The sequence below is a fragment of the Oceanicaulis sp. genome (genome assembly GCF_965249665.1).
Taxonomy (GTDB): Bacteria; Pseudomonadota; Alphaproteobacteria; order Caulobacterales; family Maricaulaceae; genus Oceanicaulis.
The window spans coordinates 238,281-349,329 of the sequence record NZ_OZ252247.1 but is presented as its reverse complement, the minus strand read 5'-3'; the positions used below and the strand labels follow the sequence as shown (position 1 = coordinate 349,329).

The 111,049-nt window shown below is 61.7% G+C and carries 111 protein-coding genes (2 of these 111 only partly in view); 42 read left to right on the top strand and 69 right to left on the bottom strand.

From position 1 onward, the window contains the following. From rfbC to ACP154_RS01760, 5 genes are all read right to left on the bottom strand, one after another. A protein-coding gene (gene rfbC / locus ACP154_RS01780) for a dTDP-4-dehydrorhamnose 3,5-epimerase (protein WP_421857391.1) crosses the window boundary here: on the bottom strand, positions 1-369 show its 5' portion. It extends 180 nt beyond the left edge of the window; only the first 369 of its 549 coding nucleotides appear in the window; the start codon lies at positions 367-369; its stop codon lies off the left edge, out of view. Then, on the bottom strand, positions 366-1,415 hold the full coding sequence (rfbG, locus tag ACP154_RS01775) for a CDP-glucose 4,6-dehydratase (RefSeq protein WP_421857393.1): 1,050 nt from the start codon (positions 1,413-1,415) through the stop codon (positions 366-368). Before rfbG ends, rfbC begins: the two co-directional genes overlap by 4 nt. 5 nt (positions 1,416-1,420) lie before the next feature. Further along, positions 1,421-2,188 carry a glucose-1-phosphate cytidylyltransferase gene (gene rfbF / locus ACP154_RS01770; protein WP_421857395.1) on the bottom strand — a complete coding sequence of 256 codons (768 nt, stop codon included), beginning with the start codon at positions 2,186-2,188 and terminating at the stop codon, positions 1,421-1,423. Between the two features lie 62 nt (positions 2,189-2,250). Beyond that, complete coding sequence (locus tag ACP154_RS01765; RefSeq protein ID WP_421857397.1) at positions 2,251-3,627, bottom strand: glycosyltransferase; 1,377 nt, start codon at positions 3,625-3,627, stop codon at positions 2,251-2,253. A gap of 294 nt (positions 3,628-3,921) precedes the next feature. Then, a complete protein-coding gene (locus ACP154_RS01760) occupies positions 3,922-4,596 on the bottom strand; it encodes a helix-turn-helix domain-containing protein (protein ID WP_421857399.1) in 675 nt (224 codons plus the stop codon). A gap of 190 nt (positions 4,597-4,786) precedes the next feature. Between ACP154_RS01760 and ACP154_RS01755 the strand changes: the two genes are divergently transcribed. Together ACP154_RS01755 and ACP154_RS01750 are read left to right on the top strand one after the other, a co-directional pair. After that, positions 4,787-5,104, top strand: coding sequence for a hypothetical protein (locus tag ACP154_RS01755; RefSeq protein WP_421857401.1), 318 nt, complete (start codon positions 4,787-4,789; stop codon positions 5,102-5,104). Further along, positions 5,097-6,182, top strand: a complete 1,086-nt coding sequence (locus ACP154_RS01750) for an ImmA/IrrE family metallo-endopeptidase (protein WP_421857403.1) — start codon at positions 5,097-5,099, stop codon at positions 6,180-6,182. The genes ACP154_RS01755 and ACP154_RS01750 overlap by 8 nt, the downstream gene beginning before the upstream one ends. Here the strand turns inward: ACP154_RS01750 and ACP154_RS01745 are convergent, their stop codons facing one another. From ACP154_RS01745 to uvrB, 3 genes are read right to left on the bottom strand one after another with little or no spacing between them, the layout of a single operon-like run. Beyond that, positions 6,183-7,112, bottom strand: a complete 930-nt coding sequence (locus tag ACP154_RS01745; protein WP_421857405.1) for a hypothetical protein — start codon at positions 7,110-7,112, stop codon at positions 6,183-6,185. Next, a complete protein-coding gene (locus ACP154_RS01740; protein ID WP_421857407.1) occupies positions 7,109-8,104 on the bottom strand; it encodes a thymidylate synthase in 996 nt (331 codons plus the stop codon). The genes ACP154_RS01745 and ACP154_RS01740 overlap by 4 nt, the downstream gene beginning before the upstream one ends. Positions 8,105-8,146: 42 nt before the next feature. Next, the gene (gene uvrB / locus ACP154_RS01735; protein WP_421861413.1) at positions 8,147-10,279 is read right to left on the bottom strand and encodes an excinuclease ABC subunit UvrB; all 2,133 of its coding nucleotides are present in this window, start codon (positions 10,277-10,279) and stop codon (positions 8,147-8,149) included. A gap of 176 nt (positions 10,280-10,455) precedes the next feature. Between uvrB and ACP154_RS01730 the strand changes: the two genes are divergently transcribed. Next, a complete protein-coding gene (locus ACP154_RS01730; protein ID WP_107711390.1) occupies positions 10,456-10,965 on the top strand; it encodes a response regulator in 510 nt (169 codons plus the stop codon). Here ACP154_RS01730 and ACP154_RS01725 read toward each other — a convergent pair. The 4 genes from ACP154_RS01725 to ACP154_RS01710 form a co-directional block, all read right to left on the bottom strand. Further along, positions 10,962-11,984: a threonine aldolase family protein gene (locus ACP154_RS01725; RefSeq protein ID WP_421857409.1), complete on the bottom strand. Its 1,023-nt coding sequence runs from the start codon at positions 11,982-11,984 to the stop codon at positions 10,962-10,964. The genes ACP154_RS01730 and ACP154_RS01725 overlap by 4 nt on opposite strands. A gap of 112 nt (positions 11,985-12,096) precedes the next feature. Further along, the gene (locus ACP154_RS01720) at positions 12,097-14,436 is read right to left on the bottom strand and encodes a methyl-accepting chemotaxis protein (protein WP_421857411.1); all 2,340 of its coding nucleotides are present in this window, start codon (positions 14,434-14,436) and stop codon (positions 12,097-12,099) included. Between the two features lie 101 nt (positions 14,437-14,537). Beyond that, a complete protein-coding gene (locus tag ACP154_RS01715) occupies positions 14,538-15,515 on the bottom strand; it encodes a hypothetical protein (RefSeq protein WP_421857413.1) in 978 nt (325 codons plus the stop codon). 43 nt (positions 15,516-15,558) lie between these two features. After that, positions 15,559-15,726: a hypothetical protein gene (locus ACP154_RS01710; RefSeq protein WP_421857415.1), complete on the bottom strand. Its 168-nt coding sequence runs from the start codon at positions 15,724-15,726 to the stop codon at positions 15,559-15,561. Positions 15,727-15,918: 192 nt separating this feature from the next. Between ACP154_RS01710 and ACP154_RS01705 the strand changes: the two genes are divergently transcribed. The 3 genes from ACP154_RS01705 to ACP154_RS01695 all read left to right on the top strand — a co-directional run bounded on the left by ACP154_RS01705 (position 15,919) and on the right by ACP154_RS01695 (position 18,297). Next, positions 15,919-16,458: a prephenate dehydratase domain-containing protein gene (locus ACP154_RS01705; RefSeq protein WP_421857417.1), complete on the top strand. Its 540-nt coding sequence runs from the start codon at positions 15,919-15,921 to the stop codon at positions 16,456-16,458. Between the two features lie 37 nt (positions 16,459-16,495). Beyond that, entirely contained in the window at positions 16,496-17,734 is a 1,239-nt protein-coding gene (locus ACP154_RS01700) for a pyridoxal phosphate-dependent aminotransferase (RefSeq protein ID WP_421857419.1), read from the top strand. Between the two features lie 95 nt (positions 17,735-17,829). Beyond that, positions 17,830-18,297 carry a Dps family protein gene (locus ACP154_RS01695; RefSeq protein ID WP_107713569.1) on the top strand — a complete coding sequence of 156 codons (468 nt, stop codon included), beginning with the start codon at positions 17,830-17,832 and terminating at the stop codon, positions 18,295-18,297. A gap of 390 nt (positions 18,298-18,687) precedes the next feature. On the opposite strand, the gene ACP154_RS01690 is transcribed toward ACP154_RS01695, so the two are convergent. The 5 genes from ACP154_RS01690 to ACP154_RS01670 form a co-directional block, all read right to left on the bottom strand. Continuing rightward, positions 18,688-19,581 (bottom strand): LysR family transcriptional regulator, encoded by an 894-nt coding sequence (locus tag ACP154_RS01690; protein WP_107711384.1) that lies wholly within the window; start codon positions 19,579-19,581, stop codon positions 18,688-18,690. Positions 19,582-19,594: 13 nt separating this feature from the next. Then, a complete protein-coding gene (locus ACP154_RS01685; protein WP_421857422.1) occupies positions 19,595-20,854 on the bottom strand; it encodes an ABC transporter permease in 1,260 nt (419 codons plus the stop codon). Then, positions 20,854-21,576, bottom strand: coding sequence for an ABC transporter ATP-binding protein (locus tag ACP154_RS01680; protein ID WP_421857424.1), 723 nt, complete (start codon positions 21,574-21,576; stop codon positions 20,854-20,856). Before ACP154_RS01680 ends, ACP154_RS01685 begins: the two co-directional genes overlap by 1 nt. Before the next feature lie 51 nt (positions 21,577-21,627). Continuing rightward, positions 21,628-22,605, bottom strand: coding sequence for a thioredoxin-disulfide reductase (gene trxB / locus ACP154_RS01675; RefSeq protein ID WP_421857426.1), 978 nt, complete (start codon positions 22,603-22,605; stop codon positions 21,628-21,630). Positions 22,606-22,697: 92 nt separating this feature from the next. Beyond that, positions 22,698-23,600 (bottom strand): mitochondrial fission ELM1 family protein, encoded by a 903-nt coding sequence (locus ACP154_RS01670; RefSeq protein ID WP_421857428.1) that lies wholly within the window; start codon positions 23,598-23,600, stop codon positions 22,698-22,700. 145 nt (positions 23,601-23,745) lie between these two features. Between ACP154_RS01670 and ACP154_RS01665 the strand changes: the two genes are divergently transcribed. The 3 genes from ACP154_RS01665 to ACP154_RS01655 all read left to right on the top strand — a co-directional run bounded on the left by ACP154_RS01665 (position 23,746) and on the right by ACP154_RS01655 (position 26,437). Then, entirely contained in the window at positions 23,746-24,345 is a 600-nt protein-coding gene (locus ACP154_RS01665) for a hypothetical protein (RefSeq protein ID WP_421857430.1), read from the top strand. Between the two features lie 113 nt (positions 24,346-24,458). After that, positions 24,459-24,869, top strand: coding sequence for a BlaI/MecI/CopY family transcriptional regulator (locus ACP154_RS01660; protein WP_421857432.1), 411 nt, complete (start codon positions 24,459-24,461; stop codon positions 24,867-24,869). Continuing rightward, positions 24,866-26,437 carry a M56 family metallopeptidase gene (locus tag ACP154_RS01655; protein WP_421857434.1) on the top strand — a complete coding sequence of 524 codons (1,572 nt, stop codon included), beginning with the start codon at positions 24,866-24,868 and terminating at the stop codon, positions 26,435-26,437. Before ACP154_RS01660 ends, ACP154_RS01655 begins: the two co-directional genes overlap by 4 nt. 76 nt (positions 26,438-26,513) lie before the next feature. Here ACP154_RS01655 and greA read toward each other — a convergent pair whose 3' ends face one another. The 6 genes from greA to carA form a co-directional block, all read right to left on the bottom strand. Further along, positions 26,514-26,987: a transcription elongation factor GreA gene (gene greA, locus ACP154_RS01650; RefSeq protein WP_107711379.1), complete on the bottom strand. Its 474-nt coding sequence runs from the start codon at positions 26,985-26,987 to the stop codon at positions 26,514-26,516. Positions 26,988-27,034: 47 nt separating this feature from the next. Next, positions 27,035-30,295: a carbamoyl-phosphate synthase large subunit gene (gene carB / locus ACP154_RS01645; protein WP_421857436.1), complete on the bottom strand. Its 3,261-nt coding sequence runs from the start codon at positions 30,293-30,295 to the stop codon at positions 27,035-27,037. A 201-nt stretch (positions 30,296-30,496) separates the two neighbouring features. Beyond that, positions 30,497-31,129: an N-methyl-D-aspartate receptor NMDAR2C subunit gene (locus ACP154_RS01640; RefSeq protein WP_421857438.1), complete on the bottom strand. Its 633-nt coding sequence runs from the start codon at positions 31,127-31,129 to the stop codon at positions 30,497-30,499. Between the two features lie 3 nt (positions 31,130-31,132). Then, positions 31,133-31,324, bottom strand: a complete 192-nt coding sequence (locus ACP154_RS01635; RefSeq protein ID WP_421857440.1) for a hypothetical protein — start codon at positions 31,322-31,324, stop codon at positions 31,133-31,135. Continuing rightward, on the bottom strand, positions 31,324-32,694 hold the full coding sequence (locus ACP154_RS01630; protein WP_421857442.1) for a peptide ABC transporter substrate-binding protein: 1,371 nt from the start codon (positions 32,692-32,694) through the stop codon (positions 31,324-31,326). The genes ACP154_RS01635 and ACP154_RS01630 overlap by 1 nt, the downstream gene beginning before the upstream one ends. A gap of 63 nt (positions 32,695-32,757) precedes the next feature. Beyond that, positions 32,758-33,933: a glutamine-hydrolyzing carbamoyl-phosphate synthase small subunit gene (carA, locus tag ACP154_RS01625; protein WP_421857444.1), complete on the bottom strand. Its 1,176-nt coding sequence runs from the start codon at positions 33,931-33,933 to the stop codon at positions 32,758-32,760. 206 nt (positions 33,934-34,139) lie between these two features. Between carA and ACP154_RS01620 the strand changes: the two genes are divergently transcribed. From ACP154_RS01620 to ACP154_RS01595, 6 genes are all read left to right on the top strand, one after another. After that, positions 34,140-34,607 (top strand): GatB/YqeY domain-containing protein, encoded by a 468-nt coding sequence (locus tag ACP154_RS01620; RefSeq protein WP_107711374.1) that lies wholly within the window; start codon positions 34,140-34,142, stop codon positions 34,605-34,607. 58 nt (positions 34,608-34,665) lie between these two features. After that, a complete protein-coding gene (dnaG, locus tag ACP154_RS01615) occupies positions 34,666-36,504 on the top strand; it encodes a DNA primase (protein ID WP_421857447.1) in 1,839 nt (612 codons plus the stop codon). Positions 36,505-36,566: 62 nt separating this feature from the next. Beyond that, positions 36,567-38,612, top strand: a complete 2,046-nt coding sequence (rpoD, locus tag ACP154_RS01610) for an RNA polymerase sigma factor RpoD (RefSeq protein ID WP_133723821.1) — start codon at positions 36,567-36,569, stop codon at positions 38,610-38,612. Between the two features lie 139 nt (positions 38,613-38,751). Next, positions 38,752-40,122, top strand: a complete 1,371-nt coding sequence (locus ACP154_RS01605; RefSeq protein ID WP_421857449.1) for a mechanosensitive ion channel domain-containing protein — start codon at positions 38,752-38,754, stop codon at positions 40,120-40,122. A 39-nt stretch (positions 40,123-40,161) separates the two neighbouring features. After that, complete coding sequence (locus ACP154_RS01600) at positions 40,162-40,620, top strand: GNAT family N-acetyltransferase (RefSeq protein ID WP_107711371.1); 459 nt, start codon at positions 40,162-40,164, stop codon at positions 40,618-40,620. 73 nt (positions 40,621-40,693) lie between these two features. Next, complete coding sequence (locus tag ACP154_RS01595) at positions 40,694-41,806, top strand: serine hydrolase domain-containing protein (protein WP_421857452.1); 1,113 nt, start codon at positions 40,694-40,696, stop codon at positions 41,804-41,806. A gap of 4 nt (positions 41,807-41,810) precedes the next feature. On the opposite strand, the gene ACP154_RS01590 is transcribed toward ACP154_RS01595, so the two are convergent. Continuing rightward, the gene (locus ACP154_RS01590; RefSeq protein ID WP_421857454.1) at positions 41,811-42,659 is read right to left on the bottom strand and encodes a methyltransferase domain-containing protein; all 849 of its coding nucleotides are present in this window, start codon (positions 42,657-42,659) and stop codon (positions 41,811-41,813) included. 100 nt (positions 42,660-42,759) lie between these two features. On the opposite strand from ACP154_RS01590, the gene ACP154_RS01585 reads away from it, so the two are divergent. After that, positions 42,760-43,182 (top strand): secondary thiamine-phosphate synthase enzyme YjbQ, encoded by a 423-nt coding sequence (locus ACP154_RS01585; protein WP_421857456.1) that lies wholly within the window; start codon positions 42,760-42,762, stop codon positions 43,180-43,182. Here the strand turns inward: ACP154_RS01585 and ACP154_RS01580 are convergent. Next, positions 43,179-44,102, bottom strand: a complete 924-nt coding sequence (locus tag ACP154_RS01580; protein ID WP_421857458.1) for a DUF4349 domain-containing protein — start codon at positions 44,100-44,102, stop codon at positions 43,179-43,181. The genes ACP154_RS01585 and ACP154_RS01580 overlap by 4 nt on opposite strands. 224 nt (positions 44,103-44,326) lie before the next feature. Between ACP154_RS01580 and ACP154_RS01575 the strand changes: the two genes are divergently transcribed. After that, positions 44,327-44,623, top strand: a complete 297-nt coding sequence (locus ACP154_RS01575) for an aspartate decarboxylase (RefSeq protein WP_107711366.1) — start codon at positions 44,327-44,329, stop codon at positions 44,621-44,623. Between the two features lie 418 nt (positions 44,624-45,041). Here the strand turns inward: ACP154_RS01575 and ACP154_RS01570 are convergent, their stop codons facing one another. After that, a complete protein-coding gene (locus ACP154_RS01570; protein WP_421857460.1) occupies positions 45,042-48,641 on the bottom strand; it encodes a class I SAM-dependent DNA methyltransferase in 3,600 nt (1,199 codons plus the stop codon). 68 nt (positions 48,642-48,709) lie between these two features. After that, entirely contained in the window at positions 48,710-49,546 is an 837-nt protein-coding gene (locus ACP154_RS01565; RefSeq protein WP_421857462.1) for a carbon-nitrogen hydrolase family protein, read from the bottom strand. A gap of 157 nt (positions 49,547-49,703) precedes the next feature. Between ACP154_RS01565 and panD the strand changes: the two genes are divergently transcribed. Then, the gene (panD, locus tag ACP154_RS01560) at positions 49,704-50,090 is read left to right on the top strand and encodes an aspartate 1-decarboxylase (RefSeq protein WP_022701587.1); all 387 of its coding nucleotides are present in this window, start codon (positions 49,704-49,706) and stop codon (positions 50,088-50,090) included. Positions 50,091-50,242: 152 nt separating this feature from the next. On the opposite strand, the gene ACP154_RS01555 is transcribed toward panD, so the two are convergent. Continuing rightward, the gene (locus tag ACP154_RS01555) at positions 50,243-50,911 is read right to left on the bottom strand and encodes a protein phosphatase CheZ (RefSeq protein WP_107711362.1); all 669 of its coding nucleotides are present in this window, start codon (positions 50,909-50,911) and stop codon (positions 50,243-50,245) included. Positions 50,912-51,002: 91 nt separating this feature from the next. Then, positions 51,003-51,389, bottom strand: a complete 387-nt coding sequence (locus ACP154_RS01550) for a response regulator (RefSeq protein WP_022701589.1) — start codon at positions 51,387-51,389, stop codon at positions 51,003-51,005. Positions 51,390-51,528: 139 nt separating this feature from the next. Between ACP154_RS01550 and ACP154_RS01545 the strand changes: the two genes are divergently transcribed. Continuing rightward, positions 51,529-51,969, top strand: a complete 441-nt coding sequence (locus tag ACP154_RS01545) for a MaoC family dehydratase (RefSeq protein WP_375549767.1) — start codon at positions 51,529-51,531, stop codon at positions 51,967-51,969. 4 nt (positions 51,970-51,973) lie between these two features. Continuing rightward, complete coding sequence (locus ACP154_RS01540; RefSeq protein ID WP_421857465.1) at positions 51,974-52,906, top strand: bifunctional riboflavin kinase/FAD synthetase; 933 nt, start codon at positions 51,974-51,976, stop codon at positions 52,904-52,906. Positions 52,907-53,019: 113 nt separating this feature from the next. Here ACP154_RS01540 and rsmD read toward each other — a convergent pair whose 3' ends face one another. Together rsmD and ACP154_RS01530 are read right to left on the bottom strand one after the other, a co-directional pair. Next, positions 53,020-53,586: a 16S rRNA (guanine(966)-N(2))-methyltransferase RsmD gene (rsmD, locus tag ACP154_RS01535; protein WP_421857467.1), complete on the bottom strand. Its 567-nt coding sequence runs from the start codon at positions 53,584-53,586 to the stop codon at positions 53,020-53,022. Then, positions 53,561-54,619 carry a pseudouridine synthase gene (locus ACP154_RS01530; RefSeq protein WP_421857469.1) on the bottom strand — a complete coding sequence of 353 codons (1,059 nt, stop codon included), beginning with the start codon at positions 54,617-54,619 and terminating at the stop codon, positions 53,561-53,563. The genes rsmD and ACP154_RS01530 overlap by 26 nt, the downstream gene beginning before the upstream one ends. A gap of 86 nt (positions 54,620-54,705) precedes the next feature. Here ACP154_RS01530 and tadA point away from each other — a divergent pair, with 86 nt between their 5' ends. After that, entirely contained in the window at positions 54,706-55,158 is a 453-nt protein-coding gene (gene tadA, locus ACP154_RS01525; protein ID WP_421861416.1) for a tRNA adenosine(34) deaminase TadA, read from the top strand. Here tadA and ACP154_RS01520 read toward each other — a convergent pair. The 4 genes from ACP154_RS01520 to ACP154_RS01505 all read right to left on the bottom strand — a co-directional run bounded on the left by ACP154_RS01520 (position 55,155) and on the right by ACP154_RS01505 (position 57,197). Further along, positions 55,155-55,346, bottom strand: coding sequence for a hypothetical protein (locus ACP154_RS01520; RefSeq protein WP_107711356.1), 192 nt, complete (start codon positions 55,344-55,346; stop codon positions 55,155-55,157). The genes tadA and ACP154_RS01520 overlap by 4 nt on opposite strands. Positions 55,347-55,407: 61 nt before the next feature. Next, positions 55,408-56,091: a hypothetical protein gene (locus ACP154_RS01515; RefSeq protein WP_421857472.1), complete on the bottom strand. Its 684-nt coding sequence runs from the start codon at positions 56,089-56,091 to the stop codon at positions 55,408-55,410. Positions 56,092-56,143: 52 nt separating this feature from the next. Further along, the gene (locus ACP154_RS01510; protein WP_421857474.1) at positions 56,144-56,725 is read right to left on the bottom strand and encodes a GNAT family N-acetyltransferase; all 582 of its coding nucleotides are present in this window, start codon (positions 56,723-56,725) and stop codon (positions 56,144-56,146) included. Beyond that, a complete protein-coding gene (locus ACP154_RS01505) occupies positions 56,715-57,197 on the bottom strand; it encodes a GNAT family N-acetyltransferase (RefSeq protein ID WP_421857476.1) in 483 nt (160 codons plus the stop codon). The genes ACP154_RS01510 and ACP154_RS01505 overlap by 11 nt, the downstream gene beginning before the upstream one ends. 177 nt (positions 57,198-57,374) lie before the next feature. Here ACP154_RS01505 and ACP154_RS01500 point away from each other — a divergent pair, with 177 nt between their 5' ends. Both ACP154_RS01500 and ACP154_RS01495 read left to right on the top strand, forming a co-directional pair. Continuing rightward, the gene (locus ACP154_RS01500) at positions 57,375-58,589 is read left to right on the top strand and encodes an acyl-CoA dehydrogenase family protein (RefSeq protein ID WP_133723806.1); all 1,215 of its coding nucleotides are present in this window, start codon (positions 57,375-57,377) and stop codon (positions 58,587-58,589) included. 146 nt (positions 58,590-58,735) lie between these two features. Then, on the top strand, positions 58,736-59,158 hold the full coding sequence (locus ACP154_RS01495) for a hypothetical protein (protein ID WP_107711351.1): 423 nt from the start codon (positions 58,736-58,738) through the stop codon (positions 59,156-59,158). Between the two features lie 5 nt (positions 59,159-59,163). On the opposite strand, the gene ACP154_RS01490 is transcribed toward ACP154_RS01495, so the two are convergent. The 6 genes from ACP154_RS01490 to mutL all read right to left on the bottom strand — a co-directional run bounded on the left by ACP154_RS01490 (position 59,164) and on the right by mutL (position 65,531). Next, entirely contained in the window at positions 59,164-60,222 is a 1,059-nt protein-coding gene (locus ACP154_RS01490) for a phosphotransferase (RefSeq protein WP_421857478.1), read from the bottom strand. Beyond that, positions 60,209-60,625 carry a hypothetical protein gene (locus tag ACP154_RS01485; protein ID WP_133723803.1) on the bottom strand — a complete coding sequence of 139 codons (417 nt, stop codon included), beginning with the start codon at positions 60,623-60,625 and terminating at the stop codon, positions 60,209-60,211. Before ACP154_RS01485 ends, ACP154_RS01490 begins: the two co-directional genes overlap by 14 nt. Beyond that, complete coding sequence (locus tag ACP154_RS01480) at positions 60,625-61,920, bottom strand: amidohydrolase family protein (protein WP_421857480.1); 1,296 nt, start codon at positions 61,918-61,920, stop codon at positions 60,625-60,627. The genes ACP154_RS01485 and ACP154_RS01480 overlap by 1 nt, the downstream gene beginning before the upstream one ends. 158 nt (positions 61,921-62,078) lie before the next feature. Continuing rightward, on the bottom strand, positions 62,079-62,636 hold the full coding sequence (locus ACP154_RS01475; protein ID WP_421857482.1) for a DUF3035 domain-containing protein: 558 nt from the start codon (positions 62,634-62,636) through the stop codon (positions 62,079-62,081). A 72-nt stretch (positions 62,637-62,708) separates the two neighbouring features. Next, positions 62,709-63,218 (bottom strand): signal peptidase II, encoded by a 510-nt coding sequence (gene lspA / locus ACP154_RS01470; protein WP_421857484.1) that lies wholly within the window; start codon positions 63,216-63,218, stop codon positions 62,709-62,711. A gap of 396 nt (positions 63,219-63,614) precedes the next feature. Then, positions 63,615-65,531, bottom strand: coding sequence for a DNA mismatch repair endonuclease MutL (gene mutL / locus ACP154_RS01465; protein ID WP_421857486.1), 1,917 nt, complete (start codon positions 65,529-65,531; stop codon positions 63,615-63,617). A gap of 93 nt (positions 65,532-65,624) precedes the next feature. On the opposite strand from mutL, the gene ACP154_RS01460 reads away from it, so the two are divergent. Both ACP154_RS01460 and ACP154_RS01455 read left to right on the top strand, forming a co-directional pair. Further along, positions 65,625-65,885 carry a DUF2093 domain-containing protein gene (locus ACP154_RS01460; protein WP_107711347.1) on the top strand — a complete coding sequence of 87 codons (261 nt, stop codon included), beginning with the start codon at positions 65,625-65,627 and terminating at the stop codon, positions 65,883-65,885. 5 nt (positions 65,886-65,890) lie between these two features. After that, positions 65,891-66,760: a M23 family metallopeptidase gene (locus ACP154_RS01455; RefSeq protein WP_421857489.1), complete on the top strand. Its 870-nt coding sequence runs from the start codon at positions 65,891-65,893 to the stop codon at positions 66,758-66,760. 344 nt (positions 66,761-67,104) lie between these two features. Here ACP154_RS01455 and ACP154_RS01450 read toward each other — a convergent pair whose 3' ends face one another. The 4 genes from ACP154_RS01450 to ACP154_RS01435 are packed head-to-tail and all read right to left on the bottom strand — an operon-like array spanning position 67,105 to position 71,050. Continuing rightward, entirely contained in the window at positions 67,105-68,019 is a 915-nt protein-coding gene (locus tag ACP154_RS01450; protein WP_421857491.1) for a lysophospholipid acyltransferase family protein, read from the bottom strand. A 9-nt stretch (positions 68,020-68,028) separates the two neighbouring features. Then, the gene (gene lpxK, locus ACP154_RS01445; RefSeq protein WP_421857493.1) at positions 68,029-69,039 is read right to left on the bottom strand and encodes a tetraacyldisaccharide 4'-kinase; all 1,011 of its coding nucleotides are present in this window, start codon (positions 69,037-69,039) and stop codon (positions 68,029-68,031) included. Beyond that, positions 69,036-70,313 carry a 3-deoxy-D-manno-octulosonic acid transferase gene (locus tag ACP154_RS01440; RefSeq protein ID WP_421857495.1) on the bottom strand — a complete coding sequence of 426 codons (1,278 nt, stop codon included), beginning with the start codon at positions 70,311-70,313 and terminating at the stop codon, positions 69,036-69,038. The genes lpxK and ACP154_RS01440 overlap by 4 nt, the downstream gene beginning before the upstream one ends. Further along, positions 70,310-71,050 carry a lysophospholipid acyltransferase family protein gene (locus ACP154_RS01435; RefSeq protein WP_421857497.1) on the bottom strand — a complete coding sequence of 247 codons (741 nt, stop codon included), beginning with the start codon at positions 71,048-71,050 and terminating at the stop codon, positions 70,310-70,312. Before ACP154_RS01435 ends, ACP154_RS01440 begins: the two co-directional genes overlap by 4 nt. Positions 71,051-71,160: 110 nt before the next feature. Between ACP154_RS01435 and ACP154_RS01430 the strand changes: the two genes are divergently transcribed. Further along, positions 71,161-71,823: a fused DSP-PTPase phosphatase/NAD kinase-like protein gene (locus ACP154_RS01430; protein WP_421857499.1), complete on the top strand. Its 663-nt coding sequence runs from the start codon at positions 71,161-71,163 to the stop codon at positions 71,821-71,823. A gap of 54 nt (positions 71,824-71,877) precedes the next feature. Next, complete coding sequence (locus ACP154_RS01425; RefSeq protein WP_421857501.1) at positions 71,878-72,657, top strand: FkbM family methyltransferase; 780 nt, start codon at positions 71,878-71,880, stop codon at positions 72,655-72,657. A 226-nt stretch (positions 72,658-72,883) separates the two neighbouring features. Here ACP154_RS01425 and ACP154_RS01420 read toward each other — a convergent pair whose 3' ends face one another. From ACP154_RS01420 to ACP154_RS01380, 9 genes are all read right to left on the bottom strand, one after another. Beyond that, entirely contained in the window at positions 72,884-74,659 is a 1,776-nt protein-coding gene (locus tag ACP154_RS01420; RefSeq protein WP_421857503.1) for an ABC transporter ATP-binding protein, read from the bottom strand. A gap of 23 nt (positions 74,660-74,682) precedes the next feature. Further along, positions 74,683-74,925 (bottom strand): DUF4170 domain-containing protein, encoded by a 243-nt coding sequence (locus ACP154_RS01415; RefSeq protein WP_107711339.1) that lies wholly within the window; start codon positions 74,923-74,925, stop codon positions 74,683-74,685. A 21-nt stretch (positions 74,926-74,946) separates the two neighbouring features. Next, positions 74,947-75,720: a 3'(2'),5'-bisphosphate nucleotidase CysQ gene (locus ACP154_RS01410; RefSeq protein ID WP_421857505.1), complete on the bottom strand. Its 774-nt coding sequence runs from the start codon at positions 75,718-75,720 to the stop codon at positions 74,947-74,949. Continuing rightward, on the bottom strand, positions 75,720-77,099 hold the full coding sequence (locus tag ACP154_RS01405) for a TldD/PmbA family protein (RefSeq protein ID WP_421857507.1): 1,380 nt from the start codon (positions 77,097-77,099) through the stop codon (positions 75,720-75,722). Before ACP154_RS01405 ends, ACP154_RS01410 begins: the two co-directional genes overlap by 1 nt. 57 nt (positions 77,100-77,156) lie before the next feature. Next, the gene (locus ACP154_RS01400) at positions 77,157-77,552 is read right to left on the bottom strand and encodes an MAPEG family protein (protein ID WP_107711336.1); all 396 of its coding nucleotides are present in this window, start codon (positions 77,550-77,552) and stop codon (positions 77,157-77,159) included. 23 nt (positions 77,553-77,575) lie between these two features. Continuing rightward, on the bottom strand, positions 77,576-78,241 hold the full coding sequence (locus ACP154_RS01395) for a DsbA family oxidoreductase (protein WP_421857509.1): 666 nt from the start codon (positions 78,239-78,241) through the stop codon (positions 77,576-77,578). A gap of 37 nt (positions 78,242-78,278) precedes the next feature. After that, positions 78,279-79,247 carry a GGDEF domain-containing response regulator gene (locus tag ACP154_RS01390; protein WP_421857511.1) on the bottom strand — a complete coding sequence of 323 codons (969 nt, stop codon included), beginning with the start codon at positions 79,245-79,247 and terminating at the stop codon, positions 78,279-78,281. A 76-nt stretch (positions 79,248-79,323) separates the two neighbouring features. After that, positions 79,324-79,686, bottom strand: coding sequence for a flagellar basal body rod C-terminal domain-containing protein (locus tag ACP154_RS01385; protein WP_421857513.1), 363 nt, complete (start codon positions 79,684-79,686; stop codon positions 79,324-79,326). Between the two features lie 46 nt (positions 79,687-79,732). Beyond that, positions 79,733-81,235 (bottom strand): UbiD family decarboxylase, encoded by a 1,503-nt coding sequence (locus tag ACP154_RS01380; RefSeq protein ID WP_421857515.1) that lies wholly within the window; start codon positions 81,233-81,235, stop codon positions 79,733-79,735. 139 nt (positions 81,236-81,374) lie between these two features. Here ACP154_RS01380 and ACP154_RS01375 point away from each other — a divergent pair, with 139 nt between their 5' ends. Beyond that, a complete protein-coding gene (locus ACP154_RS01375; RefSeq protein ID WP_421857517.1) occupies positions 81,375-81,629 on the top strand; it encodes a hypothetical protein in 255 nt (84 codons plus the stop codon). On the opposite strand, the gene ACP154_RS01370 is transcribed toward ACP154_RS01375, so the two are convergent. The 5 genes from ACP154_RS01370 to ACP154_RS01350 all read right to left on the bottom strand — a co-directional run bounded on the left by ACP154_RS01370 (position 81,626) and on the right by ACP154_RS01350 (position 86,000). Beyond that, positions 81,626-82,984 carry a serine hydrolase domain-containing protein gene (locus tag ACP154_RS01370; protein WP_421857519.1) on the bottom strand — a complete coding sequence of 453 codons (1,359 nt, stop codon included), beginning with the start codon at positions 82,982-82,984 and terminating at the stop codon, positions 81,626-81,628. The genes ACP154_RS01375 and ACP154_RS01370 overlap by 4 nt on opposite strands. 194 nt (positions 82,985-83,178) lie before the next feature. Beyond that, positions 83,179-83,484, bottom strand: a complete 306-nt coding sequence (locus ACP154_RS01365) for a GNAT family N-acetyltransferase (RefSeq protein WP_421857521.1) — start codon at positions 83,482-83,484, stop codon at positions 83,179-83,181. 128 nt (positions 83,485-83,612) lie between these two features. After that, positions 83,613-84,389 (bottom strand): enoyl-CoA hydratase, encoded by a 777-nt coding sequence (locus ACP154_RS01360; RefSeq protein WP_421861419.1) that lies wholly within the window; start codon positions 84,387-84,389, stop codon positions 83,613-83,615. Positions 84,390-84,415: 26 nt separating this feature from the next. Beyond that, positions 84,416-85,474 carry a strictosidine synthase family protein gene (locus tag ACP154_RS01355; RefSeq protein WP_421857523.1) on the bottom strand — a complete coding sequence of 353 codons (1,059 nt, stop codon included), beginning with the start codon at positions 85,472-85,474 and terminating at the stop codon, positions 84,416-84,418. Between the two features lie 88 nt (positions 85,475-85,562). Next, positions 85,563-86,000 carry a MarR family winged helix-turn-helix transcriptional regulator gene (locus ACP154_RS01350; RefSeq protein WP_107711328.1) on the bottom strand — a complete coding sequence of 146 codons (438 nt, stop codon included), beginning with the start codon at positions 85,998-86,000 and terminating at the stop codon, positions 85,563-85,565. Between the two features lie 147 nt (positions 86,001-86,147). Between ACP154_RS01350 and ACP154_RS01345 the strand changes: the two genes are divergently transcribed. Further along, entirely contained in the window at positions 86,148-86,936 is a 789-nt protein-coding gene (locus ACP154_RS01345) for a glucose 1-dehydrogenase (protein ID WP_421857525.1), read from the top strand. Here ACP154_RS01345 and ACP154_RS01340 read toward each other — a convergent pair. The 5 genes from ACP154_RS01340 to ACP154_RS01320 form a co-directional block, all read right to left on the bottom strand. After that, positions 86,933-87,670: a class I SAM-dependent methyltransferase gene (locus ACP154_RS01340; protein WP_421857527.1), complete on the bottom strand. Its 738-nt coding sequence runs from the start codon at positions 87,668-87,670 to the stop codon at positions 86,933-86,935. The two genes, ACP154_RS01345 and ACP154_RS01340, sit on opposite strands and share 4 nt — an antisense overlap. Continuing rightward, positions 87,606-88,187: a beta-class carbonic anhydrase gene (locus tag ACP154_RS01335; RefSeq protein WP_421857529.1), complete on the bottom strand. Its 582-nt coding sequence runs from the start codon at positions 88,185-88,187 to the stop codon at positions 87,606-87,608. The genes ACP154_RS01340 and ACP154_RS01335 overlap by 65 nt, the downstream gene beginning before the upstream one ends. Before the next feature lie 26 nt (positions 88,188-88,213). Next, the gene (gene msrB / locus ACP154_RS01330) at positions 88,214-88,756 is read right to left on the bottom strand and encodes a peptide-methionine (R)-S-oxide reductase MsrB (RefSeq protein ID WP_421857531.1); all 543 of its coding nucleotides are present in this window, start codon (positions 88,754-88,756) and stop codon (positions 88,214-88,216) included. Between the two features lie 87 nt (positions 88,757-88,843). Then, entirely contained in the window at positions 88,844-89,770 is a 927-nt protein-coding gene (ubiA, locus tag ACP154_RS01325) for a 4-hydroxybenzoate octaprenyltransferase (RefSeq protein WP_421857533.1), read from the bottom strand. Positions 89,771-89,858: 88 nt separating this feature from the next. Further along, positions 89,859-91,223: an NAD-dependent succinate-semialdehyde dehydrogenase gene (locus tag ACP154_RS01320; RefSeq protein WP_421857535.1), complete on the bottom strand. Its 1,365-nt coding sequence runs from the start codon at positions 91,221-91,223 to the stop codon at positions 89,859-89,861. A 101-nt stretch (positions 91,224-91,324) separates the two neighbouring features. Here ACP154_RS01320 and ACP154_RS01315 point away from each other — a divergent pair, with 101 nt between their 5' ends. The 3 genes from ACP154_RS01315 to ACP154_RS01305 all read left to right on the top strand — a co-directional run bounded on the left by ACP154_RS01315 (position 91,325) and on the right by ACP154_RS01305 (position 95,982). Continuing rightward, positions 91,325-92,089 (top strand): 16S rRNA (uracil(1498)-N(3))-methyltransferase, encoded by a 765-nt coding sequence (locus ACP154_RS01315; protein WP_421857537.1) that lies wholly within the window; start codon positions 91,325-91,327, stop codon positions 92,087-92,089. Positions 92,090-92,209: 120 nt separating this feature from the next. Beyond that, positions 92,210-93,583, top strand: coding sequence for a glutamate--cysteine ligase (locus tag ACP154_RS01310; protein WP_421857539.1), 1,374 nt, complete (start codon positions 92,210-92,212; stop codon positions 93,581-93,583). Positions 93,584-94,101: 518 nt separating this feature from the next. Beyond that, entirely contained in the window at positions 94,102-95,982 is a 1,881-nt protein-coding gene (locus ACP154_RS01305) for a peptide MFS transporter (protein ID WP_107711319.1), read from the top strand. 52 nt (positions 95,983-96,034) lie between these two features. On the opposite strand, the gene ACP154_RS01300 is transcribed toward ACP154_RS01305, so the two are convergent. From ACP154_RS01300 to ACP154_RS01280, 5 genes are all read right to left on the bottom strand, one after another. After that, a complete protein-coding gene (locus ACP154_RS01300; RefSeq protein ID WP_421857541.1) occupies positions 96,035-96,955 on the bottom strand; it encodes an aspartyl protease family protein in 921 nt (306 codons plus the stop codon). A gap of 110 nt (positions 96,956-97,065) precedes the next feature. Beyond that, positions 97,066-99,132, bottom strand: coding sequence for a TonB-dependent receptor plug domain-containing protein (locus ACP154_RS01295; RefSeq protein ID WP_421857543.1), 2,067 nt, complete (start codon positions 99,130-99,132; stop codon positions 97,066-97,068). Between the two features lie 80 nt (positions 99,133-99,212). Then, the gene (locus tag ACP154_RS01290; protein ID WP_421857545.1) at positions 99,213-101,306 is read right to left on the bottom strand and encodes a TonB-dependent receptor plug domain-containing protein; all 2,094 of its coding nucleotides are present in this window, start codon (positions 101,304-101,306) and stop codon (positions 99,213-99,215) included. Between the two features lie 116 nt (positions 101,307-101,422). Continuing rightward, the gene (gene tldD / locus ACP154_RS01285; protein ID WP_421857547.1) at positions 101,423-102,835 is read right to left on the bottom strand and encodes a metalloprotease TldD; all 1,413 of its coding nucleotides are present in this window, start codon (positions 102,833-102,835) and stop codon (positions 101,423-101,425) included. A gap of 88 nt (positions 102,836-102,923) precedes the next feature. After that, positions 102,924-103,553 carry a tetratricopeptide repeat protein gene (locus ACP154_RS01280; protein ID WP_421857549.1) on the bottom strand — a complete coding sequence of 210 codons (630 nt, stop codon included), beginning with the start codon at positions 103,551-103,553 and terminating at the stop codon, positions 102,924-102,926. Between the two features lie 262 nt (positions 103,554-103,815). On the opposite strand from ACP154_RS01280, the gene coxB reads away from it, so the two are divergent. The 10 genes from coxB to ACP154_RS01230 form a co-directional block, all read left to right on the top strand. Further along, positions 103,816-104,682 carry a cytochrome c oxidase subunit II gene (coxB, locus tag ACP154_RS01275; RefSeq protein WP_107711313.1) on the top strand — a complete coding sequence of 289 codons (867 nt, stop codon included), beginning with the start codon at positions 103,816-103,818 and terminating at the stop codon, positions 104,680-104,682. An 11-nt stretch (positions 104,683-104,693) separates the two neighbouring features. Next, complete coding sequence (gene ctaD / locus ACP154_RS01270; protein WP_107711312.1) at positions 104,694-106,310, top strand: cytochrome c oxidase subunit I; 1,617 nt, start codon at positions 104,694-104,696, stop codon at positions 106,308-106,310. Between the two features lie 39 nt (positions 106,311-106,349). Beyond that, positions 106,350-107,372, top strand: a complete 1,023-nt coding sequence (cyoE, locus tag ACP154_RS01265; RefSeq protein WP_421861422.1) for a heme o synthase — start codon at positions 106,350-106,352, stop codon at positions 107,370-107,372. Continuing rightward, complete coding sequence (locus ACP154_RS01260; protein WP_133723765.1) at positions 107,372-107,584, top strand: protoheme IX farnesyltransferase; 213 nt, start codon at positions 107,372-107,374, stop codon at positions 107,582-107,584. Before cyoE ends, ACP154_RS01260 begins: the two co-directional genes overlap by 1 nt. Positions 107,585-107,590: 6 nt before the next feature. Beyond that, complete coding sequence (locus ACP154_RS01255) at positions 107,591-108,175, top strand: cytochrome c oxidase assembly protein (protein ID WP_421857552.1); 585 nt, start codon at positions 107,591-107,593, stop codon at positions 108,173-108,175. A gap of 91 nt (positions 108,176-108,266) precedes the next feature. After that, positions 108,267-109,172 (top strand): cytochrome c oxidase subunit 3, encoded by a 906-nt coding sequence (locus tag ACP154_RS01250; RefSeq protein WP_421857554.1) that lies wholly within the window; start codon positions 108,267-108,269, stop codon positions 109,170-109,172. Further along, positions 109,172-109,597: a DUF983 domain-containing protein gene (locus tag ACP154_RS01245; protein WP_421857556.1), complete on the top strand. Its 426-nt coding sequence runs from the start codon at positions 109,172-109,174 to the stop codon at positions 109,595-109,597. Before ACP154_RS01250 ends, ACP154_RS01245 begins: the two co-directional genes overlap by 1 nt. Positions 109,598-109,601: 4 nt before the next feature. Continuing rightward, the gene (locus tag ACP154_RS01240; protein ID WP_421857558.1) at positions 109,602-110,312 is read left to right on the top strand and encodes an SURF1 family protein; all 711 of its coding nucleotides are present in this window, start codon (positions 109,602-109,604) and stop codon (positions 110,310-110,312) included. Positions 110,313-110,335: 23 nt separating this feature from the next. Continuing rightward, positions 110,336-110,914: a GNAT family N-acetyltransferase gene (locus tag ACP154_RS01235; RefSeq protein WP_107711307.1), complete on the top strand. Its 579-nt coding sequence runs from the start codon at positions 110,336-110,338 to the stop codon at positions 110,912-110,914. After that, a protein-coding gene (locus ACP154_RS01230; RefSeq protein ID WP_421857560.1) for an EAL domain-containing protein crosses the window boundary here: on the top strand, positions 110,911-111,049 show its beginning. 1,022 nt of this gene lie beyond the right edge of the window; the window shows 139 of its 1,161 coding nt (coding positions 1-139); the start codon lies at positions 110,911-110,913; its stop codon lies off the right edge, out of view. Before ACP154_RS01235 ends, ACP154_RS01230 begins: the two co-directional genes overlap by 4 nt.

Below are 111,049 nucleotides of genomic sequence, written 5' to 3'. Positions count from 1 at the left end.
CGCCTGAAAGCCATGTGCAACGCCATGGGGAATGTAAACCGCATTATGCCGCGAGGCATCCAGTCTCACACTCTGCCATTGTCCGAAAGTCGACGATTTCGCCCTTAAGTCCACAAGCACGTCAAAGACAGCCCCGGCCACACACTGCACCAGCTTGATTTCTGCATGCGGCGGATACTGCAAGTGCATGCCGCGAACTGCGCCTTTTGCTTTTGTCAGCGACCTGTTGTGCTGCACCCAATGAGTGTTGAGCCCATGCTCCGCAAACGTGGACTCACAATAGAAACGAGAGAATTCCCCTCGGTGGTCGGCATGCACCCTCGCGGTGATTTCATAAGCGCCTGCAATAGACAACGGTTCGATGTTCACGCCTGAGCCTCATGATCGAGGATCTGGTTTTGCGTGAGCGCGATCGGATCTGCGCCTTCATGGGCCTGCCGATACCAGTCAATTGTCTCGGTGACGGCGCGCTCGAAATCCCACCGCGGCCGCCACCCGAGCAGGTCGCCTGCGAGGTCTGCATTCAGCCTCAAGGTCTTGGATTCCGGCATCACCGAACTCGCGCAATCAGTTTGCGTAGTCCCTGGCCACCGCTTCAAGGCCACCTGCACCAGGTCAGCAACAGAGCGCCTCTCTTCTTTAAAGGGGCCGAAATTGAGCGCGCGCTGGAACGTTCTCGTATCCGCTCCTGCTAATGCTTCACCCAATTGTAGATATCCCGCCAGTGGATCAAGCACATGTTGCCACGGGCGAATGCTCTGAGGGTTCCGTAAGTTCAGAGTTTGCTTTGAGGCCAGAGCGCGTACCAAATCGGGCACTATGCGATCTTCCGCAAAGTCACCGCCACCGATGACGTTCCCGGCACGAGCCGTCGCCAGACGCGCGCCTGTTTCTGTAAAATAGGATTGCCGATAGCTATGGACGGCCAGCTCGCTTGCCGCCTTGGAAGCCGCATATGGATCATTCCCACCCAGCGGGTCGGATTCGTCGAAAGGTGTATCGGTCTCCGCATTGGCGTAAACCTTGTCAGTGGTCACCATGACGACCGGACAGTTGGCCTGCGCCTCTCGGAGCGCCTCGAGCAAATTGACGGACCCGAGCAGGTTCGTGCGCCAGGTTTCAAGCGGTTCCCGATATGAACGCCGCACAAGGGAGCTGGCCGCCAAGTGAAGAATGATATCGGGCTGCGCAGCGTCCAGACGCGAACGCAAGGCCGCGTAATCGCGAATGTCCACGATATGATGGTCAACTCGCTGTTGGTGGCCTAGGCGCACGAATAAATCGTCCTGGCTTTCCGGCGGCAGAGCCGCACCGAAAACGCGCGCTCCCTTCATCAGAAGCTGTTCTGACAACCATGCGCCTTTGAAGCCGGTATGGCCGGTGATCAGGACGCGCTGACGAGACCAGAAGCTCATCTGGGCTAGGCCCAGCTTTGCCAGGGCGCCGCCCCGGTTTCCCACAGACCCTCAAGCTGCTGCTTATCGCGCAGGGTATCCATCGCGGCCCAGAAACCGCTATGCTTATAAACGCTTAACTGCCGTGTTTTCGCCAATTCCATCAGCGGCGCGCGCTCCCAGGACACATCATCACCGTCTATCAAGTCGAGCACGCTGGGCTCACAGACGAAAAATCCGCCATTGATCCATTGCCCGTCGCCCGGCAATTTTTCATGGAATCCCACAACATGATCGCCATCAAGCTCAAGCGAGCCAAAACGCCCCAAAGGCTGGATCCCTGTCACAGTGGTCGCGCATCCGGAAGTTTCATGATGCTTGAGCAACTTCCCGATATCGATATCGGAAACGCCATCACCATAGGTCAGGAAGAACCGGTCATCCAGAAAGGGCGCCACACGCTTCAAGCGACCGCCTGTCATGGATTGTTCTCCAGTGTCGATCAGGGTTATGCGCCAAGCTTCGCTGCGACTGCGATGAACATTGATCGTGTCACTTTGCAAATCAATGGTGACATCTGAGACATGAAGCATATAGTTGGCGAAATACTCCTTGATCATATAGCCTTTATAACCACAACAGATGACAAATTCGTCAAATCCATAATGGCTATAATGCTTCATGATGTGCCAAATGATTGGCTTGCCGCCGATCTCGATCATAGGCTTGGGTTTCAGGTGGGATTCTTCACTGATGCGCGTGCCCAAACCACCCGCTAGAATGACAACCTTCATTGTATTAACTACCGTTTGTATATCGCACAGCTTGCAGAGTAAGGTCTCTAAACGAACAGAACCTAGTGCTCGCTACTCTTAGTCTGCTCCTGAACTTTTTTCAGCAACGTCCAGGCAGATTTGTCTTCAGGGTCTACCTTCAGGAGTGACTTCAGAATTATCCCCGCCTCCTCATACTGATCTCTGGAAAGCAGGGCCTCCGCTTGTGTCTTGCGTGCTTTTGCAATTGTGCTCTGAATTGCGCCCAGTTTCTGAGGAGCCACTCGCGTCATGATGGACTGCATGCTCGGCAAAACTGAATATACAAGTTGAGAGGCGTCCTTGACATTTTTCACTCCGATCCCGTCACAATTCATGACGAAGATCAGACCGTCTGCACTCGTCTGACTTTTCGTGATGCCGTAAGCGGGGGGGTCATTCCTTATGCTTTTGATGCTCTCGGCCTTGAGATTGACAGACCAATTTTTCGCGATCTGCCTGATCTGATCTAACTCTGCTTCAAAGTTTGAGTCGTCATGCCGATCAACCGCACTGTCCAAAAGATACTGAACCGCACCTTCCGCATTAAAGTGAAGCGGCTTCCCGATAATTTTTTCCAGCTCTGGCTGCATCCTCAGCTGGGCTGAAATGATTGTTGCAGCGTTAGATGTAATGGCCACGCCTTCAATGGCGCTAACATCCTTGGGCTTGATGTTGGCGTCCTTCGCAAATGACTTGTACATTTCGGCTTGGCTTTGGGGCAGCCTGATATGACCGGATTGGCTTTTACCGCCCGCACCAGAAACAAACAAAGTGCGCTCTATTTCCAGCAATCCTTTGGCGAAGGCCAGATTCATGTATCCCGAATCAAAATCGGGGATCATGTCCAGTATGTATGCGCCGCGCGCCGATTTTATTCTTTCCAGCAAATGTCTGGATACAAAATTACGGTAGACGCTAGGGCCTGTGCCTATTCTGGTTTTATACGCGTAAGCGTTTTCAATGACAGAGGGCGTGTTTTCTACATACTTTGCATCGGTGCCGGTAGAAAACCGGATTGTATTTTGTCTGGGCGGATAGGGGTAATCCGGCCATTTATACCGGGCTGAGGGGCATCGCAGAATGTCTGCCTGGGTCAAACTCTGATAAAAATCAGCCCATAGCAGCGCATCCGGTAAAATCGCGTCATCGTCACCAATGACACAGATATATTGGCCGGACGCCTGATTGAGCGCCTCTTCCCAATTTTTCGTCATCGAAGAAATATCGGGTCTGTGAAAATATTTCACCTTGTTGCAGTGATCGATTGCTTTGATTTTATCTGACAGGCTGTCGACTGTGCTGCAATTGTGCACGATGATTTCAAAATCATTGTAATCAAGACTTAATGCGGAGCGTAGGGACTCGACGGCATAGACATCGCGATTTTTGGTGGGTATTATAATCGAATATTTAATCATCAGTTTTAATCAAGATTATCTGTATTCCGTAGCGTGGCGAATCTATAATTAGTTTCTTTTGTGCGCGATAAAATACCCGATGTCGGCTGCTTCTCAGCATTGTGTGGGCGACTCCTAGCTCATTTCGGCGAAAAGGTCGACTCTGCTTGAGCTTGCTGGACTGACGGGGCCTGACCTGGACCAGCTGAAGGCGAGGGTGGGACGTGCGTTGCTTTTCATCACTCTTTTCCAGATGGATTGAGGGCGCTCTCTGCGTGTGATCTGCGATCTCTCCCCCCTCCGCCTCCCTCCGCCTCACCCACCCCCGTCTTCCGGCGACGCGGGCGGGACGCCCATTGCGGCGCGTTGGGCGGGGGTGAAGTCTTCGTCGGGGTTCAGCCCGGCCTGCTGGCGCAGATGCGCGGCGAGGCGGTCGAGCCGGGCGTCGAGCTCGTCATAATAGCGCGCGCCGTCCTCCTCCGCGTCCACGGGCGCGGGCGCAGCGCCGCTTTGCATCCGCTCATAGCGTTCAGCCAGCCGCAGCGCCTGCTCGGCCTGGCGCAGATGTCCCGCCTCGGTCAGGCGCAGGGCGCGCTGTTTCAACCCCCGCGCCATGGCCCGCCATTGCTCAGGCGTGATGTCGGGGGCGTCGGTCTCTTCACGCTCTGTCCCACACTGAACCCCCGGACTTGATCCGGGGCCGCCCTCCGCGTGCGGCGCTGTATCCTGATGGAGGTCCCGGCTCGCGCTGCGCGCGTCCGGGACTTCAGCTGAATCAGAGACGGGAGCGCCCAGCCCCCGCCCCGACGCGGCCCAGGCCGCCGCCTCCAGATCACAAACGCGAAAGCCATAGGCCTCGGCCCAGCGATAGATGGTGCTCACCCCTACGCCACAGGCGCGCGCGATCTCGGCGGTCTCCACCCCCGCCTCCCGCATCGCCCTTGCCCGGGCGATCCTCGGATCGGTGATGTCAGATGTCTCAGCGCTCATGCCCGCAAGGATAGGGGGTGAGGACGGGGTGGGGGATAGGGTGGCGTTGAGAGGCCCCTCAAAGTGGATTGATTGTTGTTTCTGAGAGGAAAAATCATGATATCCAACTGAAAACTCGCTTTTCAGGCTTTTCACAAAGACGCAACACAAGCTAAAGAGTTTTAAAATCAGGCATGTGAGGCTGTCTTATTTGGAACTGACATTCAAAACAAAGCAGCTCAGAGACATTGTTGAGAGCGCTGCAAGAAACAGGGCTGCCTTCGGAGCGTCTAGGAGCAAAAGGTTTCTCGCTCGCATTGCACAGCTGGAAGCTGCTGAAACCTTGAATGATTTACCACCACCTCCGCCTGAGTTGCAGGAGGATGAGTTGATCATTTCTGCAGCTCAGGGAATATGGATGCATGCTATTTCTGGGCATTCAAATGAATTGAATCCGCCTCGCTTAGCGGAATGGCAAACGATGCAACGGCTTCACATCACAAAAATCAGAAGGGGTGAAGATGAGTAACCTTGATACTGATTGGGTGGTGCACCCATCAGAAACTGTTTTGGACCTTTTGGATCAGCGAGAGGAGTCTATCGACAGTTTCTTGGGGGCTAATATTGAACAAATTGAGTGGGCAAAAGCATTCCTGATGGGGATTGAATCGATTAACGAAAGTGCTGCATCGAGATTGTCAGAATATTTAGGCGGTTCAGAATCCTTCTGGATAAAGCTACAGGAGGATTATTCAAATAAACTTGAGAGTTTAATTGAAAGCGATGTGAAAAGCTATCGACAATGGCTATCTCAATTCAATTATAATGAAATTTCAAAAAAATCATGGCTTCCAAAAAGCCGAAAGAATTCTGAAAAGCTAGGTTATTTATTTAGTCTTTTTGAGATTTCAGACTTGGGCGAGTGGGATGAGGGTCCTGGAAAGTTGCCAGAACACGTCGCATTCAGAAGGAATAAAGAGGCAGGGCATGATAACCATGCTTTATCTGCTTGGATAGCTATATCTAAAAAATCTGCGATGTTCCAAAATGTGAACGTGTATGATCATAGCAGGGCACTTGAATTGGTGCCTAGTTTGAGAGAGCTCGTACTAGAAAAAGACACACATTTAGTTTTGTCTTCATTGAAGAAGTTTTTAGCATGTGCAGGAATCCGTTTTGTACTTCAGGATGCTCCTGCAGGCTGTTATGTTAGCGGTGCTGTTGTATCGTGTGATGATGCTCGTCCCCTTATAATTTTAACCACTAGATACAAAACTGACGATCAGTTTTGGTTTTCATTCTTTCATGAATTGGGGCACGTTCTGCTACATGATTGGCGAGAGGGCTTTATAGATTCAGATCTATCAAATGATGGAGCATTAGAGGCCGAGGCAAATTCATATGCTCAACATTTGTTAGTGCCCATGGATCAATTGCATAAATTAATCGAAAATTTGCGGAATAAAAGTGCCATACAAAAGGTTAGACTTATCATGAAAACGGCGCGTTCTTGCGGTGTTACACCTGGTGTGGTGGTCGGCCAGTTGCAGCATCATAAGTCTATCCCTTTCTCACATTTTAATAAACTTAAGAATAAAATGTTTTAATCATCCTCTAAACAGTACGTACTGTTCGGGAGATTTCTGCCAATTACAAAGCGCATCTTCTAGTACTTGCATGGTAAGATCGCATTTCTCGCCCAGCTCGCTTAACCACACATCCAATTTAACAGGTGGTATAGCTTTATCAGTGTTACCGTTAAAAAGTAGTTGTGCTCCAGGTCTAGGGCCGGTTGCTCCTGTCATATATGTTTTTCCGGGGCTTATAGGGGCTAGCCCCAATTTCCCAATCATAGTTAAGTAGTCAAACTTTCCCAATCTCCCAAATCGGTAAACTTTCATATCGCGGTATAGATAATCGAAAACGTCATGCGGGTTCTGCCCTACCTTGTCATGTGAGATTCTTATTAGATCTCTGTGTGAATTATTTGAATTGATCCAATCAATATACGATTTGATAGCTTTGGGTGTCGTTTTAAGGGACTCATATTTTCTATGGTTGCTAAAGCAATTTGACCCAGTGACATCTAGAATAGCTTCTGAATTATTTGAGATCCAGTCTGATATCTTTTGTGAATCTAGCGAAGAGGTCTTCCAGTCCCATAAGTGGTTGCCAAGTGCACCGTATACAACTGAAGTCAGAATCCATCCCTTGCGTATGTGCTTACCAAAGTGGGTTGCTAAGAATACAAGCCAGCACGCTTCATCATGATTCCCTTTTTGAGCGTGTAGAGCTGCTGCTTTGAGGGGATCAAATAGATCGGATCTTGGGTCTGCCCGTAAAGGACTTATATCCCGTTCGTAGAATGTCTGGACGTACTCAATTCTTCTTATGCTATCAATCAATTGATAAATAAGGCATTCGCGATAGCGCTGCTTATGTATTCCAGGAAGCTTTTTACAGGTGTTATCAAATTTCAGCAATGAAGACTGAATTTCTTGAAAACGAACTTTATCTTTTTTACTAAGTCCCTTCAAAACAACCCTCCTTCATTTTCCTCTTTGTGTGATATATTTCTCACTCTTCTGCCAAGGTATGAATCATAATAGGATGTGGAAATATATTCTTTTACTTCTAAAGCCTCTCTTAGTGTTTGCATCTTTGAAAGACCTTGTTTAAATATATCAATTATCTTAAGAATCTGAACCAAATCAGACCAATAGTCATCAAGTTCACTTTCTTTGTGGTTCTCGTAATTTCCATTTCGTATTTTATTGGCGTAATCGGTGAATGCTGAAATGGCAGTCAGTTGATTTCCTGCTGGCATACTTGGCATCTCTTTTATCGATTGCCAGCCTTCATTCAGGTAGCTTTGTGCGCTTTCGATATCATCCTCGTATAGATGAAGGCTTCCGACAAGGTGATGATACTTTCCAAGCTTTTTCCCAAGGGCGTTTGCAACTATTTCCTGAATCATTGTGAAGCAAAAGATATCGTGAGGCAGTCCTTTATAGGCATCGTTGGATCTCATATGGGTGATGAGATGTAAGGAGTGCCCGCGTATAAAAAATTGAAGGCTACAGGTGCATGGGATGTCCTTGTGGTCTTGCAGAGAGTCCACGGGATCGAATATTTGAATGATAGCTTTGCGTGTATTGGGTTTTCTCGTCAGTTTTTCTATCACAAATGATAATTGATCGTACCCGTTTCTATAAAAAATGCGAGGTCCGTACGCGCCATATACTATTAAGCCATCATCGGAAAATTTATCATAAATCGGAATGTAGTATTGTATGTCCTTTAGTCGATCGGACTTAGACATATACCAAATAAATTCACCTAAGCAGCTGGCTAAAGTATTTTTTGAGTTTGAACGGCTTAAACGATTTCGAGGGTTGTTGAGCGTTAGATTGCATGCCAAAAGCTCCCTGTTGGGGCCTTTTGTGGGGGATACGACAGAGCGGACCTTCAATAGCCTAGTTAATACTTTTCTAAGTAGATCGTCCAAGCTATTGTCAGTAAAATTCAATTTTTCCTCTTTGTATTCTGATCTTTGTATTTGAATTTTTATTCATTGATCTTTGTTTAAATTTTTTATTTGGTCTCTAAGTTCTGCAGCTTCCTCGAATTCAAGGTTTGCTGCCGCCTCTCTCATGCGTTTCTCAAGATCCGCGATCGTGGCCTTGAGATTGTTCGGTTCAAAGGAAGCTTGCTCTTCTGCAACCGTCAAGCGTTTTTTGTCCCGCTTTTTCCCGCGGCCCTTGGCGGTTTCCTCCATCACGCCTTGCAGGATATCGCTGACGCCGCGGGTGACGGTGCGCGGGGTGATGCCGTGCTCGAGATTGTGGGCGATCTGTTTCTCGCGGCGGCGCTCGGTCTCCTCCATCGCCCGCTCCATGGAGCCGGTGATGCGGTCGGCGTAAAGGATCACCCGGGCGTCGGCGTTCCGCGCCGCGCGGCCAATGGTTTGGACGAGGCTGGTTTCAGAGCGCAGGAAGCCTTCCTTGTCTGCATCAAGAATGCCCACAAGGCCGCATTCGGGGATGTCGAGGCCCTCGCGAAGCAAGTTGATGCCGACCAGGACGTCGTATTCGCCCAGACGCAGATCGCGGATCAGCTCGATCCGCTCCACCGTGTCGATATCGGAATGCATGTAGCGGACCTTCAGCCCCTGCTCATGCATGTATTCGGTGAGGTCCTCGGCCATTTTCTTGGTCAGGGTGGTGATGAGGGTGCGGAAGCCCGCTTCGGCGGTTTTGCGCGCTTCCTCGATAATGTCATCGACCTGGGATGAGGTGTCGGTCTGCACCGGGCGCACTTCCACCGGCGGGTCGATCAGGCCGGTGGGGCGGATCACCTGTTCGGTGAACACGCCGCCGGTCTGGTTCAGCTCCCACTTTCCGGGCGTGGCGGAGACGTGCAGGGTCTGCGGGCGCATGGCCTCCCATTCCTCAAATTTGAGGGGGCGGTTATCGAGGCAGGAGGGCAGGCGGAAGCCGTGCTCGGCCAGGGTGCGCTTGCGGCTGAAGTCGCCTTTGTACATGGCGCCGAGCTGGGGCACGGTGACATGGCTTTCGTCGATGAAGACCAGCGCGTTGTCGGGCATGTATTCAAACATGGTGGGGGGCGGCTCGCCGGGTTTGCGGCCGGTGAGATAGCGCGAATAGTTCTCGATCCCCATGCACGAGCCGGTGGCTTCGAGCATTTCAAGGTCAAACTCGGTGCGCTGTTGCAGGCGCTGGGCTTCGAGCAGCTTGCCGTTGGCCTCCATCCATTCCAGGCGCTCCTGCAGCTCCTTTTTGATGCTGACAATGGCCTGGTTCAGCGTCGGGCGGGGGGTGACATAGTGCGAGTTCGCGTAGACGCGGACCTTCTCAAGCGTGCTGATCGGATGGCCGGTGAGGGCGTCGAACTCGGTGATGGACTCGATCTCGTCGCCGAAAAAGCTGATGCGCCAGGCGCGGGCGTCATAGTGGGCGGGGAAGATCTCCAGCACATCGCCGCGCAGCCGGAAGGTGCCGCGCTGGAAGGCGGCGTCGTTTCTTGTGTATTGCAGCGAGACGAGATCGCGCATGACCTGGCGGGGGTCTTTCTCCGCCCCCACCTCGAGATCGAATACCATGGCGGTGTAGGTCTCAACCGAGCCGATGCCGTAAATGCAGCTCACCGAGGCGACGATGATGACGTCGTCGCGCTCCAGGATCGCGCGGGTGGCGGCGTGGCGCATCCGGTCGATGGCCTCGTTGATGGTGGACTCCTTCTCGATGAAGGTGTCCGTGCGCGGCACATAGGCTTCGGGCTGGTAGTAGTCGTAGTAGGAGACGAAATACTCCACCGCATTATGGGGAAAATACGCCTTGAACTCGCCGTATAACTGGGCGGCCAGGGTTTTGTTCGGCGCCAGGATCAAAGCGGGGCGCTGAACGTTTTCAATTACTTTCGCCATGGTGAAAGTCTTGCCGGAGCCGGTGACTCCGAGGAGAACCTGGTCCTTCTCCGACTGATTGACCCCCTCCACCAGCTCCGCGATGGCCTGGGGCTGATCGCCGGCGGGTTCATAGTCGGACACCATCTGGAATTTCTGCCCCCCCTCCGATTTGTCCGGGCGGTCAGGGCGGTGCGGGGTCCAGTTCGCAGGCAGGCTCAGCGGATCCTTGATGGATCCGGACACGGGTTTGTCCAGCACGAAATCGGCCTGGGCCATGTCCTCGACGCCTTGCGGGGCGAGGGCGCTATCATCACGGGTCAGCTTGGGCATGAGGGCAATATGGGGGCGCTGCAACGGGTTGAACAGGGGGCGCGGAGCTGCAAGTCTTGTTTAACCGTTTGTGAGGCAAGGTGCTGGTCACGGACGTCAATCAGCAGGGTCGCTAAAGCGCCATGTCTCAAGGCAGTTTTGAACGAATCCGGGTGCTTATCGTTGAGGATAACGCCCATATGTCCTCGATCCTGCGCACGATTCTGCAGGGCTTCGGGGTGCGCTCGGTGATCGAAACCCGAGATGCCGCGGATGCGTTCGAGCTGATGCGCAACGCCAATCCGGATCTGGCGCTGGTGGATTACATGCTCGGCGATGTGGACGGGCTGGAGTTCACCCGGCTGATCCGCACCGCCTCCGACAGCCCCAACAAGTATTTGCCGATCGTTATGGTGTCGGGCCATACCGACCGCTCGAAAGTCTTCGAAGCGATCAATGCCGGCGTGAACGAGTATCTCGCCAAGCCCGTCCGACCGGTGGATCTGTACAATCGCCTGGTGACCCTGATCGAAAAGCCGCGGCGCTTTGTGAAGACGCCGGGCTATTTCGGTCCCGACCGCCGCCGCCGCCAGGATCCGCGCTATGCCGGTCCCTACCGTCGGATTGGCGACAAGGAAGAGGGCAAGGGCTAGGCCTGCGCGGCGTCCAGCAAGGCGCTGATGTCTGCATCTGTCGTACACCAGCTTGTCACGAAACGGGCCGAACCGTCCGGCCAGCTGTAAAATCCGGCGCCCGCCTCGCGCAGATGAGCGGCGAGTGCGTCCTCCAGACGAATAAAGACTTCATTGCCGTCAGTCGGATGCACCAGCTCTGCACCCTCCACGGTCGCCAGCCCGTCGGACAGACGCTTCGCGGCGGCGTTGGCCTGCCTCGCCAGATCCAGCCAGAGCCCCTTCTCCAGCCAGGCGCCCATCTGGGCGGAGACATAGCGCATCTTGGGGAGCATCAAGCCGGCGCGTTTCTGATTGGCGAGCAGCTGGGGCAGGCGGTCCGTTACGGACGGGAACAGGATGATCGCTTCACTGGCCATGACGCCGTTCTTGGTGGCGCCGAGGCTCAGCGCGTCCACGCCGCGCTTCCAGGTCATCTCCGCAGGCGTACAGCTCAGCGAGACCAGCGCGTTCGAGAAACGCGCGCCATCCATGTGAACATGCAGATCGCGCCCTTTAGCCTGCTCGATCAGCCTATCGAGCTCGTCCAGCGTATAGGCGCAGCCTGACTCATTCAGCTGGGACAGGCTGAGCACGGCGGGCGGCGTGGCATGGACGAAATCACTGGGCCATTGCTTCAAAGTGTTGGCCAGCGCCTGCGGGTGAATTTTGGCGTGCTCGCCCGCCAGCGGCAGCAATTTGGCGCCGCGGGTGAAAAACTCCGGCGCACCGCGTTCATCGCGATGGATGTGCGCTTCGTCATGGCACAGCACCATGGCGTCCGGCGGACACAAGACCGACAGCGCCAGGGCGTTGGACGCCGTCCCGGACACCGTGAAGACCACCTCAAGCTCAGTGTCAAACAGGTCGCAAAGCTGCTGCTTCACGGCCTGGCTGACCGGGTCGGCGCCATAGCTGGGCGCAAAGCCTTCATTTGCTTTTGCAAGCGCATTCAGTAGCGCAGGATGGGCGGGAGCGGTGGTGTCAGACAGAAAATTCATGCAGCCAATGAGCCGCAATCTGTCAGCCCCGTCAATGATCTGATCTTGGCGATATGAACAGGGCGCACTCAGGTGCGCTCTGCATAACCGTACGGGCTGCTCAAGAGCCTTATCAGGCGACCATTTCCGCGCCCGCCTCAACCAGTTTTTGTAGGGCCTCGGAGGTGAGGGGCGTCATGAATTTCAGGCCGGCCGTGTCGTCGCGAATCCAAACCACTGTGGCGCTTCCACTGATAATCGGCGTTGTCAGTACGACAGTCTGTCCAACGCGAATGTCGCTGCAGATGACGCGAATACCATTATGGGACGCGTTCACAATGCAAATATCGCGTTCCAGGTCATCAGCCAGCAGCGTGGCGTTATACTGGGTGTCGTGACGGTCTTCCTTACGGTTGTCGGCGGCTTTGACGGCCTCCTGAACGATCTTGGGAATGCCGGTTTTGGCCTCGTCGGCTCTCGTTGACATCGTCGTCACCAGCTTGGCCATTTCCTCGGCGTCTTTGCTGGACTGATTGCTGGTCTCCACCAGCGTGGCGATATGCTCGCTCACGCGCGTCATGGCCTGGCTGTTTTGCTCCACGAACTGGGAGAGCGAGCCGGTCGAGGCGGACTGCTCTTCCATAGCGGCGGCTACAGACGCTGTCACCTCGCCAATATTTTCGATGGACTGGCTGATGGTGTTCATCGCCTCCACCGTTGATTGGGTCCGGTTCTGAATCTGGGCGACCCGCTCGGCGATCTGGCTGGTGGACTGATTGGTTTGCGCCGCCAGAGCCTTGACCTCGCTGGCGACCACCGCGAAGCCCTTGCCGGCATCGCCAGCGCGCGCGGCCTCGATCGTGGCGTTCAGCGCCAGAAGGTTGGTCTGCTCGGCGATATCGGTGATCAGACTGATGAAGTCATTGATCTGCTGGGCGGCTTCGTTCAGCTCTTCAACGCTCTGGCGCGACCGGTCTGCTTCTCCGATAGCGTCCCGGGCCAGCTGGTCGCCCCGCGTGATCTGCTGGGTGACTTCGCCGATGGCGGCGGAGAGTTCCGAAGCAAGCTCAGCGGCGCGTCCGGAGTGTTTCACATTCTGCTCGGTCGCCTGGGTCACCTGGTCGGCAGTTTGGCCGGCGCTGGCGAGCCGGGCGCGGATCGTCTCACTGCTGGTGGCGAGGGTTTGCGCGGATTGGGCCACAGATCCCACAGATTCTACGGTCGCCGCCTCCACATTGTTCGCCATTTCGTTCAGCACGCGACGTCGTTCCTGCATCGCTGTGTGTTCCTGACGCGTCTGTTCGCGCACGGCAGTCTCTCGCGCGGCTGTCGCTTCGCGAAAGGCGATGGCGGTCCGCGCCAATACCCCGATTTCGTCTCGGCGCTCAGCGCCCTGGATATCGACGTCTGGTTCTCCGGCCGCCAGCTGACGCAGGGCTTCGGTGATTTTGCCCAGAGGCACGACGACCGAACTCATCAGGGCAATGGTGCTAACGATCGTCAGCAGAAGGGCGCAGGCGGTCAAAGCCAGTTCAAACAGGGCGACATTGCGGGCCTGATCCTGGGCGCGTCGGGCATACTCGATGATGTCCTGCGCCAGCGCTTCTTCCAATCCCATCATCAGTTCAATGCGCGCTGTGGTCAGGGCGAACCAGTCCGTTCCAGCGATGTCGGCCAGCGGCGCGCCATATCCGGCGGCGATCAAATTCTCGCGCGCGTCGATGACGGCTTGCGCTTGCGGTTGAGCCAGCATCTCGTCCAGCTGTCGGCTCCAGTCATCGTCCAGCAATTCCCTGAATTCAGTCAGGTACGCATCCTGATTTGAAATCAGACGCAAAGCGCGCTGGTGCAGGGCGGGGTTGATCTGTCCGGAGGCGTACACATTCGAGCCGACGGCGCGTTCAATACCGGCGTTTTCCTTGGCGTGCATAATGTTCAGAAGGCCGACCATGCGGGTCGACAACTCACCCGAGGCTGACGAATGAGCCAATTCGGCCACCGTCTCCAGCATGCTTGTGATCGTCTGGGTGTAGGGGCGCACCGTGCCACCCAGATCGAGTGACAGGGCGTCAATCTGTTGGCGGTGCGCGTCCAGCGCGGCCAGACGGGTGTCGATGTCTTGCAGTTTTGTTCGCAAGGCGGGGGCGTTCAGAATTCCGGTTACGTCCTGGCGGGCGGCCCTGTACCGCGCCAATGCAGTGTCCGTGGCGTTGCGTTGATCGTCCAGAAGACGCTGATAGTTGGCCTCGCCACCGCTGCCGACAAAGCCGGCTGACCGGCCACGCTCGCGCTGCAGCTCATGCACCAGCTGGCTGATGTCGCGCGTAAACACAGTCGCTTCTTCAGCTTTTTTCATGCTTTCGGCCAGACGCCAGTCCTTGAGAACCAGGGTGGACGCGAAAAACAGCAAAGCCAGGATGGGCAATAACACCGAGGCGACCATGCGCCAGGTGATCGGAACATTCGACAGCATGGAAACAGCCTCCAGATAGGATGGGCAGAAGCCTTTCCTGTTCGGGTTGCTGGTCGCTTAATCATGCGCGCAGCGCGCGAATGGGCAGGGTGTTTGACGGGCTAGTCCGGATCGGGAAGCCGATTGCCCAGATTGTCTGTTCTGGCGTCCTGATCACGTTGCATGGCGCGGGTCACGCCGGGGGTGGCGATTGCGTCACGGCGCGCCTCGCTGAGCGCCAGCATGATGCGTTCAACCTGAGCGGGGTTCGCGCCCAGCTGACGCAGCTGGAACGCCATGCGATCCATGTCTTCGATGAATTCCGGCGACGCCTCGCCCAGGGCCTGAAGACCAAAGCGCGCCAGCTCGGCGGAGCGCGCATTCGGCCCGTCCGGACACTCTCCCGCTTCCAAATTGGCTTGAGAAGAGGAGAGGCAAAAGCTCTCTCGCACCGTGCCCACCACGCCGTTCAGGGACAGGGCGATTTGAAAATCGGCGGGGTTCAGGCGGGTTTCAGCCCGCGCCAGAATATCGGCGAAGCTGGGCAGCCGGGCGGGCGCGCGTGGGGGCGACGGGGTGATCTGGGTTGTCGCCACAGGACCATTTGCGGACGCAGTGGCGGGAGCGACCGGCTGACCCACGCCCGTAGTGCGCGACCCGGATCCGTTCGCGGGCGTATTGGCCGGGACGGCTGGATCGGTCGTGTCTGCCGCCGGGCCGGGCACGGGTTCGTCAGGCGACAGAGCCTCGTCCACAGGGGCGTCCGCGCTGGGGTCTTCAGAGGGAACGGGCTCAACGGCGGCGCTTTCGGTCACCGGCGCTGGCTCCGCAGCCGCCGGGTCAGTTTCAATCTCCGCCAGCGGCGGCTCGACCAGACGGGCGTCGCTATCAGCGTTCGGGGCGCTGACGGTGTAAAAGCGAACATCCAGGACTTCCGAGACGCCCGTAATCCGCAAGAGCTCCGCTGGAGGGGTGCGGACCAGCAGCGCCAATAGCGCCAAATGCACACTGATCGCCAGAGTGAGCGGCAGGCTGCGCCGGATCGCATCGCGCAACCGGTCAAGGCTGAGGGCGGGGAGCAGGGAAGCGGAGAGAGTCACAACGCAACAGATGAGGCCATTGCGCCGGGGTTTCAATCTCGTATCAGTCGCTCAGGGCGCCGAGAACTGTCGTTTGGGGCGCCTCATTGGCGATAAACAGGGACTCTGCGCCGCTGGCCGATCCGGCATACAGCGTCCAGGCGGCTGCGACCAGGCACAGAGCCGCGAGGCTGAGGCCGAGAAGACCCATGCTGGATGTGTTCTGCTTCATCGTCTCGCCCTCCCTGAACCTGCCGAGTGTCCGGTGTGTGAACCGAACCTGAATTAGCTTCGAGCCGTCACAGGGCGGCTCCGGGGCTGAAATCGGGCGAAGGCGAGGTCAAATGTGTTGATTTGTGGGCGGCGCGGTTGTGCGCGATGGCCGGGGGGCTAGGCTGGCCATGGATCACGGGAGTATGTCGCCATGTTGACCGCGTTTCTGGGGCCTGAGGGCAGTTTCACCCATCAGGCCGCCGAGCAGCTGGTCCCGCAAACCAGCCTGCTGGATCCCCATGATACGCTTGAGTCGGTCCTGGACGCCTTGCGCGGCGGCGCCGCGCGGTATGCAGTCGCTGCGATCGACAGCGCCGCCGGGCCAATCGCCGAAACGGTCGCGGTGGTGGAGGCGGGCTGGGCGCAAGTGCTGGCCGAGCACGCCATCGAGATCCGCTTTGATCTGTATCGCCGCACTGATGACGAGTCCCCGCTGATCGGCCTTGTCGGCCATGAAAAAGCGCTGGCTCAGCTGGCGCCCTATATCGACAACAAGCGCTTGCGCACACGTGCTTTTGCTTCAAATACTGCCGGCCTGGTGGCGATCTGCGCTGAGTCCGAGCCTGGATGGGGCGCCGTAGGGCCGCCGGGACTGGCGCAGGCCTATGGGTTGAGGGTGGCCGAGCGCGCCATTGAGGCGCCGGCGCGGCTGGTGACCCGCTTTGTTTTGTTGCAGCGTAGACCTGATTGATGCGCTGCAGCGAAATTTATTCTTGAGGAGTATGTCCATGACCGAAGATGCATCCGCCGCGCAGGATTTGCTGCGTGCTTCCAAGGCGCTGTCCCGCGTCAAGCCGTCGGCCACCATCGCGGTCAGCCAGAAGGCGCGCCAGCTCAAGGCGGAGGGCAAGGATGTCATCGGTCTGGGCGCAGGGGAGCCTGATTTCGATACGCCCGATCACATCAAGGAAGCGGCGATCAACGCCATTCGGTCCGGACAGACCAAATACACCAATGTGGACGGGCTGCCGGAGTTGAAAGAGGCGATTTGCGCCAAGTTCAAGCGCGATAACGCTCTTGAGTATACGACCGCTCAGGTGAATGTGTCGCCGGGCGGCAAGCCGGTCATCTATAACGCCTTCCTGGCGACGCTGAACCCCGGCGACGAGGTGGTGATCCCCGCGCCTTACTGGGTCAGTTATCCCGAAATGGCGCTGTTGTGCGGCGCGGAGCCGGTGTTCGCCTCCGCCGGCGTTGAAGACGGCTTCAAGCTGACGCCGGAAGCGCTGGAAGCGGCGATCACACCCCGCACGCGCTGGGTGATCCTGAACTCTCCCTCCAACCCCACCGGCGTCGCTTATACAGCGGACGATCTCAAAGGCCTGGCCGCCGTGCTGGAGCGCCATCCCCAGGTCCTGATCCTGACCGACGACATGTATGAGCACCTCGTCTATGACGATTTCGAATTCGCCACCATCGCCCAGGTCGCGCCCGGTCTGTATGACCGGACGCTGACCATGAACGGCGTGTCCAAGGCCTACGCCATGACGGGCTGGCGGATCGGCTACGCCGCCGGGCCGGAGCGGCTGATCAAGGCCATGGCCAAGGTGATGAGCCAGACCACCTCCAATCCGTGCTCGATCAGCCAGTGGGCGTCAGTGGCGGCGCTCAACGGCGATCACGGCTTCCTGAAACCGCGCAACGCCGCGTTCAAGGCGCGCCGGAATTCCATGCTCGAGAAGCTCAAGGACGCGCCGGGCCTCATCGCGCCGACGCCGGAAGGGGCGTTCTACATCTTCGCCGATTGCGGCGGGCTGATCGGCAAGACGTCCCAGGGCGGTCAGTTCCTGAAAACCGATCTGGATGTGTGCGAAGCCCTGCTCACCGAAGAAGGTGTGGCGGTGGTGCCGGGCACGGCGTTCGGCGCGTCCGCGGGCTTCCGCCTGTCCTACGCCACTGATGACGCCGCGCTGGAAGAAGCGGGCAAGCGTATTGTCCGGTTCTGTCAGGCGGCCGCTGAGTCATAGAGAAAACCTATAGGGTTCTTTGAAAAACTCAGTTGGCGTTCGCGCGTGATCATCTCCACATTACGGCTATGGATTTCACCGCAAAGGAGGCGGCAATGGACATCAATATGGGTCTGAGCAAAGAGCAGCGCGAAACCATGGCCAAGGCGGTCACGGCGCTCCTTGCGGACACGTATGCGCTCTATTTCAAGACGCACGCCTATCACTGGAACGTCACCGGTCCGCGCTTTCACGACCTGCACACCATGTTTGAAGAGCAATATACCGAGCTGTGGACGGCCACCGACGACATCGCCGAACGCATCCGGGCGCTGGGCGTGCTCGCCCCGATCTCGTACGAGGAAATGGGCGCGTCCGCCAAGATCAAGCATGACGCCTCGACCCCGGACGCCAACACCATGGTCGCCAATCTGGTGGCGGGTCACGAGCAGGTTGTGCGCACCGCGCGTGAGGCTCTGAAGCAGGCTGAAGAGCATGGCGATGAGGCGACGTCGGATCTGATCGCCCCGCGCATCACCTTGCATGAGAAAACGGCCTGGATGCTGCGCGCGACGCTGGGCTAGGTCCTCAAGCTCCGCCGCTCATGAAAAACCCCGCCAGCGCTGACGCTGGCGGGGTTTTCTGTACGTGCGCTCGAGGGGGAGGGTGCGCACGTCCATGACGTTGATGGCGGCTGACTAAGCCTTCTATAAAAAGAAAAGAGCCGGCCCCGCATCTGCAGTGGCCGGCTCAGTTTTGCATACCCTATCGGGGAGGAGACGGTATGCGCTCAAAGGGGAAAGCAGACAAAGCATCCGCTGTCGGGGGGGTATATGCCCCCCGCCCGCGTTTGAGACAACAGTCCGTTCGCCATAGCCGTTATGCGTTTTTGCGGGGCTGCAACAATTGTGTCAGAAGCCTGCCTCAATCGTGTCGCAATTGACTTCAAGGCGCCCCGAAACGGGACAAAATCGCTATTCGCGCCAGAGTTTGACTTCTTCCATGATGAAATCACGGAAGGCTTTGACCCGCCGGGACGCGCGTAACTCCTCGGGGAAAATCAGATAGACCTCAAACGGCGGTCCCTCGACGGTGTCAAGAATCCGCTTGAGGCGGTCGTTCTCACGCGCCACATAATCGGGAAGGCCCACAAGGCCCAGCCCGGCTTCGGCCAATCGCATCATGCCGTGAATGGTGCTGGCCTCGGCCAGCGCTTCGCGAGGTTTTTCACCGGGCTCCCGGCCCAGGTCGAGATGCCAGTTGAGTTTGGGGATCGGCGCGAGATTGCGGGGTCCGTATCCGACGAAGTCATGGCGGTCCAGATCGTCAAAACTCTCCACCGCGCCCTTGCGCTGCAGATAGGCCTCTGACGCGTAGAGATGCTGGTCCACCACCATCAGCTTGCGCTGGATCAGGTCGTTCTGGGTCGCCGCCCAGGGGCGCAGCGCCACATCCGCCTCGAGGTTTGCTATGTCGAGTTCATGATCGACCAGAAGCAGGCGCACACGTATTTGCGGATAGAGCGCATTAAAGCGCGCCAGTCTCGGCGCCAGCCAGGTGGCGCCCATGGCGGTGGGCGCGGTGACCCGCAACAAGCCGCTGGGTTCATCGCGGCAGTCGAGCACATTGGCTTCGGCGAGCGCGATCTTGCCGGCTACATCCTTGCTCGCCTCAAACAGAACGCGCCCCGGCTCGGTCAAAAGCAAACCGCGCGTATGGCGATGAAACAGCTTTACCCCCAGCTCGCCTTCAAGCGCTGATATCTGGCGACTGACGGCGGATTGAGACAGGGCCAGCGCTTCCGCCGCGCCGGTCAGCGATCCCACTTCAGCGGCGGCGTGGAAGGTTTTGAGCTTGTCCCAATCCATGAGGGGAACGCCTTTATAATTTGATTGTCATGCCGTCAGCGAGAGAGTTGCGATAGGCGCGCCAGGCCGGAAACAGCCCCAAAGTGGCCGCGGCCCCAGTAACGGCGCCGACAATGGCCAAATCGTAAAGTCCGGGCGTCAATCCCGGCAACAGAATGCCGAACCGCGCCTCCAGAAACGGGGAGAGCACGCTCAGCGCGCCATAGGTGGCCAGGGCGCCCAGAACAGCACCGGCAAGGGCGACAAGGGCCGCTTCGGCCACCAGCAGCACAAAGACATGCCCAGGACGTGCGCCCAGAGCGCGCAGGATCGCCATTTCGCGCCGTCGCTCGTTCAGGCTGGTCAGAATGGCGGTCAGGATGGACACCAGACCTGTCAGCACCACAAAGGCCGCCACAGCGGCAAGGGTGCGTTCGGCCACCCCGACAATGCTCCACAGCTGGGACAAGGCCACGCCGGGTATTACAGCCTGCAGCGGTTCCTCAGGATAGGTGTTGATCGCGCGCTGCAGCCGCAACGCCGCCACCGGGCTGTCAAGGCCCAGGAAAAATGCGGTCAGCTGGTCTGGCGTCAGGTCCATGGCGCGCAATTCATCAGCGGAGAGCGTCGTGCCGGATCCGGTGGCGCCGCCCATATGGATCGCTTCGATCGCTTCTAGCGTCACCATGACGGACTGGTCGAGCGGCGTGCCGGTCGGCGCCAGCACACCCACCACGGTGAATGGATTGTTGTCATGTTCGATAAAGCCAATCTCGCCCATGCCATGGGCGACGATGATGGATTCACCCGTCTGATAGCCCAGCTCCCGCGCGACCCCGGCGCCGATCACGGCTTCAAACAGGCTGTCGAAAGACTGACCGCTGGCGAACTCCAGATGGCGCCCGCGGCCATACTGGTAGTGTTCGAATATGCTTGGCGTTGTTCCGATGACCCGGTGCCCGCGATGGGAATCGCCAAGGCTGATCGGCACGGTCCACGCCACGCCCGGCGCGCTCGCCACCGCCTCATAGCTTTCCCAGGTGATGTTGTTGGTGGCGTCGCCGATGTGAAACACTGAATAGAGCAACAGGTTCACAGGGCTGGAGCGCGCGCCGACGATCAGGTCCACACCGGAAATGGTGTTCTCAAAGCTCTCTCGCGCGCCATGGCGCACCTTCTCCACGCCCAGAAACAGCATCACCGAAATGGCGACGGTCAAAACGGTCAGGATAGCGGTGGCGCGGCGGTTGGCGATGGAGCGCAGGGCGAGGTTCAGGACAGGCAGACGCGCCATCATGCAGGCTCCTTCGCGCCGACGGTGTTGATCTCGCTCAGATCCATCGCGCGATCAAATTGCGCGGCGAGCCCGCCATCATGACTGACAAACAACAAGGCGGCGCCCGAGGCGGTGCATTCTTCCTTGAGCAAGGCGATGAAGGCGTCCCGGCTGTCCGCATCCAGCGCCGAGGTCGGCTCGTCCGCCAGGATCAGTCCCGGCTTGCCGATCAGGGCGCGGGCGGCGGCGACGCGCTGCTGCTGGCCGACGCTGAGATTGGAGGCGCGTTGCGACCAGACTGTTTTGGCGTCAAGGCCCAGCCGTTCGAGCAGGCGGCGGGCTTCGGCCTGTTCGCCGCCGGCGGCTTCGGCCTGGCGCGCACGCTCGGTGGAGAATCGGCAGGGCAGCATGACGTTCTCGCCCACCGGCAGATAGGGCAGCAGGTTAAACATCTGGAAGATCACCCCCAGATTCGCCGCCCGAAATGCGTCCCGCTCCGCCGCGGACAGGGTGTGCATCGCCTGGCCCAGTATTTCGAGATCGCCCGAGCGAGGCTCCAGAATGCCGCAGATCAAGCCCAGCAGGGTGGACTTGCCCGAGCCGCTTGCGCCGCGCAGGAAAATTCGCTCACCGGCCTCGATCCGCAAGGCGTCGATGGCGATCACATCTGGCTGACGCCGTGCATAGGCGAAGCGCAAATCAGACAGGGCGAGGGCGGGGGGCGCAGGCGTTGAGATCATACGCAATTATGTAACGCCGCTGCTGCGCCCCGCCAAGTGAAACCGGGGTGACTAGGCTGCGTCAGACGCCTTGTCGCGAGCAGCGTCGAGCGCAGCGAGATAGCGCTCCGCTTCCAGCGCCGCCATACAGCCCATGCCCGCCGCCGTAATGGCCTGGCGATATTTGTCATCCGTCACGTCCCCTGCGGCGAAGACGCCGGGAATGGTGGTGGCGGTGGAATCAGGCGCTGTGACCAGATAGCCGCCCTCTTTGGTTTCCAGCTGTCCCGTGAACAGCTCGGTCGCCGGGGCATGGCCGATCGCGATGAAGACGCCGTCCGCCGGGCGTTCGCTGATCTCGCCGGTCTTGACGTGTTTCAAACGGACGCCGGTGACGGATTTAACCGGCTTGTCCTCGCCGGTGACTTCTTCCAGCTCGCTGTCCCAGATCACTTCCACCTTGGGGTGGTTGAACAGACGGTCTTGCATGATCTTTTCCGCGCGCAGGGAATCGCGGCGGTGCACCAGCGTCACTTTCGAGGCGAAGTTGGTGAGAAATAGCGCTTCTTCCACGGCGGTGTTGCCGCCGCCGATCACGAAGACTTCCTTGTTACGATAGAAGAAGCCGTCACAGGTGGCGCAGGCCGAGACGCCATAGCCCTGATACTCCTGCTCGCTGTCCAGGCCCAGCCATTTGGCGCTGGCGCCCGTGGCGATGACAACCGCGTCGGCGGTGTAGATCGTGCCGCTATCGCCGGTGAGCTTGAACGGGCGAGCGCTGAGATCGGCGTCCACGATCAGGTCATCGGCGAAGGCCGTTCCCATGTTTTCCGCCTGCGCCTTCATCTGCTCCATTAGCCAGGGACCCTGAATGGGATCGGCGAAGCCGGGATAGTTTTCCACATCGGTGGTGATGGTCAGTTGACCCCCCGGCTGCATGCCGGCGATCAGGAGCGGCTCAAGCATGGCGCGGGCGGCGTAGATCGCGGCCGTATAGCCGGCGGAACCGGAACCGATGATGACAAGTTTGGCGTGACGGGTCTCGGCCATGGCCGGCTCCTTCGTAAGCATGGGCCGCGCACTAAACCCTGAGTCGGGCCGTGCGCAGGCAAATCAAGTTTGATGGCCCTGATGTCGCCTTCCTAGGCCAGAATTTCAAGCACGGCGTGCGCTGCTCTGTCGGTTTCGTGAAGCGGATCATAGCTCCAGCTCTCCAATCGGCCCAGATAGGGACGCACGGCGCCGGCGCCTTCAAGCCCGGCGTAGAGATAACGAAACTTGCCCGGGTCGCCATCCACGCCCAGCCGGTAGACCGGCGCGCCGGTGGCGGCGGCCTCGCACAGCATGTTGGTTGAGTCTTCGGTCACACAGATCCAGTCCGCCGCCGCCAGAAAGGCGAAATAGGGGTTGGGGCCGTCGCCATCATGAAACCAGACCCGCTCGGCCTGGCCATAGCGATTGCGCAGCGCCTCGGTCAGAGCGTCCGGCGTGCGGCGCGACACGGTGATCATCAGCGAGCCAGCCTGGCGTCTTATAGAGTCCGCCTCGTCCAGCAGGCTTGAGCAGGCGGCGTCCGTGAAGCGGTGATGCTTGCTGTCGCCGCCGATCAGCAAGGCCGCGTGCGGGCCGGGCAGGGCCTGAAGCCGCTCGGCGAAGGCGCTCGCGCCCTCATTCAGGCGCTGGGGTGTGATGCGGTTGGGCGAACCCAGAATGTTAAAAACATTCGGCCCTTGCATCCGGTCATGGCGCGGCGCGATGATCAGGTCAAAGAGGTCGGCCTGGCTGCGTGGTTTCTGAACATAGACAAACCGCGTGCGCCGCCAGCGCCGACGGTGCAGCGCCGCTGCGCGCACCGCCGCCCGGCCGCAGCCAATCCACAGATCCGGCTCGATCATGCTGGCGTCCGGAAGCTGGCCCGTGCGCGGGACCTGAATAGGCAGGATCTGGAGCGGGGTGAGCCGCCCGAGCGCCTCGGCTAGGCCAAGCGCCTGATTTTCAATGCCCCGACGCCCGTCAGAGACCACAATGCAAGAGCGAGTGTCCATGGCCGCCATCGTCGCGGTAATACCTGTTGGGTCAAGCGCGAAGGGCGGTTCTGTCCGCCCGCTTCGGTGCTTTCATCAAGACCCGTTCTGACGCTAAACAGGGTCGCGAAGGGGTTATGCGCACAGTTCAGAGTGAGGGGAGTGCATGTTCAACCATTTGGCCCGAGTGAGACTGGTCGTTTTGGCGACGGTGTTGGCGTTGTCAGGGGGCGGACTGCCGCCGCTTCTGGCGCAAGACGAGGCAGCGCCAGTCGCCAGCGCCTCGGTTCAGGCCGCGTTACTGGAGGCCTATGCGTTGATCGACGCTGAGCAGCTGGACGACGCGCTGGCCCATCTGGATCAGATTCAGGCTGAACATGCCTATGATCAGGCGCTGATCGAACAGGTGCGAGGTTTCACCTATTTCTCCATGCAAAACCATGCCGCATCGATCGCGGCCTTCCGGGCGGCTATCGCCACGGGGGGCTTGACGGACGCTCAGACCCAGGACTTTGAGTACTCGGTGCTTCAGGTCAGCATAGCGTCTGCAGACAGAGCCGCGATCTTGCTGGCGTTGGAAGAGGCTCAGACACCCGCACAGCCTGAAAGCGCGTTTAACACCAAGCTTTTTGCTCAGGCTTACATGGAGCTTGAGGAGTATGAGACAGCTTTGGGCCATGCGCGCCGAGCGCGTGAGCTTCATGGGCGCCCGGACCAGTTTCTGGACCGGATGGTGCGCTATCTGGAAACCCTGACCGCGGACTAACTCAGACGACAGAGCTCAGTCTTCAGAACGGCCGGCGCATAGCGTCGTCCGATTGAGTGTTGACGTTCGTCAAAATCATGCGACACTTGTAATGTAATCAAGCGAGGTGTCACATGACTGCCGAACCCAATCCCAGCGAGCTCGAAGTGCTCAAGGCGCTCTGGTCTCATGACCGGCTCAGCGCCCGTGAAGTCCATGATCAGATCGGCGAGGCGCAAGGCTGGTCCTATTCCACCACCCGGACGGTCATCCAGCGCATGGTCGACAAGGGCCTGGTGAACAAGCACAGCGTCCACGGCCTCGCCGTGTTCGCGGCGGCCGATCGCAAGGTCGATCTGATCAGCCGGCTGGTGCGCAGCTTCACCAAGCGTGTGCTGGAAGCGGATCCAACCGCTCTGCCTGCGTCCGCCTTTGCGGGCAGCCGTCTGCTGGATGACGCCGAACGCGCCGAGCTAGATGCGCTGTTGAAGGCGGGGCCGGACGCGGACTCATACAGCAATCAGGACAAGGAGACAGGACAATGAACGTCATGGATCTGATCTGGATGAGCGCGGCGACCATCCCCGCCGCCCTGTCCGCCTGGCTCGCAGCTCGTGTGCTGGAGCCGCATCTGTCGCCACGCCTGGGCGTGCGCCTGTGGCAGGCGGCCCGACTGGCGACCTTCGCGCCGGTCCTCATGGTGCTCAGCGCGCCGCTGTTCACCTCTTTGGACCGTGGGCGAGGCGAGACGATCTCACAAAGCGCCGCGCCTGACGCCGCATCCGCGCCCATTGCTGCGCCGCTTTTCCAGCCGGTGATCGAGTTCGCCGAGCTGAGCCTGTCCTCCTTGCCGGCCGCCCTCCTGCCGCTTGTTGCAGGGCTCTATCTGGCGGGGCTGGCCGTCATGGCGGCGCGTGGGGCGCTGCAACGCGGCCAGATCCGCACCCTGATGCGCGCCTCTGTGGCCGATGACGGGCGTCTGTCCGTCCTGGCGCACCGCTGGCGCACGCGCCTCAACTTGCCGCAAACCCTCGCGCCGGTGCGGGTGGTGGATGCCGTGATCTCGCCCTTCGTGGTGGGGTTCAGGCCGGTCATTCTGGCGCCGGACACGCTGTACAAGCGCGACGACGCAGAAGCCGCCATTGCGCATGAGCTGATGCATATCAAGCGCGGCGATGAACGTGATCGTCTGATCGGCGAGGCGCTGGCGGCGCTAATCTGGTTCAACCCGGTCTATCGCGCCATAGAGCGTCGTCTGGCCGCCGCGCGGGAGCTGGCCTGTGACGCCGATGTACTGGACGCACTGGGGCCAGACCAACGCCGTCCTTATGCCGAGGCGATCGCCGGGCTCGCGCCGATGCCGGCGGTGGCGACGGGTTTCCTCACTGATCTGAACCGTCTTCGCAAACGCCGCGTAGAGGCCGCGCTCAGTCATACCGGCGCGAAGCCGCACGCATTGGCGGCTGTGCTGGCGGGCGCTGTGATCTTGCTCGCCGGGGCGCCGTCAGCGGCTCTGGCGGTGATGCTGAGCGGGCAGGCGGCGATTCAGGGCGCGGAAACCCGGGTGTTGAGCGAAGCGGTCGGCGAGCAAGTGAGGGCGGCGCAGGCTGCGGCGGACGCAGAGGATCATCAACAGGCGCTGGACATCCTGAACGCCATCACGCCGACATCATCTTATGAGCGTTTGATCATCGAGCAGCTCAGAGCGCGAGCTTACTTCAATCTGGAAGACGTCCCCGGCTCAATTGACGCCTTTGAAGCGGCGCTTGCCAGCGACGGCGCGAACGAGGAGGAGCGCTTAAGGATTCAATATGCTTTGCTTCAGCTGTTTCTTGTGGTTGAGGATTTGGCGGGAATTCAGCGAATGCTCGAACCTGTGATGGCGGCGGACGTCCCGATGTCTGCTCACGTCGCAAGAGTTGCTGCGCAATCCTATCTTCGTCTTGATCAGCAAGAGCGTGCGCTTGAATACGCTGAGTATGCTCGCCAAGTCGAAGATGGTGAGAACGAAATGACCCTGCAGATTCTCGAATATCTCTACGCGGGCTTTGGCCGTGATGATGACGCCCGCGCCATGCGCGAAATCCGAGAGGCCCTGCCTCCGGCAGACTGATCGTTCCCAGTCTCGGATAAACTTACGGCCGGCGCTCGGCGCCGGCCGTTATGTGTTCAGAACCTAAAGGCCCAGTCTATTTCCACTCGACCTTGAGGATCTCATAGCTTTTGACGCCGCCGGGCGCATTGACCTCGACCACATCGCCTTCTTCCTTGTTGATCATGGAGCGGGCGATGGGGGAAGAGAGCGAGATCTTGCCTGATTTCACATCGGCCTCGTCATCGCCGACGATCTTGTAGGTGCTCTCCTGATCGGTGTCCTCGTCCACCACGGTGACGGTGGCGCCGAACTTCACCTGGCTGCCCGACATCTTGGAAATGTCGATGACCTGGGCGCGGGCGATCTTGTCCTCAAGCTCCTGCACGCGGCCTTCGATCCAGCCCTGCCGCTCCTTGGCGGCGTGGTATTCGGCGTTCTCGGACAGATCGCCATGCTCGCGCGCTTCGGAAATCGCGGCGATCACGGCAGGCCGTTCCACGCTCTTGAGGTGTCTGAGTTCTTCGTCGAGCGCTTTATGGCCCTCGGCGGTCATCGGAATTTTCTGCATGAATGTCCGGTCTCGTGATCAGTGCTCTGACGAACTGACAACTCTATTCAGCCGCCAGACGGCCTATTACGATAGGATTGCAAGGAGCGCGGTTCAAGCTGGCCTGCATCAATCGCCGCAATTGACTTCACAGCCGCCCGTGAAGCCGAGGCGGTCGTATAGCATGGAATCTTCATTTCCAGCGCGGTTCTGCGGATCGAATAGCTGTCGATCATCGAGCGCTGACCCTCGGTGGTGTTGAACACCAGCTGCACATCGCCGTTCTTGATGGCGTCCACGATATGAGGACGGCCTTCAAAAACCTTGTTGATGGGCTCAACGGGCACGCCCGCCTCTTTCAGGGTCGCCGCCGTGCCGGAGGTCGCAAGCAGTTTGAAGCCCAGAGCAGTCAGGCGATGACAGGATTCAATCATCATCGGCTTGTCTGATTCTTTGAGCGAGACGAACACCGTGCCCGATTTGGGCAGGTTCACGCCCGCGCCGAGCTCCGCCTTGGCGAAGGCGGCTTCAAAGCGTTCGTCAATGCCCATGACTTCGCCGGTCGAGCGCATTTCCGGCCCAAGAATAGGATCGACGCCCGGGAAGCGCGAGAACGGCATCACCGCTTCCTTCACCGCGATATGGCGGCTGGGCATGGCGGGGGTCTCAAACTCTGACAGTTTCGCGCCCGCCATCACCTTGGCGGCGATCTTGGCCACCGGGGCGCCGATGGTTTTCGCCACGAACGGCACGGTGCGGCTGGCGCGCGGGTTCACTTCGATAAGATAGACCACATTGTCTTTCACCGCGTACTGCACATTCATCAGGCCTTTGACGCCGATGGCTTTCGCGAGGGCTTTCGTCTGGCGGCGCAGCTCGCTGACGGTCTGGTCAGAGAGCGAGTAAGGCGGCAAGGAACAGGCGCTGTCGCCCGAGTGCACGCCCGCTTCCTCGATATGCTCCATAATGCCTGAAATCCAGACGTCATCGCCGTCGCACACCGCATCCACATCCACTTCAGAGGCGTCTGACAGATAGCGGTCGAGCAGAAGCGGCGCCTTGCCCGACACATGCACGGCTTCGCGGATATAGCGGCTGAAGCTCTCGATATCGCGCACGATCTCCATGCCGCGTCCACCCAGCACGTGCGACGGGCGCAGCACCAGCGGGAAGCCCAGCTCTTCAGCCATGACGCGCGCTTCCGCTTCGTCGTGGGCGATGGCGTTGGGCGGTTGTTTGAGCCCCAGATCGTCCAGCAGCGCCTTGAAGCGCTCGCGGTCTTCAGCAAGGTCGATCGCGTCCGGCGCGGTCCCCAGGATCGGCACGCCCGCTGCTTCCAGCTCCGGCGCAAGCTTCAGCGGGGTCTGGCCGCCATACTGCACCACCACGCCCAGAAGCTCGCCCGATTGCATTTCGGTTTCGATCAGCTCAAGCACGTCTTCGGCGGTCAGAGGTTCGAAATAGAGCCGGTCCGCGGTGTCGTAATCGGTGGAGACGGTTTCAGGGTTGCAGTTCACCATGATGGATTCAATGCCCATCTCGGCGAAGGCGAAGGCCGCGTGACAGCAGCAATAGTCAAACTCGATGCCCTGGCCGATCCGGTTCGGACCGCCGCCCAGAATGATCGCCTTCTTGCGGCCGGTCGGCGCGCTTTCGCATTCGCCGCCGCGCTCATAGCTTGAGTACATGTAGGGCGTGGGGGAGGCGAACTCGGCCGCACACGTGTCCACGCGTTTGTAGACCGGGCGCACGCCAAAGGGTTTTCGTAGCGCCTTCACCTCGGTCTCCTCGACCTTGGCGAGGGTGGCGAGACGCTTGTCAGAGAAGCCCATGGACTTGAGCTGTAACAGCTCATCGCCATTTTGCGGCAGGCCCAGCATGCGCACCTGTTCCTCGGCGTGCACGATCGCTTCGATCTGGCGCAGGAACCACGGCTCATACAGACACGCGCTCTGAATGCGCTCGACACTCAGTCCTTCGCGGAAGGCCTGGGCGATCACAAGCAGGCGGTCCGGCGTTGGCTGCGACAGCGCCGCCAGCACGGCCTGATGGCGCGCGGCCTCGTCTTCAGCCTGATCCAGGCCGTCAATCTCGATCTCGTCAAAGCCCGACAGGCCGGTTTCGAGACTCCGCAGGGCTTTCTGCACGCTTTCGGCAAAGCTGCGGCCCATGGACATGGCTTCGCCCACCGACTTCATGGAGGTGGTCAGCGTGGCTTTCGCGCCGGGATATTTCTCGAACGCGAAGCGCGGGATCTTGGTGACCACATAATCGATGGTCGGCTCAAAGCTCGCCGGGGTCGCGCCGCCGGTAATGTCATTGTCGATTTCATCGAGCGTATAGCCGACGGCCAGTTTGGCCGCGACCTTGGCGATGGGAAAGCCGGTGGCCTTGGACGCCAGCGCAGAGGAGCGCGACACGCGCGGATTCATTTCGATGACCACCATGCGGCCATCCTTGGGGTTCACAGCGAACTGCACGTTCGAGCCGCCGGTCTCCACCCCGATCTCGCGCAGCACCGCGATCGAGGCCGAGCGCATGCGCTGGTATTCCTTGTCGGTCAGGGTCAGCGCGGGCGCGACGGTGATGGAATCGCCAGTGTGCACGCCCATTGGGTCGATGTTTTCGATCGAGCAGATGATGATGCAGTTGTCCGCTTTGTCGCGGACCACTTCCATTTCGTACTCTTTCCAGCCCAGAACGCTTTCCTCGATCAGAACTTCGGTCACCGGAGAGTGATAAAGGCCCGAAGTGACGATCTCGCGGAACTCTTCCACATTATAGGCGATGCCGCCGCCAGTGCCGCCCATGGTGAACGAGGGGCGGATGACAGCCGGAAGGCCCAATTCCTCGAGTACGATCTCGGCCTCGGCCATGGTGTTCACGGTGCGCGAGATCGGGCTTTCAAGGCCGATGGAGTCCATCGCCACGCGGAAGCGTTCGCGGTTTTCCGCCTTGTCGATGACGTCGGCTTTAGCGCCGATCATCTCCACATTGAACAGATCGAGCACGCCGCGCTTGTCGAGCTCGAGCGCGCAATTGAGCGCGGTCTGTCCGCCCATGGTGGGCAGAAGCGCGTCGGGGCGTTCCTTCTCGATCACCTTGGCGACCATTTCAGGCGTGATCGGCTCGATATAGGTGGCGTCGGCCAGATCGGGATCGGTCATGATCGTGGCGGGGTTGGAGTTCACCAGGATCACCCGGTAGCCCTCTTCCTTGAGCGCTTTGACCGCCTGGACGCCCGAATAGTCAAACTCGCAGGCCTGACCGATCACGATGGGACCGGCGCCGATGATCAGGATGGACTGGATGTCTGTGCGCTTGGGCATGGCCGGCCTCTTAAAGTTTTGCACGCGCGCGCGAAAACGCAGCCTCTGACGGGCTCCATTCGGAGCGGAGGCGGCGAGCGGCGCTGATGATGTACGCTGAAACCCGTGCTTAGACCGGAATCGGTCGCTTGGCGAGAGGCGATTCAGCGATCTGCGTGATATCGCCTCTGTGACTCTTCCTTAAGCGCCGGTGCACGGCGACTAGCGCTGAAGCTTCGCCAGTTCGCGTTCCATATTGGCGCGCGCCTGGGCTTCAAACCGGTCCTGATAGGCGGCGGTGTGAAACAGGCGCTCCCGTTCCAGCTGGCGTTTGAGAAAATCCGCGCGGTCTCTTTTGTATGAGTGCGGCAGCGCCCAGAGATGTTCTGCGCGCACTTGCCGCGCATACTGATCATAGGCGTCAGGGCTGGCGCCCAAAATGGCGCAATCCATGTCCAGAAAGAGCGCGTCGTCTGCATCCATCCCGCCACCGGCAGGGTTCGCTGTCGCCAGAATGAGGCTGTGCACACGCGACGCCAGCGCTTCATTCGCCCCCATGTCCAAAAGCGCCGCCTGCGCCCAGTCGGCGCTCTGCTGCTCATTATCGCGACGCCAGCTCTTGTAAATCGCGTCATGAAACCAGGCGGCGTAGGTCAGGCGCGGAAGATCGCTGATCTGGTCCGCCTGGGCCTCAATCTCGGCGAATAGAAAGCCCAGATGCTCCAGCCCGTGATAGCGCCTCAGCCAGCTGGCATGATTGGCGATCACGCGCTTGCCGGTCTTCAGTTGGCGGTCTTCCAGCTCGAACCGCACCAGGTCTGCTCGCCAGAGCGTGAGAGCGAAATCTTTGTTCATGGCTTATTTCAACTCGAGATCCCGCCAGAGCTGCGGCTGAATCGCGTTTGGGGTGCGAGTGCGGTCCGAGACCAGCCAATAGGCCCGCTCATGCAGAAGCGGGATATTGGGCATCGCCTCCAGAAAGATCGTTTCCGCGCGCCGGAACTGCGCCACACGCTCCGCCGGGTCGATCATGGCGTAAGCGTCCGCCATCAAGGCGTCGAAACGCTCCCGCGCCGCGCCGGACCAATTGGTGTTGTCAGCAAAGCCATTGCGGGAAAGGGCTGCAGCATGAAGTCGGGGTCCGATTTCAGCCCGCGATCAAACCGCGCCAACGCCACGTCATAGTCGCCGGCGTCGACGGCTTGATAGAGATCCAGCGGGTAGCTGGCGAGCAGCTCTCCCTCCACCCCGATCCGCGACCAGTCATCAAGCACGGCGATGGCCAGCCGGTCACGGTCGCCGGCGGTCGCGCGCACGGTCAGTCGCAAAGGCGATTGCGCGGTGAATCCCGCTTCGGCCAACAGGGCGCGTGCGCGCTCAGGGTCTGGGCGGGGCGGCGTGTAGGCGTCGCCCTGGCGCGGGATCACGGTGTCTGAGGACTGGGCCTCGTCATTGAAGAAATGCGTGTTCAGGAACCCCCGGTCGAGCCCCAGGCTCAGCGCCTGCCGCACCCGCGGATCGCTCAGATGCGGCTGGGCGCAATTGAGCTTGAGATAGGTCAGGATCGGGGCGGGATAGGCGTGCAGCTGATCACCCACTGTCTCGCGCAGAAAGCCGATCTGGTCGGTCGGCGGGCGCTCGGCCAGGTCATAATCGCCGGCCCGGAACCGCCGGGCGCGGGCGGAAGGCGTGTCGATCACATCCACGCTGATGGCGTTGACCTTCACGCTGTCGGCGGCGGGGAAGCGCGGGTTCTTCACCAATTGCATGGACAGGGCTTCGTAGCGGTCCAGCACGTAGGGCCCTGCCGAGACCCAGTGTTCAGGCCGAATCCAGTCATCAGGATACGCCTCCACCTGATGGCGGGGCAGGGGGTAGAACTCGCGCATCAGCACCGGGAAATTGCCCACAGGACGGTCCAGCTCGAAGATCACTGTGCGCGGATCAGGGGCGGTGACGGCGATGGTGTCGGGATCCCGCTCGCCCGCCAGCGCTTCACGTGCGCCGATCACTGCGAAGAAATCGCCCAGATCCGCAAAGCCGGTGGTGGGATCCACAGCGCGCCTTGCCGTCCAAACCACGTCATCGGCGGTCAGGGGCGCGCCGTCCGACCAGACCAGGTTGGGGCGCAAGGTGAAGCGCCAGACGCGCGCATCCTCGCTGCGCCACGTCAAAGCCAGTCCCGGCGCCAGCCCCCCAGAGGGCGCATATTCGGTCAACGGGGCATGGAGCTGCTTGTACAAAAGCGCGGCGGAGGCGAACTGGCCGCGCAGCGGGTCCAGGCTGTCAGGCTCTGTCTCGATCGCGACGCGCAACAGATTGTCCGGCGCATCCGTCCGCCCGGAACAGGCGGCGACCGTCAGTCCTGTCAGCCCCGCCAACCCTGTGGCCAGCGTCTGTCGCCGTGTCAGCTCCGTCATGCGCGCGCCTCCCCTTCACACGATCGGGAGATTAGCATTGCGTCGGACGGAGCCGCCAGCGCCTTAACCGGCTTTCAGCGCGCCCACAAAGCTTTCAAAAACCTTGAAGCTGTCTTGCGGGCCGGGGCTGGCTTCGGGGTGGTGCTGCACCGCCCAGACCGGTTTGTCGGTCAGCTTGAAGCCGCAATTGGTGCCGTCAAACAAAGAGACATGGGTCTCCACCGCGCCGTCGGGCAGGCTGTTGCGATCGACCGCGAAGCCATGGTTCATGGAGACGATCTCCACCTGGCCGGTTTCGATGTTTTTCACCGGATGGTTCGCGCCGTGATGGCCCTGCACCATCTTCTCGGTCTTCGCGCCAAGCGCCAGCGCCAGCATCTGATGGCCCAGGCAGATGCCCAGAACCGGCACACCGGCTTCAATCACGCCGCGAAGGGTATCGAGCGCATACTCGCCGGTGGCGGCAGGATCGCCGGGCCCGTTAGAGACCAGTACGCCATCGGGATTGAGCTTGAGGACCTCGTCCGTGCTCGCCTTGCCCGGCACGACTTGCACGCGGGCGCCAGCGGAGACGAGGCGGCGCAGGATGTTGGCCTTCACGCCATAATCAAGCACCACCACAAGCGGGCCATCTTCGGGGCCTTTGGCGAAGCCTTCCGACCAGCCCCAATCGCCTTCCGTCCAGTCATTGGCGGCGTTACAGGCGACCGCGCCTGCCAGCTCAACGCCTTCCATCGGCGGGGCCTTGCTGGCCTGTGCCTTCAGCGCAGCGATATCGAGCTTGCCGTCGCGGGCATGCGCGATGGTCGCCATCGGCATGCCGGTCTCTCGGATGCGGCGGGTGATGGCGCGGGTGTCGACGCCGGTAATGGCGATGATTTCGCGCGCCGCCAGCCATTCGTCAAAGCCGGTCTCCGCGCGCCAGCTTGCCGGCGGGGTGATCTCTTCACGGCTCACCATGCCCACGGCCGCCTTGCGGGCGATCGGGCTTGAGGCTTCTTCGTCTTCCGCGTTGGCGCCCACATTGCCCACATGGGGGAAGGTGAAGCACACGATCTGACCCGCATAGGACGGATCGGCCAGGATTTCCTGATGTCCGGTCATGGCGGTATTGAAACAGAGTTCGGCGACGGCGGAGCCTGTTGCGCCGGCCCCCGTCCCGTAAAACACTGTGCCGTCAGCTAAAATCAGAGCGGCGGTGGCCCAGTCGGGCTGAACATCTGATGACGTTGATTGCATCGGCACTTGATTCTTGACTGCTTCCGGCATAGGTGCTCGCCTCCTGACACGCGCGAGGCCGCGAGCTGGGCTCCAGCGGCGGGCGGTTAAACGCGCGGAACGTAGGCGAGCGGTGAGGCCGGGTCAAGCGAAAGGCCGCGCTGCAAATTCTAGTAATTCCAATGGCTTGGCGCTTATTAGCAGCGCCGCCGAAAATAGGTGCCCTCATGTCGCTTCGCGACCGCATCCTCTCTGACCTCAAAGACGCCATGCGCGCCAAGGATCATACGCGCATCTCCACGCTGCGCCTCATCCAGGCCGCCATCAAGGATCGCGACATCGCCGCGCGGGCGGAAGACCGCTGTGATGGCTGCGACTTGCCCGAGATTCAGGCGATCTTGCAAAAACTGCTCAAGCAACGCGAAGAGAGCGCCGAGACGTATGAAAATGCGGGCCGGCTTGATCTCGCCGAGCGCGAACGCGCAGAAGCCGAGATCGTCAGTTCTTACCTGCCCGAACCCATGAAGCCCGCCGAGATCGCCCAGGCCGCCCAATCTGTGGTCAGCGAGCTGGAAGCGGGGGGGCTCAAAGACATGGGCCGGTGCATGGCCGCCCTGAAAGAGCGCTATACCGGCCGCATGGATTTCGCCAAAGCTGGCAAGGAAGTGAAAACTTTGCTGCAAGGTCAGACTTAGGCTTCTAGCCGTCTGACCCGCGCAGGTTTATGCTGTCGGGCTGGAGGATGTTCAGTTCGTGGCGATTCCCGACGGTTTCAAAGACGAGATCAAGACGCGCATCCGCCCATCCGAGCTGATCGGGCGTACGGTGGCGCTCAAGCGGCAGGGCCGCGAGTTCGTCGGATTGTCGCCGTTCAAGAAAGAGCGCACGCCCTCGTTTTTCGTCAATGACGAGAAGGGCTTCTACCATTGCTTCGCCAGTCAGGAGCATGGCGACATCTTCACCTGGCTTCAAAAAACCCAAGGCCTGAGCTTCATGGAAGCGATTGAGGCCTTGGCCCAGGAAGCGGGTCTGGAAGTCCCGCGCATGGAGCCGCGAGACCCCAAGCAAGAAGAACATCGCAAGACGCTGCTCGACTGGATCGCGCTCGCCCAAGCGTATTTTGTCCGCGCCCTGCAATCCCCCGAAGGTGAAGAGGCGCGGCTGTATCTGGAGCGCCGCGGGCTGAGCCGGTCCGATATGGAGCGTTTTGGTCTGGGGTTTGCGCCCGATAACCGCCGCGGCCTGACCCGCGCCCTGATCCAGAAGGGCGCCAGCGCACAAGATTTGTCGGACGCCGGCCTGTCGATCCTGCCCGAGGATGGCGGCGAGCCTTATGACCGGTTTCGCGGCCGGGTGATGTTTCCGATCAAGGATGCGCGCGATCGTCTGGTGGCGTTCGGCGGACGCGCCATGAGCAAGGAGGTGCGGGCGAAATATCTCAACTCGCCCGAGACCGAATTGTTTCACAAGGGCTCTCTTCTCTACCGCTATCTCGAAGCGCGCGCCTTCGCCCATGATCCCAAGGTGAAAGCCAAAGGCCTGATCGTGGCCGAGGGCTATATGGACGTGATCGCGTTTGCCCGCGCCGGGCTGGGCCAGGCCGTGGCGCCGCTGGGAACCGCGCTGACTGAAAACCAGCTGCGTTTGTTATGGCGCGCCGGACCCGAGCCCGTGGTGTGCCTGGACGGCGATGCGGCGGGCACGCGCGCTGCGGCGCTGGCGGCGGAACGAGCGCTTGAACTGCTTGAGCCGGGGCGCACCTTGCGCTTTGTGTTTCTGCCCGACGGACAGGATCCGGACGACCTGTTGCGCGAAGAGGGCGCCCAGGCGCTGAAAGACGCCATCAGCGACGCCAAGCCCCTGATCGATGTGTTATGGCGGCGCGAAGTGGAGCTGGAGCCGCTGGATGACCCGGATCGCCGAGCGGGCTTCAGAAAGCGGATCAAGGCGTTGGTCGCAAAGATCAAGGATCCTGACATCAAGGCGGAATACCGCGCCGAGTTTGATCAGCGTATTGAGGCTCATTTCGGACGCACGCCGCAAGCCGGGTTCAGATCGGACAGAGGCCGCGGCGGATATGTCGGGCGCGGCGCCGGTCGGCGCTTCAATCCCTTGCAGCCGCCGACAGCCGAACTGGTGGCGCAGCGCAAGCACAAACCGCCGTCCGCGCCCTTGCGCCAGCTGCTTCTGGCGGTGATCGAACACCCCGAAATCGCTGAGGCCGAAGCCGAGACTTTGCTGCAAATCTCGTTCGGAACGCTTGACAGCCTTAGGGACGCGATTCTAGACGCGTGTTTCTCTGGGGTTCCTCTGCCTGTCGGCGGACTGCGCGAAGCGTTGTCTCGTCGGGGCTTCGGGTCTCAACTGACACGCCTGGCGGTAGACAAAGCGCCCATGCGCGCCAGCCTTGGGGGGAGTGAGGCGGATGCTGACAGCCGGCTTGAGGCTTGGCGCAGGCTTTCGGCTTCTTATATGGAAAGAGTTGCGCAGGACGCTCAGGACCGACCACGACACGCCGATTTCTTTGAAGAGGGTGATTCTGACGCCCTCAAAAATTTCCTCGTCGCGGAGCGTCGAGGACGACAGCGCTAGCGCGCGCCCACGCCGCCCTTGTGCGCGCAGCCAATGAAATCCTCCGGGAGCACGATCACCGAATGAGCAAAGCCGCCGCTGAAAACGCTGAAGCGACCTCTGAAAATCAGGACGGCCCGCTGCTGGACCTGACTGATCAGACCGTCAAAGCCATGATCAAGACCGCGAAAAAACGCGGTTATGTGACCCATGACGAGCTGAACAAGGTCCTGCCGAGCGAAGAATTCAGCTCCGAGCAGATCGAGGACATCCTCGCCCAGCTCTCCGAAATGGGGATCACGGTCGTGGATTCCGAAGAGGACGCGGACACCGAAGCGTCTGGCGCTGAGTCCGAGGACGAGGAGGACGAAGAGAAGTCCACCGCCGTCGCCAAGAAAGCCAAGGCCGACGTTGTCGCCGGGCAAAACACCACTTCAGCGCAAGACCGCACCGATGACCCCGTGCGCATGTATCTGCGCGAGATGGGCTCGGTCGAGCTGTTGTCGCGCGAAGGCGAAATCGCCATCGCCAAACGCATCGAGGCGGGCCGCAATGCGATGATCCGCGGGCTGTGCGAAAGCCCGCTGACCTTCGAAGCCATCATGGTCTGGCGCGACGAGCTGCGTGAAGGCCAGGTCCTGCTGCGCGACATCATCGATCTGGACGCCACCTATGGCGGTGTGCGCGAAGACGCTACGGCGGTCACCGAAGACGGCGAAGACGGCGACTCTGAGGACGATGACGCCAAGGCTGAAGACGCTGACGCCAAAACCGATGACGAGGCCTCTGACAGCGAAGATGGCGAAAAAGCCGAAGGTGAGTCCGAGGGCGACAGCGACGACGATGATGATGATGACGGCGCGAACATGTCGCTTGCCGCCATGGAGGCCGAGCTGCGCGACGGGGTCATGGAGACCCTGGACGCCATCGCCACCGATTTTGACGTCTTCCGTCAGCTTCAGGACCGCCTGGTCTCCTCACGTCTGTCCGGCAAGCATCTGAGCGACAAGGATCAGTCCGCCTATGACGATGTGTTTGAGCGCATCGTGGCGAATCTCAACTCCTTGCACCTCAACAATGCGCGGATCGAGGCGCTAGTCGAACAGCTGGACGCCATCAACAAGAAGCTGATGGGCTTGGAAGGCAAGCTGCTGCGCATGGCGGAAGCCCATGGCGTGCCGCGCACCGACTTCCTCAAATCCTATCAGGGCCACGAACTTGATCCGGATTGGCTGAAGGACATGTCCGGCAAAACCAAGGCGTGGACGCGCTTTGTCGAGCGTGAAGAGACAGAGGCGGGCGAGCTGCGTGAACAGATCGCCACTCTGGCTCAGGAATCCGGCGTTCCGATTGATGATTATCGCCGCATCGTCGCCACCGTCCAGAAAGGCGCCCGCGAAGCCCGCGTCGCCAAGAAGGAAATGGTGGAAGCGAACCTGCGCCTGGTGATCTCCATCGCCAAGAAATACACCAATCGCGGCCTGCAATTCCTCGACCTCATTCAGGAAGGCAATATCGGCCTGATGAAGGCGGTGGATAAATTTGAGTATCGCCGCGGCTACAAGTTCTCCACCTACGCCACCTGGTGGATCCGTCAGGCCATTACCCGCTCGATCGCCGACCAGGCGCGGACCATCCGCATTCCGGTGCACATGATCGAGACGATCAACAAGATCGTGCGCACCAGCCGTCAGATGCTCCACGAGATCGGCCGCGAGCCGACCCCTGAAGAGCTGGCGGAAAAGCTCTCCATGCCGCTTGAGAAAGTGCGCAAGGTGATGAAGATCGCCAAGGAGCCGATCTCCCTTGAAACCCCGATCGGGGACGAGGAAGACAGCCATCTGGGCGATTTCATCGAGGACAAGAACGCGGTTCTGCCTATCGACGCCGCGATCCACTCCAATTTGCGTGAAACCACCACCCTGGTTCTCGCCTCGCTCACCCCGCGTGAAGAGCGCGTTCTGCGTATGCGTTTCGGCATCGGCATGAACACCGATCACACTTTGGAAGAAGTGGGTCAGCAGTTCTCGGTGACCCGCGAGCGGATCCGTCAGATCGAAGCCAAGGCGCTCAGAAAGCTCAAGCACCCGAGCCGCAGCCGCAAGCTGCGCTCCTTCCTCGACAGCTAGAGCGCTGACGACAGACAGACACCAAAAGCCCCGCTGGACACAGCGGGGCTTTTTGCTTTAGCGGGCGCAACCAATGGCGCGGCGGGGCGTTCCACTCTGGCGACTTTCCTTTTTCCGCGCCCTGCGCAAGGCTCTTTCAATGACACTCATGACCGCTTTGCGCGCTTTCGCCCTTCTCGTTAGTCTTGCGAGTTTGCTGCTCGCCTTGACTGCGCCAGCCTTGGCGCAAGCCGAAGACGGTGAGAGCAGCGGCGACATCGCCCTTGAAACAGACGCCCCGTCAGACGCCGCCATCGCGCAACGCATCGCCACGATTTTTGGCGAGATCGACACCCTGTCGGGCGTCGAGATCAGTGTTGAGTCCGGCGTCGTCACCCTGACGGGAGAAACCCTGACTGCTGACGCGGCAAGCCGAGCCGAGGCGCTGGCGCTTCGGGTCGAGGGTGTGGTGACGGTGGAGAACCGAATTGATCGGGATCTGTCGGTCTCCACCCGCGTCGCGCCGGCTGTCGGCGAGCTGGAAGCAACGGTGCAGGATTTCGTGCGGATCATTCCGCTGCTGGCGCTGGCGATAGCGGTGTTTGTCACCCTTGGCGTTCTGGGATGGCTTCTAAGCCGCTGGGATGCGCTATGGCGCCTGCTGACGCCCAATCAGTTTGTGGCGGAGCTTGTGGGCTCCACGGTGTTCAGCCTGTTCGTGGTGTTCGGACTGGTGTCGGCGCTGACCTTGCTGGACGCAACCGCCTTTCTCGGGGCGCTGCTGGGCGCGGCCGGGGTGATCGGCCTTGCGGTCGGCTTTGCGGTGAAGGATACGATTGAGAATTATATCGCCTCGATCATGCTGTCGGTGCGCCAGCCCTTCCGCCCCAATGATCATGTGGTGATCGACGGCCAGGAAGGGCGCGTGATCCGTCTGACCTCGCGCGCCACCGTGCTGATGACGCTGGAGGGTAATCATCTGCGCCTGCCCAATGCGCTGGTCTTCAAGGCAGTCATTCTCAACTACACTCGCAATCCCGAGCGCCGCTTTGACTTCACCCTCGGCGTGGACCCTGAAGATGACCCGTTGTCGGCGCTCGAGACGGGGCTTTCGGCGCTCAAGGCTCTGAGCTTTGTCATGACGGACCCCGATCCGGCGGCGGGCATCCGCGAAGTGGGCGATTCCACCATCAATCTCGTTTTCTCCGCCTGGATTGACCAGACCGCCGCAGATTTTCTCAAATCCCGTTCAGTGGCGATTGCGACCGTCAAGGCGGCGCTCGATTCTGCCGGCTTCACCTTGCCCGATCCCACCTATCGCCTGCGCATCGACAGCGGCGCCTTGCCGACCGCAGTGGCGAAGCCCGAACCTGCGCCTGCCGCAGACCGCGCACCCGCACGGGCCGCCAAGGCGCCGAGCCCTGAGATCACAGACGTGGCGCCGGACACCTCGCTGGCTGAGCGCGTCGAGGAAGAACGCCGGGAGGGGAAGTCAGGGGATTTGCTGTCAGAAGACGCGCCGCGCGAATAGACGAGGCGTTCTCGCCTTTCTCGCATAGTAGGAGATGCCATGAGCCAGTCAGACCTGACCGTTCGGGCCGCGCGCCCCAAGGACGCCGTCGCGATTGCGCGTTTGTCGCGCGAACTCAATGAAGTGGTCGGCGATTCAACCGAGCACTGCACACCGGAAAACATCAAGCAGACCCTGTTTGCTCATGACGCGAGCTTTCATGTGCTGGTCGCCGCAGCAGCGGACGGCGAGCCCATCGGCTATGCGGTCTGGCACGCCTATTATGACAGCGGCCATGGCGGCGCCGGCGCCTGGCTGGCCGAAGTGTGCGTCGGCAAGGCCGGCCGCGGGGAGGGCGCTGGCCGGGCGCTCTTTGAAGCCGTGGTCGAGGATGTCCGCGAAAGCCCCGCCACCTTCCTGATGTGGACCAGTTCTGAAACCGAGGCCGCCGAAGCCCTCTATGAAAGCTCGGGCGGGTTCGCCAAGCCTGTGCGCCGCTGGGAGCTCAACGGGCTCTAGGGGCGCACCTTTAAGGTTTGTCATTAGGGTGCGAGCCTGGGCGGGCCTAGTCTGACGGCAGACAGGGGGATCCATGCTCAAACCTATTGTGATGATGCTCGCGCTGACCGCCATGCCCGCTCTGGCGCAGGAGCCCCCGGCGCCACGGCTTGAAGCGGTGGACGCCGCGATAACGCCAATCATGGAGGCGGGACAGTTTCCCGGCGTGGCGATCGCGGTGCTCGATCAGGGCGCGCCGGTGCATGTGAGCGTCCATGGCCTTGCGAGCCTCGAGCACGCCGCCCCCGTCCGAAGAGACACCGTGTTCGAGCTTGCGTCACTGACCAAGCATATGACCGCGTTGATGGTGCTCACCCTCGTAGATGAAGGGCGCGTGTCGCTGGATGATCCGGTCTCGCTTTATGGGACTGAAACGCCCGAGGCCTGGTCCGCCATCACCATCGATCAGCTCTTGAGCCATATGGCGGGGCTGACGCACCGATTTGAAGCCAGGCCGAACGGGCAATTCCAGATCGCTTATAGCACTGACGAGATGCTGGCTTCGGCCATGGCGACCCCGCTTCAGGCGGAGCCTGGAACAGACTGGAGCTATTCCGATCAGGGCTATTTCCTCTTGGGCCTGGTGATTGAAGCGGTCACAGGCCAGTCCTTCGAAGACGCCCTGCGGGAGCGCTTCTGGGCGCCGCTCGGCATGGATCAGACCCGTATGCTCGACCAGTCCGCCATCGTGCGCCATCGCGCCGAGGGCTATGGCGTGTATGACGGCGAGCTCGCGCGCAATCGGCGCGTCTGGCAGTTCGGCCTGACCTCGCATTTCGGCGTCACTTCATCGCTTGAAGACATGATGATCTGGGAGGCGGAGCTTGATGACCCGCAAATACTCGCCCCTGAGGTGATTGCGCAGGCCGCCGAGATCCAACGCGCCTTTGATGTGGGAGAGACATGCGAGCGCTGGGGCTATGCCCGCGGCTGGTGGAGCTATGAGATCGATGGGCGTCAGATCACCAGTCATGCCGGGTATGCTGGTACAGCCTATGTCCGCGACATGACCTCGGGGCAATCGGTGATCGTGCTGACCAATCGCGAGGATGGGGAGGGGCTCATCTCCCCCCTGGCGATCGCCTGGGCTGCAGCTCATGCCGCCGGAATGGACGTTCCTGAAGCCGGCCTGACCTGCTGGCGCTAGCGGCCTACCCGCAGCACGACCCGCTGCCGGGCGCGTGCGGAGATTTCAGCACGAACGGATCGCCGGTTTCCTTGCGGGGCGCGTCATTGGCCGGGGCGGGGCGCAGCTCGACGGTGGCGGAGACGAATTTGAGACCGTCCAGTTTTTCGATCAGGGCGTCATCACGGATCGCCAGCGGGCGGTGATCCACAAGGTCCGGGGCGTCAAAGCCGGTTTCTTCAGTGATGGCGAGAAAGTCTGACCAGGCCAGCGCGCCCGCCAGGCATTCGCCATAGAGCACCGGATCGGTGCGCAGGTCTTCGGGGACGTCGCGCTCGGCATAGACATCGGCGAAATGCATCACGCCGTTCGGTTTCAAGAGGTGACGCACGCCTGCAAACACTGCGCGCTTGTCGGTGGAGAGATTGATCACGCAGTTTGAGATAATCAGATCAAAGCTCGATGGTTCCAGATCAAGCTGGTCGAGCGCCTCGATATAGCCTTTGAGAAACCGGGTGTTGGGTTTGGCATAGCCGAAACGTCCGGCGTGCCAGGCTTCATGGTCGAGCGCGACGGCGAGCTGATTGTCGGTCATGTCGACGCCGACGACCTCGCCCTCTTCGCCTACCAATTGCGCCAGCAGGAACACATCCCGTCCCGTGCCGCAGCCCAGATCGAGCACGCGCTTGCCTGTGATGTCTTCGGGCGCGATCAGGCCGCAGCCATAGTATTTGTTCGCCACGTCGGGATGGATATTCTTGAGCGCGTCCCGGATATGGGCTTCTGGCGTAGAGATTTCGCAGCAGGCGTCAGATTTCAGATCGCCGCTCGACTGCAGCACGTCGCCATAATAATCCCGAACCTGTTCGCGCATGTCTGACCTTCCTAGCCGCCGCTGATTTGATGCGCGACTGTTTCAGATTTACCCCTCAGGGTCGAGACACAGAGTGGTGAGCCCCAAAGGAGACGCGCCCATGCCGCAGACAGTGCTGGAGATCGAAACCCGCGGACCCGGACTGTACGAGGTCACCCGCGACGCGGCGCAGTTCGTTGAGGCGTCGGGCATGGGCGAGGGGCTTCTGACCTGTTTTGTGCGCCATACCTCGGCGTCGGTCGTGATCCAGGAAAACGCTGACCCCGATGTGCAGCGCGATCTGCAAGCCTTTTTCGCCCGGCTGGTTCCGCGCTCCGATGATCCGTCCATGACTTGGCTCAGCCACACCACCGAAGGGCCGGACGACATGCCCGCCCATATCAAGTCCGCCCTGACGGCGTCGTCTGTGGGCGTGCCGGTCAGCGGCGGCCGGTTGATGCTTGGAACCTGGCAGGGGCTTTACCTGTTTGAGCATCGCGACCGGCCGCATGTCCGGCAGATGGTGTTGCATCTTTCGGCCTAGCGCGCCGTTGTCTTCCGGCGCAGCAGGCGGCGGAAGCCGATGACGACGCCCGAGATCACCGGGACCGCGATCACCAGCCAGGGCAGGGCGCCGGCGAGGAACAGGATCAGGCTGGCGACGGAATTGGCGAACACCTCGCCCATTTCCTTGAAGGCCTGAGCGATGGGATTGAACGTCTCCGGCTCCACCACCTGCCGCTCGGCCTGATAGTTCAGCGTCAGCATCGAGGTGCTGACCCGCTGGCGCAGGGCGGCCAGAACGCTCGCCTGCGCGTCGAGATTGGCCTGCACAGTCGCCAGCTCGCGCTCCACCGCCAGAAGATCCGACAGATCGCCGTCGCGGGTCTCCAACAGCTGCTGCAACCGGTCGCGCAAGGTGGTTTGAGCCGCAACGCGCGCGGCGGTGTCCACTATGCGCGTGGTCAGATCCTCGACCGAGGTCTGATCGGACAGGACCGAGCCGCCCAGAGCTTCGGTCTCGCCCTCAAGCCCTGACCGGAACTCCACGACCCAGTCCGGCGCGGCGCGCAGCTGCAGATACGCGCTGGGACGCGGCCCGTCGGCATTGTTCACCTGAGCGCGGATCACCTGACAGACCGCCGGGCCTGCGTCCTGACACGCTGTCACATGGCTGGCCTGGGTCGCCGCCAGCACCGCGCCCGGCAGCTCCAGACTGGTTTGATACGTATAGGCCAGAAGCGGGGCGGACACGTCCTGCGGCGCGCTCTGAGCGGGGCCGGAGCCTGCGGCCGTGACGGAGTCTATGCGCGCCCGCATGGGGGCGGGGGCCGCCTGCGGGGCCTCCATCATCATCGACTCTTCGGCCAGATAACCTTCTGCATCATTGGTATGGCGCGGCTCCTGACTGCACGCGGTCAGCGCCGCGCTTGCGATCAGGACCAATCCTGCTGTCCGAACCATATGATCTCTCCCCTCAATTCGCCTGTCTGACCTTTAACATGCGCAGACCCTAGCTGAACGGGAGTTGAAAGGGCGGGGCCATTTCAAGGCGATTGCGAGGCGAGGGCTTCTGAGACCCGCCTCAGCGCCTGCGTCAGTTCGGCGGGTGCGCCTGCGCTGCGATTTGCTAGTCTTTGCAAAAGCGCGGCGATTTGATTCGCGCCGCCTCGCCAAGGAGCTCTGTCATGACCACCGCCCCGCTCGGATCCAAAGCCAATCCCAGCCAGTATGACTGCCTGCCGGACCTTGCCGAGGACGAGCCCTATTTCGTCATCCGCGCCCATGACCCGCTGGCGAACGCCTTGGTCGAGCTGCACGCCTATATCGGCGCGGGCCAGGCGGGCGCCGCGCATAACAAGCTGGCGGAGATCATGGAATTGACCCGCGACCAGCCGCCCCGCCCCGCCGGCAGCCCCAAGTACCGCGAAACCTTCGCCATCTCGCTCTCCATGGAAGCCTGGCGCGGCAAAAATCCGGGCTAGGGGGGCGAAGCGGCGAGTGGGCTTTTCCGATGAGAGTCATGAGAGTCTCATCGGGGTGACTCCTATGACGACTACCATGACTCTCACGCCTCTCAGGCGGCGGATGTGTGTGTCTGAAGGCTGAGAAAGAACGCGGCGGAGTCTAGGCGCGGTTTTGGGGGAGGAGGATTAGGGGCGTCTGAGGCTCTCGCCTGTTCACCGTTCTTGCCTCTTTCCCGGACTTGGTCCGGGACCCAGAGATCATCGAGCGCCGCGCATGCGGCACTGGATCCCCGCCTTCGCGGGGAGAGAGCAGGATGGTGACCACCCGCGTCATCCCGGACTTGATCCGGGATCTGCTGCAGGCGTCTTTGTGATCAGATCAGAGCGATTCCGCCAGATCCCGGATCAGGTCCGGGATGGTGGGATGAGTATAGCGTCACCCCCCCGCGAAATAGCGGCCATCGGGCGTGGTTTCGGCCTGGCCGACGGCGGCGAGGATGGATAGCATTTTCTCCACCTTGCCGATCTTGGCCTTAGTGTTCTTGCCGCCAAAGCGAGCGGCGAGTTCGGGGGCGGTGATCGGCGCCTCGGCGCTGGCGAGGAGGGCGCGCAGGGCGCGGGCCTGTTCGGCGTCGTCGCTGGGCAGTTTCGGCGCGCCCTTGGGCGCTTCGGGGGCGGCGGCAAGCGCGATCTCGCCTTGCGTCGCCTTGGCTTCAGATTTGTGCCCGTCGGGATCTTGAAACTCGGGGCGCAGCCAGCGCACATGGCCGCGCGCTTCTTCGGCGGCGCGTTCATGGTTGAGCGCCACGAGGCGTTCGAGAATTTCATCTTCATTCAGATCGGACGGCCAGCCATAGGCCTCAAACACGGCTTCATCGATCTGGTCGTGGATCTCTTTCAAAACGCCCACCAGCCCGGCCTCATAGATGTCGCGCTCAGCCGGGGTCAGGGGCGGCTCACCGTCCTTGCCCGCCTCCAGCGCCCGCACCCGTTCGAGCACATTGTAGAGCTTTGTCATGGTCAGGAAGTCGTGCTTCTCCAGCCGTTCCTTGCGGAAGGAATCCAGCCGCTCGCCCAACTCCTCCAGCTGCGCTTTCAATGCGGGCTTGTCGTCAAGAACGGGGAAGGGGAAGGGGTCGAAACATCGAGTTTTATTGTATCGTGGGTCATTGCCTACACCTAAGCGACCACCAGCGGCTATTGCCCAAGGAATGTGAATGCAGGAATTTAAAATACTAAGTTTGGAGGCTTCGTCGGCAGCAACTTGAACCAACATGTTGTCAGCCAATGTTCCCGCTTGAGCGAACGAAAAGAACCTATGCTTAGATGTTTCGGTGGTAACAATTGAGCGTTCGAGACCCGATAGTGCAGGCCTCAATTGATTTCTAGGTTCTCCGAAAATCCACCAATTTTTCTTGTAGCTTCCTCGTCGGTTCTGATCGCGTTCGGGTTTCACGTTCTCAAGGACGTGCTGGTAAATCGCAGGATACTGATCTCTGACCTGCTCGGACGTCAGGCCAAAGAGGTCGATGACCATAACGCCGCGAGGCTTTTGATTGATGTCTCGGCCATTTCGATAGGGCTTGATGACCTCAGAGACTTTCGGGTTGCGACCAAGCCCAAGTGCACGGGCCTTTTCTGGCGTCACAATGAATCCTGCGCCAATGAGTTGAACACCTCTGTGTGCAAGCCGCTCATTGGCCTTCAGTGGTTTCGCTGACCCCACCGCTGCACCAACTTTTAGCATCGGCGTCACCAAGCCCTGACGCCGCTTCAACCGCACTTCCGGCGCATCGGTGTTCAGCCCGCTTTCATAGATCACTTCGGCGAGAACGCCTTCGGCCTGATCGCCGGGTTCAGCGACGGTCATGGCGATGCGTACGGCGGCTTTTTCCGCGCTTTTCTGCCAGGGATGGTCAGGGATCGCGTAGATCAGAGAGAGCGGCGGCTTGCCCGACAGGGCCGCTTCCACCACCCGGCGATTGAACGTCTGGCGCAAGGAATTGGTGGTGATGAAGCCAAAGCGGCGCGGCTTGCGGGATTTGTTTTTCGCGCCCGCCGCAGTCAGGCGTGCGGCCTGATCCCACCAATACATCACAAGATCAGCCGATTTGGGCATTCTGGGATGGGCGGCCCACAGCGCTTCGGCATAGCCATCGCCCAATGAGGCGCGCAAATCCTTGCCGCCAATAAAGGGCGGATTGCCGATGATGAAATCGGCCTCGGGCCAGCTGGCCGCCTTGGGCTGGGTGTAGTCATAGACCTCGATCCGCGCATCTTCGTCGGGCACGTTTTCGCCGGTGATGGGGTGAAGTTTGTAGCTGACGCCATCCCAGCGGGTAACGGGGCGACCCTGATCGTCGCGGCGCAGCGTGCGCTCTTTACAGGTCAGCACCGCGTCGCGGTTCTCGATATTGTGGAAGTCTTTCAGGACCGGGTCACGGACCACATCCTGCCCGCCGGTCTTGAGCTGCCATTGGATGAAGCCGATCCACAGCACCAGTTCGGCGATGGCGGCGGCCTGGGGGTTCAGCTCGATGCCCAGAAACTGGTGCGGATCGACCGTCGAGCCTTGAAACTCCAGCGTGGCCTTCCCGCCCAGACTCTCGATGAAGTCAACGACTTCACCTTCAAGACGTTTCATCCGCTCCATGGCGACATAGAGGAAGTTGCCGGTGCCGCAGGCCGGGTCGAGCACCTTGATATTACACAGCTTGGCGTGAAAGCCTCTTAGCGTCGCCAGTGCTTTTTCGCGGGCGTTGCTTCGAACTTTCTGGGAGCGTTCGAAACCTGCACCTTTTGAGAGCTCATCTTCTGCGGATTGCAGATGGGCCTGAACTTCGACCTGCACCGCGTCCCAGTCCGCGCGTAAAGGCTCCATGATCGTGGGAGTGACCAGACGCTCCACATAGGCGCGGGGGGTGTAATGGGCGCCCAGCTTGTGACGTTCGGTCTTGTCGAGCGCCTGTTCCAGTAGGGTGCCGAAAATGGCGGGTTCGACCTGAGTCCAGTCCTTTGTGGCGGCGATATAAAGCTCGGCCACCATTTCAGCGGTTAGCGGCAGGGCTTTTGCGTTCTTGAACAGGCCGCCATTGAATTGCCGGATCGGCTGACGAAGCCAGCCAGAGATCGCTGCGCCCTTGTCCATTTCCTGAAACACCTGTTCGAGCGCCAGATGGGCGCGATCAGGTGTAGATTTGAGCTCGTCGAGCAGGGCGGTGAAGCTGCCCTTTTTCAACAGCTCGGCGTCTTCGGCGAACATGGCGAACAGGCAGCGCATCAGGAAATGGGCGACCGTCTCGCGGTCATGATCCTTTTCCAGCATGCGGGCGACGCGGGCGAGACGGGCGGCGATATCCTGGGTGACCTCGGCGGAGATCTTGGTGGGATCCAGGCTCGCCGGATCCTCAAAGATCGCCCGGAACATCGCCAAGGTGTCAGGGTCGCGCAGATCGTCGAGCAGGACGCGGAAGCCGCGCTTGTCGGGGAATTGTTGGTATTTGCCCTGACCGAAAAAGTCGGCATAGAGCTCAAAGCAATAGCCAATATCCGCAACAATGATAAAGGGCGGCCAGCCATGACTGGGTGGCAGATCGCGGCCATATTGTTCGGCCTGGGCCCGGGCGCGCTTCATGGCGGTGAGCCAGCTTTCGGTGCCGCGCTTGGCCGTGCCGGCGCGAGCCTTGCCCGCTTCCTCGCCAAAGAGCGCCTGCTGGGCAGGATCGGCGTTTTTCGAGCCGCCGCCGACAGAGCCCTGCTTGGCTTCGAGAATGAAACAGCCGCGTTTGTATAGATCAATGCGCCGGGTGGAGCGGGTGCCGTCGAGGTGATCGCGAGTCACCTGACGCTCGAAGACATAATCGTTGAGCGCGATTTCTTCTTTGGAGGGTTCAGGTTTGCTGACCCTGATCAAATCGCAGAATGCATTGAGGAAAGACTGGGAGTTGGCCTGCTCGCCACCGCCAGATTCTCCCCAGTCCTTGATAAAAGCTTCAATCTCCTGAGCAGAGGGCATGTCTGGGGTGGCGGTTGTCATGGTTCAATCTCAAGCGGCGCCGCATGCGCGCTGTGACGCTAACCATCAAGCCTCGCCAAATCAACGCCTTATACGCCTCCCACCGGCCCGTCCGCGCCCGGCTTCAGCCAGTCTTGCAGTTCGGCGAGCCAGCCGGCTTTGCGGGCGATTTTGAGGCGGTGTTTGAGGTCGCAGTCGGCGATGAGGACTTGTTCGTCGCTGCCGGCGCGGGCCAGTAACGTCCCGTCCGGGCCAGCGATGACGGAGTGGCCGGCATAGGTCTGGTCGTCTTCGGATCCGCAGCGATTGGACATGGCGGCGTAGACCGAGTTCTGCATGGCCATGACGCCGATCTCGCTGGCGAAGAGATCAAGATTTTCATGGGCGAGATTGCAGGCGGGCGTCGCGATTATCTCCGCGCCCTTCAGCGCGCAGGCGCGCCAGCTTTCAGGGAAATGCCGGTCATAACAGATCACCACGCCCAAGCGTCCCAGTGCGGTGTCATAGACCTCAAACCCCTCGCCATGATCGTAATAGTCTTTCTCCCAGAAGCCGTCGAACTGGGCCACATGCACCATTTCGCTGACGCCCAGAACCGTGCCGTCCGCATCGATGACGGGCGAAGCGTCAAAGCGGCGGCCCTCGCGGGACATGTAAAGATTGGCCACGGTGACGAGCTTGTGGGCCCTGGCGAGCTCTGACAGGCGATGGAGGGCCGAGTGGGCGCGATCCATCAGGTATGGGGCGGACGGGTCTTGCTTGGCGTTGGCGCGGCGCTTGGGAAAGAAGGGGCTGAGCTGCAGCTCGGGGAAGACCACCAGCTTTGCGCCCGCCTCCGCCGCCTCGCGCATGAGGCGCGCAGCGGTGTCGAGATTGGCGTCGATTTCTGGCGCCATGGCGTGTTGCAGAACCGCGATTTTGAACATTGTGGCGAGCCCCCCGAAGCGCTTGAGCCCAGCATGGCCTTAAAAAACGCACTTGGGAAACCTATCTGACAAATATGTCAGTGAAGGTTGGGCTGTAATTTCTTCACCAATAGCGTATACCGCAGTGCAACAGACACATTTTCATGACGAGGGCGACATGCAACTCACCATGATGAAGACCAAGCTTCACCGCGCGGCGGTGACGCAAGCGGACCTTCACTATGAAGGCTCCATCTCCATCGACCAGGACCTGCTGGAGGCGGCGGGCATTCTGGTCAATGAGCAGGTGGATGTCCTCAACATCAATAATGGCGAGCGGTTCACCACCTACGCCATCTCGGCCCCTCGCGGCTCCAAGATGTTTGGCATCAATGGCGCCGCGGCGCGTCTGGCCCAGCCCGGCGACCGCATCATCGTGGTGGCCTATGCGGGCATGGCGGCCGAAGAGGCGCGCCAGTTTGTCCCCACCGTGGTGCTGCTGGATGAAAACAATGATGTGGTCAGCGTCGAAGAAGGCTCTGGCCGCAAGCTCGACGCCGCCTAGGCGACTGTTGCTGGGCGAGACACGAAAAAAAGCCCCGCCGGGACCCGGCGGGGCTTTTTTCATGCGCGCCGAAACACGCATAAGGTCTGACAGATTTTTCGGGTCGCCTATTCAAATCGCAAAACCGGTACCCGCTTTTGCTAAAAAGGCTCCTAGTCAAACAATGCGTCGATGGAATCCTGGTCCATGGCCAGCAAGTCATCGATATTGTCCTGAGCCACTTCCGGTCCGCCAATGGCCGGGCCGTTGAGGTGAAGGGCGGCCTTGCGCTCTTCCTCGGCCTTTTCGTTGGCGGTGGCTTCGGCGTCGTTCACGCCCATGGTCTGGGCGAAGCGCGCCACCCGCTCTTCAATATGCTTGAGCGAGCTGACCACTTTGGACACGCGTTGTCCGGTGAGATCCTGGAACGAGCACGCCTCGATGATTTTGGTCATCGAATCGCTGACCTCCATCTTGTAGGCGTCCAGGTCTTCAGTCTCACTGCACATGAGCGTTTCAGCTTCGCTCATGATGGTCTCCGTCGCCCGTTCGGTGTCGGCGACCAGCGCTTCCAGTTCGGCGCCCGCGCCCGGAAGCCGGGAATCGCGGATGTCGTTGGGGCGCAGATGGGCGATTTCATCGCGTGTCTTGGCGATGTATTCCGCGATGGAATTGAATTCCTCGTGGATCGACTTGTCCAAGGAACCGAAAAACATCTGCATTGTGTCGGTGAGCTGCTGCGCCATGCGCAACACCTCGATCAGCTGTACGTCTTCAAGATCGGAAACTTTGACCGCTTCCAGAGACTGGCGTACCCGTGCGGCGACTTCTGCGGCAGGCATGTCGGTCTTCCTTTCACTCCAGCCCTAGCGGGACTTCAACACCACCGCCCCTACGACATCTTCGTCATGAGGGACGGACGAAGCGCCCGCCCTAGAATTCGCCGATGACGGCGGTCATCTTGGCTTTTAGCGTTCCGGCGTTGAACGGTTTCACGATATAATTGTTCACACCGGCTTTTTTCGCTGCGATCACGTTTTCGGTTTTGGATTCCGCCGTGACCATGATGAAAGGGGTCGCCTTGACGGATTCGTCAGCGCGGACTTTCTGCAGCAGCTCATAGCCGGTCATCGGTTCCATATTCCAGTCGGAGATGACTAGGCCATATTTTTTCTTCTTCATCTTTTCAAACGCTTCGGTGCCGTCCGAAGCTTCGTCCACATTCTCGAACCCGATCTGCTTGAGCAGGTTCTTGATAATGCGAACCATGGTTTTGTAATCGTCCACCACCAGGATCGGCATCGTCATTTCGACAGCCATGACCCTTCCTCCATCCAATTAACGACCATAGCTGACCCCCTCAAAGCTCCTGATTGAGGGCTCAGTACAAAACGGACTGTAGACAAGCGCGGTCAAAATTCGGTTAAACACGCGCCGCAAGTGGAAAGGCAGTGACACAATGAGTGATTTTGAGGGCTATGGCATCAACGAGCTGGAGGTGGGGCAATCTGCTGAAATCACACGGCTCGTGGATGATAATACGGTAAAGCAGTTCGCCGAGGTGTCCGGTGATTTCAACCCGCTGCATATGGATGAAGCCTATGCAGCGCGCTCTCCGTTTCGGGGCCGGATCGCCCATGGCGCCCTGGTGGCGAGCTTTATTTCCTGCGTTCTGGGCAATCATTTGCCGGGCCCCGGGGCGGTGTTCGCCGGCATGACGATGCGGTTTGAACGTCCTGTTCGGATCGGCGACACCGTGATCGCACGCGCCACTGTCACAGAGGTGGACATTAAGGCGCGCCGGGTGAAACTCGCCTGCGTGTGCGAGGTGGAGGGCCAGACCTGTATGGAAGCGGATGCAGAAGTGATTGTCCGCAAACGCCGCAAGAGCCCGGCGTAAGCGCGTGTCGGTCTATCACGGCTATACGGATCTGCCCGATGTGTCGCGCGGCTGCGTGGCGGCGCTGGGCAATTTTGACGGCGTGCATCGTGGCCATCGCGCTGTGATCGCCACCGCCTGCGCCTTTGCACAGACGCTGGACGCGCCCTGCGCAGGGGCGGTGTTCAGCCCGCATCCGCGCCAGGTGTTTGCGCCGGACGCGCCGCCCTTCCTGCTGATGAATGATCATCAGCGCGCCCGTGCTCTGAAACAGGCAGGCGCGGAGGCTGTGTTTCACATCCCGTTTTCCAAAGCCATGGCGGCGATGACGCCGGATGCGTTCGTGCGCGTGGTGCTGGCGGAAGGGCTGGGGCTGAAAGGCGTGGTGACCGGCGCGGATTTCTGTTTCGGCAAGGACCGGGCCGGCGATGCGACGGCGCTGAAGGCGCTGGGCGCGCGCTATGGCGTTGCGGTGACCATTGCGGAAGCCGTCAATCTGGACGATGCTTCGGGCAAGATCTCCTCGACCAATGTCAGGAACGCCTTGCGCGAGGGCGATGTAAAGGCCGCTGCGGCGCTGCTGGAGCGGCCCTTCGCGATTGAGGGCGTGGTGTCCAAGGGCGATCAGCGCGGGCGGCTGCTGGGCTTTCCGACCGCCAATATCGGCCTGGGTGAGTATCTGCGCCCCAAATTCGGGGTGTACGCCGTGCGCGCGCATTTGCCGTCTGGCGACAGTGTCGCCGGCGTCGCCAATCTGGGCTCACGCCCGACGGTGGAGGGAACAGAGGCGCGGCTGGAAGCGCATTTGTTTGATTTTGAGGCGGACCTTTATGGTCAGACGCTGGAAGTGGAATTGATCGACTTTATCCGGCCCGAGCAGAAATTTGACGGGCTTGAGGCGCTCACCGCGCAAATCGCCGCGGACAGCGCGACCGCGCGGGCGATGCTGGGGGATTAGGCTTTCATGCATTGAAACCCAGGCCAAGCGCAGCGCCGAGCCGGGGCCTCCATCAAGAAAAGGCGCTCAACGTGGAGGGCGGTCCCGGGTCATCGCTTCGCTCGCCCGGGAATTCAGGACTCCGCCCGCCTGAAAAACCGCACCATTGTGTCGCCCGCTTCCAGCGTGTCGAGCAGCTCCCAACCCGGCGCGTCCACCTCCACACCCTTGCGTTCTTCAAGCACGGCGAGGGCGTCCTCCTTCACCCAGGCGCCGTCGATCAGCTTGGCCAGGGCGATATCGCCCAGACCCTTGTCATAAGGCGGGTCAAGAAACACCAGATCAAAGGGCGTGCCGACCTTTTCCGGCTTGGGACCGAGATCGGTGGCGCTGCGGCGATGCAGCTTGGTGCAGCCGAACAATTGCAGCGCGTCCACATTGGTGCGGATGGCGCCGCGCGCCGCCGGATCGGTCTCCACGAACAGTGCGAAGCTCGCGCCGCGGCTGATCGCTTCAAGGCCCAGAGCGCCCGAACCCGCAAACAGATCCATCACGCGCACGCCTTCAAGCTCGATGCCCCAGGGGGCGTGGGTGAGCTTGTTGAACACGCTTTCGCGCACGCGGTCTGTGGTGGGGCGGGTGGTGTCGCCCTTGGGGGCGGTGATGGCGCGCCCCTTATGGACGCCGGCGACGATCCGCATCTCGCTTGCCTTCACTGGATTTGCCGCCGGACTTTTTCGGGTCGGCGCGTTTGGATTTGGGTTTCTCATTGGCCTTGGGTTTGGCTTTCGCCCAGCCCTTGGTCGATTTGGACTTTCCGCCGGCGGGCATGATGGAGTCCGGGTCCGGGCCGGATTTGGACTTGCCGCCCGGCTTGCCGTGCGACCGGTTCGCCTTGGGCTTGGCTTTCGCCGTGCCGGTGCGGGTGTCGGGCTGGGCGATCTCACCGGGTTTGAGCGGCAGGCCGCCATTATCGAGCGGATAGAGCTTGCCCAGCTGGTCGCGCAAGACGCCCAGCTTGGCTTCTGACACATCGCCGCGTTTCAGAGAGCCGAGCTGGAAGGGGCCATAGGCCACCCGCATCAGCCGGTTCACGGTCAGCCCGACGCTTTGCAGCACTTTACGGACTTCGCGGTTCTTGCCTTCCTTGATGCCGACGGTCAGCCAGACATTGGCGCCGGTGCGGCGATCAACGCTGACCTCGATCGGGCCATAGACGACGCCGTCCACGGTCGTGCCTTTTTCAAGCTCGGCGAGCGCCTTGTCGGTGGCGTGGCCATAGGCGCGAACCCGATAGCGCCGGGTCCAGCCGGTGCTGGGCAATTCCAGAACCCGCGCCAGCTCGCCGTCATTGGTCAGCAGCAGCAGGCCTTCGGAATTGAGATCCAGCCGCCCGACCGAGATAACCCGGCCCATATCCTCAGGCAGGGCCTGAAACACGGTCTCGCGGCCTTGCGGGTCGGAATGGGTGGTCAGAAGCCCCACAGGCTTGTGATAGCGCCAGACGCGGGTGGGCGGACGCGCGCCGATGGACTCGCCGTCCAGGCGCACATCATCGCCGGCGCGCACCTTGAAGGCGGGCGTTTTCAGGGTTTCGCCATTGACGCTGACCCGGCCCGCTTCAATCAGTTTTTCAGCCTCGCGGCGAGAGGCGATGCCGGCATGGGCCAGCACTTTGGCGATGCGTTCACCGCTGTCTTCAGGCGTGTCAGGGGTAGACGGGGTGTCTGTCAAAACTTGCCAGCGCTCCAGGCCAGAGGTAAGGCCCGCTCATGACGACGCAAAACTCGACGCCAGAACAGGATCGTGAAACGGGCTTTATGCGGCGAGCGCTGGGTCTAGCGCAAGCCGCGGCTGCCGCGGGCGAGACGCCTGTGGGCGCCGTCATCGTTGATCCGGCGACTGATGAAGTGATCGCCGAGGCGGGCAACGCCCCGATTTCCGACTGTGATCCGACCGCTCATGCCGAGATCCGCGCCCTGCGCCTCGCCGCGGAGAGCCTTGGCAATTACCGCCTCACAGGGCTTGAGCTTTACGTCACCCTCGAGCCGTGCGCCATGTGCGCGGGCGCGATCAGTCATGCCCGCATCGGCCGCGTCATCTATGGCGCGTCCGACCCCAAGGGCGGGGCGGTCGATCATGGTCCGCAGTTTTTCGCGCAACCCACCTGCCATTGGCGGCCCGAGGTTCAAGGGGGCGTGCTGGCCGAGGAGGCGAGCGCGATGCTGAAAGCGTTTTTCCGGGCGCGGCGCAAAAAACGCCCTGCCTCTTAAGCCCAGCCAAACCACATCATGAAACCGCGGATGGCGCCCAGCGGCGCCAGCGCCAGATCAAAGATCAGCCACAGCCATTTGAGCATCATGGCGTCGCGCACGACTGCGGTGATCCAGCCCGCCAGCGCCACAACGCCGAGGCACCCGCCGCCAAAACAGCCGCCGCGTTCTCTGACTATGATCATCATCGCGTAGTGCTCCTGTCCCGAACGCCGTCAGACAGCCATGTCGGCCTTAAGGACGAAGCGATCAAGGCCTGGGTTTGGGCGGCTGCGCAGACGCTCCCCCAGCATCGCCCTCGATGGCTTCCATTTCCATATTATAGGCTTCGACCGTGGCGTAGACCTCGCTGATATCGGTGAAGAGGTAGGGGTCGCTCTGATCGCACACATGGCCCGGCGCGAACGTATCGGCGAGAATGCGGGCGGCGTCGTTGGCGTCACGGATCGTGCTGGCGTCCACCACATAGATCGGGCAGGCGACACGCTCATAGCTGTCGGGGGTGAGCGCGGTGATGACCAGATGATCCTGGCGTTCGTCCAGAGTTGAGTCCGTGCCGCCATCCGGGTTCGCGTCCATGGAGGGCCCTTCGCTGACATAGCGATGGATCGTGGCGAAGGCGCCTTCGGACGTGCGGCGCCATTCCATGGTTGAATGATAGCCGCCGAACAACAGTGTGCGGGGTGGCGTATAAAAATCTGTGCGTTCGCTGCCGTCATAGGCATAGGCGATCGAGCTGCCGTGCTCGCTGGCGAGAAAGAACACGCTCCAGTCGTCATGGGCCAGACAGGCGGTCTCCCAGACCGGCTCGCCGGGCAATTGATAGCTGGCGCAATTGCTGATCTGGTAATAGACGCTGCCAGGCTCTTCCTGAGCCAGTGCGGGTGCGGCGAGGGCGGATAAAGCGCCGAGCGCCAGAACTGTGCGAAGCATGTGAGCGTCCCCTGAAAGCTGTGCCCCTATCATCGCCGCATGTCTCGCAAACTCAAGTGTTTGTCAGCCGCAGGTCCAGACCGGCCTGAACGCCCGGCCATTCCTCGGGCAATATGGAGAAGAACACGGTGTCGCGCCGGTCGCCGCGCCAGGTGCGGGTATGACTGCGCAATGCGCCTTCTCGAATGGCGCCCAGTTTCAGCATGGCGGCTTGGCTGCGTTCATTGAGGTGGTGGGTTTTAAGCTCCACCCGCTGCGCGCCGCAGCTGAAAGCACGCTCCAGCAGCAAGGATTTGCACGCCGGATTGGTGGCGCCGCCGCGCCAGGGCGCGCCATACCAGGTCCAGCCGATCTCGACGCGCTGATTGTCGCGATCAATCTGCAGGAAGGCCGTGTGACCGGCATAGGAGTCCGTCGCCTTGGACCAGACGGCATGGCTGATCTGGCTGCGGTTCGTCTGGCCTTGCAGCATCAGATCAAACCAGGGGTCGAAATACGGCCCGTCGCCCCGCTGTGTGGTCAACGCCCAGAGCGACTCGTCCTCAGCCAGCGGGCGCAGGGCTTCACGGTGCGTGTCGCCAAGCGGCTCAAGGCGCACATGGGCGTTTTCGAGGGTTTGCGGATCAAGCTGCATGGGCGTCGCTCAGATCCAGCGTCATGAAGACGTTGAAATCGGTTTCCTGATACTCGCCAAAGGGCGGGCACTCGGAGAAGCCGAGCTTGGCATACAGGGCGAGCGCCGCCTGAAAGCCTTGAGTATTGCCGGTTTCAAGCCAGAGCTTTTGCAAGCCATTCTGGCGCGCCTGCTCGATCAGATGCTCCATCAGGGCGCGCGCTGCGCCCTGGCCCCGTGCGGCCTCGGCCACATGCATGGATTTTACCTCGCCGTCGGCGGCAGACAGGGTTTTGAGCGCCACCACGCCCAGAAGCGCGCCATCCTTGCGGGCGCTCCAGAAACGGATGTCTGGCGTTTTCAGCCCCGCCACATCCAGAAAATGGCAGGTGTCGGGCGGCGATTCCTCCAGAGCGAAGGCGGCATGCGTTTCAAGCAAGGCGGTGACGTCCGCACGGGCGGGGTCATCACGTTCAATGCGCAGCTCGGCCATGACCCGTCCTTTCAGTGTCGAGAATGCTGCAGATGCTAGCACACCGATCTGCAGGCGCCATTGTGACGCAGGGTTTTAAGGCTGGATTTTCGCGCCGGGATGACGATAATTAGATAAGCTCTTAAGAACTGTTCGGCGGACCGGGTATGGATCGTCGCCAAGGGGAGGCCTATCGCCATGAATTTTGAATATTCCGACCTCTGCAAAGACTATCAGGCGCGGGTGCGCGCCTTCATGGACGAACATATCTATCCCAACGAGCCGGTCTATGCCGCGCAGATGGCGGCGTTCGGCACCGAGCGTTGGCAGGTCCCCGCCATCATCGAGGAGTTGAAGCAAAAGGCCAAGGCCGCGGGCCTGTGGAATTTGTTCCTGCCTGATAGTGATGAGGGCGCAGGCCTGTCCAATTCCGATTATGCGCCTCTGGCCGAAGAAATGGGCCGGGTGCCCTGGGCCAGTGAAGTGTTCAACTGCGCCGCGCCCGACACCGGCAATATGGAAGTCTTTGTGCGCTATGGCACGGAAGAGCATAAGCAGAAATGGCTCAAGCCGCTTTTGGCGGGCGAGATCCGCTCCGCCTTTCTGATGACCGAACCGGCCGTGGCCAGCGCGGACGCCACCAATATCGAATGCAAGATCGAGCGCGATGGCGATGAATACGTCATCAATGGCCGCAAATGGTGGAGCTCGGGCGCCGGGGATCCGCGCTGCAAGGTCTTCATTGTGATGGGCAAAACCAATCCCGACGCTGATGTGCACTCCCAGCAGTCCATGATCGTGGTGCCTGCTGACGCCAAGGGCGTGACGATCGAGCGCTTCCTGCCGGTGTTCGGCTATGACGACGCGCCGCACGGCCATATGGAAATCAAGCTCGACAATGTGCGCGTGCCCGCCTCCGCCATTCTTCTCGGCGAGGGCCGGGGGTTCGAGATCGCGCAAGGCCGGCTGGGACCGGGCCGCATCCACCATTGCATGCGCACGATCGGGGCTGCCGAACGGGCGCTCGAGCTGATGGTCAAGCGCCTGATGAGCCGTGAAGCCTTTGGCAAGCCGATCATCAAGCATTCTGTGTGGGACAGCCGCATCGCGCAGGCCCGCATCGAGATCGAGACCTGCCGTCTGCTGACCCTGAAGGCGGCGTGGATGATGGACACGGTGGGCAACAAGGTCGCTCGCGGCGAGATCGCCATGATCAAGGTGGCGGCCCCGCGCATGGCGCTGAAGGTCATCGATGACGCCATCCAGGCCCATGGCGGATGCGGCGTCAGCAATGACACGCCGCTCGCCTATTCCTATGCCGGCATCCGCACCCTGCGGCTGGCGGACGGTCCGGACGAGGTGCACGAACGCACCATCGCCCGCCTTGAAGCCAAAAAATGGCTCAATGGCTAAGCGCCGAACACTCCAGCGTTTGCGAAGCCCCGGCGTCATCGCCGGGGCTTTTCTTTTGCGGGCAGGGTGTCGATTAGCGCAGCGCTTAAGTGATCTGATCCCTGGCGTCTCGCGTAAGCTCGTCCATAGCGACAATGAGAACCGCCATGATGGACTTACCCGCGACCTGGATTATCGCTGGCCTCGCCGCCCTTTTGGGAACGGCGATGGGCCTGGGCGCCCTGATCATGCCGCGTTGGGGGCAAAGCGTCGTGCGCCTGATGCCGGACCCGCGCTGGAAAGGCGGATGGGCGGAGTTTCGCGCCAGTTATGGCGGCGGACTGGTCTTTCTGCATGGCGCAGTTCTTCTGACGATCGCGATGAGTTTTCAGGCCGGCGCCGGCGCGGTGATGGGCGCGAGTTTTGCGGCCAGCCTGTATTGGCTCGGCATGGCCGTCGGCCGGGTGGTCTCGATGATCGTGGATCGCGAAAAAGAGACCCGCACCTCCTATAACGCCATAGGCGTCGGGTTCGAGCTGGTGCTGGCGGGCGCGCTGGGCGCGCCCTTCCTCAGCCATCTGGGCGGGTAAGCGGCCTACGCCCCTTCCGCGATGCTCCAGGCATAGTCCGCCATCGGCTTGACGAGCGCGCCCATCTCTTTCGCCTTTTCATTGGACGCATTGCCCTGCAGCGAGCGGGCGTAGACGCCCTGAACAATGCTGGTCAGGCGGAAAATGTTGTAGGCGAAATAGAAGTCGAGCTTGGGGATGCCGTCCCGGCCCGTCCGCTCGCAATAGGCTTTGACGTATTCGTCCTCAGTGGGGATGCCCATCGCCTTGAGATCGGCGCCCAAAAAGCCGTTGCGGATATCCTTGGGCGTGCGCCATTGCATCAGCTGATAGGTGAAGTCCGCCAGCGGATCGCCCAGCGTGGACAGCTCCCAGTCGAGCACCGCGATGACCTTGGGTTCGGTGGGATGAAAGATCATGTTGTCCAGGCGATAATCGCCATGCACGACGCTCGTGCGCTCCTGCGCCGGGGCGTGTTCGGGCAGCCATTCGATCAGCTTGTCCATGGAGGCCACGGCTTCGGTTTCCGCCGCCTTGTACTGTTTGGACCAGCGGCCGATGGAGCGCTCGAAATAATTGCCCGGCTTGCCGTAATCGCCGAGGCCCGCGGCCTCATGGTCGATCGAATGCAATTGGGCGAGGGTGGCGTTGGAGGCGTCATAGATCGCGCCGCGCTCATCGGGGCTCAGATCGGGCAGATACGGGTCCCAGAAGATCCGGCCCTCGACAAAATCCATGATGTAGAAGGCGGTGCCGATGACGCTGTCATCCTCGCACAGCCCGAACATGTGCGGGGCGGGGAAGCCCTGTTCGCCCAAGGCCTTCATCACCCGGTATTCGCGATCCACCGCATGGGCGGAGGGCAGCAGCTTGCCCGGCGGCTTGCGGCGCAGCACGTATTGCGCCTTGGGCGTTGACAGTTTGTAGGTGGGGTTTGATTGCCCGCCCTTGAACTGTTCGATGGTCAGCGGCCCCGCAAAACCCTCGACATTGTCCGCCATCCAGCGCTCGAGCGCAGACTGGTCAAACTTCAGCGCGTCAGCGACCGGCTTGGTGCCGGAGAAGGTGTCGTCAAGTTGGGACATGGGTACTCCAGGGGGTGAATAGCGCTTCAATGCCAATGAGCGCAGCTATTACAATTATCAGAAGGACAATGGGGCCGAGGGCGAAACCCGCAACCGAACGCCAGATCGTGCTGCTGCCTGGCTGAGCCGTGTAGGGTGAATAGATGGCGCCGCCTTGGACCTTGCCGAAGGGCGAAGGCTTCGTGGCTATGTAGAGCCCTATGCTTGAGCCAACCGTAAACAAGCCAAGGCACCCAACCATAATGATGGCGTAGGCATTTGAGTCGCCATCAATATTCAGCACGGTAATGATCGTGACCGCTATAACCGTCATAACGCCTACCGCCACATGAAGAGCGAAGGCGAGACCTAAGCCAAAGAGGAATGGCCGTCTCGCCGCGAATGCGTTTGCACGCTCGAACATTACTCTTCGTTCTTGTGCACCACGCCGCGGGCCATGACGAAGTCGATATCCAGCAGCTCTTCGATGTTCTCCAGCGGATCGCCATTGGTCGCCACGATGTCGGCGGCGAAGCCCGGCGCGATACGGCCGATCACATCTTCGAGCTGCACATGACGGGCGCCGATGGTGGTGGCGGTGGCGAGCGCCTCCATCTCGGTCATGCCCGCTTGCGTATAGAGCAGGAATTCGCGCGCATTGTCGCCATGGGCGGACACGCCGGAATCGGTGCCGAAGGCGATGGTGACGCCGCCTTCATGGGCGCGGCGGACCATTTCCAGCATTTGCGGGCCGACCATGCGGGCCTTGGCTGCCTGGAAGGGCGTCATCCAGCCCGCATCGGCCTGATTGGCTACCCATTCACCCGCCATGGCGGTGGGCACCAGAACCGCGTCATTGTCGCGAAACAAGCGCATGGACTCGCGATCGAGATAGGTGCCGTGCTCGATGGAATCCCCGCCCGCACGCAAGAAGGCGTTGATGCCGGTCACGCCATGGGCGTGGGCGGTGACCCGGCGGCCCATCATATGCGCGGCGCCCACAATCGCTTCGAGTTCTTCCTGGAAGAATTGCTGCTCGACGCCGGCGCCGGTGGAGGACAGAACCCCGCCCGTGGCGGTGATCTTGATCACGTCCGCGCCTTCTTGGACCAGCTGGCGTACGGCGCGCGCGCAATCATCCGCGCCATTACAGGCATAGGGGCTGCCGCTTTCGCGCAGCACCTGAACGCTCCAGCCATTGGTGTCGCCATGCCCGCCCGTGGGCGTCACGGCGCCGCCCGCGATGCGCAGACGCGGGCCGACAATATCGCCCGCTTCCACGCCATCGCGCAGGGCGCGCACCGCTTCAATATCTGCGCCCACATCCTGAACCGTGGTGAAGCCCGCCATCAGGGTGCGTTGGCCATACATGACGCCGTCAATGGTGCGGTCCGCCGTGCCTTCGGTGAAGGCGGAGATGCGGCGCCCCGCGCCTTGCTGATTGGTGATGTGCACATGGGCGTCAATGAAACCCGGCATCACCCAGGCGCCGGACAGATCCACGATCTCGGCGCCCTCCGGTGTGACAAAGCCGTTTTCAATGGCTTCGATTTCATCGCCGCGCACGAGAATGGAAACGCCTTCACGCACGCGCTCTTCGCCCGGCGCGGCGATCAAATGGCCAGCATGGATGACGGTCAGCGCTTCGGCGTCTTGCGCCAGAGCGGTCGCAGGCCAGGCGGCGGCCAGCGCGCCGAGTACGGCGATAGTGCGGATCATAATCTCTCTCCCCTTTTCGCTCTTTAGAGCTTAACCGCAAAAGTGTCGGGCTCCGGGGCGAGTGTCAAATCTCAAAGGGCAGGGGACCGGGCTCCCGGAATGCAAAACGCCCGGCGCGGGGCCGGGCGTTCGCAAGTCTTAGCCGGGGGGCGCCAGGCCTAAAGGCCGGGCAGTTTGCGGCGCACGGTGCGGCGGCGCTCGATCTCGACCTCTCCGCCGCCGGTGACGGTTTCGATCGCCGCAGTTGCGGCTTCGGGATCAATCGGCTCGCCGCCTTGCTGGATAATGCGTTCATTGTCGCGCCAGAACAGGACGCGATTGGCGAAGCTTTCATCCTTGCGGATCAGCGCGGCGCTCTCGCCGTCGATGATGGCGCGCACATTGGGATTGGCGTCCGCTGCGCCGGCGCGCGACGCGAACAGGATTTCCGCATCGCTGGCGTTGGTCCCGGACAGATCGCCGAATAGGGCGCGGCGCGCTTGCTGGTCCTGGAACATGTCTTCGGCGCGCAACTCGCCCGGACGCGGCGGGGTGAGATTGTATTCGGGCGGCACCGACAGCGGCGCAATCGTCACGACGCGGAACTCGTCCGGGGTGGTCTTGTCCACGCCAAGGGCCTGGCGGACGCTGGAATTACAGCCGGTCAACGCGAACAGGGCGGTGGCGGAAAGGATCAGGGCGGTGCGCATACGCATGGGTCGAAAGCTCGCTTTCATGGGCGGTTCTCACCGCTTGTATCAGACGGACGCAGGCTCTGGCCAGAGGCCCGGCGCCGCTGGAAGACCGGTTTACCGGTCCCCGTTTATGATCAGGTCCAAAATCATCACAGCGACGCCCACGCAGATGCCAGCGTCCGCCACGTTGAAGACATACGGGAAGTAGAGGCCCGAGAAGTCGAAAAAGTCGACCACCGCGCCATAAATCAGCCGGTCGATGACATTGCCGATGGCGCCGCCAATGATCAGGGCGAACGCCAAAGCCTGCAAGCGACGCGTGGTCTGGAACAACCACACGATCAGCAGGCCGGCGATCGCCAGCGACACGCCCGCCAGCAGATAGCGCTGCAGATCGGACTCGGCCTGGAACATGCCGAAGCTGACGCCGTAATTCCACACCATGGTCAGGTTGAACCAGGGGTCGAGGACCTGAACCTGTTGCGGCGTACGTCCGTCGAGATCGAGCCCGTATAAAATCCAGTATTTGCTGGCCTGGTCCGCGATCAGTACGGCAATGGCGACGATGAAGCCGAAAATCGTGAACGATCCGGCGCTGCGCCGACGCGAAAACATTCGCTGCATGATCAAGTCCCTGCATTCCCTCTGATGAAACGCTTAGCAGGGCGCGCGCCACACGGTCCAGTGAAAGCGCCGCAATCTAGCTGCGACAAACCGGGGCTAGGGGCGGGGTTGGGTATCGAAGCCGAAGTCGGTCAGCCCGCCATTGCTGGGATAGAGGGGAAGGAAAGTGAATTCCCGGGCGAGCGTAGCGAAGACCCGGGATCTCTCTCCGCTATAAGCGCCTTGTCCTGATGACGGCCCCGGTTCTGCGCTGCGCTTGACCGGGGATTCAGCTTCTATCGCTGTCATTCACCGGTTTATCCGGTGAATCCATGCCGGAACCTGTGATCCAACCCGCCGGCATGGATCGGCCGGACAAGTCATCCGATGACAGGGGGAGAGAGGGGAGGAGAAAGCCTAGCGCCGCCCGAACAGCCGTTCGATATCGGCGAGTTTCAGCTCAACATAGGTGGGGCGGCCATGGTTGCATTGGCCCGAATGGGGGGTGGCTTCCATCTCGCGCAAAAGCGCGTTCATTTCCTCGCCCGTGAGGCGGCGGCCCGAGCGCACCGAGCCGTGACAGGCCATGGTGCCTACGACCTCTTCGAGCTTTTCCTTCAGCGACAGCGCTTCGTCATATTCGGCGATTTCGTCGGCGAGGTCCCGGATCAGCCCCTGCACGTTGAGGCGTTTTAACAGGGCCGGCGTTTCGCGCACCGCCAGCGCCCCCGCGCCGAAGGGCTCGATGATCAGGCCCAGCTCGGCCAGCTGATCGGCGCGGTCGAGCACGCGCCGCGCCTCGGCTTCATCCAGCTCGACAATCTCAGGGACCAGCAAGGCCTGGCGCGCGACGCCGGTGGCGGCGAGCTGCTTTTTCATCCGCTCATAGACGAGGCGCTCATGGGCGGCGTGCTGATCGACGATGACGAGGCCGTCCTCGGTCTGGGCGATCACATAGGTGGCGTGAACCTGCGCCCGCGCCACGCCCAACGGGTAATCAGAGTGCTGGCTTTCAGGCGCAGCTGCGCCCTGCGCCGGTTCACCGCCATATTGAGGTTCGGTGCGCGCCGACATGCCCGGCGCGAGATCTGAGCGCCCATATTGGGACGGATCAGTTTGAGACTCTCCATAGCCGTAACCCGACGTGTCGTGATGCTCTGACAGGTGTTGTTCCCAGGCCGGTGAAGGCCGGTTCGCCCAGCCGCTGGAAATCGAACTGCCGCGGGTCAGCGGCAAAGCGTGCGACGGTGCGCCTTCAGGACGGGCGCGACCCAGTGCATAGCCTGCGACCGTGGTGGAGGCGCGATGACCCGCCCCCGCCAGCGCATGACGCAAGGCCCCGACGATCAACCCGCGCACCAGGGCGGAATCGCGAAAGCGCACTTCGGCCTTGGCGGGGTGCACGTTCACATCCACATGGCCGGTGGGCAGATCTACATAGAGCGCCACCACCGGGTGCCGGTCGCGGGCGAGAAAATCCTGATAGGCGCCCCGCACCGCGCCGACGATCAGCTTGTCTTTCACGGGCCGTCCATTGACGAACAGGAACTGGTGCTGGTTCGAGCCGCGATTGTAAGTGGGCAGGCTGGCGAGTCCGGTCAGATGCACGCCCTCGCGCTCCTGATCGATCACCAAAGCGTTCTCGCCAAAATCCGCGCCCAGGATTGACGATAACCGCCCGCGCCGCGCCTCGTCGCGGTCATCGGTGGACTCCGCCGGAGCGGAGACGCGAGCGCGGCCCTCGACGGTGAGGAAGAAGCCCACATCTGGCCGGGCGAGGGCGAGACGCTTGATGACATCGGCGACGGCGGTGCTTTCCGCGCGTTCGGATTTGAGAAATTTCAGCCGGGCCGGGGTGGCGTAAAACAGATCGCACACTTCCACCCGCGTGCCGCGACGGCCCAGCGAGGGGGCCGGACGCGGGCCGGATTTGGTTCCGCCCTCGACCGAGAGCTCCCAGGCTTCGCCCAGCTCCTGATCCTGTGTCGTGATTGTCAGGCGCGCCACAGACCCGATGGAGGGCAGGGCCTCGCCGCGAAACCCCATGGAATGGATGTTTAAAAGATCGTCCTGGCCGTCTTCACCCACCGGCAATTTGGAGGTGGCGTGCCGCTCGATTGCGGTTTCAAGCCCGTCGGCGTCCATGCCCGACCCGTCATCCTCGATGACGATGCGGGTCAGCCCGCCGCCCTCAATGCGGATGTCGATGCGGTGCGCGCCGGCGTCCAGCGCGTTCTCCACCAGCTCCTTGACGGCGCTGGCGGGGCGCTCGACCACTTCGCCGGCGGCGATGCGGTTGACGGTTTCTGGCGACAGGCGGCGAATGATGCTCATGGGACCAACCTCGCGACGTGGTGTGAGTCGGTCAAGAAAGCCGTGCTGTTTGCCATCTTCCGTTCGCGCAAAGAGACGTGATAGGAAAGCGGTATGACCGATACTGATCTGACCCATTTTGATCGTGAATTCACGGGCGAAGCCATGCTTGAGTATGGCGATGCGGATTTCATGATCCTGAAACCCGGCGCCTATGTGAAATGCGCGGTGACGGGTGAGAAAATCGCCATCAACAATCTGCGCTACTGGTCCGCAGAGCTGCAGGAAGCCTATCTTGACGCCAACGCCGCCACGGCGCGCTGGCGCGAGGTCTATCAAGGCCCTGGCAGCGCCAAGCAACACAAACCGGGATAATCACCATGGTTCTGATCGCCGCGCTCGCCTTTGTTCAAGCCGTCGCTCCTGCGCCGGAGGGCGCGGCCGATCCCATGGCGGCGTTGATCGCCGAAAGCGCCCCGAGCGCCGTGTCGCCGATCAATTGCGCGGGAACCCATCGCCAGGGCGCGATGATCGTTTGCCGCACGGCGCCGGGCGCCGATGTGAGCCTGGGCGATATCACCGTCACCGCCGATGACGCGGGCTGGGTGGTGCTGGGTCATGATCGGGACGCCGAGCCGCAGACGCTCCTGAGCGTGCGCGGGGCGGGTCTGTCTTATGAAGAGAGCGTCAGCGTCCAGCAGCGCGATTATGACATCCAGCGCATCGAAGGCGTGCCCCAGCAATATGTCACCCCGCCTGAAGAGGTGCTCGACCGCATCCGCGCTGAAGGGCGTGAAAAGCGCAGCGCGTATCAGTCGCGCTGGGCGGGCGACGGCTTCGCCAGCGCCTTCATCATGCCGGTCGAAGGTCGGCTGACGGGCGTCTATGGTAGCCAGCGCTATTACAATGGCGAACCGCGTCGGCCTCATTACGGCATCGATATCGCCGCCCCCGGCGGCACGCCCGTGATCGCGCCCGCCGCAGGCGTCGTCACCCTGGCCGATCCCGACATGTATTATGAAGGCGGGCTGGTTTTCGTCGATCACGGTCAGGGCCTGACGAGCGCCTTCCTGCATCTGGGCGCGGTGAATGTCGAGGTGGGCCAGGAAATCGCGCAGGGCGAGGTGATTGGCGAGGTGGGCTCTGGCGGCCGCTCCACCGGCGCGCATCTCGATTGGCGCATCAAATGGCACAATCGCTATATCGATCCCGCCGAAGCGCTCGCGGTGGATCCGAGCGGCTTGCGGTAAATCGCTGAAACCCCGGCCAAGCGTAGCGTAGAGCCGGGGCCTCCATCAGGATAGGGCGCTTAAGCCCTTTATCTCTTTCCCGGCGAAGGCCGGGATCCAGAGGTCATGGAACGCTGTGCATTGGGCTCTGGGCCCCCGCCTGCGCGGGGGAAGAGGGGATACTCAACAATACTCAACACATGTCATTGACCGGATAAATCGGTGAATGACAGATTGGCAGGCTGAGATTTGGATTTGAGAGGCCGCATGGGCCTCCGGATCAAGTCCGAAGGCCGATAGGGTATTGCTCTATGTCTCGGTCCTGACCCGGGGACCCATAAAGCGGGCTAGGGGGTCAAGGTGACTTACCCTTCCGCCTTCGCCTTTTTATACAGCGGCTTTTCAAACCGGCGGTGCACCCAGAACCATTGGCTGGGGGCTTCGCGGATGCGGTCTTCCATGAAGCGGTTAATGGTGGTGACGGCTTCAAGAATCGCGTCCGCGTCTTTGCCGTCTGGGCGCGCCAGCGGTTCGTGGATCGTCACCTTGAAGCGCGTGCGGTCCTTGCGCCGGATCGACATGGGCACCAGCGGGCAGTCATAGCGCAGCGCCATCCGCGCCGGGCCGGGCGCGGTCATCGCCATGCGGCCGAAGAAGGGCGCGGCGATGCCGTCATTCATCTTCTGATCATTCATCAGCGCCACCGAGGCGCCGGATTTCAGCGCCTGCATCAGCTCTTTCGCGCCATGCCCGCCTTTGGGCGCGAGGATGTTGATGCCATAGGCCTTGCGCTGGTCGATGATGCGCTGGTCGATCAAGGGGTTGTTGGCGTGACGATAGGTGATCCGGCAGTCCTTGAGGTGACGCATGATCACCGCCGCCATCAATTCCCAGTTCGCAAAATGCCCGCCTATCATCACCGCCGGCTGACCCTGACGGTCGAGCTCGGCCAGGATGTCTTCGCCCTCGACCTCGATCTGATCACTATCGGGGCTGAAATCAAAGCGGTGCGTGTTCGGAAACTCGCCCACAAGGCGGCCGAAATTGTCCCACATGGCGTCGAGCAGCCCATCGAGCTCGCGCTCGGACGCTTCTGGGAAGGCGATCTGCATGTTCACGCGGGCCACATGGTGGACTGACACTTTCGGCCCCAGTGTGCGCAACAGGCGTGCGCCTGTGTCGGAGGCGCGCTCCAGGCCCAGTGAGCGGAACAGGCCCTGATAGGCGTCCCAGCCCAGGGCTTCGGCGCGAAAGCCGATGGATTTCATCAAATCTGACATGGCTCTGGCTTAGCGGGAGTTGGCGAAGGAATCCATGGCCTGATCAATCAGCGCGTCCAGCCGCGCCTCATCCTTGAACACGGCGCGCACCGGCCAGGCGATGACCGAGCCCTTCACGCCGCCGGGCAGGCGCACATGGTCTTTTTCCGTGGTGATCAGGGTGGCGTTATGGCTTTCAGCCAGATCGGCCAATTCCTCGATCTCGCCGCGGGTGAAGGCATGGTGATCGGGAAAGCTCGCCGTATCCGCCAGCGTGCCGCCGGCGGCTGCCAGCGCGTCATAGAATTTCTGCGGACGTCCAATTCCCGCAAACGCCAGCAAGGGCCCTGAGGGCGGCGCGGCTTCGGGGGCCAGCCAGGCGGTCAGCACCGGGATTTCAAGACCGGTCAGCTGAAGCTTTTCAAGGTCGGGCGTGAACTCGGCGCTGGGGCACATCACGATCACGGCGTCGGCGCGCTCAAGGCCCGCCCTGACCGGTTCGCGCAAGGGGCCGGCGGGAAAGATCGTGCCTGGCCCCCAGCCGGTCACCGCGTCCACCACCACGATTGAGAGCGTTTTTTCAAGGCTGGGGTTTTGATGGCCGTCATCCATGATGATGAGGTCCGCCCCCTCCTGAGCGGCCATTTTGGCGCCCTCGGGGCGCTGTCGCGCCACATAGACGGGCGCCAGCCGCGAGAGCAGCAGGGGTTCGTCGCCCACATCCGCGACGGCGTGCATCTGGGCGTCGACCTTCAGAGGTCCCGCCAGCTTGCCGCCCCAGCCCCGGCTCAGCCCCGCCGCTTTCAGTCCTTTTTGATGGGCGGCGCGCATCAGGGCGGCGGTCACCGGCGTCTTGCCGACCCCGCCCACGGTCAGGTTGCCCACACAGATCACCGGCGCAGGGGCAGGTGTGGGCGTTGTGGTGCGCATGCGGCGCGCCCCGGCCCAGGCGTAGAGCGCCCCCAGCGGCGAGAGCAGAGCGCGGGTCAGCGCGGCGGAGCTGCGCGGGGCGCTGTCATCCCAGAAGGGCGGCGCTCTCATCGTGGGTGTCCTCGGTCCAGAAGCCGGTTCAAGGCTGACAGGGTGAGGGGCAATACGCCGCCGGGCAAGGCGTCGAGCGTCGCCCGGGCCTTGTCAATTGTCTCATCCCCGTCGCTCCAGACGGTCTGAACCGCCTGTGCGATTTCGGTCGCTGTGCGGGCGGTGATCCGCGCATTATGTGCGTCGTAGACGGCGTAGACATCGGCAAAGCTGTCCACATACGGCCCGGTGATCACGGCGGACCCGGCGCGGCTGGCCTCGATCGGGTTATGCCCGCCAATGCCGTCTATGAAACTGCCTGCGATCACCGCGACTGGAGACAGCGCATACCACAGCGCCATCTCGCCCAGCGTGTCCGCCAGCCAGACCTGAGCGCTCTGGGGCGTTTCGCCCTGTGAGCGCTGGGCGAAGCTGAGCCCCGCCGCGTTCAGGACCTCAACCACATCGTGCGCGCGTTCTGGGTGTCGGGGGACCAGGATCATCAGCGCGTCGGGGTGAGAGGTGAGCAGCGCCTTATGGGCGCTGGCGATCAGCGCTTCCTCGCCCGTATGCGTGCTGGCGGCCACAAAGACCGGACGCTCGCAAATCAGCGCCTGACCTTCAGTCAGGGCCTCTGGCGTCGGTGCGGGCAGCCCGCATTCAAGCTTGAGATTGCCCGCATGGGCGATGGGCTGGCCCGTCAGGCGGGACAGACCCTCCGCCGTGCGTTGGTCCGCAGCGCCGATCCAGTCAAACGCGCCCAGGAGCGCCTGTGCGCTTTGGGGCCAGCGCGCCCAACCGTCGAGGGATTTTTGGTTCATCCGCGCATTCATCAGCGCCAGCGGCACGCCGCGCGCTTTCGCAGCGAGGATGAGGTTGGGCCACAGCTCGCTTTCAGTGAACACCGCAAGATCGGGTGTCCAATGATCGAGAAAGGCTTCGACCCAGGCGGGGGCGTCTACAGGCGGAAACTGATGGATCAGCCGGTCAAGCCCGCGATGGGCGATCAGGCTTGCCGAGGTGAGGGTGCCTGAGGTGATCAGCACATGAGCGTCTTCATGCTGAGCGAGCAGGGCGTCTGCGACCGTCAACGCCATCTGGCTCTCGCCGACGCTGGCGGCGTGTATCCAGATGAGCGCGCCCGCAGGGCGGGGATGACCCGGCTGTCCCACGCGTTCGGTCAACCGGTCAGGGTCTTCCTTGCCAGCCTGCGCTCGCCGGTTCAACAGCCAGCGCGCCACGGGCTTCAGGGCGGTGCTGGCGGCGCGATATAGCGAGAGGCCAGGCGCGCTCATGCGGTCTCCGTTTGGGCGTCCGGGCGCGGTGCGGCGGTGATCGCTTCCCCCCGGCAAGCGAGATCCGCTTCCATATTGGCGCTGATCATGCGCGCCTCCAAGGTCGCGCGTGCGTCTTCCAGCGCCGCCTTGTCGGCGTCCTTGGGGATGTCCACAGGTTCGGTCCAGACGATGACGCCTTTTCCAAAGGGCAGCGGCAGCACGAACCGGTCCCAGCTTTTGAAGATGATCGCGTTCGAGGTCGACCAGCCCAGGCCCAGAAGAGGCGCGCCTGTGGCGCGGGCGAGTTTCACCGCGCCCAATCCTGCGCGCATGCGCGGGCCGCGCGGTCCGTCCGGGGTCAGCGCCATGGCGCCGCCGCCTTCCACCCAGCGGACCATTTCGCGAAACGCGCTCAGCCCGCCCTTCTGCTTGGTCTTGGTCTTGTTGCGCGACGAGCCCCGCACGACTTCCACATTGTGATGCCGGGCGACCTTGGTGACCACATCGCCTTCGCGGGAGCGCGAGATCAGGATGGCGGGCGGCTGCACGTTTTTGGGCCAGGCCGCAATGGACATCAGGATGCGACCATGCCAGACGCAGCCGATCACGCCGTCTCCGCCCATCCAGATCGGTTCGGCGTGTTCGCGTCCACGCACCTCCCAGCGGGTGGTGGCTTTGACCAGGCTCATATACCCCGCCAGCAGTGCGGCGATCAGCGCCTGGACCGGCGGGGAGGAGAGGATGGACTTCAACATGGTATGCGCTGGATCGCCGCCCCGGGCCGATCCGTCAAGCATTCCGTGCGCGTTAATCACACGCGCTGGGTTGTTGCATGGGACGCGTAAGCGCCTTACTTCACCCCGCCATGACGTATGATTTGAACGATCCGCTTGATTACAAGCGCGCGATGAAGGGCCTGATGTGGGGCGATCATGGCGTGTTGCGCCAACGCTTTCACAACATGCACCGCGTGGGCGGCGAGATGTGGCGCGGCAATCAGCCCAGCCCCAAGCGCCTGAAAGCCCTCAAGGATATGGGGTTCAAGACGATTCTCAACCTGCGCGGCACGCAGCCGGGGCGGCATTATTATGATCTTGAGCACCACACCTGCGCCGAGCTGGGCCTTGAGATTGTTGATCTGCCCTGGGGCTCGCGCGAGGCGCCCTATGTGGAGCGGATCGAGCATCTGATCACAGTGTTCGACGAGATCGCCTATCCCGCTTTCATGCATTGCAAATCCGGCGCGGACCGGGCGGGCATTGTGGCGGTGATGTACAAGCTTTTGCACGAGAAGGCTCCGTTTGAAGAAGCGGTCGAGCAGCTCTCCTTCAAATACGGCCATATCAAGCAGGGCAAGACCGGCATGCTTGATCATTTCTTTGATCTCTATCGTCAGAGACATGCTCAGGAGCCGATCGATTTTCTGGACTGGGTGCGCACCGAATATGATCGCCAGGCGTGCCATGACGGCTTCATGGCCAGCTGGTGGGGCTCGGCCCTGACCGAGAAAATCTTGCGCCGCGAATAGCTTGAGGTTGATGGCGCACCGCTTGCATCTTCTGGATGCAGGAGGGAGCGCCTCATGCCAATCACCCGTCATGTCCGGGCTCTGCAAAGCCGGTTTCCGCGGTTCGTCGACGCCAAGGCGAGCGCACAACGCTTCATGCGCCGCACGCTGCGCCGTCCGTTCGAGCCCGAATTCTCACTCTTGTCGCGATGGCGGCCCGATCCGGGCGAGGTTTTCATCGATGTGGGCGCCCATCGCGGCCAGAGCGTGGACGCCATAAGGCTCTACCAGCCTGACGCCCTCATCCACGCGTTTGAACCCAATGTGCACCTAGCGAACGGACTGGCGCATCTGTTTGACGATGACCCGGCGCTGGCGGTTTATGCCTGCGGGTTGGGCGACAAGGACGAGGCGCGGCGGCTCTACGTGCCGGTCTATCGCAGCTTTGTCTATGACGGGCTGGCCTCGTTTGACCCCGACCAGGCGGGCGGCTGGCTGAGCGCACATCGGATCAGCGGATTTGATCCCGATCAGCTTGAAATGATGGCGGGGGAGGCGCGCACTTTCACGCTGGATATGCTCGGTCTCAATCCCGGCTTTCTCAAGATCGATGCGCCGGGCTGGTTCGCCTCGGTCGTGCGCGGGGCGGAAGACACGCTCGACCGTTGCCGCCCGCTCATCCTGATGCAAACCAATGAGCGCGCCGATCAGGTGCTGACCGAAGAGCGGGGCTATACCCGCGCCGCCTTTGACGGCGACCGCCTCCGCCCCGGCGAGGAAGGCTTTGAGAACACGGTCTATGTCCCCGGTGAGCGGATGGGGGATTTGACGCGGTGCGGGCTGTGGCCGGCTTAGATCTCATTGCCCTCTTTCCCCGCGCAGGCGGGGACCCAGAGATCGTCAAGCGTCGCGTCTCCGGCTCTGGGCCCCCGCCTGCGCGGGGGAAGAGGGGTTTGTACGCTTTGATATGTGAGTGAAACCCCGGCCAAGCGCAGCGTAGAGCCGGGGCCTGCATCAGAACAGGTCGCTTAAAGCGGAGGGTGGTCCCGGACCGCTCCGAGTCCGGGAATTCAGGGCCTGACTACCCGTCCGCGAATTGCAGCGCGCTGAGTTGCGCGTAAAGGCCGTTCTGCCCGATCAGGCTGTCATGATCGCCGCTTTCCACGATCTCGCCCGCTTTGAGGACATAGATGCGGTCGGCCTTGCGCACGGTGGCGAGGCGGTGGGCGATGACGATAGTGGTGCGGTCCCGGCTCAGCTCATCAAGGGCGTGCTGCACCCGCGCTTCGGAATTGGCGTCGAGCGCGCTGGTGGCTTCATCGAGCAAGAGGATGGGCGCGTCTTTGAGGATCGCACGAGCGATGGCCACGCGCTGGCGTTGACCGCCCGAGAGGTTTGAGCCCTTCGGTCCGGCCTGGGTGTCATACCCCGCAGAGAGTCCCAGAATGAAGTCATGGGCATCGGCGGCCTTGGCGGCGGCGATGATCTCATCGTCTGTGGCGCCCAGCTTGCCGAGCGCGATATTGTTTTTGACCGTGTCGTCAAACAGGGTCACTTCCTGGCTGACGAGCGCCAGCTGGCGGCGTAGCGAGGCGAGCTGGGCCTGGGCGATGTCCTGACCGTCGATCTCGACCGATCCTTCACGGGGATCATACAGCCGCGCAATCAGGTTCAAGAGCGTCGTCTTGCCCGAACCGGACGGCCCCACGAGCGCAATCGTTTCGCCGGGTTTGGCGTCCAGCGTGATATGCGACAGCGCGTCCACGCCCGGCTCATACTGGAAGCTCACATCCGTCACGCGCACATGGCCGCCCGTGAGGGCGAGGGGCTGGGCGTCCTCCGCTTCCTTGAGCGTGGGCTGTTCATCAAGCAGGGCGAAGACCCGGTCGAGCACCGCAAAGCCTTCCTGCAACACGCCCGACAGCGAGGCGAGGGCGCGGATGGGCGAGCTCATCACGCCAAAGGCGACAATGAAGCCCAGCAGGTCAGACAATTGCGTCGCGCCATTGAGCGCCCGCCAGCCGGCAAAGCCGAAAATCACCGCCAGCGCGACGCCAGCGGCGACTTCCATAATGGGTTCGATCCGCGCGCGCTGGGCGACCATGGCGAGCAAAAGCTCAAAGCGCTGCTGGAAGCGGCCGCGAGCGCGGGTCTGCGACCAGTCTTCGAGCGAGAAGGTTTTGATCATCCGGGCGCCGGAAAAGCCTTCTTCAAGAAAGCTCGACACATCGCCCATCTGATCCTGAATATCGCCCGCGCGCTTTCGGATCGCCTTGCCGATGACGGTGATCGGATGACCCGCCACCAGAAGGACGGCGAGCACAACCAGCGTCAGCGCCCAGTCGAGCCAGAACAGCACCACAAGACAGCCCACCACGGTGAGGAAATCGCGGGTGAGATTGTTCGCGGCCCGGATCAGCCCTTCGCGCAGCATGGTGATGTCATTGGTGAAGCGCGAGATGATCGCGCCCACCGGCTCACGTTCGAGCCGTTGAAAATCGGCGGTGATCAGCCGGTCGAACATGGCGATCTGAAGGTCGCGCATGATCGCCAGCGCCAGCCGGTTGGTGGCGAGGTTTTGCAAGAACAGGCTGACCGAGCGCACGATCACTGCGCCGAGAATGAGCGTCGGCGCCAGCCAGAGCACGCTTGCGTCACGATTTTCCAGAAGTCCCGACGCCTGCTGCACCACCACGCCATAGCCTGAAGCGGCGCCCGCCGTAATCGCGGCGAGCAAGGTCGCCCAGGCCAGAAGGGCTTTATGCTTTGTGATTTGCTCGCGCCATAACCGCGCCGCCAGCGCAAAGGAGCGCGCGCGTTGAGGCTTGGGCGCGCCGGGCAGGGCGCCGTCCGTCACAGGCGGGTCAGCAGACAGGGGGCTTAGTCCTTTTTGGACGGATCCAGCATCTTGTGCGCGTGGATCACGAAATAACGCATGTGCGCATTGTCCACGGTGCGCTGGGCGGCGGATTTCCAAGCTTCTCGTGCGGCGTCGTAATTGGGGTAGGCGCCTACGAAATCGACCTGGGTCAGGTCTTTGAATTCGGGTGCGCAGGGGCCGATATCTTTCAGCTCGCCGCCGATCACCAGATGAAGCAATTGTTGTTCAGACGTTTCGGTCATGGGGAGTCTCCCGAAAGGACGTTATGGGGTCTGCGTCAGGCGGTCTAATAGCAAGGCATGCAGCACCGGACCAGCCGCCAGCGGCGGATCCTGAACAGCGCTCGTCCTGTTATAATACACCGGCTCGCCTTTCGACGAAGTGAAGACGCCGCCTGACTCCTCCACCAGAAGATGTCCGGCCGCCAGGTCCCAGTCCCATTTGGGCCTGACCGCCACCACAGCGTCGGCCTCGCCCTCGGCCAGACGGCACAGGCGCAGAGCAGCGGAATTGACGGTATGCGCGTCGGCCCCGAGCGCGCGCAGATCCGCCAGCCTCCCCGGATCGCCGATCAAACGCGCACCGGTAATTGAGTCATGGGCGCTGATACGCAGCGGCGCGCCATCCTTGCGCGCGCCATGGCCCAAAGCTGCGTCATAGAGGGCGTCCGCGCTTGGGTCGTAGATCGCGGCGGCGACAGGCCGGCCCTCCTCCACAACAGCGCAGGAGATGACGAATTCGGGCTTGTTCTTCAAAAAGGCGCGGGTGCCGTCGATCGGATCGATGAGAAAGCTGCGCCTGGCGGTAAGCCTGGACTGATCGTCCACCGTCTCTTCCGACAGCCAGCCATAGTCAGGGCGCGCGGCTTTGAGACGTTCCTGAAGCAGCGCGTCAGAGGCGAGGTCCGCTTCGGTGACCGGATCGCCGGGCAGCTTTTCCCAGTCGCGCATGCCGCGCGCCCTGAAGGCGAGCACAAGTTCCCCCGCGGCGCGCGCCGCCTCGGCCAGCAAGTCCCGGTCTGCGCGCGGGTCGTTCATCAGCGCCCGCCAATGGACAGCGCATCCACCAGAACGCTGGGGGCGTTGATGGCGCTGTCAAACTCCAGATCCGAGCCGGGGACCAGCCGCGCGAAAATGTCCAGCAGATTGCCCGCCACGGTGATTTCGCTGACGGGCCCGGCCAGCTTGCCGTTCTCGATGGCGTAGCCCGCCACGCCCACAGACCAGTCGCCGGTGTTGGCGTTGAGCGAGGGGCCGAACATTTCACTGACCAGAACGCCGTTTCCGGCGGCCTCGATCAGGCCGTCGCGGTCCAGCTCGCCGGGGCTCAGATGGACGTTGGAGGCGCCGACGCCCGGCGCGCCGCCCAGATTGCGCGAGGCGTGACCGGTCAGCTCCAGCCCCAGCTGGCGCGCGCTTGACGCGTTCAGAAGCCAGGTCGTCAGCACGCCGTCCTCGATGATGGCGCGGGGCGTGCAGGCGATGCCCTCGGCGTCCACCGCACGGGCGCCGAAGCTCCAGTCGCGCAGCGGATCCTCGATCACGTCGACGCCTTCGCCGAACAGGCGCTCGCCCATCTTGTCACGCAGGAAAGACGTGCCGCGCGCAATGGCCGGGCCGGAGATCGCGCCCAGAAGCGAGGAGATGAAAGTGGTGGACACACGCTTGTCAAAAACCACCGCCATTTTGCCGGTCGAGAGTTTTTCAGCGCCCACGCGACTGGCCGCGCGCTCGCCTGCGCTCAGGCCGATTTCCTGCGCGGTCTTGAGATCGGAGCGGCGGCGGGCGGCGTGGGTGTCGTAATCGCGCTCCATCGCGCCAGACGCGTCCCTGGCGATGGCGGCGACGCCCAGTCCGCAGCGCGAACCCAGGCGGGCGCGCTCAAAACCGGTGGAGGTGACGAAGGCCGAGCCGCCGACGCCGGCGCTGGCGCCGCAGCCTGAGGTCATCGCCACGCCTTTGACGCCCAGGGCGGCTGCTTCCATTTCAAGCGCGGCGGCTTCGAGCTGGTCAGGGGTGAAGTCTGACGCTTCGTAAGTGGCGATGTCAGGCAGGTTGCGCGCCAGTTTCTCAGGCTCGACCAGGCCGCAATACGGGTCTTCGGGCGCGGCCTTGGCCATGGCCACCGCGCGCTCGACGGCGAGGCTCATCCCCGCTTCGGACAGATCCGAGAAGGCGACGCCCGCCTGACGCTTGCCGATCAGAACGCGCAGGCCCGCATCACGGGTTTCGCTGCGTTCGACGGTTTCCAGCTTGCCCTCGCGCACGCCCGCTTCTATGGCGCGCGATTCAGAGAGCAGGGCTTCTGCGTCCTGTGCGCCGGCCGCCTTGGCGCGGTCGACGAGCTCGTGAGCCAGAGACAGAAGCGAAGAAGTGTCGGGCGCGCCCAGGCCGGCGCTGGCGTTTTGATCGGTCATACCGATCCCATAACGTCAACACGGCCCCAAGCGCAACGCGTCAGAACGGCTAAGGGCTTAACCCGTGACCGCATGAAGGATCAGACCGACGCCCAGAACGGCGTAAATTGTCAGGGTCAAAAGAGCGCCCAGGAAGCGGCCGATATTGGGGCCGTCCTGAGTGGCGACGCCCCAGCCATGAATGCCGCGGGCGACGGTCAGGGTCACGCCGATGGCGTGAAGCGCCATGATCGGCGCGCCGATCAGCGCCATAACCACCAGGGCGATCAGCACACCCGGCGTCCATTCCGCGCCATTGGCGTGCGCGCGGCAGGCGCGTTCAAGCGCCGGGTTTTCACCCATGCCCAGGCTGGTCTTGGTGCTGAGCCGGTAGCGGATCACATTGGCTCCGAGGATCAGCAAAATCAGTAAGTTGAGGCCAACATACAGGCTGGCGACTTGAATGGCGGTCATGAAATTCCCCTGCGGCGCGCCGGTTATCCGGCGTCGTCATTATCCTGCGGCAGACTGGCGGCCTGCCGGATCGCGTCCGCCAGCACTTCGGGCGCTTCAGCGCCAGAGACTGCGAACTGTCCGTTAAAAATAAAGCACGGCACGCCCTGTACGCCTAGCCGCCGGTAGAACTGCTCTTCGTCCAGAACGGCCTGGCTGTCCTGATCGGTTTGCAGCAAGGAGGCGACGATATCGGCGTCCAGCCCGACCTCGCCCGCAAGCTGGCTCAGCACAGCCGGATCACCAATATCCAGATGATCGTCAAAAAACGCCTTGTGCAGACGCTCGGAGGCGGCCTCGCCCAGATCCTGACCTTGCGCCCAGCGAATAACGCGATGGGCGTTCAGCGTATTGGGGCGCACGGGAATGCCGGAGAAGCGGAAAGTGATCCCGGCTGCGGGGCCGGCCTGTTCAAGATGCTCGCGCATCATCTTGAAACGATCATCCGGGCCGTCGCCGAACTTCTTTTTCATATAGTCCTTATAGGCGACGCCGCCCGGCGGAATCGCACCGTCCAGTTGGAACGGACGATACAGGGTCTCGGTCTGGATCTCGGGAACCAGCGCACGGGCCTGATCCCAATAGCGCAGGCCCAGCCAGCACCACGGGCACACAATGTCAGAGACGATATCAACAGAAACTTGGGTCATGGCCGGACCCTAGAGCGTTCGCGTCAGATCGGAAAGATCAGCCCATGCAAACCTGATTGCGCCCGCCTTCCTTGGCGTCATAAAGCCCGCCATCCGCCCGCGCGAGCATGTGCTCGCCGGTCGAGTTGAGATCACCGGGGTTCAGAACGGCGAGCCCCAGCGAGGCGGTGACGGCGATGCGCTGTCCCACATCGTTCTCCACATGCATGGCCTGGACGGTCTCGCGCAGGGTTTCGCAGGTCCGGCGTGCTTGCTGCTCATCCTGACCGGGGAGGACGACCGCGAACTCTTCGCCGCCCAACCGGCCCAGCATGGCAGGGGGGCGGAGCAGGGCTTTGAGCTGGCGCACGGTTTCGATCAACACCCGGTCCCCGCTGGCATGTCCATGGGTGTCGTTGATCTTCTTGAAGAAATCGAGATCGACCATGGCGACGCTGAAGGGCAGCGCCTGGTCGAGCGCCTTTTTGTGTTCGCGCTCCAGCGTGCGCATGAAGACCCGTCGATTATACGCCCCCGTCAAGGCGTCCGTCTCTGCTTCCGCGCGCATGCGCTGGGTCAGACGCACAATGCGCGATGCGGCGCGCAAGCGGGCTTTCAGCTCGTTGGGGTTGAGCGGTTTGGTCAGATAATCGTCAGCGCCAGAATCGAGCGACTCAGCGAGCTTGTCCTCCTGGCCTGACGCGGTCAGCACCATGGTATGCACGTGCTCGGTTTCGGGATTGGCCTTGACCAGCCAGCAGCTTTCAAGCCCTGAGAAATCCGGCAGCTCGATCGCCGTCATGAAAATGTCGGGCGGATTGTCGCCAAGCTGTTTGAGGCTCTCTTCCGCATGCCCGGACGAGCTGGTCTCAAAGCCCGCTTCGCCCAGCATACGGCACAGAATGGCGCGCTGAACGCGGCTGGCCTCGCAGATATGGATATGCAGCCGCTCCTCGCCTGCATCCAGCACGGGCGCAGACGTGTCGGGTGCGGCGCCCGCAGCAGGAATGGATTCTGACACAGCCATGTCCGCACACTAGGTGTGAAGACTTTACGGCTTCCTGAACATCAAGGGTTTTTCTGAAGAAAGTGCGTTCGCGCGATTATGCTTTCGCGTCCAGCAGTTTGCCGATCATCTCATCAGCCGTGCGGATGACGCTGACGGCGGCCGAGGCTTGATGTTCAGCTTTGATCATATCGACCATGGCGGTGACATAGTCGTCGTCAAAAGAAGAAACGCGCCCGCCAGGTCCGGCGGGTGGTGGGGGGGCGTCGGATCGCCCGGCAGGCGCGTCAGGAGCTGAAGCGCTTTGGGTAAGCGCGGCAGGGATGGTCGATGGGCGAACACGGTTGACCATACCTGCCGCAGCATCCAGCCGCGCTGTGGCGGCTTGGAAGGCTTGTACGCCGGATGAGAAAACCGAGTTCATGCCCACCGGTATGCGCCCAACATCCGGAAATTGCACGCGGAACTGGTAATGTGAGTTACCGCGGGGTTAAGCGGGTGCGGGGCTAGTCCAGCCCCAGCTCGCTCCACATAGCGTCCACCCGGTCGATCACGTCCTGCTCCATATAGAGCTTCTCGCCCCATTCGCGATTGGTCTCGCCGGGCCATTTGTTGGTGGCGTCCATGCCGATCTTCGACCCCAGGCCCGACACCGGCGAGGCGAAGTCGAGATAGTCGATGGGGGTGTTCTCGATGGGGGTGATGTCGCGGGCCGGATCCATGCGGGTGGAGATCGCCCACATCACATCCTTCCAGTCGCGCGCATTGATGTCGTCATCCACGACGATCACCCATTTGGTGTACATGAACTGGCGCAGATAGGACCACGCGCCCATCATCACGCGCTTGGCGTGGCCGGCATAGGCCTTCTTCATGGAGATCACGGCGATGCGATAGCTACAGCCTTCGGGCGGCAGCCAGAAATCGACGATCTCGGGGAATTGCTGGCGCACCAGCGGGATGAACACCTCGTTGAGCGCCTCGCCCAGCACGGACGGCTCATCCGGCGGACGGCCGGTGAAGGTGGTCAGATAAATCGGATCGCGACGCATGGTGATGGCGCTGACCTTGAAGACCGGGAATTTCTCCACCGAATTGTAATAGCCGGTGTGATCGCCATAAGGGCCTTCATCAGCGTACTCGTCGAGCATCACATGGCCTTCGAGCACGATCTCGGCTTCGGCGGGCACTTTCAGCGGCACAGTCTTGCAGTCCACAAGCTCGGCCTTCTGGCCGCGCAAAAGCCCTGCGAACTGGTATTCGCTCAGCGTATCGGGCACGGGCGTGACAGCGGCGAGGATCGTGCCGGGATCAGCGCCCAGCACGCAGGCGACGGGCAGGGGTTCAGGCTTTTCGTTTTTCCAGCGCTGGAAATGCTGGGCGCCGCCGCGATGCTTGAGCCAGCGCATGATCGCGCGGTCCTTGCCCAGCTTCTGCATCCGGTAAATGCCCAGGTTGAAATCGTCTTGCTTGTCTTTTGACGGGCCTTTCGTGACCACCAGAGGCCAGGTGATCAGCGGATCGGGTTCGCCCGGCCAGCAGCCCTGGATCGGCAAGCGATCAAGATCAATATCCTCGCCCTGCAGCACTACCTCCTGGCAGGGCGCCTTGCGCACATTGGCGGGACGCATGCTCATCACGGTCTTGGCCAGAGGCAACATGCCGAGCGCGTCTTTCAGGCCGCGGGGCGGTTCAGGCTGGCGCAGGAAGGCCAGAAGCTCGCCCACTTCGCGCAAATCCGAGGCGGTCTTGCGTGGCTCGCCGCCCAGCGTCACAGCGCGGGCGACGCGGCCCACCGTGCCGAACAGGTTCGCCAGCGCCGGCATCTCCGCCGGGCGGCCATCTTCGTGGACAGGATTTTCAAACAGCACCGCCGGGCCGCCGGTGTTCAGCAGGCGTGTCTGGATCTCGGTCATTTCCAGATGGGTGGAGACCGGCCGGGAGACGCGCTTGAGCTCGCCTTCGGCTTCCAGCAAAGCAATGAAGTCGCGCAGAGATTTATACGCCATCCGGCCCTCCTGTCTGATGTCGTGCAAACTAGGCCTGCCCGGCAGGCGGGCCAAGCATGAAGCTGCTGATCATCAGGCGGTCGCGTCTGTTGCGGTTAACGCTCTTGCAACCAAATGCCGCCCTGCGCATTTGTGCTGCATGAGGTTTGTATATCAATCGCTGGGATTTCTGCTGATCGCGCTGGGAATCCCGCTGTTCTGGACGCCGCTTCCGTTCGGTCTGGTGCTGATCGCGATCGGCGCCGCATTGATCTTGTCTAACTCAGACAGCGCCCGTCAGCAGGTGCGCGGTTGGCGTGAGAGACATCCCAAATTCAATAGCTTCATGAGCAAGGCGGAACGGGTGACGCCGCACCCGTTCGACCGGATCTTGCAACGCACGGAAGTGGACTAGCCGTCCGCTGACAACGCGTCTTCAACGGGCGAGACACGTTTGGCGTCGATGACGGCTGCGGCGAATTCTGGCGCGCCGCTCTCCACGCCCAGGGTTGCGCCCATGCGCACGATGACGAGATCTTCAGACGGAATGACAAAACCGCGCTGATCCTGGAAGCCCTGCATGGCGACGGTGTCGTCGGGCAAGCCCTCGACATTGAGCCAGAAGCCAGAGCCGTACCAGTCCACCGTCGGCGTGCCCACATAGGTCAGCCAGTTGGCCGGGATGATCTGCTCATCGCCCACCCGTCCATTGTCGAGATAGAGCTGACCCAGCCGCGCCCAGTCCTGGGCGGTGGCGTACATATAGCTTGACCATTGCAACGTGCCGGACTGATCGGGCTCGAACACCACAGAATTCATGCCCAGGGGCTCAAACAGCCAGGCGCGCAGCGTTTCGACCTTCTCTGTCAGCGTGTCGCCCATGAACTCTTCCATCGCAGCCCCGGCGAGGATGGTGTTCACGCTTTGATAGCTCCATTCCTCGCCCGGCTCGTGCAGCTTGTTGCGCGACGCGGCGTAGCTGGCCATGTCGGCCTGGGTCATGAGCATTTCGGAATTGGGATCGTGGCCGTTATTGAGTTCGAAACCGTCGAGACCGCCTGTCATGCGCAGCATGTCGTCCAGCGTGATGTCCGGCCGGCCCACGGCGTTCAACTCCGGCGACAAGCCTTCGGCTCGCATGTCGATCAGTCCGCGCTCCACCAGCACGCCAGCAAAGGTCACGGCGGTGGATTTGGTCATCGACCAACCGAGTAGCGGACTGCGCGCTTCTACACCCTCGGCATAGCGTTCCGCCACCAGCCGCCCATCGTGCAGGACCAGCGTGGCGAGCGTGTTGCGGCCGTCCTCGATAAACGCGTCGTCCATAGCCGCATCCAGCGCATCCGCATCAAAATGCGCGTCACGCCAGGCCGTGTCGACTTGCATCAGTTCGGAAGGGGGCGGCATGGGGATCGTCAGATCGGCGTCAAACTGATCACGGTCATGCACCAGGGTGCAGCCCAGCCCGTCCCGGAAGACGGCGGTCTGGCGATAAAACAGGCCGAGAATGGCGCTGCTCGCTGTGCGCGCCTCAACATCGACGTCCAGGCTGATCACATTTTTCGCTGGCCCGAGAAGCGGGTCGACATAAACCGTTTTGGCCCGCTCCGGATCAAGGCCCGAGACAAAGGTCAGCGAACAAGCCTGCTTGGCGGTGAGTCCGGCGCCCGAGGGCAGATAGATTCGGCCCCAAGTGGATTGACTGACATAAAGCCAGCCGCCAACCAAAAGTGCGGCGATCAGCACGATCACCCAGACAAGACGGCGCATTGAAACCCCTCCCTTTTTTCTGAAGGTCCGCGCGCTTTGGGGCGGGGTCAAGCCGCTTGTAAGGAAATATGTTCGGTGAAATCATTCACTAACTAAATTTAAACACGTGAGGGCCTAGGTTGAGATCATAATCTCTCCTGTGAGCACTCACTTGATCGGGCGGACCTGTGGTCCGCCCGTTTTTCTACGTCTGTTCAGGTGTTTCGCACCGGCTCAAGCACGTCATGCCAGTCCGGGGTCTTGTTAATCTGGGCCTTGGCGAACGGGCAGAGCGGGATGATCTGAACGCCGCGCGCGCGGGCGTCTTCCACTGCGCGTTGAACCAGCGCCTTTCCCACGCCCATGCCGCGCCAGTCATCGGGGACGCCGGTATGGTCAATAATGATCATGTGATCATTGGCGATGGAGTAGGTCAGCTCGGCGTCGGGCTTTCCTGCTGACTTGACCACATAGCGGCCTTTGGTTGGCGAACGCTCTTCGGTAATCGTGAAATCCGACATGCCAGCTCTCCTGCGATCTGTTGCATAGAACTGTACGCGCACAGGATTGCGCGTGTCTGTGGCGATATTGGAAAGTGTGGGTTTCTGAAAGACTGGCGGGGCAGCGCTGCGCCGCCCCGCCGCCCGCGTTACTCAAATTTCGAGAAGTCGGGCGTCCGGCGCTCCATGAAGGCCGTCACGGCTTCCTTGAACTCATCTGTGCGCAATTGCTCAGCGAACAGGCCGCCCTCACGCACAATGCGATCCTTGATGTCTTCGGGCGGCAGGTTGATCAGCATTTTCGCCGTTTTCACCGCACCCGGCGCCAGCTGGGTGATTTGCTGGGCGATGTCCATCACCGCCGCGTCAAAGCCTTCGCTGGGCAAAATCGCGTTGATCAGGTTTTTCGCTTCGGCCTTTTTTGCATCCCATTTCGCGCCCAGCAGCAGCATTTCGCTGGCCACGACGCGCCCGACACTGCCGGGCAGGATCTGGGAAGAGCCAAACTCCGGCGCCAGCGCCAGATTGACGAAGGGGGTCGTGAACACTGCCCGCTCAGTGGTGTAAACAAGATCACAGTGCAGCAAGAGCGTGGTGCCGATGCCGACCGCCAGTCCGTCCACCGCCGCGATCACCGGCTTTTCGCACATCATCAGCGCCATCATGAAGCGCTCGACGGGCGGGGTTTCGCCACCGCCGATATGGGGCGGAGCTTCCATGAAATCCATCAGGTCATTGCCGGCGGAGAAACAGCCCTCGCTGCCGGCGATCACCACGACGCGGATGTCAGAGCGGGTGTTGGCGTCTTCCAGGCCGTCCGCCATCGCCGAATACATGGCGCGGGTGATGGCGTTTTTCTTGTCAGCGCGGTTAAAGCGCAGGGTGCGGACGCCGTTTGCGTCGCTCACATGGATCAGATCGGTCATTGCGCCATCCTTGAATTCTTTGGGCATTAATTGGCTCCATAGGGGCAGACGAGGACGTGGGAATCAAACACCGCGCCCAGCAAAAGCTGATCGCCAGCTCGCGTCGCCACGGACGGGGAATCGATCGCTTCGCCTGAATCCGCAAAGACGGTCGTCCAGTCTCCTGTTTGCGGATCAACGCGGACCGCTTGCGCAGGCGCGCGCGCCGCAGGGTCGGACTGGTGCGCCAGGAAATCAAATACGCTGACATTGCCCGCGATATAGAGCGCGCCGTCCGTACCGATCTCGATATTATCAAGGCCGAGCGGGATCGGATGCCTGGCCGTCCGGGTCAGCTGCGCCGTATCCGCATCGCGGTCAAAGACATGCAGCGTGCGTCCGATAAAGCCTGAGGCATAGAGCTCTGAGCCGTCAGCGTTGATATTGACGCCGTTGGCGTAGGCGAGGCCTTCAGCGACGATCCTGCCGTCCTGTCCGTCATAATAGCTGATCGACCCCAGCGGCAGGCCCAGAAAAGCTTCCAGATATCCCATCAGCGTATCGCCGAAATAGACGTCATTGGTGGCGTAGAACTGGTCTGGTCCGACCCCGACAATGTCATTGGGCGAGCGCAGGGCGTCATAGCTGACGGTCTGAAGGTGAGACAGCGCGCCATCTTCGGCCACGTCATAGATCAGCACCTGATGGCCGCTATAGGGATGGCTGATCACAAACAGGCGGGCGAGGGGGGCGCCGCTTTCGCTCGTTCCGCGCCACAGGCTGATGCCGTGCGGGCGGAAGTCCGCGGGCGCATCAATGGAGACCAGCCGGACGCTCTCGGCGTCGTCAGGGTCAAACACATAGATGCCGTTGCGCGGGCTCATCTCGCCAGAGCGTCGCTCGGCTGCGGACACGAAGACCAGTCCGCTCACAGCGTCATAGGTCACATCTTCCGTGCCCGGCGCGATCTCGACCGGCATGCAGGCGGCGTTGTCGGTGTATTCAGGATGGCTTAGCACCCCGCTTGCCCGGGTGACCACATAGCCGACGCGCACAAGACCCAGCACCAGGGCGACGCCGAGAATCCCCAATATCAATCGAACCATGTCCCATCCTCCCCAACTCTTATTGTTTATGAAGGAAGGCTACGCCGCAGTGTGAACGTCGTCCAGAAATTGAACATGGGCGGTTTGATTATTCGTCGCGATCAACCGCAAGCCGGGTCAGAGCGTCATAGACCACGGCCGCGTCAGGCTCGCCCAGTTTCTCATCGAGCTCGGCATTGAACCCGCGCAGCACCTGGTCGGCGCGCTCTGCCGCGCGGCGGCCCGCTTCTGTCAGGTCCACCAGGGCGCCGCGCCGGTCGCTCGTATCCTTGCGTTTCATGACCAGTCCGGCGGTCTCCATCCGGTTGATCAGGCCCGTCACCGCCGGCGCGCCGAGCGCCAGCATCTCGCCAATGGAGCCCAGACGCCGCTCGCCGCGCCTTAAAAGCAAGAACAGGACAGCGGATTGGCTAGCGGTGACATTGGCTTCGGCGCGCAAACGCGCATCCGCTTCCCGGCTCAGACGCCGGGCGGCGATTTCGATCAGCAAGAAGAGTCGCCGGTCAACGGCGCGAACACGAGCCATGCTTGTTTTGTGTCGCGATTCATTCGGGTGTGAAAGACTTGACCCGCTTTTGAACAGGGGCAGGGCCTGAAAAATAAAACGAACCCCTCTTCCCTCGGCTCCCTTTTGCTGCTTGCTTAAGCGCTTATTGAACGAAGGAGCGCGATCATGACGTCCGTCACCCAATTGTTTGATCTGAGCGGCAAGACCGCCGTCGTCACCGGCGGTACGCGCGGCATTGGCGAGATGATCGCTACGGGGTTGCTCAAGCAAGGCGCGCGCGTCTTCATCACCTCGCGCAAGCCTGACGCTGTCAAAGCCGCCCAAGAGCGCTTGTCGGAATTTGGCGAGGTTCACGCCGTCCCCTCTGACCTGTCGACGAATGAAGGCGGGCAGGCCTTCGCCAAATGGCTGTCTGAGCAGACGGACGCCATCGACATTCTGGTCAACAATGCCGGGGCGACCTGGGGCGCGGCGCTGGAGGAGTTTCCCGAAGACGGCTGGGACCGGGTGATGGATCTGAACGTCAAATCCATCTTCTTTCTGACCCAGGCTTTGCTACCCCAGCTTCAAGCAGCGGCGAAAGCGGCGGGCCGAGGACGGATCATCAATATCGGCTCCATCGAGGGCCTCGCCGTGCCGATGATGGAGGACACTTACGCCTATCCCGCCAGCAAGGCGGCGGTGCACCATCTGACCAAGGTGATGGCGCGGCGTCTGGCGCGCGACAAGATCACCGTCAACGCCATCGCGCCGGGCCCGTTTGAAAGCAAGATGACGGCCTTTGCGCTGAGCAATCCCGAAGGCCGTGACGCCGTTTCTGCGCATATTCCGCTGGGCCGGATCGGCGCGCCGGAGGACATGATCGGCCTGTCGGCGTTTCTGGCCTCGCCCGCGTCTGATTACGTGACGGGGCAGATTATCGCGCTCGACGGCGGCTACGCCAATCTGCGCTAGTCCATCTCAGGCAGGCCGCGGGGCTCGGCGTGAAAGCGCCAGACCCGCGCCGCGCCCACATCCTGATCTTCCAGATCACCGGCTCTGGGCGCCTCAAACCGGGCCATGACGCGCAGCCTGTCCTTGGGCAGGTAGGCGCGGCCCGGATCGCCGATCAGCACGGTCGCGCCGCGGTCATGCAGGCTTTCAAGCCAATCCGTGATCGCGGCGCCCGCCTCGGTCTCGTAAAACAGATCGCCCGCCAGCACCACGTCCCAGCCATCGTCACAGCCCACCAGGTCAGCGTGCAGCACTTGCATGTCAGCGTTATTGAGACGGGCGTTGGCGCGAGCGGCGTGAGCTGCAAAGGGATCGATCTCGCTTGCGGTCACCAGATCCGCCCCGGCCTTGGCGGCTGCGATCCCGGCTATGCCGCACCCGCACGCAAAGTCGAGCACACGCTTGCCGTCAACCAGCTCTGGCTGGTCCATCACCAACCGCGCCAGCGCCTGCCCGCCGCCCCAGGCGAACGCCCAGAACGGGGAGGGCAGACCTTGGGCGATCAGGGCGTCTTCGTCCTCGCGCCACAGCTGGCTGGCCGGGTCAGCGAGATGAAAGCGAAGCTCAGGCGTCAGAGGCGCGCTGGCGATGCGGCAATGCGCCTTTAGAACCTGATCAGGCGTCAGCAGCTCAGCGGGCTTCGCCGATGGCGCTGGCGGCTTTGATTTCGGTGAGTTTTCCGGTGTCGACATCATACATGAAGCCGTAAATCGGAATGCGGTCCGGCACCAGCGGGTGATCGCGCACGCGCTTCACATCTTCGATGACGGCGTCAGCGGCGTCCTTGAAGGTCAGCCAGTCCACAGTTTTGCCCGCGTCAGAGCCGTCAGTTCCACCAGGGTCGGTCCAGCCGTCCGGGCCGGGCGTCGCTGTGTTCAGGCTGGAAGCGAGCAGATCTTCCATCGTCTGTTGATCAAACAGAGCCATGCCGCAATCGGTGTGGTGAATCACAAAGAACTCTTTCGTGCCCAGCAGCTTGTGGGAGATGACCAAAGACCGGATCGCATCGTCGCTGGCGCGGCCGCCCGCATTGCGGATCACATGCACATCGCCGAGCTCGTATCCAAGCGCTTCGGTCGGGATGATGCGCGCGTCCATACAGGTCAGGATCGCGGCCTGCTTGGCGGGCGGGATCGGCTTGCCGCCCCGGTCAAATCCAGCTGCGTATTCGGCGTTTGCGCGCGTGGCATGAGTGTAATTGTCATTGCTCATTGTCTGATCCTTTCAAGGATTGCAGCTCAGGCGTTGTTGGGCCGCGGCACGAAATTGAGGGCGATGCCGTTATTGCACCAGCGCTGGCGCGTCGGGCGGGGGCCGTCGTTAAACACATGGCCCTGATGGCCGCCGCAGCGCGCGCAATGATATTCGGTGCGCGGGGTCCAGAGCCGATAGTCGGGCTTGGTGGCGACGGCGCCGCGGATCGGCGTCCAGAAGCTGGGCCAGCCCGTGCCGCTCTCATATTTGGCTTCAGAGGAAAACAGCGGCAAGGCGCAGCCCGCGCAGACGAAAATCCCGTCGCGGTGCTCGCGGTTCAATGGACTTGTCCCCGCGCGCTCGGTGCCTTCCTGGCGCAGGATCCGGAATTGCTCGCCGTTCAGGCGCTCGCGCCATTGCTCTCGCGTCAGGCTCGCAAAGTCGATATCCGCTTCTCCCCAGGGCGTGATGCCGGGATGGTCAAAGAGTTCGACCTCCATGCCGTCTATATCGCTTTGCCCGAAGGCCGGGCTTGCAAAGGCGGCAAGGCCGGTGGCGAGAAACAGGCGGCGGCTGAGCGTGGTCATGATGAGCCTCCTCTTGGCGTCATAACCCACATTTATGCCGGAACCGCCTCATGGCCAGTCACATGCTGGTGAAGCCCGGATGCAGGCTTAGAGCGCGCCGAGCAGAAAGGCGGCCGCCAGCAAGAGCCCTGTGATCTGGTTCGCCTTGAACCGCCGCAGGCATTCACGCCCGTCTTCCGGGTCCAGCTTGCGGGTCTGCAAGAGCAGGTGCGCCGCGAAGACAGCGAAGACGGGCGCGAACATCAGCCCGGCCCCCGCAACCAGCCCCGCTAGCGCGGCCAGCGCCGCCGCCAGCAGATAAAACACCAGAACGCCCAGGCTGATCTGGCCGCCGAGAGCGCGGGCGGAGGATTTCACGCCCACCAGGGCGTCGTCTTCCATATCCTGACAGGCGTAGATCGTGTCATAACCCAGCGTCCAGAACAGGTTCGCCGCGTATAGCAGCACGATCTCGGGCGCGAAGGGCGTACCGAGCGCCGCCGCGCCCGCGACCAGAACGCCCCAGTTGAAGGTCAGGCCCAGCCAGGCCTGCGGCCACCAGGTAATGCGCTTCATGAAGGGATAGCCCGCCACCAGCGCCAGCGCGCCAAGCCCCGTCAGGATCGCGGGCAGGGGCAGCTGGATCAGCACCAGCAGGCCCACCCCGCATTGGGCGATCAGAAAGGCCCAGGCCTGTTTCAGGCTGACAGTGCCCGCCGCCAGCGGACGATCCGCGGTGCGGGCGACCTGCGCGTCGATATCGCGGTCGATGATGTCATTGTAGGTGCACCCCGCCCCGCGCATGGCGATCGCGCCGATCCCGAACAGTATCGCCCAGTACAGATCAAGCCAGTCGAGTCCCGAGCTGATGCTGGCGATCGCCAAACCCTGCCAGCATGGAATCGCCAGCAGCCAGAAGCCCACAGGCCGGTCATAGCGCGCCAGCCGCAAATAGGGGCGCAGGGCGGAGGGCGCCCGGTCCACCCAGGAGGTAGGAACAGAGTCGGCGACGCGGCGATCAGGGGCGATGGTCATCCGGCATCGATAGCGCGCCGCGCGCCGGTTCGAAAGAGCCTGAGGGTCGCAAGGCGGGCAGATTTTCCACTCGCCCCGCGCGGGCTCTCTAGTCCAGACCCGTAACCGCGATAGTTTTGGGATTGGTGAAGGCCAGAAGCCCGTCGCGCGCCAGTTCGCGGCCATAGCCTGATTTTTTGACGCCGCCGAAGGGCAGGCGAGGGTCAGAGGCCACCATCTGGTTCACATAGGTGGAGCCCGCTTCCAGATCGGTGCAGGCGGTCTCGATCTCGGCTGTGTCTGTCGACCAGAAGGACGAGCCAAGGCCATAGGGATGGTTGTTCGCGATGGCGATGGCGTGATCGACGTCTTCAGCTTTGAACATCAATGCGACAGGGGCGAAAATCTCAGCGTCAAAGCCCGGCGTGCCGCGTGGAATGTCGGCCAGAACGCCCGGCGTCAGAAAGGCGTGATCCTTGCGTTCGGGCGCAAGCAGCACACGGGCGCCGCCATCAATCGTTTGTCGCACCAGGTCATAGACTTCATCGGCGGCGTCTGCGCTGGCAAGCGGGCCGATATCAGTGCTGTCCTCCATCGGGTCGCCGATTTTTAGCGCTTTCATGGACTGAACGAATTTGGCGGTGAATGTGTCGTAGACATCCTGATGGATGATGAAGCGCTTGGCGGCGATGCAGGACTGGCCATTGTTCTGTGTGCGGGCGGTGACGGCGCTCTCGACCGCTTTGTCGAGATCAGCGCTGGGCATGACGATGAAGGCGTCAGAGCCCCCAAGCTCCATGACCGACGGTTTGATCGCCTGCCCCGCCAGAGCGGCCACCGCTGAGCCTGCGCCCTCAGACCCGGTCAGTGTGACGCCGCGTATGCGATCATCGGTGATAATGGCTTCCGTCTTGTCCGAGCCGATCAGAAGGGTCTGGAACGCGCCTTCGGGAAAGCCGGCTTTTGAGAGCACGTCAGCGATTTTGAGCGCGCTGCCCGGCACGGCGGAGGCGTGTTTGAGAAGTCCGGGATTGCCCACTGCCAGATTGGGCGCGGCGAAACGGAAGACCTGCCAGAACGGAAAATTCCACGGCATCACCGCAAAGACCGGCCCGATGGGCAGGTGGTAGAGGTGACACTCGCCCTTTTCTGGCGCGTGGATGGGATCAGGCTTGAGCGTGTCCGGCGCTTCATCGGCATAGTACCGGCACACCCAGGCGCATTTCTCGACCTCGGCGCGGGCCTGCCTGATCGGCTTGCCCATCTCTTGCGTCATCAGCTCTGCGATGGCGTCGCGTTGATCATCAAGCAGGTCCGCCGCCTTGCGCAGGGCGTCCAGCCTGGCGTCCATCCCCATGGCTTTGAGCTTTTGCACCGCGTTCACAGCGCGCGTCAGCGCCACCTCGATCGCGGCGTGTCCATGGGCGTTGGCTTCAAACACCGTGTCGCCGGTATAGGGATTGACGGACTTCATGGCGGGCTCCTTTGGCCGGGGCGGTTTCAGGTGCGGTTCGCGCGCCGTGTCAGCGTAACACAGAGGTTGAACGTGCGCGCCGCGCCGCTAGAACGCAATTCATGAGTGTCGAACCGCGCCTTTTCATCGATGCGCCGCTGACTGACGGCGCCCGTTTGGGCCTTGATCGGGACCAGGCCCATTATCTGGTCAATGTCATGCGCCGCAAACCGGGCGATGGCGTGCGGCTGTTCAATGGCCGCGATGGCGAATGGCGCGCCGAAGTGACGAGCGCTGACAGGAAACGCGCCAGCGTACAAATCGTTCACCAGCGCCGGCCCCAGAGCGCGGCGCCGGATATGGCGCTCTTTTTCGCGCCGGTGAAAAAGGCGCGCACCGATTTCATCGTCGAAAAAGCGACCGAGCTGGGCGTGTCCTCGATCACCCCGGTCATCACCCAACGCACCCAGTCTGACCGGGTGCGCACCGACAGGCTGCAGGCGCTGGCGCGTGAAGCGGCGGAACAGACCGAGCGTCTGGACCTGCCTGTGATTCATGAGCCGGTGAGCCTGACGCAGATGCTCAAGGACTGGGAGCCCGATCGCACCTTGATGTTCGCCGATGAAAGCGGGGACAGCCAGACCGAGCCCTGGGGCGGCGAGCATGGCCGGGCGCTGCCGATTCACGCGGCGCTGTCGGGGCGTGAGCGCGGCGGCAAATGGGCGTTGGTGACCGGGCCTGAGGGCGGGTTCTCCGTTGAGGAGCGCACGTTGCTGCACGCGCAGCCGTCCGTGCTGCCGGTCAGCCTGGGGCCGCGTATTCTGCGCGCGGACACCGCCGTTGCAGCGGCCTTGTCGGTCTGGCAATCCGTCCTCGGCGATTGGTGATGTCGCGCCTGCGTCCTCACACCCTTGTGACCGAAAACCTGTTTCCCTGCTTGCCGTAGGGAGATTGGACCCCTAACTGTGCGGCCACACTGATTTGCCTTGGCGGGGAGACCACCACCCATGAGCGGCACCTATAACGCAGGCGGCGAAGGCCCCCCGATCGAGACCAAATCCCAGCTGATCGGCCATATCGCCGCAGGCGAAAAGCCCAAGGATCAATGGCGCATCGGCACCGAGCATGAAAAGTTCGGCTTCGCGCTCAAAGACCATGCTCCGCTGCCCTATGAGGGCGACGGCCCCAGCGTGCGCAAGCTTCTGGAAGGCCTGACGCGCTTTGGCTGGGACGCGGTTGAGGAAAACGGCAAGCCGGTGGCTTTGAAGCGCGAGGGCGGCTCGATCACTTTGGAGCCGGGCGGACAGTTCGAGCTGTCGGGCGCGCCGCTTGAAACCCTCCATGAGACCTGCCGCGAGGTGAACGGGCATTTGCGCGAAGTGCGCGAGGTGGCTGACGCGGTCGGCGCGGGGTTCCTGGGGCTCGGCTTCTCGCCGAAATGGTCTCTGGAAGAGACTCCGATGATGCCCAAGGACCGCTACAACATCATGAAGGCCTACATGCCCAAGGTGGGCACGCTGGGCCATCAGATGATGTTCCGCTCCTGCACGGTGCAGACCAATCTCGATTTCAGCTCCGAAGCGGACATGGTCAAGAAAATGCGCGTCTCACTGGCGCTGCAGCCCATCGCCACCGCGTTGTTCGCCAATTCGCCCTTCGGCGACGGCAAGCCCAACGGCTTTCTGAGCTATCGCGCCCATGTGTGGACCGACACCGACAATCACCGCACCGGCATGCTGCCCTTCGCCTTCGAAGAGGGTTTTGGCTATGAGCAGTATGTGGACTGGGCGCTCGACGCGCCGATGTATTTCGTTAAACGCAACTCGGTTTATCAGGACGCCTCGGGTCTGAGCTTCCGCGATTTCCTGAAGGGCGAGCTGCCGATCCTGCCCGGCGAGCTGCCGGTCATCTCAGACTGGGAAGATCATCTGTCGACGCTCTTTCCCGAAGTGCGCCTGAAAACCTTCCTGGAACAGCGCGGCGCCGATGGCGGGCCGTGGAACCGGCTCTGCGCGCTGCCGGCGTTCTGGGTGGGGCTTCTCTATGATCAGAGCGCGCTCGATGCGGCATGGGACCTCGTCAAGGACTGGACCGCGGACGAGCGTGACGCCCTGCGCATCGGCGCGGCGAAAACCGCGCTGAAAACCCCGTTCCGCAACACGACGCTACAGGACATCGCCCAGCAAGCGCTCGCCATCTCCCGCGCGGGCCTCAAAGCGCGCCAGCGCCTGAACGCCCATGGCGAGAACGAAGCGCTGTTCCTCGATGATCTTGATGAGATCGCCAAAACCGGCGTCAGCCCCGCCGAACGCCTGCTCGAGCGCTATCACACCGCCTGGAATGAAAGCGTCGAACCGATCTTTGACGAGGCGGCGTACTAATCGTCGTTGAAACCCCGGCCAAGCGTGGCGCAGAGCCGGGGCCTCCATCAGGATAGGGCGCTTTATGCGGAGAGAGGTCCCGGGTCTTCGCGATGCTCGCCCGGGAATTCAGCTTCGTTGGCTATTGTCATCCCGGACGCGAAGCGATCCGGGATCTGCCGGAAACACTCTGTTTTGATCACAGAGACGCCTGCAGTAGATCCCGGATCAAGTCCGGGATGACGGGGAGGGGGTATCTGAAACCTCCTCTTCCCCGGCGAAGGCCGGGGCCCAGAGCCGGAGATGCAGCGCTTGATGACCTCTGGATCCCGGCCTTCGCCGGGAAAGACGGTGAGGTGAGAAGGGGTTCGCTCTGTCCCCTCCCGCTTCCGTGAATACCCCTACTGCCCCAAGGCTCTTGCGAGTCTGCGGCGTGCGTGGTGTTTTGCGCGGTAGTATTTTCTTCATGAAGTTGATCGCGGCCCCTTTTTGACAGACGCATGAGGGGCGTCGGGCCGTGATGGGGAGGACCTCAATCCATGAATATCATCGTTCTGGCGGGGATCGTGATCACGATCGCCACCGCCATTCCGGTCTTTTTGGAGATGCGCAAGCATCCCCGAGGCCTGCACATTCTGTTTTTCGCCGAGATGTGGGAGCGCTTTTCCTATTACGGGATGCGCGGCCTGCTCATCTTCTATCTCACCCAGCACTTCCTGTTTAACGACAGCCTCGCCAGCGCGCAGTACGGCGCCTATACCGCGCTTGTGTATCTGCTGCCGCTTCTGGGCGGGTATCTGGCGGACCGTTACTTAGGCAACCGCAAGGCGATCGCCTTTGGCGCGCTGCTCTTGGTGGCCGGTCACGCCACCATGGGGATTGAGGGCGAGCCTGCGACCCAGTCGCTAAGCTATCAGGGCCAGCAATACGAGCTGGTCGCTGAAGGCCGCGGCTCCATGCGTGAAGTGGCGCTGGACGTGGATGGCGCGCTCTATCAGTTTTCCGCCAATGGCGACGGCGATTTCCTGATCGCGGACCTGCCGGCTACGGCGTCAATTCCGTCAGTGCTGCCCCAAGGCGAGTTTGAAATTCTGGAAGCCGAGCGCGACCGCACCTTCCTGAACATCTTCTATTTCGCGCTGGCGCTGATCATTGTGGGGGTGGGCTTTCTGAAAGCGAACATCTCCTCCATCGTCGGCCAGCTCTATGAAGAGAATGACCCGCGGCGCGATGGCGGGTTCACGCTTTACTATTACGGCATCAATCTGGGCTCGTTCTGGGCCGCCATTCTGTGCGGCCTTCTGGGCGAGACCGTGGGCTGGTGGGCCGGCTTCGGTCTGGCCGGTCTGGGCATGGCGCTGGGCTGGATCGTGTTCGTGCGCGGTCGCGCCCTGTTCTTCCTGCCGGGCAAGAACCTGATCGATCATGTGGGCAATCCGCCCAGCGAGGAGAAGCTCAAGGCCAAGGCGCTGGGTCCGCTCAACACCGAATGGCTGCTCTATGGCGTCGGTCTGGTCACCGTGGTCGTGGTCTGGTTCATGGTTCAGGCGCACACCGTGCGCTTCACCCTGCCGGGCATGGGCGAACAGGATTTGCTGGCGCTCTTCTTGCTGATCGGCGGCCTGGGCTTTCTGGGCTATATGGGCGTCTATATGGCCAAGAATTGCACCAAGGTGGAGGCGCAACGCCTGATCCTGGCGCTGATCCTGATCCTGGTGTCGGTGGTATTCTGGGCGCTCTTTGAGCAAGCAGGCTCGTCCATGAACCTGTTCGCGGCGCGCAACACCGATCTGTCGGTGGGCCCGTTCGAGATCACCGCGTCACAGACACAATCCTTCAATGCCGGCTTCATCTTGCTGTTCGCACCGGCGTTCGCCGCGCTCTGGGCGTTTCTCGCGAAGCTGCAGAAGAACCCGAACACGCCGCTGAAATTCGGCCTTGCGCTGGTCCAGGTGGGTCTGGGCTTCATGGTGCTGGTCTGGGGCGTGCAGTTTGCAGGCGATGATTATCGCGTGCCGCTGATCTTCCTCGCCGGCGCCTATTTGCTGCACACCACCGGCGAGCTGTGCCTGAGCCCGGTGGGTCTGTCGGCCATCACCAAGCTCAGCCCCGCGGCGGTCGTGTCCACCATGATGGCGGGCTGGTTCCTGTCCTCGGCCTTCGCGCAGTATGTCGCTGGCATCATCGCCACCTTCACCGCTACCGACACCGTGGCGGGCCAGGTGCTTGATCCTGAGCGGGCGCTTAACGGCTATGCCTCTGTGTTCGGGTCGATTGGTCTGTTCGCGATCATCCTCGGCGTTGTGTTCGGGGTGCTCAGCTTCTGGCTGAAGGGCCTCGGCCATGGCCGCGCGGAAGACCAGATCAGCGCCAAGGCGGAAGCCGCCGGCCCTGATCAGGACGCCCGCGACCTCTTGTAAGCGAGGTCCTGGCAAGAATGAGAAAGCCCCGGAGCCTGGCTCCGGGGCTTTTTTAATGGCTCAGCTGGGCGCGGCGGTCGCCCGGGCAGCGCCAGTTCTCGGGGCCGGGGTCGATCTGCGCCCGACCGGTACGAAAATCGATGGTCAGGGCCGTGCTCTGTAATAAGTCGAGCCCGACAATCATGGCCGGGCGGTGCTGCCAGCCCATGGCGCGAAACACATCCAGATCCGCTTCGTTGACGGCCATGCGCCGCAGGCACACACCGCCCAGCCGGAACTGGGTCAGAATAACCCGGTCTTCAGTTTCGACGGCGCGCGGAATACGGGTCATATTGCCCACATTGACCACGCTGACCGGCGTTCGGCGGTTGAGCTGTCGCGCCAATTCCCGGTTGACGAGCGTGATCGGCGAGCCAGTGTCGATCAGCACCGCAATATCATCCTCGATCCGCCGCGCCTGCGCTGCGCCCACCAGCACCTGCCGCACGGGGTCGATGCGGGCGTCGGCGTGCCGGGGCTGCTGCGTGTTCAGGCTCAGTCGCGCCTGTGGATAGTCGAGCTTGATCACGCGACCTGTGAAGGCGTTGCTGCCCAGAAGGCCGAATAATTCCAGCTGAAGATCGGGCGGGGTGGGGGTGACCACCATGTCGATCTCGCCAAGGGGCAGGGCGCCCAGTCGCAAATCGGCCAGGATGTGACGCTCGGCCTGAACCTCAGCGGTCAGGGTTTGAACTGCATCCAGCCGTTCTTGCGTGCTGATGAAGCCGTGCGCTTCCGCCAGGCTCTGGGCGATGGCGGTGTGGCTGGCGCCGGTGTCCGGAGCGAAGGGGTAGGGCCCGTCAGGCCCGATGAAAACCGGAGCAACGAAATAGCCGGACGCCGTCCGTTCCAGTTCGATCACGTCTGACTGGGCGGTGGCGGCGCCCGCAAAAGACAGGGCGACAGCAGCGATCACGCGCAGGATCCAATTCATGACGACCTCCTCCCAGCAGGATCACCGGATCGGATGCATCGCCCGGCGTTTCGCCTGCTGTCTTGAGTCTATCAGATTGAACGGCGCATCAGGATTACAATTCGGACGTGTCAGAAGACCCCGCGCAAGGCAAAGGTCACGAACCCGTCTGAGTCCTGCTCGCGCCGTTCCAGCTGAGTCGGGACGCCGATATCCCGGCTCACGGGCCAGCGATAGCGCTCTCGCCCGTTTTCGCCGCCATTCAGATCAAGCCCCAGCCGGGCTGTCATGCCGCTCCAGATCTGTTTTTCCACAAACACATCCAGATTGCCCCGAGCCGCGGAGGTGCGGCTGAATTCGCGCCGCCGATAAAAGTCCTCATCGCCCTGGACAGAATAGTCAAAACCCCACGCCGCGCCCCAGTCAGGCAGATCCTGACGGAAGTCGAGGCTGAAGCGCCAGTCTTCATCGCCGCGGAAGCGTCGGTCATCGCGAGTCACCGGATCGGGCACATTGGTATCGCGCAGACGACCGCTCAGCACCAGCAGCCCGCCGCTGATCCCCAACCGATCGGTGGGCAGGTCAGCTTCAAACTCGATCCAGCTCCGCTGGCCATCACCCAGATTCCCCGGCGCGTCGCCTGAAATGCCGACCGGCACATTATCCAGCACACCCTCAACCCATTCATGACGCAGGATCACGGTGAAAGCGCCTTCTTGCCAGAAGCGGCGGGTCCACTCGATCTGAGCGGCGGTGGTGCGTTCAGGCTCCAGATTGGGATTGCCCAGGCTTTCCGTATCATCGACCACATCCACAGACGAGATGAAGTCTCCAAAGGACAATTGCCCCACACTGCGGCGCAAATTGAAACGGATCTGATCGGCCTCACGCGGGGTCCAGGTCAGGGTCGCTTCGGGCTTGAAATAGGTGAAGGTGCGTTCCTTCTCGGCATCCCCGGTCTGGGCGATGCGGCTGAATTCCACGGCAGCCGTGGCGTCCAGCGTCCATTGCGGCGACAGACGCCACAGCTCACTGACGCCCGCATTGACCCGATGCTCCTCAACCCGTGTGTCGGACACTGGCAGGACCACTTCGATCTCGCCTGCGCCGCCATCTACAAACAGGTCAAAATCACCTTCAAGGAAGTTGTATGCGCCCTCCAGAATAAAGGTGCGTGAACGGGACGCTGTATTGGCGCGCCGGGCCTCCAGACGCAGAACGGTCTCGCCTTCGTCCTCGGTTTCTGTGATCCGGGTGACATCGTCGAGCGCGCCTGTGGGGGCAAAGTCTACAAACCTGTCATTGCCCTCTTGCGTGGTCAGTCGTTGAAGCGCAGTCAGTTTCAACGACCAGACTTCGTTGAGGCGATGATCGTAATCGGCGGACACTTCTGTTCCGTATTCTTCCGTCTCAGAGCGGCTGGCGGCAGAGCCGAGCAGGACAGATTGCGCATTCTGTTCAAACCCGGATCGGTTTGCCGCAAAGCTCCACGCCCAGGCCCGCGCATCCACCCGCAGGCTGTGCCCTGCATCAAACTGGCGCTGATAGCCCACAGACGGGGTCAGGTCCCAGAACCGCTCCTGAAAACGGTCCTGAATCTGGCTGTCGAGTTCTAAACCGTTGGTCAGGTCAAAAGTCCGCCGGAGCTCATCGCGACCATTGGCGTGACCGGCGAGGTCGATCGCGAGGGTCAGTGTGGCGTTCGGTGATGTCCGCGTCATGGAGGCCTCGCCCCGCGGGATCAGCCGTCCGCTTTCAAACAGCCGGCCCTCGCCGGACCAGGCGCCGCTCCAGCCGCCTGAGCGATCTGTGATCACGTTGACCACCTGATCCTGCCCGGCCATGTCGATTCCGGGAATAGGGGACCGGATCAGTTCCACCCTCAGAACCGTGGCGGCCGGCAAACGCTGCAACAAGGTTGTCACACCGGCTTTCGAGCTGGGACGGCGACCATCAATCAGGACATTGCCCAGGGCTGAGTCCAGCCCGCGACCGCCATTCCCGCCCTGCAGATCAAATCCGGGGACTCTGGAGACCAGATCCAATGCCGTTTGCGGGTTAAAATCCGCAAAGAAATCCGGCTCGTAGGACAGCACAGCGTCCGCCTGCTCTGATCCGGGCGAGACTGGGCTTTGGGCGATGGCGGGCGTGGCGCTAAGGCTCAGCGCCATCAGGCAGGGGTACAGCATCTGTTTCATGGCGCGAGACACTAGGTCCCGACGCCAAAAAAACAGATAATGAATCGGAAAGAATTCTCACATTTGTGTGAAAAGGCCGATCAGAAGGCGCCGCGCACGCTCAGGAAGGCTTGCGGGCCATTATCGAAATACCGCTGCTGATGCAGGCGTTCGATCCCGTCAGCCCGCGAGCCGTCATAGAAAATGAGGTCCTGGCGCTCGGTGGTGTCGAGGATGAAATTTGCGCCCAGACGCGTCGTCAGACCGAACCAGCGCGTGGTCTCCACATAAACATCCAGATCACCGCCCGGGCGTTGAATGTTGGTGAAGCGGCTCACCCGGTAAGAGGATGCGTCAGACAGGTAGAAATAATCCCAGCCCCAGGCCAGTTGGCGTTCGGGGAAGGTCTGGCGGAAGTCAAAGCTGACTTCCCACTCGGAAATCCAGGACCAGGAACGCTCCACGCCCGTGACCGGGTCATCCACATTGCTGTCAAACCATTCCACGAACCCGTCGAGCGTGGCGTTCTGCAGGCCCAGCCAGCCCAGCGGGCTGGTCCATTCCAAAGTCACCCGGTTTAGAGAGCCGTCGCCGATATTGCCCGGTGCGTCAAACACCTCTGTCGGGGTGATGATGGCGATGTAATCGTCCAGATCCTGACGCCAGACCCGGCCCAGCGTCAGGGTGACGGAGGCGTCTTCGTTGAAGCGCTGCTCGAACTCCGCTTCCAGCGTCCAGTCGGTCTGCGGGCGATAATCGGGATTGCCCACATCGACCTGATCGGAGTTCAGATCCACAGAGCTCGCGAAGTTGCCAAAATCTAGCTGGTCTACATTGCGCTCAAGGCTGACGCGCACACGGCGCTGGTCGCCGGGCCGCCAGGTCGCGCTGGCGCGCGGCTTGAGATAGGTGAAGGTGCGCGATTGACCGGCCGAGCCGGATTGGGAAATCTCGCTATATTCATAGCGCAGGCCGCCTTCCATCGAGAAGGCGTCATTGAGCACCCAGACAGCGTCTGCAAACACTTCGCCGCGTACTTCTTCGACACGGGTGTCGTTGACGGGCAGGGGGATTTCCTCAAAGCCCGCGCCCAGATCTTCAAACAGGGACAGGCTGGCGTCCAGGGCGTTGAAAGCAGCTTCTGCGCCGAAGGTTAGCGAGTGTGCGTCCGTCAGCGTCCAGTCAAAACTCTGGCGCAGGGCGGTTTCTTCTTCGGCGTCCTGGTAAAAAACCTGCACACGCTCAATGCCGTTGGAAAACGTGTTCACGCTTTCCACCTCAGGACCGTTGTCACTGTCAGACCGCGTCAGCAGGAAGGTTGTGGTTGAGGCCAGGGCGTCCGACCATTGATGCTCGAGCGTGGTGGATAATCCCGCTTCCCAGCTGCGCTCGTCATTTTTTTGCTCGACATAAGCGGCGGGCGTGGGGGCGCCGTCAACATAATCAAAGGCGAAGCCGGAAATGATCCGGCGCCAGGCGCGAAACTCGGCGTTCGCATTGACGCGCACCTGGGTGTTCGCGCCCAAAGGTGTCGAATAGCTGATCGAGGGTTCGATAAAGCGAAAGCGTCGCTGATCATTGTATTGCTCACGCGTCAGCCGGACGCCGTCAGGCCGGGCCGTTTCAAACGTGCGGTCATTTGTTGGCCCCCGTGTGTTCCAGTTCAGTCCCAGGGTCAACTCTCCAGACCCCACAGGCCGGGTGACGGCGCTTTGAAACTCAGACACGAGGCGCGAGGAGTTATGGTAAAATAGCGTGTGATCAAAGCTGGCGCGGGTTCCGGCGCCCTCGACCAGAATGACATTGGCGAGCTGGCTGAAGCCGCGCATTTCATATTCGGGCAGGGGTTCGCGGATCAGTTCAATGCGCACCACCTGAGCCGCCGGGATGCGCTGCAGCACCGTGCCCAGTCCCAGCGTCTTGTCTGAGGGGCGCACGCCATTGATCAGCAAGTTGCCAAAGGCGTCCGCCAAGCCGCGTCGACTGGTATCGCCGTCAGACAGTGAAAATCCCGGCAGCCGGTCGATCATATCGCGGGCGTTGACCGGGCTGAACTCGGTAAAGAAGCTGGCCGGGTAGGCGAGAATGGCGCCGTCAGCCTCCCCTTCGGCGAGCACAGGCTCTGGCGCATCATCGGCCAATGCGGGTGCGGACAGGACTAAAAGGAAGGCGAGCGGCGCTATTCTGAAAGACATTCTCTATCCAGCCTTGCAAATCAAAATCAAGCGCAAGCTAGGACAGATGCTTCAAGAATTTGTATTACAAGGCGGTAAGTGACTACTTTGTAACGTGATTTGCTCTATTTGTCCGGTCAACCGGCGCCGCCGACTGTCAGCCCGTCAATACGAAGCGTAGGCTGTCCGACACCCACGGGCACGCCCTGTCCGGCCTTGCCGCAGGTGCCGACGCCGGGGTCCAGCTGCAGATCATCGCCGATCATGGAGATCTTGGTCAGCGCTGTCGGACCGTCCCCGATCAGGGTCGCGCCTTTGATCGGCTCGCAGATCTGGCCGTCCCGCACACGATAGGCCTCGGTGCAGCGGAACACGAATTTGCCCGAGGTGATGTCCACCTGACCGCCGCCGAAATTCTTGGCGTAAACACCGTCCTTCAGGCTTTCCAGAATTTCGCCCGGATCGGTATCGCCCGCTTCCATGATGGTGTTGGTCATGCGCGGCATGGGCGGGTGGGCGTAGCTCTCGCGGCGACCATTGCCCGTCGGCTCCACACCCATGAGGCGCGCATTCTGGCGGTCCTGCATATAGCCTTTGAGAATGCCGTCCTCGATCAGCACTGTGCGACCCGTCGGCGTGCCTTCATCGTCAAAGCTCAGCGAGCCGCGGCGATCCGGAATGGTGCCGTCATCAACAACCGTCACGCCCTTGGAAGCGACTTGCTGACCGACCTTGCCGGAGAAGGCGGAGCTGCCCTTGCGGTTGAAATCGCCCTCAAGGCCATGCCCCACGGCTTCATGGAGCAAGATCGCGGGCCAGCCCGGCCCCAGCACGACCTGCCATTCACCAGCGGGCGCATCGACGGCTTCAAGATTGACCTTGGCCACGCGCAGCGCTTCATCCGCGAGGTTTTTCCAGGCGCCGGGCGCGATCCATTGATCAAATGCGGCGCGACCGCCCGCACCGGCCGAGCCGGTTTCGCGGCGGCCATTGCGCTCACAGGTGACAGAGACATTGACCCGCACCAGCGGGCGCACTTCGGTGCGCACATCGCCGCCTGTGCGCACAATGCCGATCACGCGGCGGGATGCGGACACGGAGGCCGACACCTGCACGACTTCAGGATCGCTGGCGCGGCAATACGCGTCGATCTCGGCGAGCAGCGCCGACTTGGCCTCAAATCCCGGCTGCGCGATGACGTCCACATCTTTGTAGAGGGACTGGTTGGCGCGCGCGGGAGAGGGAGCCATCACCGCATCGCGCCCTTGCCGGGCAGCGCTGGCGGTTTCACCGGCGCGCTTGAGCGCGGCCAGGGTGGGATCAGAGGAATGGGCGAAGCCGGAGGCCTCGCCAAAAACGCCGCGCAGGCCAAAGCCGCGCTCGGCGTCGAAATTGGCGACTTTCAGCCGGCCATCATCAAACGCCAGGCTTTCCGCCGTAGAGGTCTCCAGAAACAACTCGCCGTCGTCCGCACCCACAAGCGCCGCGTCGAGCACGCGGCCCGCATCATCGGCGTCAAATTCGAAAGCGGAAAACGGATCGGTGGTCATGACAGCTCCTGCGCATGGCGGTAGGCTGTCATACATAGCCCTTGAGAGGTATGAGTGCGAGGGGCGCGGACAGGTCGTCCCGCACCAATCAGCCTTGATGCCAGATGAACCGGCCCGGTTGGGCGGCCAGCGTCATGTTTTCGGGATCTTGCTGGGCGGCCTGGTTATAGGCGGCGTAGGCGTCTTCAAACCGGCCCAGCGTCTCCAGCGCGATCGCCGTGTTGAAAGCCGTGAGCGCCGGGCTGGCGCCCAGCTCTCCGGCCTGACGTGCGGTCTCGATCGCCTGCTGAGCGGAACCGGTGGTGATTTGCGCCGCCGACAGGTTCAGCCAGGCTTCCGCCAAATCCGGCGCCAGCTCGACCGCTTCTTCAAGGTCTGAGCGGGCCTGAACGTTCTGTCCGCGAGCCAAAAGCATGACGGCGCGATTGGTGAGGACGCGTGCGCGCGTTTCGCCACTCACAGAGGCGTCGCGCAGCAGAAGATCGCAGGCGCCCAGAGCGCGTCCGGTCGCGCCGGCCTCGCGCGCGCCCGCTTCGCACTCATATCGGGCGTCAGTCTCATAAGTCGCGGCTTGTTGCGCTTGACCCAGGGCGCGGCCGGAGAAGGCGAATGAGACCGCAACCGCCAGAAGAGCCGCCATGGCCAGCCCGCACGCGCCTCCGGTGAGGGCTTGCATGAGCGGTTTGTTCTGGCGCGTCTGAAAACTGTGTGTCGACATTAATCTGGCCCCCTCAGACTTGATAATGAACGACAAGGTTAGCAAAGCCTAAATCAGCGGGCCAGACATTCGTGCGCACAAGGAGGTGGAAAAAGGGCGCCAAGTGCGACAAAAAGGCGCTTAAGCTCGATTGGCTCGCTTGTGATTGCAGTCTATATCGTGCGCAACGAGCACTGTGGCGACGAGTCGCTACATCTGGCGTTTGAGCGTATCTCGCAAGACGTCGCCAATTGGACGATAGAACCAGGATTTTGGGGAAATTATGCGATTCTCGGCCATGCTGGGCGCCTTCGCCGCCCTTTGTTTAACGACCGCCGGCGCTTCGGCGACCGTGATCGGCGCGCCGATCGACGGTAATCTGGGGCTGCAGCAAGCTGTCACCCCGGTGAAGGAAAACATCGATGTTTTCCACACCATGGTGTTGTGGATCATCACCGCTATCACGCTGGTCGTTCTCGGCCTGCTGGTCTGGGTGATGGTGCGCTACAACCGTAAAGCCAACCCTGAAGCCAAGAAGTTCAGCCACAATACGCTGGTCGAGGTGATCTGGACGGGCATTCCCATCCTGATCCTGGTCGTCATCGCCGTGCCGTCCTTCAAGCTGCTCTATCTGCAAGACGTCATCCCCGAGGCGGATTTCACGATCAAGACCACGGGCAATCAGTGGAACTGGACCTACACCTATCCCGACCATGGCGGGTTTGATTACGTCGCCAACATGGTCGCCGATGAGGATATCGCGACACACCCCTATGCGGCGCTGCGCAACCTGACCACCGACCTTCCCGTCGTGGTGCCGACCGGCGCGACTGTCCGTGTCGAAGTCACGGCGTCTGACGTCATCCACAACTGGGCCATGCCCGCCTTCGGCATCAAGATGGACGCCATTCCGGGCCGCCTGAACGAAACCTGGTTCACCGTTGATGAGCCGGGCATCTATTACGGCCAGTGCTCGGAGCTGTGCGGCCTGCTTCACGCCTTCATGCCGATCGAAGTGCATGTGGTGCCTGAAGAGGTGTTCAACGCCTGGGTCGAGGCGGCCAATGAAGACCCCTACACCGCGCCAGAAGTTCTGGTGGCCTATTATGACGACGTGCGTGGCGGTGCTCGCCTCGCTTCTGTCCAGTAAGGAGAGATCAGATGTCAGACGCTGCTGCGCATCACGACGATCACACCCCCAGCATCTGGGACTGGAAGCGCTGGGTGTATTCCACCAACCACAAGGACATCGGCACGATGTACCTCATCTTCGCGATTTTCGCGGGGGTGATCGGCGGCGCCATGTCCGGCCTCATCCGTTGGGAGCTCGCAGAGCCCGGCCTTCAGGTCTTTAACAACGGCTTCTGGGGCAACGAGCATAACTACAACGTCATCACGACCATGCACGGTCTGATCATGATCTTCTTCATGGTCATGCCCGCCATGATCGGCGGTTTCGGCAACTGGTTCGTGCCGCTGATGATCGGCGCGCCGGACATGGCCTTCCCGCGGATGAACAACATCTCGTTCTGGCTGCTGCCCTTCTCCTTCATCATGCTCATCGGCTCGATGTTCGTGCCGGGCGCAGGCGGAGATGACGGTTTCGGCGGCGGCTGGGTGATGTATCCCCCCTTGTCGACATCCGGGCATAACGGCCCAGCATTCGACATGGTGATCTTCTCGCTGCACATCGCCGGCGTCAGCTCGCTCCTGGGCTCGATCAACTTCATCACCACGATCTTCAACATGCGCGCGCCGGGCATGACCCTGCACAAGATGCCGCTGTTTGTGTGGTCGATGCTGGTGACCGCCTTCCTGCTGCTGCTCTCGGTTCCGGTTCTGGCCGGCGCCCTGACCATGCTGCTGACGGACCGGAACTTTGGCACCACCTTCTTTGATCCCGCCGGCGGCGGCGATCCGATCATGTACCAGCACCTGTTCTGGTTCTTTGGTCACCCGGAAGTGTACATTCTGATCCTGCCCGGCTTCGGCATGATCAGCCACATCGTGTCCACCTTCTCGCGCAAGCCGGTCTTTGGCTATCTGGGCATGGCTTACGCCATGGTCGCCATCGGCTTCATCGGCTTCATCGTGTGGGCGCACCACATGTACACTGTGGGCCTGAACGTGAACCTGAAAGCCTATTTCGTGGCCGCCACGATGATCATTGCGGTGCCGACCGGCATCAAGATCTTCTCGTGGATCGCCACCATGTGGGGCGGCTCCATTCAGTTCCGCTCCCCGATGATCTGGGCGATCGGCTTCATCTTCCTGTTCACCGTGGGCGGCGTGACCGGCGTGATGTTGTCAAACGCCGGCATCGACCAGTCGCTGCACGACACTTATTATGTGGTGGCGCACTTCCACTACGTGTTGTCGCTGGGTGCGGTGTTCTCGATTTTCGCCGGTTTCTACTACTGGTATGAGAAGATTTTTGGCATCAAGTTCAACGAGACGCTGGCGAACATTCAGTTCTTCTTCTTCTTCGTGGGCGCCAATCTGATCTTCTTCCCGCAGCACTTTCTGGGCCTCCAGGGCATGCCGCGCCGGTATGTGGACTACGCGGACGGCTATGCGATGTGGAACATGGTCTCTTCCGTGGGCTACGTCGTCATGCTGGTCGGGATGGCCGCCTTCTTCCTGGTGCTGATCGAGTCGATCATGCGTCGCCGCCCGGCCGAGGCCAATCCGTGGGGCGAAGGCGCAACCACGCTGGAGTGGACCCTGTCCTCTCCGCCGCCCTTCCACCAGTTCAACGAACTGCCGCGCATCAAGTAGCAGTGAGTTGACGATTTGACGGAACCGGAAACGACCATCGTGACCGACCTCTCCGCTGATCTTCGCAAGGGCGGCGCTGCTGATGCAGCGCCGCCCAGCGATCCTTCGGACGCCGCAAAGCTGGCGTCCTGGCGAGACTATGTCTCGCTGATGAAGCCGCGCGTCATGACCCTGGTGGTGTTCACCGGTCTGGCAGGGTTCGCGGCCGCCCCTGTCAGCGTGAACTTTCTGACCGCCGCCATCGCCATGCTCTGCATCGCCGTGGGCGCAGGCGCGGCGGGCGCGTTCAACATGGCCTATGACGCCGATATTGACGCGATCATGAAGCGCACCCGACGCCGTCCGGTGCCCACGGGCCGCGTGCCCGCCAGCGAGGCTTATGTCTTCTCCGGCGTCATGGCGCTGGCGTCTGTCCTGTTGATGGCGCTGGCGACCAACTATGTCGCCGCCGGCCTTCTGGCCTTTTCGATCTTTTTCTACACGGTGATCTACACCATGTGGCTGAAGCGCTCGACGCCGCAGAATATCGTCATTGGCGGCGCTGCGGGCGCCTTTCCGCCGATGATCGGCTGGGCCGCCGCCACAGGCGATGTCAGCCTGAATGCGGTGCTGCTCTTTATGATCATCTTCCTGTGGACGCCGCCCCATTCCTGGGCGCTGGCGCTGTATAAATCGGGCGATTATTCCGCCGCCGGGGTGCCGATGATGCCGGTCGCCAAGGGCGCGAAATCAACCCGGCTGCAAATCCTGATCTACACCGCGCTCTATCTGGCCGCCACGGCGGGACCGATCGTGACCGGCCTGGGCGGCTGGGTTTACACCGGGGCTGTCGTGCTGGGCGGGGCGCTGTTCGCGCTTCTGGCCGTGCGGGTGTTCCTGTCGCGCGCCGGGGACGCCAACGCCGCAGAAGACGAGCTTTATGCGGTGCGCGCCGGCGACAAGGCTGCACGAGATCTGTTCGCTTACTCCATCGCCCATCTCACCTTGCTGTTCGCCGCCTTGCTCGTCGAGCATGGCGCGGGCGGCTACAAGCCGGTTCTGGCCCTGTTGGGAGGCGCATGATGAGCGACCCCGAAACGACGCTGCAATCGCCGCAGCCCGCCGCGAAGACAGACCCGCGCACGGACGCTGAGACGGTGGTTCTGACCGAAGAGCAAAAGGCTGCGCGCAAGAACCGCAATCGCGCCATAGCTCTGGGTCTGTTCGCATTTGTCGGACTGATCTTTGTGACCACGATGGTGCGTCTGGCGACCAATTATAACTCGGGAGGCTGATCGCTTATGTTTTCCAAGCTCAACAAGAACACCAAGGTCTTCGCCCTGTGCGGCGGGATCATCCTGGGCATGGTCGGCATGGCGTATGCGGCGGTGCCGATCTATGACCTCTTTTGCCGGGTGACCGGCTATGGCGGTACGACCCAGGTCGTCCAATACGATCCGGGCCAGGTGCTCGACCGCGAAGTGACGGTGCGTTTTGACGCCTCGCGCTCGCGCGACTTCCCCTGGGAGTTTGAGCCGCTGCAAAACGAAATGACGGTGCGTGCTGGTGAGACGGCGCTCGCCTTCTATCGCGCAACCAACACCTCTGATCGTCCGGTGACGGGCGTCGCCAGCTATAATGTGACCCCGTTCAAGATGGGGCCGTATTTTTCCAAGCTGGAATGCTTCTGCTTCACCGAACAGACGCTTGATCCGGGGCAATCCATGGATATGCCGGTGATCTTCTTCGTAGATCCCCTTATGGACGAGGACGCCCGGCTGGACGACATTCGCACGATGACGCTGTCCTATACGTTCTGGGAAAGCGGCGACGAGCGGGTTTATGAAACTGCAGACGCGTCCACTTCGGACGCTGAAGCCCAGTAGCGCGCAAGCGTGTGATGAATTGAATACCGGGACGGGCGCCCTTATAGAAGCCCTTGGAATTTGACCCGGAACTTACTGGCGGGAGACCCTCATGGCCGGCGCAGCCGTTAAACACGATTATCACCTCGTTGATCCCAGTCCTTGGCCGTTCGTCGCCTCACTTGGCGCGTTCGTGCTGACGTTTGGCGCGGTCGTCTTCATGAAAGGTCTGTCGACCAACGAAGAGTCCATCTTCTACTTCTTCCTGCAGCAGGGCTCTCCGGTCCTGATGATGCTGGGCTTCGCGATCATCATCTATGTGATGTTCGGTTGGTGGGGCGACATCATCAAGGAAGGCCAGAAGGGTGACCACACGCCGGTCGTCGACATCGGTCTGCGTTACGGCATGATCCTGTTCATCGTCTCAGAAGTGATGTTCTTTGCAGCCTGGTTCTGGATGTTCTTCGACATGGCGCTGTTCCATGCTGACCGGGCGGGTGCGGGCTGGACCGGCGAAGTGTTGGGCATCGACTATTCGGGCTGGGAAGCCGGCGTGCCGGGCATCCAGACCTTTGATCCGTTCCACCTGCCGCTGATCAACACGCTGGTTTTGCTGCTGTCGGGCACCACGGTGACGTGGGCGCACCATGCGCTTCAGCACGGGGACCGCAAGGGCGCGACGCTGGGCACCTTGCTGACGGTGGTTCTGGGCGTGTGCTTCACCATCTTGCAGGTGTATGAGTATACCCACGCCGCCTTTGGCATTTCGGGCAGCCTGTATGGCGCGACCTTCTACATGGCCACGGGCTTCCATGGCGCGCACGTGATCATCGGCACCATCTTCCTGGCGGTCTGCCTGATCCGTCTGCTCATGGGTCACTGGACCAAGGAAAAGCATTTCGGCTATGAAGCCGCGGCCTGGTACTGGCACTTCGTGGACGTGGTCTGGTTGTTCCTGTTCGCCTTCGTCTATGTGGCCTTCGCCGGCCTGGGCACTGTCCACGGGGTAGGCCATTAATGACTGAAACGAGCCCCTTTCTCGCCGGCCTGCTCGGGCGTTGTCCGCGCTGTGGCAAAGGGGCTCTGTTTCGTCGCTATCTCAAGGTCGCAGACGCCTGCGACGTCTGCGACCTTGATTTCTCTGACGAAGACTCAGGCGACGGCCCTGCGGTTTTCGTGATGTCTATTGTCGGCTTTATTGTCGTGCCAGCCGCTTTGGCGCTGGAACTGGCGGCTTCGCCCCCGGTCTGGCTTCACATGCTGATCTGGCTGCCTCTGGCGACGCTCCTGACCTTGCTGATTCTGCCCCCTTTCAAGGCGACCTTGTTCGCTCTGCAGTGGAAGCATAACGCCCATGAAGCCCAGCTTGATCTCGACCCGGTCGTGACAGAAAGCCAGGCTCACAAGGCGGAGACGGCCCGCAGCGACTCTGACGCGGCTTAACGTCATGGCGAATTTTCGCCCCTATCCCATCCTGACCGCTCTCATGCTGCCCGCTCTGGCTTTATTGTTATGGCTGGGCAGTTGGCAACTGGACCGGCGCGCCTGGAAAGTGGAGCTGCTGGCGCAATACGCAGCCACAGCGGACGCGCCGCCAATCTCCCTGTCTGAAGGTGTATGTGAGGGACTGGCCGAGACGGGGCGCCGAGTCATCGCGCCGCGTATGGACGCCTCGGCAGCGATCGTTCGCGTCTCGGGCCGCAATGTGCAGGGTGCGCCAGGCTGGCGTTTGTTTTCGGCTGTCGCGGCCTGTGACGGGACCGAACACGTGCTGGTGGAGACCGGGTTTGAAGCGCTTCAAACGGCCACGCGCGCCGATGACGGCGCCGTTCCGGCTCAGCCAGAAGCGCTGTCGCTGCGCTTTGAAACGCCCTTGGGCACGGGGGGTTTCACCCCACCCCCGGATGTCGCGTCCAACATGTTTTACGCGTTTGATGCAGTGGGCATGGCGTCAGTGCTGGGGATTGAAGCGGACGCACTGAACACACAGTACTGGCTGGCCCTGAGCACGGGCGAGCCGCCCGCATATCTGACTCAAACCCCGCCTGAACGGCATCTGGCGTATGCAATTACCTGGTTCGCCATGACCCTGGCTTTGCTGGCTGTTTACTTCGCGTATCATATACAGGCCGGCCGCCTGACAGGGCGCGGTGCGTAAGCTGACGGCGAAGGACAACCCAGATGGCGCTCTGGCGAGAAGACATGCAAGAGACGGTTCTGTGGTCCGAAGGGCTCAGACTGCGCCATCCTCAGCTTGAGGATTACGAGGCTTGGGCCAAGCTGCGCTCGGCCAGTCGGGCGCACACCGAACCGTTTGAGCCGGCCTGGGCGGAAGACGAACTGAGCAAGTCCGCCTTCAAACGCCGTCTGCGTCGCTATCAGACCGATATCGAGAACGGCACGGGCTATCCGTTTTTCATTTTCCGAGCGTCAGATGATGTGCTGGTCGGCGCCTGCAATCTCAATAATGTGCGCCGCGGCGTGCTGCAGGCGGCTGATATCGGCTACTGGATCGGATCGCCCTATGTGCGCAAAGGCTATGCGAGAGCCGCTGTCCGGCGGGTTCTGGGCCATGCCTTTTCCACCTTGCGCCTGCACCGTGTCGAGGCCGCGACGCGGCTCGATAATGACGCGTCGCGCCTGTTGCTGACATCAGTCGGCTTCACGCCCGAAGGGGTGGCGCGCGGCTATCTGAAAATCTACGGTGAATGGCGCGACCATCTGAAATTCGCAATTTTGACGACGGACCCCATCCGATGACCGATCCCGCCGCGCTTGGACCTTATCAAGATGCGGTGGTGGCGGCCGGAGCCTTGGCGGTGGAGATCGGGTTTCTTGATGACTCCCTGCATCTGGGGGGAGAGGCCCTGTCGTTAGGGCTGGGCGCCCTAAGCG

Excerpts from the sequence above, each read along its gene's own strand:
- ACP154_RS01440 (WP_421857495.1), bottom strand. The coding sequence starts at position 70,313 with ATGAGCGCGCCTGGCCTCTCGCTATATCGCGCCGCCAGCACCGCCCTG.
- ACP154_RS01315 (WP_421857537.1), top strand. The coding sequence starts at position 91,325 with ATGAGTGTCGAACCGCGCCTTTTCATCGATGCGCCGCTGACTGACGGC.
- ACP154_RS01300 (WP_421857541.1), bottom strand. The coding sequence starts at position 96,955 with ATGAATTGGATCCTGCGCGTGATCGCTGCTGTCGCCCTGTCTTTTGCG.
- ACP154_RS01280 (WP_421857549.1), bottom strand. The coding sequence starts at position 103,553 with ATGTCGACACACAGTTTTCAGACGCGCCAGAACAAACCGCTCATGCAA.
- ACP154_RS01595 (WP_421857452.1), top strand. The coding sequence starts at position 40,694 with ATGCTCAAACCTATTGTGATGATGCTCGCGCTGACCGCCATGCCCGCT.
- ACP154_RS01320 (WP_421857535.1), bottom strand. The coding sequence starts at position 91,223 with ATGAAGTCCGTCAATCCCTATACCGGCGACACGGTGTTTGAAGCCAAC.
- ACP154_RS01475 (WP_421857482.1), bottom strand. The coding sequence starts at position 62,636 with ATGAAAGCGAGCTTTCGACCCATGCGTATGCGCACCGCCCTGATCCTT.
- ACP154_RS01390 (WP_421857511.1), bottom strand. The coding sequence starts at position 79,247 with ATGGCTGTGTCAGAATCCATTCCTGCTGCGGGCGCCGCACCCGACACG.
- ACP154_RS01295 (WP_421857543.1), bottom strand. The coding sequence starts at position 99,132 with ATGAAACAGATGCTGTACCCCTGCCTGATGGCGCTGAGCCTTAGCGCC.
- ACP154_RS01590 (WP_421857454.1), bottom strand. The coding sequence starts at position 42,659 with ATGCGCGAACAGGTTCGGGATTATTATGGCGACGTGCTGCAGTCGAGC.
- ACP154_RS01505 (WP_421857476.1), bottom strand. The coding sequence starts at position 57,197 with ATGGCCGAGCTGCGCATTGAACGTGATGACCCCGCCCGTGCGGACGTC.
- ACP154_RS01480 (WP_421857480.1), bottom strand. The coding sequence starts at position 61,920 with ATGATCCGCACTATCGCCGTACTCGGCGCGCTGGCCGCCGCCTGGCCT.
- ACP154_RS01550 (WP_022701589.1), bottom strand. The coding sequence starts at position 51,389 with ATGGCTGTCGAAATGACGATGCCGATCCTGGTGGTGGACGATTACAAA.
- mutL (WP_421857486.1), bottom strand. The coding sequence starts at position 65,531 with ATGAGCATCATTCGCCGCCTGTCGCCAGAAACCGTCAACCGCATCGCC.
- ACP154_RS01520 (WP_107711356.1), bottom strand. The coding sequence starts at position 55,346 with ATGATGATCATAGTCAGAGAACGCGGCGGCTGTTTTGGCGGCGGGTGC.
- ACP154_RS01640 (WP_421857438.1), bottom strand. The coding sequence starts at position 31,129 with ATGAACAAAGATTTCGCTCTCACGCTCTGGCGAGCAGACCTGGTGCGG.
- ACP154_RS01720 (WP_421857411.1), bottom strand. The coding sequence starts at position 14,436 with ATGCTGTCGAATGTTCCGATCACCTGGCGCATGGTCGCCTCGGTGTTA.
- carA (WP_421857444.1), bottom strand. The coding sequence starts at position 33,933 with ATGCAATCAACGTCATCAGATGTTCAGCCCGACTGGGCCACCGCCGCT.
- ACP154_RS01510 (WP_421857474.1), bottom strand. The coding sequence starts at position 56,725 with ATGCAGCTTGATCCGCAAACCCTCGAAAACGCCCATGTGCGCCTTGAG.
- ACP154_RS01690 (WP_107711384.1), bottom strand. The coding sequence starts at position 19,581 with ATGGATTGGGACAAGCTCAAAACCTTCCACGCCGCCGCTGAAGTGGGA.
- msrB (WP_421857531.1), bottom strand. The coding sequence starts at position 88,756 with ATGACCACGCTCAGCCGCCGCCTGTTTCTCGCCACCGGCCTTGCCGCC.
- ACP154_RS01290 (WP_421857545.1), bottom strand. The coding sequence starts at position 101,306 with ATGTCTTTCAGAATAGCGCCGCTCGCCTTCCTTTTAGTCCTGTCCGCA.
- ACP154_RS01575 (WP_107711366.1), top strand. The coding sequence starts at position 44,327 with ATGACCACCGCCCCGCTCGGATCCAAAGCCAATCCCAGCCAGTATGAC.
- ACP154_RS01660 (WP_421857432.1), top strand. The coding sequence starts at position 24,459 with ATGACTGCCGAACCCAATCCCAGCGAGCTCGAAGTGCTCAAGGCGCTC.
- ACP154_RS01350 (WP_107711328.1), bottom strand. The coding sequence starts at position 86,000 with ATGGCTCGTGTTCGCGCCGTTGACCGGCGACTCTTCTTGCTGATCGAA.
- ACP154_RS01375 (WP_421857517.1), top strand. The coding sequence starts at position 81,375 with ATGAGGTTTGTATATCAATCGCTGGGATTTCTGCTGATCGCGCTGGGA.
- ACP154_RS01570 (WP_421857460.1), bottom strand. The coding sequence starts at position 48,641 with ATGACAACCGCCACCCCAGACATGCCCTCTGCTCAGGAGATTGAAGCT.
- tldD (WP_421857547.1), bottom strand. The coding sequence starts at position 102,835 with ATGACCACCGATCCGTTTTCCGCTTTCGAATTTGACGCCGATGATGCG.
- ACP154_RS01600 (WP_107711371.1), top strand. The coding sequence starts at position 40,162 with ATGAGCCAGTCAGACCTGACCGTTCGGGCCGCGCGCCCCAAGGACGCC.
- ACP154_RS01395 (WP_421857509.1), bottom strand. The coding sequence starts at position 78,241 with ATGACCCAAGTTTCTGTTGATATCGTCTCTGACATTGTGTGCCCGTGG.
- ACP154_RS01490 (WP_421857478.1), bottom strand. The coding sequence starts at position 60,222 with ATGTCCCAACTTGACGACACCTTCTCCGGCACCAAGCCGGTCGCTGAC.
- lspA (WP_421857484.1), bottom strand. The coding sequence starts at position 63,218 with ATGCAGCGAATGTTTTCGCGTCGGCGCAGCGCCGGATCGTTCACGATT.
- ACP154_RS01655 (WP_421857434.1), top strand. The coding sequence starts at position 24,866 with ATGAACGTCATGGATCTGATCTGGATGAGCGCGGCGACCATCCCCGCC.
- ACP154_RS01515 (WP_421857472.1), bottom strand. The coding sequence starts at position 56,091 with ATGCTTCGCACAGTTCTGGCGCTCGGCGCTTTATCCGCCCTCGCCGCA.
- ACP154_RS01335 (WP_421857529.1), bottom strand. The coding sequence starts at position 88,187 with ATGAGCAATGACAATTACACTCATGCCACGCGCGCAAACGCCGAATAC.
- ACP154_RS01750 (WP_421857403.1), top strand. The coding sequence starts at position 5,097 with ATGAGTAACCTTGATACTGATTGGGTGGTGCACCCATCAGAAACTGTT.
- uvrB (WP_421861413.1), bottom strand. The coding sequence starts at position 10,279 with ATGGCCCAGGCCGATTTCGTGCTGGACAAACCCGTGTCCGGATCCATC.
- ctaD (WP_107711312.1), top strand. The coding sequence starts at position 104,694 with ATGTCAGACGCTGCTGCGCATCACGACGATCACACCCCCAGCATCTGG.
- ACP154_RS01345 (WP_421857525.1), top strand. The coding sequence starts at position 86,148 with ATGACGTCCGTCACCCAATTGTTTGATCTGAGCGGCAAGACCGCCGTC.
- ACP154_RS01765 (WP_421857397.1), bottom strand. The coding sequence starts at position 3,627 with ATGATTAAATATTCGATTATAATACCCACCAAAAATCGCGATGTCTAT.
- ACP154_RS01365 (WP_421857521.1), bottom strand. The coding sequence starts at position 83,484 with ATGTCGGATTTCACGATTACCGAAGAGCGTTCGCCAACCAAAGGCCGC.
- ACP154_RS01620 (WP_107711374.1), top strand. The coding sequence starts at position 34,140 with ATGTCGCTTCGCGACCGCATCCTCTCTGACCTCAAAGACGCCATGCGC.
- ACP154_RS01250 (WP_421857554.1), top strand. The coding sequence starts at position 108,267 with ATGGCCGGCGCAGCCGTTAAACACGATTATCACCTCGTTGATCCCAGT.
- ACP154_RS01380 (WP_421857515.1), bottom strand. The coding sequence starts at position 81,235 with ATGGCGTATAAATCTCTGCGCGACTTCATTGCTTTGCTGGAAGCCGAA.
- ACP154_RS01435 (WP_421857497.1), bottom strand. The coding sequence starts at position 71,050 with ATGTTGAAGTCCATCCTCTCCTCCCCGCCGGTCCAGGCGCTGATCGCC.
- ACP154_RS01710 (WP_421857415.1), bottom strand. The coding sequence starts at position 15,726 with ATGAAGCAGAACACATCCAGCATGGGTCTTCTCGGCCTCAGCCTCGCG.
- ACP154_RS01450 (WP_421857491.1), bottom strand. The coding sequence starts at position 68,019 with ATGTCAGATTTGATGAAATCCATCGGCTTTCGCGCCGAAGCCCTGGGC.
- ACP154_RS01400 (WP_107711336.1), bottom strand. The coding sequence starts at position 77,552 with ATGACCGCCATTCAAGTCGCCAGCCTGTATGTTGGCCTCAACTTACTG.
- ACP154_RS01700 (WP_421857419.1), top strand. The coding sequence starts at position 16,496 with ATGACCGAAGATGCATCCGCCGCGCAGGATTTGCTGCGTGCTTCCAAG.
- ACP154_RS01670 (WP_421857428.1), bottom strand. The coding sequence starts at position 23,600 with ATGGACACTCGCTCTTGCATTGTGGTCTCTGACGGGCGTCGGGGCATT.
- ACP154_RS01245 (WP_421857556.1), top strand. The coding sequence starts at position 109,172 with ATGACTGAAACGAGCCCCTTTCTCGCCGGCCTGCTCGGGCGTTGTCCG.
- ACP154_RS01580 (WP_421857458.1), bottom strand. The coding sequence starts at position 44,102 with ATGGTTCGGACAGCAGGATTGGTCCTGATCGCAAGCGCGGCGCTGACC.
- trxB (WP_421857426.1), bottom strand. The coding sequence starts at position 22,605 with ATGGCCGAGACCCGTCACGCCAAACTTGTCATCATCGGTTCCGGTTCC.
- ACP154_RS01455 (WP_421857489.1), top strand. The coding sequence starts at position 65,891 with ATGGTTCTGATCGCCGCGCTCGCCTTTGTTCAAGCCGTCGCTCCTGCG.
- ACP154_RS01585 (WP_421857456.1), top strand. The coding sequence starts at position 42,760 with ATGCCGCAGACAGTGCTGGAGATCGAAACCCGCGGACCCGGACTGTAC.
- ACP154_RS01605 (WP_421857449.1), top strand. The coding sequence starts at position 38,752 with ATGACACTCATGACCGCTTTGCGCGCTTTCGCCCTTCTCGTTAGTCTT.
- ACP154_RS01545 (WP_375549767.1), top strand. The coding sequence starts at position 51,529 with ATGAGTGATTTTGAGGGCTATGGCATCAACGAGCTGGAGGTGGGGCAA.
- ACP154_RS01730 (WP_107711390.1), top strand. The coding sequence starts at position 10,456 with ATGTCTCAAGGCAGTTTTGAACGAATCCGGGTGCTTATCGTTGAGGAT.
- lpxK (WP_421857493.1), bottom strand. The coding sequence starts at position 69,039 with ATGAGAGCGCCGCCCTTCTGGGATGACAGCGCCCCGCGCAGCTCCGCC.
- ACP154_RS01630 (WP_421857442.1), bottom strand. The coding sequence starts at position 32,694 with ATGACGGAGCTGACACGGCGACAGACGCTGGCCACAGGGTTGGCGGGG.
- carB (WP_421857436.1), bottom strand. The coding sequence starts at position 30,295 with ATGCCCAAGCGCACAGACATCCAGTCCATCCTGATCATCGGCGCCGGT.
- rsmD (WP_421857467.1), bottom strand. The coding sequence starts at position 53,586 with ATGCGGATCGTCGCCGGCGTCCATAAGGGGCGCGCCATCACCGCCCCC.
- ACP154_RS01360 (WP_421861419.1), bottom strand. The coding sequence starts at position 84,389 with ATGACCGATCTGATCCATGTGAGCGACGCAAACGGCGTCCGCACCCTG.
- ACP154_RS01370 (WP_421857519.1), bottom strand. The coding sequence starts at position 82,984 with ATGCGCCGTCTTGTCTGGGTGATCGTGCTGATCGCCGCACTTTTGGTT.
- ACP154_RS01460 (WP_107711347.1), top strand. The coding sequence starts at position 65,625 with ATGACCGATACTGATCTGACCCATTTTGATCGTGAATTCACGGGCGAA.
- ACP154_RS01565 (WP_421857462.1), bottom strand. The coding sequence starts at position 49,546 with ATGTTCAAAATCGCGGTTCTGCAACACGCCATGGCGCCAGAAATCGAC.
- ACP154_RS01235 (WP_107711307.1), top strand. The coding sequence starts at position 110,336 with ATGGCGCTCTGGCGAGAAGACATGCAAGAGACGGTTCTGTGGTCCGAA.
- ACP154_RS01725 (WP_421857409.1), bottom strand. The coding sequence starts at position 11,984 with ATGAATTTTCTGTCTGACACCACCGCTCCCGCCCATCCTGCGCTACTG.
- ACP154_RS01430 (WP_421857499.1), top strand. The coding sequence starts at position 71,161 with ATGACGTATGATTTGAACGATCCGCTTGATTACAAGCGCGCGATGAAG.
- ACP154_RS01500 (WP_133723806.1), top strand. The coding sequence starts at position 57,375 with ATGAATTTTGAATATTCCGACCTCTGCAAAGACTATCAGGCGCGGGTG.
- ACP154_RS01485 (WP_133723803.1), bottom strand. The coding sequence starts at position 60,625 with ATGTTCGAGCGTGCAAACGCATTCGCGGCGAGACGGCCATTCCTCTTT.
- coxB (WP_107711313.1), top strand. The coding sequence starts at position 103,816 with ATGCGATTCTCGGCCATGCTGGGCGCCTTCGCCGCCCTTTGTTTAACG.
- ACP154_RS01495 (WP_107711351.1), top strand. The coding sequence starts at position 58,736 with ATGATGGACTTACCCGCGACCTGGATTATCGCTGGCCTCGCCGCCCTT.
- rpoD (WP_133723821.1), top strand. The coding sequence starts at position 36,567 with ATGAGCAAAGCCGCCGCTGAAAACGCTGAAGCGACCTCTGAAAATCAG.
- ACP154_RS01680 (WP_421857424.1), bottom strand. The coding sequence starts at position 21,576 with ATGATCTCAACGCCTGCGCCCCCCGCCCTCGCCCTGTCTGATTTGCGC.
- rfbG (WP_421857393.1), bottom strand. The coding sequence starts at position 1,415 with ATGAGCTTCTGGTCTCGTCAGCGCGTCCTGATCACCGGCCATACCGGC.
- ACP154_RS01705 (WP_421857417.1), top strand. The coding sequence starts at position 15,919 with ATGTTGACCGCGTTTCTGGGGCCTGAGGGCAGTTTCACCCATCAGGCC.
- ACP154_RS01355 (WP_421857523.1), bottom strand. The coding sequence starts at position 85,474 with ATGGTTCGATTGATATTGGGGATTCTCGGCGTCGCCCTGGTGCTGGGT.
- ACP154_RS01635 (WP_421857440.1), bottom strand. The coding sequence starts at position 31,324 with ATGGCGGACGCTTACGCCATGATCGACCCGGCGGAGCGTGTGGCGCAG.
- ACP154_RS01685 (WP_421857422.1), bottom strand. The coding sequence starts at position 20,854 with ATGGCGCGTCTGCCTGTCCTGAACCTCGCCCTGCGCTCCATCGCCAAC.
- ACP154_RS01760 (WP_421857399.1), bottom strand. The coding sequence starts at position 4,596 with ATGAGCGCTGAGACATCTGACATCACCGATCCGAGGATCGCCCGGGCA.
- ACP154_RS01340 (WP_421857527.1), bottom strand. The coding sequence starts at position 87,670 with ATGATGTCGACACCGGAAAACTCACCGAAATCAAAGCCGCCAGCGCCA.
- ACP154_RS01555 (WP_107711362.1), bottom strand. The coding sequence starts at position 50,911 with ATGCCTGCCGCAGAAGTCGCCGCACGGGTACGCCAGTCTCTGGAAGCG.
- panD (WP_022701587.1), top strand. The coding sequence starts at position 49,704 with ATGCAACTCACCATGATGAAGACCAAGCTTCACCGCGCGGCGGTGACG.
- tadA (WP_421861416.1), top strand. The coding sequence starts at position 54,706 with ATGCGGCGAGCGCTGGGTCTAGCGCAAGCCGCGGCTGCCGCGGGCGAG.
- greA (WP_107711379.1), bottom strand. The coding sequence starts at position 26,987 with ATGCAGAAAATTCCGATGACCGCCGAGGGCCATAAAGCGCTCGACGAA.
- ACP154_RS01695 (WP_107713569.1), top strand. The coding sequence starts at position 17,830 with ATGGACATCAATATGGGTCTGAGCAAAGAGCAGCGCGAAACCATGGCC.
- ACP154_RS01665 (WP_421857430.1), top strand. The coding sequence starts at position 23,746 with ATGTTCAACCATTTGGCCCGAGTGAGACTGGTCGTTTTGGCGACGGTG.
- ACP154_RS01240 (WP_421857558.1), top strand. The coding sequence starts at position 109,602 with ATGGCGAATTTTCGCCCCTATCCCATCCTGACCGCTCTCATGCTGCCC.
- ACP154_RS01255 (WP_421857552.1), top strand. The coding sequence starts at position 107,591 with ATGTTTTCCAAGCTCAACAAGAACACCAAGGTCTTCGCCCTGTGCGGC.
- ACP154_RS01305 (WP_107711319.1), top strand. The coding sequence starts at position 94,102 with ATGAATATCATCGTTCTGGCGGGGATCGTGATCACGATCGCCACCGCC.
- ACP154_RS01425 (WP_421857501.1), top strand. The coding sequence starts at position 71,878 with ATGCCAATCACCCGTCATGTCCGGGCTCTGCAAAGCCGGTTTCCGCGG.
- ACP154_RS01310 (WP_421857539.1), top strand. The coding sequence starts at position 92,210 with ATGAGCGGCACCTATAACGCAGGCGGCGAAGGCCCCCCGATCGAGACC.
- ACP154_RS01410 (WP_421857505.1), bottom strand. The coding sequence starts at position 75,720 with ATGAACGACCCGCGCGCAGACCGGGACTTGCTGGCCGAGGCGGCGCGC.
- ubiA (WP_421857533.1), bottom strand. The coding sequence starts at position 89,770 with ATGACCATCGCCCCTGATCGCCGCGTCGCCGACTCTGTTCCTACCTCC.
- rfbF (WP_421857395.1), bottom strand. The coding sequence starts at position 2,188 with ATGAAGGTTGTCATTCTAGCGGGTGGTTTGGGCACGCGCATCAGTGAA.
- ACP154_RS01415 (WP_107711339.1), bottom strand. The coding sequence starts at position 74,925 with ATGACCGAAACGTCTGAACAACAATTGCTTCATCTGGTGATCGGCGGC.
- ACP154_RS01260 (WP_133723765.1), top strand. The coding sequence starts at position 107,372 with ATGAGCGACCCCGAAACGACGCTGCAATCGCCGCAGCCCGCCGCGAAG.
- ACP154_RS01405 (WP_421857507.1), bottom strand. The coding sequence starts at position 77,099 with ATGACCGATCAAAACGCCAGCGCCGGCCTGGGCGCGCCCGACACTTCT.